The organism is Rathayibacter sp. VKM Ac-2928 (assembly GCF_022815545.1).
Lineage (GTDB): Bacteria > Actinomycetota > Actinomycetes > Actinomycetales > Microbacteriaceae > Rathayibacter > Rathayibacter festucae.
Window position 1 is genome coordinate 933,305 of sequence record NZ_JALGRU010000001.1, and the last position, 114,271, is coordinate 1,047,575.

Genomic DNA, 114,271 nt, shown 5'->3' on the forward strand with positions numbered 1-114,271 from the left:
CGTCTTCGTCGAGGCGGAGGCCGCCGGCAGCCTGATGTTCTACGGCGCCGGAGCCGGTGGCGTCGAGACCGCCTCGGCCGTGCTCGGCGACGTCGTCTCTGCCGCCCGCCGGCACGTCGTCGGCGGTCCGGGCCTCGTCACCAGCGCCAGCTCCGGGCTCCCGGTGCTGCCGATCGGGCACGTCACCACCCGCTACCAGGTGACGCTCGAGGTGCTCGACCGCCCCGGCGTGCTCGCCCAGATCGCCGGCGTCTTCGCTGAGCACGGGGTCTCCGTCGAGACGCTCGTGCAGACGCCGCCCGTGCTCGACCCCCTCGCCGACACCGGTGCGGAGCGGCGCGAGCCGACCGCTACCCTGGTCATCGGCACGCACGCCGCGGCAGAGTCCGATCTGGCGGCCACCGTCACCGCTCTCCAATCCCACGGGTTCGTCGGCGCCGTGACGTCCGTTCTACGAGTTGAAGGAGCCTGAGATGGCCAAGCAGTGGCGCGGAGTCCTGCACGAGTACGCGGACCGCCTCGATGTCACCGAGGCGACCCCCGTCATCACGCTCGGCGAGGGCGGCACCCCGCTCATCCCGGCGGCGGCTCTCTCGGCCCGCACGGGCGCGAAGGTCTGGGTCAAGTACGAGGGCATGAACCCCACCGGCTCCTTCAAGGACCGCGGCATGACCATGGCGATCTCGAAGGCCGTCGAGCACGGCGCGAAGGCCGTGATCTGCGCCTCGACCGGCAACACCTCCGCCTCGGCCGCGGCCTACGCGACGCACGCCGGCATCACCGCGGCGGTGCTCGTCCCCGAGGGCAAGATCGCGCTCGGCAAGCTCAGCCAGGCGATCGCGCACAACGCGCAGCTGCTGCAGGTCCAGGGCAACTTCGACGACTGCCTCGACATCGCCCGCGACCTCGCGAAGAACTACCCGGTGCACCTGGTCAACTCGGTGAACCCGGACCGCATCGCCGGTCAGAAGACCGCCGCCTTCGAGGTCGTCGAGGTCCTCGGCGACGCGCCGGACTTCCACATCGTCCCGGTCGGCAACGCCGGCAACTACACCGCCTATTTCCGCGGCTACTCCGAGGAGCTCGAGCGCGGCGAGTCGACGAAGCTGCCGCGGATGTTCGGCTTCCAGGCCGAGGGCTCCGCGCCGATCGTGCACGGCGCGGTCGTCCGCCACCCCGAGACCATCGCCAGTGCGATCCGGATCGGCAACCCGGCCTCCTGGGAGCTCGCGCTCAACGCCCGCAGCGTCAGCGACGGCTACTTCGGCGCGATCAGCGACGAGAAGATCCTCGAGGCGTACCGCATCCTCGCGGGCGAGGTCGGCGTCTTCGTCGAGCCCGCCTCCGCGATCAGCGTCGCCGGCCTGCTGGAGCGCGCCGAGGCGGGGGCGATCCCCAAGGACGCCACCGTCGTGCTGACCGTCACCGGCCACGGCCTGAAGGACCCGCAGTGGGCGCTGCGCACCGCGGACGGCGAGGACATCACGCCGACCGTCGTGCCCGTGGACACCGCGGCGATCGCCGACGTGCTGGGGCTGGCCGGCGCATGACCTCGGCGGTTCCCGTCGGCCGCTCCGTGCACGTCAAGGTCCCCGCGACCTCGGCGAACCTCGGCCCCGGGTTCGACACGCTCGGCCTCGCGCTCTCGGCGTACGACGAGCTCGAGGTCACGGCCGTCACGGCGACGGGCGCCCGGGTCTCGGTGCACGGCGTGGGCGAGGGCGAGGTGCCGACCGACGAGACGAACCTCGTCGTCCAGGCCATCGCCTACACCTTCGCCGATCAGCGGCAGGAGATGCCCGGCATCGACGTGACCGCGCGCAACATCATCCCGCACGGCCGCGGGATGGGCTCCTCGGGGGCGGCGATCGTCTCCGGGATCATGGCGGCGAAGGGTCTGCTCGACGGCATCGTCGAGCTCGACTCCGACGACCTGCTCCGGATCGCGACCGAGATGGAGGGGCACCCCGACAACGTCGCGCCGGCGCTCTTCGGCGGTCTCACCATCGCCTGGGTCGAGCCCGGCGCCGAGGGCGGACCGGAGGCGCCGCTGCGGCCGCGCTCCAAGAAGCTGATGGTGCACCGCGGCGTCTCGCCGGTCGTCTTCGTGCCCGAGCACACCATGTCGACGCGGCTGGCGCGCTCGCTGCAGCCGATCAGCGTCCCGCACGAGGACGCCGTCTTCAACGTCTCGCGCTCGTCGCTGCTGATCGCTGCCCTCATCCAGAGCCCCGAGCTGCTGTTCGCGGCGACCGAGGACAAGCTGCACCAGAACTACCGCGCGGCCGCGATGCCGCAGACCTCCGAGCTGATCGCGCTGCTGCGCTCGCACGGCTACGCGGCCGTCGTCTCCGGCGCCGGACCGAGCGTCCTCGTGCTCTGCAGCGACCCCGCGCAGCGCCTCGCCGCCGCGGATCTGGTGGCGAAGCAGGCGCACACGCCGTGGCGGGCGCACATGCTGGCCGTCGACTTCAAGGGTGCTACAGTGGGGATCGCATCCCGAGGAGCCGCGTAACGAGCGGAATCTGTCCGACGGATCGTCCCGATAATCACGGCCATCACATCGTGTGAAGGGCGCCCCTGCTTCTCGTGCAGATCAGCGCCTGGTCGCTCGTGCCCTCTCTGCGCTTCCCGAGGCAGGTCGAGCCGGCGACCGAGAGCATCGCGTGGATCAGAACTCGCGATGGACCCGCACGGCTGATGTGCTCTCCCGGTGAGCGATCGCTCCCGGGGGGAAGGAACCCCTCTCCAGTGACAGATGTCAACACCCGCGGTACCGCCGCGGACACCAACGCCGATCTCATCGGCCTCCGCGTCGCGGAGCTCCAGGCCCTCGCGACGAGCCTCGGCATCGGCGGAGCCTCCAAGCTCCGCAAGGGCGAGCTCGTCTCGGCCATCTCGGACCTCCGCGCCGGTGCGGACTCCGAGGGCGCCGAGCCCGCCGCTCCCGCCGAGGAGCAGGCGCCCGCCGAGTCCTCGGTCGCCGAGCAGTCCTTCGCCGAGCCGGCCGAGGCCGAGCCCGTCGTGGACGGCACGAGCGTCGAGGCCGAGCCCGCCGACGTCGCCGAGCAGAGCGCCCCGGCGCTCGAGACGCCCGTCGAGTCGACCGCACCCGCCGAGAGCACGGAGGCGGACACCGCCGACGTCCTCGAGCAGGCCGCCACCACGGTCGAGGAGCCGGCGCCCGTCGCCGCCGAGGCCGCCCCGGTCGAGCTCGAGCTCCCCGTCGCCGCCGAGCCGGTGGCCGAGCCCGCCGCCGAGCGCGCGCCCCGTCGCCGCGGCTCGCGTCGCGCCTCCAGTGGCACCGTCGCCGCCGGCGAGCACCTGAACGTGCCGGCCGGCAGCGGCGTCGAGTCGCTCATCCCCGAGCTCCCGCCCGTCCTCGAGCAGGCCCCCGACGCCGAGCAGGCGCCGCGTCCGGTCATCGAGATCGAGCTGCCCAACGGGCCGGAGTCGGACGACTCCTCCCGCGAGGGCGGTCAGCGCGAGCGTCGCGGACGCCGTCGCAGCCGCGGCGGCAGCGCCGAGCAGAGCGAGCAGCCCGAGACCACCGACGCCGTCGAGTCCTCCGCGCAGGACGCCGGCGACGAGCCGGACACCGGCGACCGCCAGGACGACCAGCAGAACTCCGGCGAGCAGCAGAACGACGGCGACCAGCAGGGCACCGGCCGCGGCCGCAACCGCCGCAACCGCAACCGCCGCGGCGAGGACCGCCAGGCGAACGACGGCCAGCAGAACGGCCAGGGCGGCAGCGCCCAGAGCAATGGCGGCCAGAGCAACGGCCAGAACGGCAACGGCCAGAACGGCGCCGCGCAGAACGGCAACGGCCAGGCGCCGTCGAACCAGGGCGGCAACCAGGGCAACCAGGGTGGCCAGCCGCAGGGCGGCAACGGGCAGAACGCCCAGGGCTCCTCGCAGAACGGCCAGCAGGCCGACGGCGAGGACGGCCGCCGCAGCCGCTACCGCGACCGCAAGCGCCGCGGGGGAGCGGTCGGCGACGACTTCGAGCCCGAGATCAGCGAGGACGACGTCCTCATCCCGGTCGCCGGCATCCTCGACGTCCTCGACAACTACGCCTTCGTGCGCACCACGGGCTACCTGCCCGGTGTCAGCGACGTCTACGTCTCGCTCGGCCAGGTCAAGAAGTACAACCTGCGCAAGGGCGACGCCGTCGTCGGCGCGATCCGCCAGCCCCGCGAGGGCGAGGGCGGCGGACGCCAGAAGTACAACGCGATCGTCCGCGTCGACTCGATCAACGGCCAGACCGTCGACGAGGCCGCCGCGCGCGTCGAGTTCCACGACCTCACGCCGCTCTACCCGACCGAGCGACTGCGCCTCGAGACGGAGCCGGGCAAGCTGACCCAGCGGATCATCGACCTGGTCGCTCCGATCGGCAAGGGCCAGCGCGGCCTCATCGTCGCGCCGCCCAAGGCCGGCAAGACGATCGTCCTGCAGCAGATCGCGAACGCGATCGTGCAGAACAACCCCGAGGTCCACCTCATGGTCGTGCTCGTCGACGAGCGTCCCGAGGAGGTCACCGACATGCAGCGCACCGTGCGCGGCGAGGTCGTCGCCTCCACGTTCGACCGCCCGGCCGAGGACCACACCACGGTCGCCGAGCTGGCCATCGAGCGCGCCAAGCGCCTCGTCGAGCTGGGCCACGACGTCGTCGTGCTGCTCGACTCGATCACCCGCCTCGGCCGCGCCTACAACGTGACCGCCGCCCCCTCGGGCCGCGTGCTCTCCGGTGGCGTCGACGCGTCGGCGCTGTACCCGCCGAAGAAGTTCTTCGGCGCGGCGCGCAACATCGAGAACGGCGGCTCGCTCACCATCCTCGCGACGGCGCTCATCGAGACCGGCTCGAAGATGGACGAGGTGATCTTCGAGGAGTTCAAGGGCACCGGCAACATGGAGCTCCGTCTCTCGCGCCACCTCGCCGACAAGCGGATCTTCCCCGCCGTCGACGTCAACGCGTCGGGCACCCGCCGCGAGGAGATGCTCCTCAGCTCGGACGAGGTCAAGATCACCTGGAAGCTGCGCCGCGCCCTCGCCGGGCTCGACCAGCAGCAGGCGCTCGAGATCATCCTGTCCCGCCTGAAGGAGACGTCCTCGAACGTCGAGTTCCTGATGCAGGTCTCGAAGTCCGCCGTCGGCCCGACCACCGCGAACCACGGCAGCGGCCACCACTAGCTGCCCCGACGTCCGCGGTCGCCCCTCCGGGGGCGGCCGCGGACGTTTTCGCGTCCGTCGGCAGCTTCGGTGCGGCTCCCCTGCCGAGCGGGCCGCGCAGCGGGCCGCATGCGCATGAGCAGTCCGCGCAGCGGGCCGCCCTGTGGGTCGGTCAGTCCGCGCACCGGGCCGTCCATGCTGGTCGAGTAGCCCGCACAGCGGGCGTATCGAGACCCACCCCGCTGAGCACGTCGGTCTCGATACGGCGCCTGCGGCACCTACTCGACCAGCAAGTCCTGCCCACCCGCCTCCTACGACACCCGGAAACCAGGAACCCCATGTTCGAATCCGTCAGCGTCCTCCTCGCCGAGCACGAGGACCTCCAGACGCAGCTGTCCGACCCCGCCCTGCACGCGGACGCCGCGCGCGCGAAGAAGGTCAACCGCCGCTACGCCGAGCTGAACCAGATCAAGTCGGCGCACGCCGCGTGGATCCAGGCCGGCGAGGACCTCGAGGCCGCGCGCGAGCTCGCCCGCGAGGACGACGCCTTCGCCGAGGAGGTGCCGGAGCTGGAGGAGTCCCTCCGCGTCGCGCAGGAGAAGCTGCGCCGCCTGCTCATCCCGCGCGACCCCGACGACGGCCGCGACGTGATCATGGAGATCAAGGGCGGCGAGGGCGGCGCCGAGAGCGCGCTGTTCGCGGCGGACCTGCTCCGCATGTACCTGCACTACGCCGAGGCGAAGGGCTGGAAGACCGAGATCCTCGACCGCGATGAGTCCGACCTCGGCGGCTACAAGAACGTCCAGGTCGCCATCAAGAGCAACGCGACCGACCCGTCGCAGGGCGTCTGGGCGCACCTGAAGTACGAGGGCGGTGTGCACCGCGTGCAGCGCGTCCCCGTGACGGAGTCGCAGGGCCGCATCCACACCTCGACGACCGGCGTGCTGGTCTTCCCCGAGGTGGACGCCCCGGAGGAGGTCGCGATCAACCAGAACGACCTCAAGATCGACGTCTACCGCTCCTCGGGCCCCGGCGGCCAGTCGGTGAACACGACCGACTCCGCGGTGCGGATCACCCACCTCCCGACCGGCATCGTCGTCTCGATGCAGAACGAGAAGAGCCAGCTGCAGAACCGCGAGGCCGGCATGCGCGTCCTGCGCGCCCGCATCCTCGCCCGCCAGCAGGAGGAGATCGCCGCCGCCGCCTCGGACGCGCGCAAGACCCAGATCCGGACGATGGACCGCTCCGAGCGGATCCGCACCTACAACTTCCCCGAGAACCGCATCGCGGACCACCGCACCGGCTACAAGGCCTACAACCTCGACGGCGTGATGAACGGAGCGCTCGACCCCGTGGTCGAGAGCGCGATCCAGTTCGATGAGGAGGCCCGCCTGGCCGACATCGGCTCCGACGAGTCGTGAGCGCGGTGACGATGGACCTCGACGCGCGTGCGCTCCTCGCGGACGCCGCCGCCCGCCTGACTGCGGCGCGCGTGCCCACCCCGGACGTCGACGCCGAGTTGCTGCTCGGCCACCTGCTCGGCCTCGGCCGCGGGTCGCTCCAGGCGCGGCTGATCACCGGTCTCTCGCTCGACGAGACGACCCGCGACGCCTACGATCACGCGATCGAGCGCCGGGCCTCGCGGGAGCCGCTCCAGCACATCACCGGCGTCGCGCCGTTCCGCTCGCTCGAGCTCGCGGTCGGTCCCGGCGTCTTCGTGCCGCGTCCCGAGACGGAGGGAGTGGCGCAGCTCGCCATCGACGCCCTCCGCGCCGGCGCGGACGAGTCGCCGATCGCCGTCGACCTCGGCACCGGCAGCGGAGCGCTGGCGCTCGCACTCGCGCACGAGGTCCCGCACGCGCGGGTGATCGGCGTCGAGAACTCCGTCGACGCCTTCCTCTGGGCGCGCGGCAACCGCGACCGCCTGGGCCTGGAGAACGCCCGCATCGTCTTCGTCGACCTCGCGGACGCGCTGCCCGAGCTCGACGGCACGGTCTCCGTCGTCGTCTCCAACCCGCCGTACATCCCGTCGGCCGCCATCCCGCGCGACATCGAGGTGCAGCGCTACGACCCGCCGGCCGCGCTCTACGGCGGCGAGGACGGGCTCGACGTGGTGCGCTCGCTCTCGAGGACAGCGCTCCGGCTGCTCCGGGCCGGGGGAGTGCTCGTGATCGAGCACGGCGAGCTGCAGGGGGCGGAGATCCGCGCGCTGCTGACGGCTGACGGCTGGCGCGGGGCGACGACGCAGCGGGATCTGACCGGGCGCGATCGGTCGACGGTGGCGGTGCGCTGAGGCAGAAGGGGCCCCGTACCTTCCGGTCCGTGGGCGTTGTAAGGCCGTCACACCGCGTGATCCTCTCCGTCAGCGGCGGGAGCGGCGGACCTCGGTGATCAGCTGCGCGACCGCCCGTGACGCGGCCGGCGCCCCCCGGAGGAGGCGCTGGAGCCGTACCCGCGTGCGCCCTGCCGCTGTGTCCGTCGTCGAGGGGCGCATGCGCAGCAGATCTGCGCGTTGAGGCCAGACCGCGTGGCGGATCGTGACGATTCGGCGCCACCCTCGCTGCCGCCGGATGATGCTGGTCCACATGTAGCCGGTGCTCGCTCCTGCCGCCACGCGCCGGGTCCACTCCATCAGTGCGGCGGCCTCCGCCGGGTCCGCGACGGGAGGCGCCGGTGTCGCCGAGATCGCGTCGAGCGCGCGGAGCACCTCGGCGAGCGTGTGCTCGGCCCCCGTACGGCGGGCGAGCGCTGCCAGATCGGCGCGCTCCTCAGCGTCGAGTGCGGCGTGCTCGAGGAGGTACGCCAGTTCGCGTGCGTGCCGGGCGTTGTCCGAGCGGCTCCTGAGCGCGTGCAGGCCCAGGACGAGCAAACTCCCGGCCCGGTCGGGGATGCTGCAGTCGCGCCCGCCGGCGGGCATCGTCACCCGTCGGCGCCACAGCTCGTCGAAGACGACGTCGCCCGGCGCGATGAAGCCGGGGAAGAAGCGGTGGACGTCGATGTCGCAGGGCCAGCGGGGATGGATGAGGGTGCGCGAGTGCTCGGTGTAGCGCGCACCGGCGAAGGTGCTGCGGCGTTGACTCCAGCCGTTCGCTTCGAGGAGGGCGCAGAACGACTCGAAGGCCGCCGGGTCGACCATGACGTCGACGTCGGAGGAGACGTGCCCGTCCCGCAGCCCGAGGAACTGCAGCCCCGGCCCCTTGATGAAGAGGGCGCGCTGCGAGTGCTCCTCCGCGACCCAGGAGAGCCAGCCGTGCAGCAGGAGGACGGCGCTGGGCAGGTCGAGACTTCGAGCGCCGGTCATTCTCCGTCACCTGCACTCTGATCCGCGGCGAGGACGAGACCGCGATCGCGGAGGGAGAGAACGAATTCCTCGACCGGGAGGGCTATCTCGGAGACGTCTGTCGAATAGAGTGCTGCCATCTTCTCGATGAGCGCCGCTAGTGTGATCCCCTGAGAGGAGGCACAGATCTCGTCCCAGATGTCCAGTCCCGAGCCGGAGATCTCCACGGCATCCTCGAGCGGTTCGCGAAGTGGCACGAGAAAAGACCTTTCGGCTCTTTCGACGCTCACCGCGGCTAAAGCTGTCCACTTACCATTCACGGAGAACTCGGTCTTCCCTTCACCCCTCGAAGGAGCCGATACGGATGAGAGCGGCCATCGACCGGCGAAGCTCTCGCGCGGGCCTCGGACGGCGGGCGGGGAGAGCGGCGGCGGTGCTCGACCCCGAACTTAGCAGGATCACGCGGCTTGACCACCTGTCGGGGGGTGCCGAAGAAATGCAGACGGCTCCGTTCGGCCGGGCGACGATCCCTCCATTTGAGCGCCTCCGAACGGGGGACACGAACTGAGAGAATATCACTTCACAGCGCCGTAAGGGCCTTCTCCGGAAGGTAGAGTTCGAAACTCCGCGGGCAATGCCGACCGCTTCTCATACATCTATCCGAGTATCGATCTGGCCTTTCTAAGGTCTTATCGCGAAGGGATCCATGAAAGCGCTCGTCACTGGTGCGGCCGGCTTCATCGGCTCGACGATCAGCCGCCGCCTCCTGGCCGACGGCTGGGATGTCGTCGGTGTGGACGCGTTCACCGACTATTACGACGTCTCATTGAAGCGAGCCAATGCCGCGAAGAACGTCGCGGCCGGACTGAAGCTCGTGGAGGCAGATCTGACGACGGTCGAGCTCGGTCCGTTGCTCGACGGCGTCGACGTCGTCTTCCATCAGGCAGGCCAGCCGGGCGTGCGCGGCTCCTGGAAGGAGGGCTTCGCTCCCTATCTATCCCGGAACATCGGCGCGACGCAGCGGCTTCTCGAAGCGCTCCGCGACCACGATCGCCTGCAGCGCTTCGTCTACGCCTCCTCCTCGTCGATCTACGGCGACGCGGAATGCTTCCCTACCTCCGAGGCGACGCCCCCCTCGCCGGTCAGCCCCTACGGCGTGACGAAGCTCGCCGCCGAGCACCTCACCAGCCTCTACGGCACCAATTTCGGTCTGCCGACCACGTCGTTGCGCTACTTCACCGTGTACGGACCGCGCCAGCGTCCCGATATGGCGTTCACCCGCTTCGTCCGCTCCGCCGTGCTCGGCGACCCGATCGAGATCTACGGGACCGGCGAGCAGATCCGCGATTTCACCTTCGTCGAGGACATCGTCGAGGCCAACGTACTGGCGGCGACGACCCCGACAGCTCCCGGCTCGGTCTACAACGTCGCGGGCGGGACGAGCGCCTCGGTGAACGAGGTGCTGCACTTCCTCGGCGAGCTGCACGGGGCGCCGCTGAACGTGTCGTACACCGACAAGGCGCTCGGCGACGTCGTGCGCACGGGCGGCGGGACCGACCGCATCGCGACCGAGCTCGGCTGGGCCCCGAAGGTCGACCTGAAGGAGGGACTCGCGCGCCACCTCGACTGGGCGTGCGAAACCTTCGGAGGGCGCGCGTGACGCTCACCGAAGACGAGCTGCGCACGCTGCCCCGGACGATCCGCACTCGCGCGGATCTCCGGGCGTTCGTGCTGGCCGACCAGATGGCGCACGGGGTGGCTGCCTGGCGCTTCGACTCGCGGTGGCGCCACCCGGTCGTGCACTACCAGCGGCTGCTCCGCCAGGTCGAGTTCCTCCGCGCGCAGAAGGGCGCCGCCGCTCGCGTCGCCCGCTTCGTCGCACGGTTCCGCCTGCAGCGCGCCGGGCTGCGCACCGGGATCTCGATCGGCCCCGGCGTCTTCGGCCCGGGCCTCTCGATCGCGCACTACGGCACGCTCGTCGTGAACTCGCGGGCGCGAGTCGGGGCGTTCTGCCGGATCCACCCCACTGTCACTATCGGCATCGCGCAGGGCGGCGTGCCGACTATTGGCGACTTCGTCTACATCGGCCCGGGCGCGGTGATCTACGGGGCTGTCACGATCGGCGACGGCGCCGTGGTCGGCGCGAACGCGGTGGTCAACCGCGACGTCGCGGCCGGCGTCACGGTCGCCGGCGCCCCCGCACGGGTGGTCGCGTCCCGCGACTCCACCTCGCTGATGCCGGCGGCCTTCGCCCGCGTCGAGAGCGCGAAGCGATGAAGGTCGTCCTCCTCGTCCCCCGGTTCTCCGGCGGCGGGGCCGAGTTCGTCGCCCGGCAGTGGGCGCTGCACCTCGCCGCGAGCGGGGACACGGTTGTGGTCGCCGCGACGAAGCTCACCGGCGACGACGACATCCCGGCCGAGCTGCGGCTCGTCGCTCTCGACGGTCGCGGGACCGTGAGGAAGCTGCTGCAGCTGCGCCGGCTGCTCCGCACCGAGAAGCCGGACGCCGTGCTCGCGCTGATGCCGTACTGGAACCTTCTCGCGCTCTTCGCGACGCGACTGCTGCCCGGCCGCCCGCGCGTGCTGATCAGCGGCCGCAACATGGCCGTCCACCTCCGCCGCACCTTCGGCCCCGCCTACGCGGCGAAGCAGCTGCTGGCGCGTCTGGCGTACCGGTGGGCCGACGAGTTCGTCGCTATCTCGCATCCGGTCGCCGCCGAGGCGATCGCGCTCTACGGCCTGCCGCCCGCCTCCGTCTCCGTCGTGCTCAATCCGTCACTGAAGACGGAGTCGGCCGCGGCCGTCGCGCCGCGGCACGACGACGGTCCCCTCGCGCTGGTCGCACCGGCGCGGCTGGTCGCGCAGAAGCGCCCGCAGCTGGTCGTCGAGACCGCGGTGGCCTGCCGCGAGCTGCACGGCCGCGAGGTGGTCGCGCACTTCTACGGCGTCGGGCCGCTGACGGAGCAGGTGCGCGCGCTCGCCGCGAAGCGCGGGGTCCCCGCCGTCTTCCATGGCTGGGTCTCCTCCTGGTCCGCCGACCTGCCCGCGAACGCCGTCGTCCTCCTCCCGTCGCTGTCCGAGGGCTTCGGCAACGTGCTCGTCGAGGCGGCCCGCGTGGGTGTGCCGAGCGTCGCCTCCTCGCAGGCGCTCGGCGTGGCCGACGCCATCGTCCCGCGGCTGACCGGAGTCCTCGTCGCCGGCGAGTCGGCCGCCGACTTCGCCGCCGGCGTGATCGAGGCCGCCGGCATGACCGTCGCCGGACACGAGTCGTGGCTGAGCTCGTTCACTCGCGCGTCGAGCGGCGCGGCTCTCCGCAGCCGCCTGGAGGCCGTAGTGATGCAGAAGTGAGCGAGCGAGGTGCCGGACGCACCGTCCTGAGCGCGTCGACCGGCACGCTCGTCGCACGCGTGCTCGGGTTCCTCCGCAACATCGCTCTGGCCGCGGCGCTCGGGACGGGCCTGGTCTCGGACTCCTACAACCTGGCCAACCAGGTACCGAACCAGATCTTCCTGCTGCTGGGCGGGGGAGTGATCGCCGCGGTGTTCCTGCCGCAGCTCGCCACGCTGCGGGTGCGGTCCGAGCACGACGCGGACCGCTACGGCACGGTGCTGCTGGTCTGCTCGGCGGCGTTCGGCATTATCGTCACCGTGCTGCTGTTGCTCGTCGCACCCGGGCTCATCTCCGCCCTCGGTGGTTTCAGCTGGGGTAATTCGCAGCGCGAGCTGACGATCGCCTTCTTCTTCTGGTGCATCCCGCAAGTGGCGGTGGCGTCTGTCTTCACGGTCGCCTCGCAGCTGATGAACGCCCGCGGACGCTTCACTTCGGTGAGCTGGCTGCCGGCACTGTCGAGCGTGGGCATCATCGTCGGTGCTCTCGTCGTGATCGGGTCGGGGGCGGTCGATGCCGACGCGCCGCAATCGGTTCCGCTCGTCGTGATTGCCGTGCTGGGCATGGCCACCCTCGGAGGCACCGTGCTGCAGACGGTCGTCCTCTGCATTCTGCTGCTCAGTGCCGGCTTCCGGCCCCGGTGGCGCGGCGGAGTGCGCGGTCTCGGACTGCGCGTTGCAGCTCGGACGGGCCTGCTCGCGGTCGCCTCGGCGATCTGCTATCAGGTGTCGAACCTTCTGACCGCCGCCTGGGCATCGCAGGCGGGTGCCATCGCGGCGGACTCCGGGCTCGCCGGCTTCGGATTCTCGGCCCTCTTCTATGCTCAGGCGATCGTGTCGGTCGTGCAGGGCGTCGCCGTCTCTAGTCTGGCCTCAGTCCTGCTGCAGCGGCTCTCGAAGCACTTCGCGGCCTCGGATGACGCTGCCGCGTTCCACGAGCTCGACGATGCGCTGCTGCGGCTGGCGTCCTTCGTCCTGCCGGTCGCAGGTCTCCTCGTCGCTCTCGGTCCCGGACTCGGCGAGCTGATGTTCGCTCGCGGCGAGACGTCAAGCGACGCGGCACGAGTGATCGGGCTCATCCTCGCGGTTCTCGCTGCGGGCCTTCTTCCGTACTCCTGGCACTCCCTGCTCATTCGCCCGTTCTACGCGAAGCACGACGCCCTGCGCCCGCTCTACAGCGCGCTGATCATTAACACGATCTGGATCGCAGTCGGCCTCGCGGGGCTCCTCGTCTTGCCCGCCCAGTGGGTCGTCCTCGGCCTTGCAGCCGGTTTCGCGGCGTCCTACTGGATCGATCTACCGGTGAAGCTCGCCTGGCTGTCCTCTCGCATCGGCTACCGGCTGGACGACAGAGGACGGCGGGACATCATCCGTGCGGTCCTCGTGACCGTCTGTCTCTCCCTCATCGTCGGCATCCCTGGATGGATGGTCCTCTTCTCAGTCGATCCTCCGCTCCTCGCCGTCCTTGGCGTCGTGGCCCTCCAGAGCCTCGTCTTCGTCGGCGCCTACGTGCTCCTGACCCGTCGCTCGTCGATCTCCCCCGTCGACCTCGTGCGCTGGTTGAAGAAATGACACCCCAGAGAAGGAATTCCCAGATGAGAACTCGCCTGATCGTCGAGCAGTTCGACCCGGTGCGCCCCAAGCCCGGCGGTATCGACACCTGCATCCGCGGCCTCGTCAAGTTCGCTCCCGACACCGAGATCATCCGCATCGCGGGCGTCGATGCGATCGGCGACAAGGTGCTCGGCGAGTGGAAGGAGTACGAGATCGGCGGGCGCCGCTTCGACTTCATGCCGGTGGTCCGCCTCGACCACGCGGACCTGACCCGGCGCATCCCGCACTCGGTCCGCCTGGCCCGCGGGCTGAAGAAGTTCTTGCCGACCGCCGACGTCGACACCGTCCAGACCCACCGCGTGAACGTCGGTGCCGTCGCGCTCCGGCACTTCCGCGGAACCCCGCACGTGCAGTTCATGCACAGCAGCGGCGACGCGAATCTGAAGCAGGGCAGCGTCTCGTTCTTCCGGCGGGCGCGCGGGCTCTACCGCTTCCTCGAGCGGCGGGTCGTCCGGCAGTCGCGCGCCGTCGTCATCTTCAGCAGCGGCGGCGCCGAGCGGCTGCGCCAGCAGTCCGCCTCCGTGCACTTCTCGCCGACCTGGTTCGACCCGACCGAGTTCTATCCGAGCGCGAGCGAGCGCAGCGAGAAGGTGAACGTGCTCTGGGCTTGCCGGATCGAGCCGGCGAAGAATCCCGAGCTCGCGATCGCCGCTTTCGCTCTGCTCGACGAGCGCTTCCGCCTCACGGTGGCCGGCAGCGGCACGCTCGAGGGCCGCATGCGCGAGGCCGCCGCGGCCACCGGGATCGCGCACCGCGTCGACTTCCGGGGCGCCGTGCCCAAGGGCGAGGTCGGCGCGCTGATGCGCGAGCACGACCTGCTGCTGATGAGCTCCCGGTTCGAGGGCTTCTCGCGCTCGATCGTCGAAGCGCTGGCCACCGGTCTCCCGGTGGCGACCACTCCCGGTGGCGACCCGAACGCGCTCATCGTCGAGGGAGTGAACGGCGCTCGCGCCTCTCGCGACGATTCTGCGGAGCTCGCTGCGGCGGTGGAGCGCGCCAGCGCTGCGTCCGCGGCGGTCGCCCGCGCTTCCGTGGAGGAGCTCAACGCCCCCCTCATCGTCGACACGATCCTGAGCAAGTAGAAGAGGTGAGTATGAAGATCTTCGTTCCCGTGGTCGGGCAGTACGAGAACATCGGCGACATCGTCCTGCGGCGTGAGCTCGTCGAATGGCTCAGCGGCATGGGGGAGATGCACGCCTACGTCGGCGCATCGCCCGCCTCCTATGACGAGGCGCTCGACCTCCCCCTCGACGTGATCACCTACCGGAGCGTCGGCGGCTGGGCGCGCGAGCTCGGCGCCTGCCTCCGCCGCGGTGAGTGCGTCGCCTACATCTACAAGCCGGGTGAGATCCAGCTCACCTGGCGCGGTCTGAAGGAGCACATCGGTCTACTCCCGCTGGTCGTCGCCACTCGGCTGCGCGGCGGCCTGGTCATCCGGGTCGGAGCGGGGTCCCGCAATTTCGACCGCTGGCCGACGGCCGTGTTCCGCTCGACCCTCGGACTCAGCCACTACACGATGTGGCGCGACGTCCGCACGGCCGACCGGCTGGGCCACGGCGGCGTCATGCCGGACCTCGGCTTCGGCCAGGTGGGATCCGAGCACGCCGCGTCGATCAAGCGCACCCGCCTGACGGTGACGATGCGCGGCGACCGGGTGCCGCCCTCCCGGCAGTGGCGGCAGGCGATCGCCCGCATCGCGGAGGAGCGCGGACTCCGTCTCACCGTGGTGACCCAGGTGGAGCGAGACGAACCGCTGATGGCGGAGCTCGCCGGAGAGTGGGACGCTGACTACGTCGCGTGGGGCTCCCGCTCGCACAAGGTGCAGGAGGCGGAGGTCCGCCGCGCGTTCGCGGAGTCGGCTCTCGTCGTCAGCGATCGCCTGCACGCCCTGATCGTCGCCGTGGCCGAAGGTGCTGCCGTCGCCTCTATCGCCGACACGCCGACGGACAAGATCGAGCGCCACTTCGCCGCAGCGGGCATCCCGATCGTCGTCTTCGATGCCAAGAGCCGCTCGACGGACGCCATCGCGGAAGCTCTCCGCAGCGTCGACACCGACGCCTCGCAGCAGAGCGCTTTGCAGGGTGCGGTCGAAAAGCTCGCTGTTGTTCGATCCGCGGTCCGCACTCTCCTGGAGGCCCGAGCATGATCGATCTCGCCGATGCGTTCCACATGGATCGACCCCCGCGCCTCCTCCTCGCGGCATCGACGGGTGGTCACCTCGAACAGCTGTGGAGACTCTCTCGGGGTTCGTCGATCGACAGCGCATCCGAGTGGGTGACCTTCGATTCGCCTCAGGCCGACGGGCTACTCGTGGGAGAGCCGCACCACTACATCCCGGAGATCGTCCAGCGCGACTTCCGAGGGGTGCTCGGTGCCCTTCCGCGTTTTCGCCGGATCCTCGCCCGCGGTGGTTTCGACGGCGTAGTGAGCACCGGGGCGGCGATCGCAGCGCCGGCGTTCCTCGCTGCGCGCACCCTTCGGATCCCCACCCACTACATCGAGAGCGTGTCGCGCGTCGACGGTCCGTCGATGACCGGCCGCCTGGTCTCTCGGAGTCGCCTGGCACGCACCGTGTGGACGCAGCACGAGCACTGGTCCGACGCGAGGTGGGCGTACCACGGTTCGGTTCTCGACTCCTTCGAGTCTTACACCGCGCGCGAGAGAGTCGCGGACCCGAGCGTCTTCGTGACCCTCGGGACGATCAAGAAATATCCTTTCCCACGGCCGGTCGCGGCGCTGTCTCCTCTCGTCGGTGAGCGCTCGATCTGGCAGCTCGGTGTCACGCCGCCCTTACAGGGTCTCTCGGGCGAGGTGGTCGATTTCTTCTCGAGTGCACGCTTCGACCGGGCGGCGAGAGACGCCGACGTGGTCGTCAGTCATGCGGGCGTCGGCAGCGTCCTGCGATTACTCGAGCTCGGCATCTACCCGGTTCTGGTCATTCGGCGGTCCCGGAACGGTGAACACATCGACGACCACCAGGCGCAGATCGCACGGCTCCTCGCCGATCGCGACCTGGCCCTGGTGCGCGAGGCGGACGAAGTGAGCCTGAGCGACCTCGCGGTGGCGAGCTCGCGCCGGGTGCGCCCCCTCAGCAGCGGCCTCGGGGTCGAGCCGAACGACGTGCTGGCATGACCCTCGTCGCACTTGGCTTCGTCGGCATCGTCGGTGCGATCGTGCTGATGTTCATGCCGCGCCGCTTCATGCCCGCCCTCGCTCTCGCGGTGCTCGTGGTCCTGCCCGTCGGCTACATGGACGTGCCCCGGCTCATCGGCCGGTACTTCTCCCCGGCGGTGATCATCCTCGCCGTCTGGATGATCAGGACGGTGCTCAGCACGAGGGACGCGCCCGCCGCGCCGGTGCGCGTCGGCACGTTGCTGTGGATCCCGGTTCTCGGGGCGGTCGCCGTCACGGTGGCGCTCGGCCTCGCTCCAGGGCTGTCCGTGGTGTGGGTGCTCGTCGTGCTCGTCTGCGTGGTTCTGCCTTACCTCTACGGACGGACGCGTCACGACGAAGTCTGGGTCTCGTCGCAATCGGCCTACCTCTGGATCGGCGTCTTCGTCGGCGGCCTCGCCGTCCTCGATTTCATCGCCGGCTTCAACCCGTGGTCCTCGCTCTTCTCCTACGACGTCACCGATAAGGTCTGGTCGGTCTTTCGCACTAGGACGAGCCTCGGGCACCCGCTGGTCACGTCCACCGTCGCGACCGTCTGCGCGATGATCGCCCTCTTCGGCTCCGACACGCGTCGCTGGCTTCGCATAGCTGCACTTGCCGGTTCCGGCGCCGCGGTCATCCTGGCTGTGTCTCGAACGGGCGTCCTCGCCGTTGCCATCGGGCTCGCGCTCGGCTGCCTGGTGCTCCTTTTCGGCGCATCGCCCTCGAAACGCACCCGTCGGGTCACCGCGTTCTTCTTGATGGTGTCGGCCGTCGGATTTTTGGGAGTCGTCACCAACTCCCCACTCCTCGAACAGCGGAACGATTCCACAGGTGGTGTGAAGTCCTCGGACTATCGGGAGCAGTCCACAGCGGTAGCTGCCGACCTGATCAGCGACAACTGGCTCATCGGCCTGGGCCCGGGCAATTCCGCGGCGCAGTTCTCTTCGGTCTTCGACGGTCCACTTGAAAACTCGGTCCTACAGCTGCTGCTCTCGCTCGGCATCCCGCTGGCAGCACTCGCGCTGTCCGCCGTCGTGGTCATCGTGCTTCGCGTGTCTAAGCGCGGTGACGCCGGCGTCGCAGCCGCGATAGTTGCGTTCTGCGTGAGCCTCACTGGATTCAGTGCGATCGACGTGAACCCGGCGTTGCTTGTGTTTCTGACACCCCTGATGTATCGAGCGGGCCAGGTCATCGGCTCGATCGGCTCCTTCTCGGCGTCCGCTGAGACGTCTCGTCAGAACGTGGTCGTTCCTACCGGCCAGCGGGCGGTGAGTCCCTACCAGCGCCGGACCCCGATCCGCGCGCAGGACCGGACGGCGCGGCGACCGACCGGGAGGCGGAGATGACGGAGGAGATGCGTGGAGAAGCCGGACACGGCCAGGACGGTTCGTCGACTGGGCCGAGGATGAACAGAGCAATCCGGGCGATCAGCGATGTGCCTTACGGGCCTCTCATCGACGCCCAGATGATCGGCCGCGCGACTAACTTCTTGTCGCTCGTGCGCTCGACGCTGACGCTGTGTCTGCAGAGCCACCGGAACGACCTCGTCATCACCAGCCAGGGTGCGCGCACGGTCGGAGGCTTGATCGCCCTGAGCGCCTACTTGGCACTCACTCGGCAGAAGAAGTTGGTCCTCGTCGAGTTTCTGCCCGGCCGCCGACCGGGCTTGGCGGCTCTCGCATACCGGAGGCTGCTGCCCGCCGTCGTGGCTCGCGCACAAGTGATGACGCAGTGGGAGCTCGTCCAGCTCGCCGAGCTCTACGGTCTCCGCCCTGAGCAGATGGAGCACATCCCCTTCTATTCCGTCGATGATCGGCTGGACACCGCTTCCTACCTTGGCGATGGAACTCGCAGCGGTGTGATGTCCAGCGGGCGCAACTCGTGCGACTGGCCGACCCTCATCGCCGCAGCCGACGGTCAGGATTGGGATCTGCAGATCATCTGCGGTGACGACGAGGCTGTACGTATCCGACCGTCTGCCTCTCGATCTGGAGTGGCCGTCTCGGGTCGCGTTCCCAGGCGCGATCATGACGAGTCGCTCGCGAGGGCCAGCCTCTTCATTCTCTCCCTGACCGATTCCGACAAGAGTGCGGGGCACATCAGACTGATGAGCGCAGCGACCTTCGGAACTCCCGTCATCGCGACGGCGTCCCCCGGTATCAGGGGCTACGAGCACCTCGCAGTCGCCGTGACGCCCGTCGGCGATCCTCTCGCCCTCCGCGCGGCTGTCGACACTCTCCTTAACGACCGCGAAGAGCTCGACCGGCGGTCGGCGGAGGTGTCCGCAAGGGCCCGAGCACGCCCTTACTCGCGCTATGCGGAGGACTTGAGAGCGTTCTTCGAGCGGGGAGCTTCCCATCGTTGAGCACCGATGGTCAGGGGGTGCCCGCGCGGCCCCTCCTCGGGCGGCGGGCTGCACGGAAGCCGTCTCGGGTCCGAACGTCGGCTCGTCCTCACGGAGGAGGGTGCTGCTTGCCGCGGCGCTGGGCACGATACTGATCCTCCTTGCGGCCTGCACCCCGCGCCCCGACCCTGCACCGACCCCCTCGCCGACGCCGACCGCGACGACGTCCGTGGCTCTCCAGAAGTATCTCGAAGGAAGTTCCTACCTGCGGGGTGTGAACCTTTACACGCTGCAGCAGCAGCGCTCGCTCTCCACATCGCGGGTGAAGTCGGACAACCAGGCGTCGTACGACTATCTCGCAGGCCGCGGAATGGGTCTCGTTCGGCTGCCGATCCCGTGGCAGCGACTGCAGCCCTGGAAATCGGGTGACGACGTCCGCGCGGCACTCGATGCCCCGGTCGACTCCGACTACCTCGATCTAATCGAGGAGCAGATCGAGCGGGCGGGGAGAGCCGGCATCCGGGTCGTGCTGGATCTTCACAACAGCTGCGCCTATCCATGGGGGACGGGCCCGGCACTGCACGGCACGATCTACTGCGGCGGGGATCTGACCACCGCGGATGTGTTGAAGGTCTGGCGTGCGCTCTCCGACCGCTTCGCGGACGACGACCGGGTGGCGGCGTATAACCTCTTCAACGAGCCGCGAGGAAGCAAGACGGGTGCGACCGCGTACTTCGAGTACGCGCAGGCTATCGTCTCTGATCTCCGGAAACGCGGCGATGATCACGTGATCTGGATCGACTCGATCCTCGGCTCGAGCTTCGAGGAAGACGCCCCCGACCGTTTACCCATCGACGACCCTGAGCACGCGATCGTGTACTCCCAGCACTTCTACCTGCATGACGGAACTCGGAAGAAGTTGCTCGACTCGGTCACGACATTCGGCGAGTGGTGCTCCGGCTTCGGAGTGCACTGCGCGATCGGTGAGCTCGGCTGGCAGTCCGACTCGGGACCCGAGGATCGTGAGAGCTTCGAACTCGTTTACCGCCTCGCTGACCGGTACAAGCTGGACGTCACCTACTTCGCGGCGACGAGCATGGAGGACCCGAAGGGTCTCATCGCATACTCCGCGAAGCCGGGCAGTTCGACGATCTCGGTCCGGCACTCGCAAGCATCGGTGATAGAGGCGCATCCCAGCGACTAGCTCGTCGTCCCCGGGACGGCGTCCTCAGTTCTGGCAGGCGAGATTCGAGATGCCGGAAGCACCCGGATCGTTGTCGCAGCCGACTATGTTTCCGTAGACCTTCACCGTCATCCGGGCGAAATAGCCGCTCGGTGGAGTGCCGAAGCGATTGCCGAAGATCTCGTTGTCCCAGCCAAAGGCGTCCTCAGAAGCGTAGACCTGGATACCGTCGCGGCGAGCGCTGTCGATGGTGTTGTCCGACACCACCCACTTGTTGCCGAGGATCACGAGTGGTGACTCGTGGTCAGTGCCCATGCTCGAGCTGTCCGCGGTGTTGCCCACGATCCAGCCGTCGAAGGTGCCGGCCTTGGCTTCGATCGCCTCCGCGGTCGTGCCGGTGATCGTGTTTCCGGCGATGATGTTGCGGTTCGAGTTGTCGGGTAGGCAATTGCTGAAGGTGCAGCGATTCTCTTCGGCGGTTCCGATGTAGATCCCTTCGCCGAATTGCGGCCGGATCTGTCCAGTGCCGGTGATTGTGTTCCCCGTGACGAAGCTGTCCGTGGTGGTTGAGCGGAGGTGGATCCCCTCGTCTCCGATGTTCGCAATGCTGAGGTGGGAGACCACGACGTGGTCGCTTCCGGCGACCATGACGCCCTTGGTGGAGTTCCGAACAGTAAAGCCGACCAGCTTCACATAGCGGACCCGGTCCAAAAGCAGTGCGCGCGCCTCTGACGTCGAGCCGGCATCGAGGACCGCCGAGCGAGCCCCGCAGATCCAGATGGGAGAGCTCGCGGTGCCGGACTTCGACATGGTGAAGGAGTCGTTGTAGACCCCCGCGGCGAGGCGGATCACGGTTCCCGGTCCCGCCGCGCTCAGCGCCGCCTTGAGCTGGGCGCTGGTCGAGACCGTCACCGTCGCCGCTGGGCAGTCGGCGAGCGCCGGACTCTCGATCACCGGCATCGCCGGCGCCGTCAGCGACGCGGTCGGTGTGCCGGGCGACTCGTTCCCGCTGCTGTCCACGGCGATCACCTTGTACTTGAAGCGCCCGCTCGGAGTGAGACCCGCGTCGTAGTAGCTGGTGCCTGTCACCAGGGCACTCTGCACCGGCGTCCACGTGCTGCTCGTCGTCGGCGTCCGCAGCAGGCGGTAGCCGGCGACGTCGGAGTCACGGCTCGCTGTCCAGCTGATCCGCGCTCCGGTGCCCTTCGGGCTGACGACGAGGCCGGTGGCGGCGGCCGGGGCCGTGACGTCGGGGACGACGAACGCGTCGAGGGTGATGTTGCGACCGATCGCGTCGTCGTTCTTCGTTCCCGTGCGCACCACCCGGATCGTGTGCACGGCGTCGCGGAGACCCTCCACCCGGTAGACGGTCTGCTGGTAGAGCGTCGTCGAGGAGTAGAGATCGACGGAGGTGACCTTCTTCCCGTCCAGGAAGACCTCTGCGATCCCCGAGGACGAGTTCTTCCGCGCGATCCAGGAGACCCCGGTGCCGGTGAAGGAGAGCTCGGCGTACCCCGCGGTCGTCAGCTGCGAGTAGCTGCCTGCGCTGTCCACGGGCGACGTGGCGACGCCCCAGGTGCCGGACAGCGTCACGGCGGAGGAGTCGTTCTCGTAAGTGCCCGGGGGGACCGCGTTCTGCGGCATGGTCACCGAGGCGCTCGTGCTGCGCTCGGACGTGTTCCCCGCCCAGTCGACGGCGACGATCTGGTAGCTGTAGCCGGCGCCGGGCTGCAGTCCGTCGTCGAGGTGGTCTGTCCCCGCGACGCCCGCGGTCGGGGTGAGCAGGGTCCAGGTCGACGAGCCGGAGGGGGCGCGGTAGATCCGGTACCCCGTCACATCCTTCTCGGGGCTCGCGGTCCAGCTGACGCGGGCGCCCGTCCCCTCCGCAGCGGCGGCGACGCCCGTCGGGGTCGAGGGGGCGGTGACATCGGCCACGACGAGGGAGTCGAGGGTGATGTTGCGGCCGATCGCGCTGACGTTCTTGGTGCCGGTGCGGACGATCCGCAGCGTGTGCGCGGTGTCGGAGAGTCCGTCGATCCGGTAGACGGTCTGTCGGTACTGGGTGGAGGCGGAATAGAGGTCGACGGAGTCGACGGAGCGGCCGTCGAGGAGCACCTCGGCGATACCCGAGGACGAGTTCCGCCGAGCTGTCCAGCTGATGCCGGTGCCCTCGAAGGACAGCTCGGCGTAGCCGGCGGTGGTCAACTGTGCGTAGCTGCCGCCGCTGTCCATCGTCGAGGAGACGGTGGTCCAGGTGCCGGTCGTAGTGATTGCGGAGGACCCGTTCTCGTACAAGCCGGGCGCGACAGCACGGAGCGCCATCGTCGTGCTCGTGGCGACGGTGCGGGCGGAGGTGTTCCCCGACGCGTCGAACGCGGTCAGCTGGTACGAGTAGGTCACTCCCGGCTGCAGATCGCTGTCGACGTGACTGGTCCCGCTGACGCCGTCCGCAGGGCTGATCCGCGCGAAGGTCGAATCCGTGGCGCGGTAGACCTCGTAGCCCGCGACGTCCGGCTCCGGGCTCGCCGTCCAGCTGATCCGCGCACCGGTGCCCTCCTGCGTCGCGGTGACGTCCGTCGGCGGCGACGGCGCCGTGACGTCGGGCACGACGAACGCGTCGAGGGTGATGTTGCGCCCGCTCGCCGCCTCGCTCTTGGTCCCCGTGCGCACCACGCGGAGGGTGTGCGTCGTGTCGGTCAGCCCGTCGACCCGATACGCGGTCTGCCGGTACTGCGTGGACGCCGAGTACAGGTCGACCGTCGCCACGGATCCGCCGTCGAGCAGCACCTCGGCGATGCCGGACGAGGCGTTCTTCCGAGCGAGCCAAGAGACGCCCGTCCCGGTGAAGGAGAGCTCCGCGTACCCGGCTGCGCCGAGCTGCGAGTAGGAGCCGCCGCTGTCCATCGACGAGGAGACCACGGTCCAGGGACCGGAGCGGGTGACGGCGGCGGAGTCGTTCTCCCAGGTGCCGGGGAGGACGGCGTCGATCGCGGTCGTCACTGCGGCGGAAGCGCTCCGCACCGAGGTGTTCCCCGACCCGTCGAAGGCGACGACCTGGTAGCGGTAGCCGGTGCCCGGCTGCAGCGACTCGTCGAGGAGGCCGAGCTCGGTCGTGCCAGCGGCGGGCGTGATCTCCGTCCAGACGGTGTCGGCGCCGACCGCTCGGTAGACGCGGTAGCCGGCCGTGTCCGTGTCGGCGCTCGCGGACCACGAGACGCGCGCTCCTGTCGACTCGGGGACCGCGGAGACGTCTGCGGGAGTCGCCGGCGCGGTGATATCGGGGATCACGAAGGAGTCGAGGGTGATGTTCCGGCCGATGGCGCTGTCGTTCTTCGCGCCGGTGCGCACGACCCGGAGCGTGTGCACGCCGTCCGTGAGCCCGTCGACCCGGTAGACCGTCTGCCGGTAGGCGGTCGTCGCCGCGTAGAGGTCGACGGTGGCGACCGTCGTCCCGTCGAGGAGCACGTCCGCGGTTCCGGAGGACTGGTTCTTCCGGGCGACCCAGGAGACACCGGTGCCGGTGAAGGAGATCTCGGCGTAGCCGGCGGCGCCCAGCTGCGAGTAGGAGCCGCCGCTGTCCATCGACGACACGACGGCGCTCCACCCGCCGGAGAGGGTGACCGCGGCGGAGTCGTTCTCGTAGGTCCCCGGTGCGACGGCGTTCAGGGGCAGAACCACCGAGGCGATACCGCTGCGAGGCGACACGTTGCCGGCCGCGTCGACCGCCGCCACCTGATACGAATAGCCGCCGCCAGGCGCCAGTCCCTCGTCGAGCAGATCGGTGCCGCTCACCCCGCGGTCGCCGGTCAGCCGTGCCCACTCGGTGCTTCCGCTCGCCGCTCGGAACACCTGGTAGCCGACGACGTCGCTCTCGGGGGCTGCCGTCCAGCCGACCCGCGCACCCGTTCCCTCCGCTGTCGCAGTGACGCTCGTCGGCGCTGACGGAGGAGTGATGTCCGAGACGACGACGGAGTCGAGAGTGATGTTCCGGCCGATCGCGCTGTCGTTCTTGGTGCCGGTGCGGACGATGCTGAGGGAGTGCTCGCCATCCGCGAGGCCGTCGACGCTGTAGACGGTTTGCTGGTACTGCGTGGTCGCCGAGTAGAGATCGACGGTGGCGACCTTCGCACCGTCGAGGTAGACGTCCGCGAGTCCAGAGGACTGGTTCTTGCGGGCCTTCCAGGCGATGCCGGTCGCCGCGAAGGTGATCTCGGCGGATCCTGTGGTGGAGAGCTGCGCATACGTCCCAGCGCTGTCCATCGACGAGGCGACTGTGTTCCAGGTGCCTGTCAGCGTCAAGGCGGGGGAGTCGTTCTCGTAGGTTCCCGGGGTCGCACCGGAGCCCGCTGCGGAGGCAGGAGCGGCTCCGAGCGGCATCAGCCCCACCGCGAGTGCGGCGGCGAGGACAAGGGCGAGCGGTGCACTGCGTCGGGCACGTCGTAGCATGGGCCTCTGCCTTCGGCGAGGGGCGGAGCCGCGGCTCCTCCACGATACGGGGCGGAGGATCGGGAGGGCGGCCACCCGAGGGGGATGGGATGCGCTCACCGTAGAGACGCGACCTGCCGTCCAAGCTGAAGTGAACAATGCCCCGCCGACGGGTCCCCCGAACGTGGTTCCCGACTCGCGCTTGCGCGACGTCAAACGGGACGGGAGCGACACCGCGTCGTATCCGGGTACGCGGAAGGGGCCGCCGTCCACAGACGACGGCCGCGGCCCTGAGCAGCGCCGGGCGCTACGGGGTGGTGCTGAACTGTGCCGAGTACTTCGCCTCGGTCGCCGCCTTCTGCGGACGCCACCAGTCCTCGTTCTCGCGGTACCACTGCACGGTCGCCGCAAGACCCGACTCGAAGTCCGTGTAGCGCGGCTCCCAGCCCAGCTCCGTGCGCAGGCGCGTGGAGTCGATCGCGTAGCGGAGGTCGTGGCCGGGCCGGTCGGTGACGTGGTCGAAGGCGTCGGCGCCCTGGCCGAACTCCTCCAGGATCAGGGTCACGACCTCCAGGTTGTTCTTCTCGCCGTCCGCGCCGATGAGGTACGTCTCGCCGATGGCACCGCGCTCGATGATCGCCCAGACTCCGCTGTTGTGGTCGTCGACGTGGATCCAGTCGCGGACGTTCTCGCCAGCGCCGTAGAGCTTGGGCCGGACGCCGTCGATGACGTTCGTGATCTGCCGGGGGATGAACTTCTCGACGTGCTGGTACGGCCCGTAGTTGTTCGAGCAGTTCGAGATCGTCGCCTTCACGCCGAAGGAGCGGACCCATGCGCGCACGAGCAGGTCGCTGCCGGCCTTCGTCGAGGAGTACGGGCTGGAGGGGTTGTACGGCGTCTGCTCGGTGAACTTCGCCGGGTCGTCGAGCTCGAGGTCGCCGTAGACCTCGTCGGTCGAGATGTGGTGGTAGCGGACGTCGTGCTTCCGCACGGCCTGCAGCAGCGTGAAGGTGCCGATGATGTTGGTCTCGACGAACGGCGTCGGATCGTTCAGCGAGTTGTCGTTGTGCGACTCCGCGGCGAAGTGCACGACCAGGTCGGTGTCGGCGACCAGCCGGTCGACCAGCTCGGCGTCGGCGATGTCGCCCTCGACGAACGTGATCCGGTCGGCGACCGGAGCGAGGGAGGCGCGGTTGCCCGCGTAGGTGAGCTTGTCCAGCACGGTGATCCGCGCGTCGGGCCGATCGCGGAGGGTCAGGTGGACGAAGTTGCTGCCGATGAAGCCGGCTCCGCCGGTGACGAGGATTCGCACGAGTGCTCCTGCTGTGAGTGGGAGGGACGGGGGCCGGGGCTTCCAGCAGGGACGTTACCGCACCACGAGCGGACCCCCGGACGGCACCGCGGCGCCCACCGGCCGGGAGCGGTCCACCCGGCGCGGGCGACGTCCCGCGCACGCGGACCCGTGATGCCGCGCCCCGGGGCCGTTCTCCGGCCGACCGCTCCTACGGTTCTCTGCGGCGCGGATCCGCGTCCCGGAGAACGGAGGAGGGCAGCCGTCATGCGTCCCACCGTCGACCTCCCGCTCGCCGCCGCCGTCGGCCTGGTCCACGCCCTGGTGGACGACCTCGCCCGCGGAGCGGGCATCCGCGCCCTGTTCCTCAAGGGCCCGATCGCCGATGCGCACCGGATCCGCCGTCCCCATCCCTCCAGCGACGCGGACGTCCTGGTCGCCCCGGGCGACGCGGACCGCCTCCTCACCCTGCTCGGCGAGCGCGGCTGGTCGGTCCGGCCGGGGTCCGCCGCGCACCGGGCGTTCGTGACCCACTCGATCACCCTCCTCCACCCATCCTGGCCCTGCGACATCGACGTGCACACCAGCTGGCCCGGCTTCTTCATCGATCCGCAGCTCGCCTTCGAGGTGCTGTGGCGGACCCGCTGCGAGGTGGTCGTCGCCGGAGTGCCGGTGCGGGCGATCGGCTTCGACACGTCCGTCGTCGTCTCCGCCCTGCACAGCCTGCGCTCGCCGTATCAGCAGCGGAGCGAGGAGGAGTTCGAGGAGCTCGTCGCGGTGGTGGCGGCCCGGGGCAGGGAGGAGGCGGTGGTCGCTCGAGCCGCGGAGCTCGGCTGCCTGGAGCCGATCGCCCCTTTCCTCGCGCGGATCGGCGCGACCGTCGCGCTGCCCGCCCGGCCGAGTCGGCAGTACGCGCTCTGGCGGCTGCGCACGCGCCGGCCGAGCAGGACGGCCGACTGGCTGCTGGCGATCGACCAGGCGCCGACGCTCGCGGAGCGTCTCGTCCTGCTCCGGCGAGCGCTCCACCCCGCCGGCCGGGACCTGGTGATCGACCACCCTCTGCTCCCGCCGACCGCCTCCGCCCGCCTGGCGATCCGTGCGCGGCGCTTCGCGGCCGCGACTCGTGCGCTCCTGCCCGCGATCCGGGACCTCGTCGCCGTGCGCCGCGCCTCCCGGGCGGACGCCGACCCGAGCGCTGCTCCGAGTTTCGCGCCCGGCAGTCCGGCTCCCGTCGGCGGAGCTCCCGCGCCGGCGCCCGTCACCGAGCGGACGGCTCAGGCCACAGGGCTCGTCGTCGACGGCGCGCGGACGACCTGCGGGCCGTCCGCGACGGGGTCCCGCGTGGCGGCGATGGCGACCCCGCAGAGACTCTACCTCCTGCCCCTCGGTGCCCCCGCGGGGGCGCAGCCGGTCGTGCTGCAGGGGTCGGCTCGGCTGCTCTGGGAGCGGTTCTCCGCTCAGGACGCGCGCTCGCGAGCAGGGGCCGACGCAGTCGTGCGCGCCGCGGACGACCTCGGCGACGTGCTCGCCGACGGCCGACGGGCGGAGATCGAGCAGCTCCTCGACGAGCTCGTCGAGCTCGGCCTCCTGACGGCCTGACCTCGGGGAGCCGGCGACACCACCCGGGGGATCGGCGACCCGACCGGGGGACCGGCGGCCCGACCCGGGGGAGGGCCGACGGCGCGTCAGCGCACGGAGAGGAAGCGCCCCCGGCTGCCCGCGACGACGCCCCGGAGGATCGTGCCGGCCGTCGCCACCCGGCCCCATCGCAGGCCCCGGGCCGCCAGTGCGGCGCAGTAGAGCCCGCGGTTCAGCGCGAAGACGGTGCTGCCGCGGCGCCCCTCCGTCCGGGCCAGCTCGAGGTCGAGGGCGGTCCGGTTCCGGACGGCGAGGTAGAGCTCTCGGGAGTTCGAGGAGTGCAGGAGCACGTCGGTCGCCGACGCGCGCTCGGCCGCGCTCCGGCACCGGTCGAGATCGTCGATCCGGCTGAGGGGATGCAGGTTGAGGGTGAAGCCGGCCCGCGTGATCCGCCGCGTCCAGTCCCGGTCGTCACCCCGGAGCACGAACTCCTGACGCGGCGGCTCCACCTCGACGAGCGCGGCCCGGGAGACCAGCAGGCCGCCGTAGGGCGCGATCGGAACCACGATCGGCTCCTGCGGGCGCGCCCCGCAGCGGCCTCCGGCTCCGCGCTTCAGCAGCCGGCGCACGTCGGTGTCCAGGAACCGGCCGGGGCTCGGGAACACCTCGGCGGCGGGTCGACCCGTGACGAGCTGGGACTGGTAGAAGTCGATCTCGCGCAGACTCGCGTGGCAGGCCCTCGGATCGAGCGCCAGGGGAGAGGCCAGCAGCACGGCGAGTGCGTCCGGCCGCGGCGCGGTGTCGTCCTCGAGGAGCCAGGCGTAGTCCAGCTCCTGCGTCCGGCAGTGCTCGATCGCGGCGCGGAAGCCGCCGGCGGTGCCGAGGTCGTTCGGAAGGACCGTGGCGCTCACTCGGGCGTCGAGGCCCGCCGGGAGCAGTCCGCGCAGCACGCGCTCCTGGCCGCCGTTGCCGCTGAAGACGACGTGCACCGAGTCGGCGCCGGCCTGCAGCGCCGCCTCGACGACGCGGGCGAGTGTCGCCGTGCGCTTTCCGGTGGACACGGTCACGGCGATGACCCGGGGTTCGGTGCCGTCGAGGCGTCGGAGCATGGCGGTGGTCTCTTCTTCGGTGGGGGCGGGAGCGAGAGGCGGGCGCCGAGCGGCGCCGCCTCGAGCGAGGAGGACAGGAACAGCACCGTACACGAGAAAATGAGGTGTGCTCGCTATTGCGAGAGATTCTCTCAGTTCCGCTCGTGCCGCGCACCGCAGCCCGCCCGATCGCCCATGACCCGTGCCCCTTCTTCGGCGAGGACGACGTCGAGCACCCGCTCCGCGTAGGTAGTCCAGTCGGTGATCGACGTCGCCGCGGTGCGCGCCGACTCCGCGATCGCCAGCCGGGTCGCGCGATCGAGCGGCTGCACCCTGCTGAGCGCTTCCCGGAGCGCCAGGACGTCTCCCGCGGGCAGGACCGTGCTGTGCCGCGGGTCGAGAAGGGCGGAGGCACCGTTGGCGTCGGTCGTGATCACCGGGAGGCCGGAGGCCGCGGCTTCGGCGACGACCAGGGAGCAGGCGTCCTCCAGTGTCGGGAGGACGAAGGCGTCGGCGGCCCGAAACTCCCGCGCGAGCTCGTCCGCGGAGAGCGGGCCGGTGACGATCACGTTCGGCGGCGCACCGCGGAGCAGGCGCCGATCGAAGACTCCGCCGGCCAGGACGAGGTCGACCGGCAGCCCTCGAACGGCGTCGAGGAGCTGGGGGATCCCCTTGCGATGCGAGAGGTGGGCCGCGCAGACGACTCGTCGCCGCTCGGGGTCGCGATCGACGGACGGTCCGTCCGGGGTGAAGCCGGTGAGGCTCACGCCGTAGGGGATCTGCGCGATCTTCGCGCGATCGACGCCGTACCGGGCCATCTGCTCCGAGACGATCGCCGAGGGGGTGAGGACGATGTCGGCGAGCCGCAGCTCCTTCTCGATCCGGCGCACCAGGCGGCCGGGGTAGCGCTCCTCCCAGGTCCGGCTGCGGGAGAAGTGCCGGAGGAGCTCGCCGTTGTGCGCGCGCGGATGGGCGTCGACGGCGTGGAAGACCCGCCGAGCGCCGGGGTGGGCGCGGAAGAGCGCGAGGCAGGCGCCCGGGAAGCCGAGCACGACCGCGCCCTCGGGGAGCTCGACAGCCGCCGCCGCCCGGTCGAAGAGGATCTTGGAGAGGTAGGACGCCCGCAGCGCGAGACCGGGACAGGGCAGCCGGAGACCCGCGCGGAGCACCGTCTCGGCCAGATGCGACACCCGCTCGACCCGGTGGGGACGGGACGTGGCGTAGCCGTCCCGGAGGACGCGCATCCGCCGCCCGAAGGTCGTGCGGGCTGCAGCGGAGGGGAGGGGGATCGACGCGGCGAGAGCGACGAGCCTCGTGCGCGGAAGGATCTCCGCGGCCAGAGCCCCGCGCGACGCCGCGCCGGCGATCAGGGCCCTGGCCGCCCCCTCGGAGTACGGGCTCGCGACGACGAGTGCACGTCTCGGCGGCGTCATCGCAGCATCGCCCGGAGCTCCTCGCCGATGCGGCGCACGAACTCGCTCCGGGAGAACGCCGCCGTGGAGTGTTCGTGCGCGGCCCGTCCGAACGATTCGACGGTGGCGCGATCCAGGCCCTCGACGGCCGCGACCCACTCCTCCACCACGCCGGGAGCGAGCGTGAGCCCGGTGACGCCGTCCAGGACGATCTCCGGCAGCCCGCCGGAGCGGCTGACGAGGGCTGCTCGTCCGGCTGCGGCGGCCTCCAGGGCGATCGTCGGCAGGGGATCGGGCGACGTGCTGGGCACGACGACGACGTGAGCGGCGTCCAGCACTCGCCGCACGTCCTCGCACTCGCCGCGCACCTCGACGGACTCGCCGTTCCGCATGCCCGCCACGATGCCGGGGACGTCCACTCCGGCCCCGCAGACCGGAGGCCCGCCGAGGACGATCAGCCGCACGTCTCGGCGCTGGAGGCGACTCCACACCCGGAGGAAGTGCTCGTGGCCCTTCCACGCGTTCCACCTGCTCGCCAGGACGAAGACGAGTTCGTCTCCCTGCGGGAGCGGGACCGGCGGTGCGCTCTCGAATCCGTTGTGGACGACGGTCGAACGTCTCCGGTTCGAGGCGGTCAGCGTGTCCGCGACCGCTCGGCTCACGACGACGAGGCGGTCCGCCGAGCGGAACAGCAGGCAGAGGACCCGGCGCTCGATCCCTCGACTGTGCTCGTGCAGATGCAGGAGGGTCGGTGCACCGAGGAGGCGGGCGACGGGCAGCACGAGCGCGAGCGCGGCGGTGTTCACGTAGACGAGTGCCGGATCGAGCTCGCGGATCGCCCGGCCGGTCGCTGCGGTCCGCCGCAGGAAGGAGAGGAGGTGGCGCGGCCGGAGATAGGCGCGCCGGAGCACGGGCAGCGGCATGCGGCGCACGGTGACACCGCGTTCCTCGAGCAGGCGGGTGAGGGGGCGAGCGGGTATTCCAGGTCGTCCGGGAGCCACACTTCGGCCGTCATGCCCTCGGGGACCGCCCGCAGCGCCTCGAGGAGGACCCGATCGGCGCCGTAGGTCTCGTCGGAGGGATGGAGGAACAGGATCGTTCGCGGACAGGAGACCGCGGCCGGAGGGCGGGGACGGCGTCGCCGACCGACGGACCCGCTCACCGGCTCACCAGCGGGCGGCGGTGGGCGCGCGGACGGGCCGACCGTGTCGTTGCGCCGTCCACCAGCCGGGCGAGGGTCTCCTCGTAGGCGGAGCAGACCGAGCCCCAGGTGTAGTGCTCGCGGGCGCGCTCGCGGGCCGCGTCGCTCGCGGCGCACTGCTCGTCGGGGGAGAGGAGCATCCGCCGGACCGCCGCGGCGATCGACGGAGGGTCCGGTGCGACGAACACGCCGCCCTCCCCGAGCACCTCCCGGTTGTAGACGGTGTCGCGGGCGACCGTCGGAGCGCCGCAGGCCATGGCCTGGACCAGCGCGGGATTGGTGCCGCCGACGCTGTGACCGTGGAAGTAGGCGCCGGCGTGCTGCCAGAGCGAGAAGAGCCGGGCGTCGTCGCGGAGGTGACCGAGGTGGTGGATGCGCTCGTGGGACGCCGCCAGGCGAGCGGCCCACTGATCCAGCGCGCCGCCGCAGCCGGTGGAGCCGACGATGACGACGTCGTGGGTGCGCGCGATCGCGGGAGCGGCGGCGAAGAACTCCTCGACGGTGTTCTCGGGCACGAACCGCGAGACGAGGAGGGCGTACGACCGGTGCCGGAGCCCGGGCTCCACGGGCAGGGCGGGCGGGACGTCGCCGCCGTAGGGCAGGAAGACGCCGTCGCGCTGGAAGTCGGTGCCCCAGCGCCGGGCGATCTCGTGCGAGTCGAAGGCGAGCTCGGTGGCGTGCGCCGCGGTCATCCGCGCGCCCCTCCGGAAGACGGACCGCGCGAGAGGCCCCCACTTCTCCCGCTCCCACTCCATGCCGTCCACGTTCACGAGGGTGGGGATGCCGGCTCGCTCGAGCAGGGGGAGGAGGAGGCCGTTCGCGGCGTTCATGACGAGTGCGACGTCGGGAGCGCGTCGCACCGCGTCGCGGGTGGCGCTCAGCCCGTGGCTCAGCGTGCTCAGCGACCGGGAGTCCCAGCCGGAGGTGACGACGGTGCGGACGCGCGGGTCCCGGCCCTCGGCGTCGTCGACGGTCGCTCCGGGGCGCCCGTAGACGGTGACGTCCCAGCCCGCGGCGACGAGGTGGGGGGGCGAGCCGGCGGACCGCGGTCTCGAAGCCGCCGTAGTAGCTGGGGTAGCCGCGCGTGCCGATGACGGCGAGGGATTTCGGCATGGCGGGGACGCTATTCCCGCGGGACCGGGCGTCGACCCGGAGGAGCGTGTTCGTCGGGGAACTGGCGCGCAGCGCCGCTCGGACCGCGTCAGCCGCGCCGGAATCGACGCAGGTGGCGCAGGATGCGTGTCAGCGTCGACCGGCGGCCAAGACCCACATAGGCGCTCGGCGACATGGCGATGAGGGCGAGTGCGGCCGCGACGGCGAGGTGCCCGTCGCGGACGGTGCGGAGGACGTCGCTCGCTCGGACGTCGGCCGAGACCTCCCGCTCGATCGTGCGTCCGGCATCGCCCGCGGACGGGTGCTCGGCGACGTGGTTCAGAGCCGACAGGTGGGCGACCCGCGCCGTGTAGGAGCTGACCGAGGGGTGCGCGGCGAGCAGGGGGAAGTCCGCCTCGAGCAGGCGCACGACATGACGGACGTTCCTCGAGAGGTCCAGGAGGTCGACCTGCAGTCCGTCCGTGATCGCGCCGGGGCGGACGGAGTAGACGTAGAGCTCGCGATCGACGAACGAGACCGTGCGCGCACGCGCGAGCAGCACCGCCATCAGCGCCGTGTCCTCGTAGGAGCGGGAGCGGGGGAAGCGGAGGCCGGCGTAGAGCTCGCGCCGGACGAGCTTGTTCCAGAGGAAGGCCCAGAGCCGGAACTCGAAGAGCTCGACCGCGGCGTCGCATCCCGTCCAGAGGCGGCCCCCGGTGTACGGCATCGCTCCGACGGGCAGCCGCTCGCCCGACTCGCCGACGGCGACCAGACCGGTGACGACGACGTCCACCTCGCCGGACATCGCATCGACCATCGCCGCGAGCATGTCCCGATGGACGTGGTCGTCGGAGTCGACGAACCAGACGGCGTCTCCGGAGGCGCGCTCGAGGATCGTGTTCCGCACCTCGGCGAGCCCGAGATTCGACTCGTGCGTCACCACCAGCACCGAGAACGCCGGAGGCGCGTCCGCGATCGACGCGCGGACCTTCACCATCGAGTCGTCGGGGCTCGCGTCGTCGACGATGATCACCTCCACCGTGCATCCGGGCGGCAGCGCGAGCGCCCACAGCGAGGAGAGGCAGCGCTCGACGTACGCGGAGACCCCGTGGACCGGGACCCCGATCGTGACCGAGCGGGGACGCGCCGTGCTCGGGCGGGTCATCGGTGCCCGTTCGAGGCGCTCGCCCCGCCGATCGCCCGGCCGGCGCCCTCGAGCAGCTGCTGGGCGGCCGCGAGCAGGTCCGGTGCCACCGAGTCCGCGGTGAAGGCACCGATCCCGCGCGCAGCGCGAGCGGTGAGGCGCTCCCTGAGCTCGGGCTCGTCGAGCAGTCGTCCGATCGCCTCGCTGAGCGCCGAGCGGTCGTCCCGAGGCACCATCAGCGCATCCACGCCGTCCTCGCAGAAGTCGTCGAAGCCGCTGCCGGTGGTGGCGACGAGCGGGGTTCCCACCGCCTTGACCTCGAGCGCCGCGTTCCCGAAGCCCTCCCAGCGCGAGGGGCAGGTCACGACGGTGGCGGCCCTGATCGCGGCGAACACCCCGTCACCTCCGACGTGGCCGAGGAACGTGAACCTGTCGCGGTGCTCGGCGGCGACCGTGGCGAGGAGCTCCGCCTCCGTCGGCTCGAGGAAGCAGAAGGCTCCCGCGAAGACGAAGGAGATTTCAGGACGGGTCCGGGCCAGTGCCTCGAAGGCGTGCATCGCGGTCTCGACGCCCTTGCGCCGCTCGATGCGGCTGAGGAAGAGCACCACGGGACCCGGGCCGGGCGGCCAGCCCTCCGGGAGGTCGCCGGACCGCGCGCTCCGCTGCACCGTCGGCACGTCGATGCAGTTGCGGACGACGACCGAGGGCGGAAGCTCCGGGATCCGCGTCGAGTACCAGTCCCGAACGGCGCGGGAGATCGGGACGAGTCCGAGCGACCGTCTCATCTGGCGGGTCTCGAGGCGCTTCTGGAGCCCGATCAGGAGGCGCGTGCGAAGAGTCCGCCCTTCCGTCGACCGGCCCGCGATCCAGTCCGCGATGCGGTAGCCGGTCGCGAGGTTCGTCACGAGCGGCGCGTGCCGGGGGAGCAGCGCCCCCAGGCCCTCCCACTCCGCGAGGAAGATCACGTCGTAGCGGGAGCGGCGGACGAGGGCGCGCAGGTGGAGCGCCCGTTGCAGGAGCCTGCCGACAGCGGGCCGGCGGCGCAGCCGGACGTACTCGAGGATCCGCACGCCCTCGGGATCGAAGCCGTCGAGAGGCGGATCGCAGGAGAGGACGACGAGGTCGACCTCGACGCCGGCTCTCACCAGCGCGGGCAGGAGCGAGGCGAAGCCGCGCCCGATTCCGCCGGTGTAGGGCGTCAACCCCGCGTACTCCGTGGTGGCGACCAGCCAGCGGCGCGTCGATGTCATCAGCACTCCTCGGTGTCCGCCGGGGGCGGGGTGTCCAGCGGCTCGCGGGACGCTACCAAGACGCTCGCCGCCACTGCGGCGTGCGGCGCGGTCTCCGGGGCTCTTGGCGCGGCGCGGCCGGAACGACCCGGCTCGTCGCCGGTCCGGCTGCTCCGGCGCGCCCGTCCTGCGCTGCTGGTGCGGCGGGGCCCGAGCTGCTCGAGTGGCGCTCGCCGGGGCCGACGCGGCGCGGAGGGACGGGCGGGAGGGCACGCGGCGGTGCCGGTTCCGACCGCGCTTCCGCGATGGTCAGCAGGAGGGCGAGCGCCGGGATGATCAGAGAGGCCGGCGCCGACTCGAGGAGGTTGAAGGCCGACGCCGCCACCAGGTAGGCGACCAGCATCGCGGGGCCGGCCACCGCACCCCGGGTGATCGAGCAGATCAGGACGATCAGGAGGTGGGCCACGAGGAAGGTCGTGCCGATGATCCCGTAGCTGAACACCGTCTGCCACAGGCTGCTCTCGAGGACGTAGTTCCCCCCGCCGTTCAGCGCGAAGACGACCCCCGACAGTCCTCCTCCGGAGCCGAAGACGCCCGACTCCGTCGGCAGCACCTTCAGACTGATCCGGAGGACCAGGTCGCGGACGTCCGCGGACCGTGCGCCCTCCTCCGTCTCGGAGCGGGGGTCGAGGGCCTGAGCGCCCACGGTCGACACGATCACGAGGAGAGGGGCGAACGCGAGGATCAGTCTGACGAGCCGGCTGCCCGTGAGGCGGAAGACGGTCACGCCGCCGGCCACCAGGACGCCGACCGCGATCGCGACCACGGCGCTGCGTGATCCGGAGAGCAGCACTCCGGCGCAGCAGGCCGCGAAGCCGAGGAGGGCACCCGGCCGTCCGCCCTTGAGGAACAGCCCGAACGCGAGGGACCCGACCGAGGCGAAGAAGGTACCGTTCACCAGGGGGTGCCCGAGCGTCGTCATGATCCGGTACACGCTCCACTTCTGCGTGAGCGGGAACGGAGCGGAGGCGAAGATCTCGGCGTAGAGGTTCGACCGCGTCGTGAACTCGACCGTCCCGACGATCGCCAGGACGACCGACACGAGGAGGAGGGCGGTGGTCAGCGGCCGGAAGACCGAGGGGTCGCTCATCCACAGCGGAAGGGCGATCAGCGCCATGACGACGACGGCCGTCCAGGAGGCGATCGTCTCGATCTGCCCCTGCGGCCGGAGGACGGGGATCACCAGTGAGTAGACCGTGAATGCGATCGGCGCCATCAGCCGGGTCCTGCGGAGCCAGTGCGGTGGCGGAGCTCCGGTCGCGATCGCCAGGAGTGCCGCGAGGACGATGATCGGACTGAGGATCGGGAACGGCGCGGGCAGCGCCAGGTAGTCGAACGGGACGACCGCGTAGAGGACGAGCACGAGCGTCAGGGCGGCGGCCGGCGGGAGCAGGCGGGCGACGATCAGCACGCAGGCCGCCGCAGCGGCGAGCGCCGGGATCCGGAGCTCGCCGGTGACGACCGCCACCACCACGGCGCCGAGCAGGAGGACTGCCAGAGCGGGAAGCCAGACGGCGTTCGAGCGCTGCGCGGGCGCTCCGCCCGGGAGCGGGGCCTCCGGGTGACCGGGCCGCGGCAGTGGCGGCGGTCGTCGTGGAGACCGTGCGAGCGATCGGCGGTGCGAGCCGGCGGGAGGTGGTGTCATGGCGGGTCGCCTCAGGGGTCGGGGGGGGTGTCACGGATGGTCAGCTGTGGCGGGGGAGCGCGGCGCAGAAGCCTGCGGCGCCGATGAGCACGCCGGCCGCGAGGCAGCCGGAGACGCGCAGGAGACCGGCGCGTCCGATGTCCTGCCCGACGTGCGGCAGGCGACCGGCGAGGGCGACGGCGTCGCGGAGGACGGCGGCGCACGCCCCCGCGAGCAGATCGGCGGCGACGGCGAATCCGGCTCCGATGCTGAGAGCGACGCCGATCCAGTGCCAGGGGACGAGCACGCTCGCGCGGCCCTGCACGATCAGGTACGAGGAGGCGCACCACAGGCAGGCGATCGGCGCGGAGGAGACCGAGAGGATCGGCACGATCAGCAGGGCGGGATGCCAGGAGGAGTCGAGGACGCGGCCGAGGACGAGGAGATCCAGGGCGACCATCGTCGTCTGGACGACCAGGGCGCCGACCGCCGCCTGCATCACGACGGAGCGGAGAACTGCGCGCCGCTCCTCGTCCGTCCGGGAGTTCGCCACCCGGGCGCGGAGGACGTTCGCGAGTCCGAGGACGACGGCGTCCGAGACGGCGCGCGCGATCTGACTCGCGATCGAGTAGAGGCCGAGTGTCGTGGCTCCACCGAGGGCGGAGAGGACGATCCGCTCGGACTGGCCCTGCAACCAGCCGAAGACGTTGCTCTGCAGGGTGGGGATCACGTAGTCCCTGAGCATCGGCCGACGTGGCAGGTCGGGAGCCGGCAGCGTCCCCCGTCTCGAGAGCAGGAGGAGGAGCATCCCCTCGGTCACCCCGGTCTGGAGCGATCCGGCCGCGATGCCGAGCACGGGAGCGAGCGGGACGCAGACGACGATCGAGGCGATGCTGCCGATGGCCTGGCCCCGCGCGATCGAGGCCCAGCGTCCGTCGTACTGCGCCCGGGTCAGTGCGGGCAGGATCGCTCCGTGGAGTGCCGCGACCGCGACGAACGGCAGGAGGGCGACGGCCTGCGCGGCGGACGCCGCCGACAGGGCCCAGAGCAGACCGATCGCGACCGCCATCGCCGTCGCCCCGCCGACGGAGACGACGGCGGCGGCGCGCCGGAGCTGGCGGGCGCCCCCCTCCCTCCGCCACATCGCGACGCCGAGCGGGCGCACCGTGTTCTCCCCGATCTCCTGCAGGAGGGAGAGCGCGAGGAACGCCATCGCGTAGACGCCTGCTTCCGCGGGTGACACGTGGACGGCGACGACGAGGCCGACGACCGCGCTCGTGCCGCGGGAGACGAGCCGTTCGAGGGCGGCGTTCGAGGAGCTCCGCGCTGTCGGCGAGCGCAGCAGTGCGGCGACGCGGAGGATCATCGAGCTCCGGGGCGGAGAGCCCCGGACTCCGGCGCGCGGCAGGACGTCCGGTCCATCGAGGGAGCCTCCCGATCGGGGATCACGACGGCAGGCGAGCCGCCCGGACACGGTAGGATGCCCCCGTTCCGCCTCGCCTCGACTGGCGCGTCCCGGGGCGCGGATCGCCTGGTCGGGTGCAGCGGGCCCCCTCTCGGCGCGGTCCCTCGGTGCAGGAGCCGTCTGCCGGAGCGGCGCGCGCCCTCCGGGTGGTCGCCACCGGTGGTCCCGTATCATTGCGGCGTTATGTCACGCATCTACGACTGCTCCGTCGACACGGACCTCCTGACCGGCACCCGTCTCGCGCGCACCGCGATCGGCCGGGGCGAGCTCGTCGTCCTGCCGACCGACACGGTCTACGGGATCGCGGCCAACGCCTTCGACGCCGCGGCGGTGCAGCGCCTGCTCGACGCGAAGGGGCGCACCCGCCAGTCGCCGCCACCCGTGCTGATCGGCGACGTGGCCGCGCTCGACGCACTCGCGGAGAACGTGCCCGAGGCCGTCCGCGAGCTGGCGAAGGCCTTCTGGCCGGGTGGGCTCACGATCGTGCTGCACGCGCAGCCCTCCCTCGTCTGGGACCTGGGCGAGACTCGGGGCACCGTCGCCCTCCGGATGCCCGACAACCCGGTCACCCTCGAGCTCCTCGCCGAGACGGGGCCGCTCGCGGTCTCCTCGGCCAACCGCACCGGCCGCCCGTCCGCCACCACCGCCCAGGAGGCGCTCGACCAGCTCGGCGACTCCGTCGACGTCTACCTCGACGCGGGCACCGCCGGGAGCCGCTACAGCGACCGACCGGCGGGCGCGAGCGAGTCCTCCACCATCGTCGACGCGACCGCGCTCAGCTTCGAGGGCGGCACCCTGCGCATCCTCCGCCAGGGCGTCGTCTCGGCCGAGAGCATCCGCGAGGTCGTCGGCGACCTGCTGCTCGACGGCGTCGCCACGGCCGAGGAGCCCGAGGCCCCCGCGCCGGTCGCGTCCTACGACGCCTCCACCGAGCTCAGCGACCCGACCGTCGAGGACGACGAGCCCGTCGCCGCCGAGGAGCAGCCCGCTCCCACGGCGCGACCGGACTGGGCGTCGCGCGCTCAGGTGCAGGACGAGCCGGCGGCGAGCGGCACCGCGCGCCCCGACTCCACCCCGGGTGAGTAGCCGATGATCACCTTCGTCCTGGTCTCGCTCGCGGTCGCGGTCGTGACCTGCGGGCTGTCGTGGGTCATCTGGAAGCTCAGCCTGCGGTACCGGCTCTACCCGGCGATCCGGGTGCGCGACATGCACACCAGGCCGACCCCGCGCCTGGGCGGCATCGCCATGTTCCTCGGGATCCTCGTCGGCTTCGGCATCGCCTCGCAGCTGCCCTACTTCCGGCTGGTGTTCGCCAACCCAGAGCCGATCCTCGCGATCCTCGGCGCGAGCCTCCTGATCGTCCTCATCGGCGTCGCCGACGACATCTGGGACCTCGACTGGACGACGAAGCTCGCCGGGCAGATGATCGCCGCGGGCCTGATCGCCTGGAAGGGCGTGCAGATCGTCTCGCTGCCGATCGGCGGCCTCACCGTCGGCTCGCCCTGGATGTCGCTGATCATCACCGTGCTGGCGATCGTGCTCGTGACCAACGCGCTGAACTTCATCGACGGCCTCGACGGCCTCGTCGCCGGCGTCGCGCTGATCGCCAACGGCGTGTTCTTCCTCTACAGCTACCTGCTCGTGCAGCAGACGTCGCCGACCGACTACTTCAACCTCGCCTCGCTGATCGCGGTCGTCCTCGTCGGCGCCTGCGCGGGCTTCCTGCCGATCAACTGGCGCCCGGCGAAGATGTTCATGGGCGACGGGGGAGCGCTGCTCGTCGGCATGCTGATGGCGACGTCGGCCATCGCCGTCACGGGGCAGATCGACCCCTCGCAGCTCGCGGCGAAGGAGCTGCTGCCCGCGTTCATCCCGATCATCCTGCCGTTCGCCATCCTCGTCGTCCCGCTGATGGACTTCGGCCTCGCGGTGATCCGGCGGCTGCGCGCGGGCAAGTCGCCGTTCAGCGCCGACCGCAAGCACCTGCACCACCGGCTGCTCGACATGGGGCACTCGCACCTGCACGCCGTGCTGATCTTCTACGCCTGGACGGCGGTCGTCGCCTTCAGCTGCCTGCTGATGTTCGTCGTCGACGTGCTCTGGGTGCCGCTCGCCTTCCTCGCGATCGGACTGCTCGCCTGCACCGTCGTCACGCTCCTCCCGCTCAGCCGCCGCAAGCGGCTCGAGGCGGCGGCGCAGTCGGCGGAGGCGTCCCCCGTCCTCGACCCCCTCGACCGCGCGTCCGAGTCCGACACGCGCCGTCCGCCGATCGGGCTTCCGCTCGGTCGCGACACGACAGCGCCGCACCAGGCGCGGAAAGAAGCATCATGACCGGAGCCTCCCCGGCCGCCCCCCGCCCCCAGCCCGCCTCGGTGCCCGTCCTCCGGCGCACGCTCGCCGTCGGCGGCGTCTTCGTCCTCGCTCTGGCCGTCGTCGGCGCGATCGTCGGCTTCCTCGCCGCCGGTGGGGAGGGCGCCGTCGGTGCCCTGATCGGCGCCGTCGTCGGCGGGGTCATGGTGGCGCTCACCGCCGCCAGCATCCTCGTCGCCAACCGGATGGACATCGGCGGCTTCTTCGCCGTGGTGCTCGGCACCTGGCTCGCCAAGTTCGTCCTCTTCGTGATCGCGGCCCTCGTGCTGCGCGACCAGCCGTGGCTGAACAGCACCGCGATGTTCGTCACGATCATCGCGGCGGTCCTCGGCTCGCTCGTGATCGACGTCCTCGTCGTCTCGCGCTCGCGCATGGCGAACGTCAGCGACATCGCCCGATGAGCGCCGCCCGAGTGGCGTCTGAGAGGATCACGATTCGGCTCTCAGGCCGTTCTGTTGCTACAGTAGGGTCCAATCCCCGCAGGCGACGTGTGCCCGTCCTCAGGTCGTCTCATCGTTGATGTCGACCGCCGAGTGCGAACGCCGTCCGAGCGGAATACCCCACCTTTCGTCGTCGCGAGAGCGTTGCGTCCGAACGATTCACGTCGTTCGTCTGCCACGTGCCACGCCCCGAATTCCAGGAGCTAGCGCTGTTTGCTAACGCTGTGACCCTGTTGGTCTCGTCCTCGACCGGTGAGAGTGACTTCCACACCCCGTCGATCTCCGAGTTCTTCCCGCCCGGTTTCCTCTTCGAGGGAACCCCTTTCGAGATCAACCGCGTCATGCTGGTCCGCTTCATCGCGGTCATCGCACTGATGCTGTTCTTCTACCTCGGGACGCGCAAGATGCGCATCGTCCCGGGACGCTTCCAGAGCGTCGTGGAGATGGCCTTCGACTTCGTCCGCGTGACGATCGCGAAGGACATCCTCGGCGAGAAGGACGCGCGCCGCTTCCTGCCGATCCTGGTGACGATCTTCTTCGCGATCATCGCGATGAACCTCACCGGCATCGTCCCGTTCCTGAACATCGCGGGAACGTCGGTCGTGGGCATGCCCCTCTTCCTCGGTCTGGTGGCCTACGTCACCTTCATCTACGCCGGCATCAAGGACCGGGGGATGGGCTTCTTCAAGAACGCCCTCTTCCCGCCCGGAGCCCCGTTCCTGATCTACTTCATCCTCACGCCGATCGAGCTGCTGCAGACGTTCATCATCCGTCCGCTCTCGCTCGCGCTGCGGCTCGTGATGAACATGATCGTCGGGCACCTCCTCCTGGTGCTGTGCTTCTCGGCCACGCAGTTCTTCCTCTTCAGCTCGCAGATCGACCCGGGGTTCAAGCTCTTCGGTGTCGTGACCTTCGCCTTCGGCGGGGCCTTCACGCTCTTCGAGCTGCTGGTCGCCGTGCTGCAGGCCTACATCTTCACTCTCCTCGCTGCGGTCTACATCCAGTTGGCCGTCGCCGAGGAGCACTGACCCCACTACTCACGGGCTCCCGCCCGTTCACACGATCACCCCACTGAAAGGACCCACTCGTGGACTCAGTCACCGTTCTCGCCGAACTCACCGGCAACATCGCGACGGTCGGTTACGGCCTCGCAGCGATCGGCCCCGGCATCGGTGTCGGCATCGTCGCGGGCAAGACCGTCGAGGCCATGGCGCGCCAGCCCGAGATGGCCGGCCGCCTCCAGACCACGATGTTCCTCGGCATCGCGTTCACCGAGGTGCTCGCGCTCATCGGTCTCGCCACCTACTTCATCTTCGCGGCGTAGTCGTGTTCAGCACCGCTGTGAACATCGCTGCGGAAGAAGGTGACGTCCCCGCGGTCATTCTGATCCCGGAGTTCTACGACTTCTTCTGGTCGGGGGTGATCTTCCTCATCCTGCTGTTCTTCTTCTGGAGGCTGGTCCTGCCGCGCATCCAGACGATGCTCGACGCGCGCTCCGCCGCGATCGAGGGGAACATCGCGAAGGCCGACGAGGCCCAGCGACAGGCTGAGATCGCACTCGAGAAGTACACCGCTCAGCTGGCCGAGGCCCGCGCCGAGGCCGGAGTGATCCGCGAGAAGGCGAACGCCGACGGCAACGCGATCGTGGCGGCGAAGAAGGAGCAGGCGCAGGTCGAGGCCGAGCGCATCCTCCAGAACGCGCACGCCCAGATCGAGGCGGACCGCCAGTCGGCCGTCGTCGCTCTGCGCTCCGAAGTCGGAACCCTCGCCATCGATCTCGCCTCCGGCGTCATCGGCGAGAGCCTCAACGACGACGCGAAGGCGTCCGCGATCGTGGACCGCTTCCTCGCCGACCTCGAGGCCTCGGAGAAGGCGAACAGCTGATGGGCAGCGCGTCCAGGCAGGCACTCGCGTCGGCGAAGGCGGAGCTCTCCGCCCTCGGCGGCCAGGCGTCCCTCGACACCGCCCAGCAGCTCTTCGAGGCGGCCCGGGTCATCGACGGGCAGGCGCAGCTGCGCACGGTCCTCTCCGACCCGAGCACCGACGCGGGCAGCAGGCAGGCCCTCGTCGCCCGGGTGTTCGCACCCTTCGGTGAGCCGGCCAAGCGCCTGCTGACCGTCGTCGTGGGCCACCGCTGGTCGAGCCCGAGCGATCTGATCGCCGGGATCGAGGAGGTCGGGGTCCGTGCGATCGCGTCCGCCACTCCGGAGGGCGTCTCGCTCGAGACCGAGCTGCAGACCTTCGGCGCCGTCGTGGCGTCGGATGCTCAGCTCGAGCTCGCGCTCGGCAGCAAGCTCGCCGCGGCGGACTCGAAGGTGGCGCTCGTGCAGCGCCTCCTCGAGGGCAAGGCCTCCGCGGAGACCCTCGCCATCCTCCGCCAGCTGATCGCGCACCCGCGCGGTCGTCGCATCCCCGAGCTCGTCCGTTTCGCGGCGGGCGTCGTCGCCGACCAGGGCGGCTTCACCCTCGCCACGGTCTCGGTCGCGGCTCCGCTGCACCCCGAGCAGCTCGACCGGCTCCGCTCGGCGCTCACGCGCCAGTACGGCCGCCCGGTCTCCGTCAACGTCCTGGTCGACCCCTCCCTCCTGGGCGGCATGCGACTGCACGTCGGCGACGAGGTCATCGACGGCTCCGTCTCGGCGCGGCTGTCCGACCTGAAGCTCCAGCTCGCGTCCTGACGGACGCACGTATCCTCAGGGAGCGGCTCGCGCCGCCTCCGACCTCCGCACCACCCAGGTCAGGCCCCGACGACCGCTTCGGCTCGCACGGACCCAACGAATAGGAATTCCCATGGCAGATATCACCATCAGCCCGGATGAGATCCGCGACGCGCTGAAGGACTTCGTCTCGTCGTACGAGCCGGGCAAGGCGTCCACCACCGAGGTCGGCTACGTCATCGACGCCGCCGACGGCATCGCCCACGTCGAGGGACTCCCCGGCGTCATGGCGAACGAGCTGATCCGGTTCTCCAACGGCGTGCTGGGCCTCGCTCAGAACCTCGACGAGAACGAGATCGGCGTCGTCGTCCTCGGCGAGTTCTCCGGCATCGAGGAGGGCATGGAGGTGACCCGCACCGGCGAGGTCCTCTCCGTCCCCGTCGGCGACGGCTACCTCGGCCGCGTCGTCGACCCGCTCGGCAACCCGATCGACGGACTCGGCGACATCGCCTCCGAGGGCCGCCGCGCCCTCGAGCTCCAGGCGCCCGGCGTCATGTCGCGCAAGTCGGTCCACGAGCCGCTGCAGACCGGCATCAAGGCCATCGACGCGATGATCCCCGTCGGCCGCGGACAGCGCCAGCTCATCATCGGCGACCGCCAGACCGGCAAGACGGCCATCGCGATCGACACGATCATCAACCAGAAGGCCAACTGGGAGTCCGGCGACACGAACAAGCAGGTCCGCTGCATCTACGTCGCCATCGGCCAGAAGGGCTCGACCATCGCCTCGGTGAAGGGCGCGCTCGAGGACGCCGGAGCGATGGAGTACACGACGATCGTCGCGTCCCCCGCCTCGGACCCCGCCGGCTTCAAGTACCTCGCCCCCTACACCGGCTCGGCCATCGGCCAGCACTGGATGTACGGCGGCAAGCACGTCCTGATCATCTTCGACGACCTGTCGAAGCAGGCCGAGGCCTACCGCGCCGTGTCGCTCCTCCTGCGCCGCCCGCCGGGACGCGAGGCGTACCCCGGCGACGTCTTCTACCTGCACTCCCGCCTGCTGGAGCGCTGCGCGAAGCTGTCCGACGAGCTCGGCGCCGGCTCGATGACGGGTCTCCCGATCATCGAGACCAAGGCGAACGACGTCTCGGCGTACATCCCGACCAACGTGATCTCGATCACCGACGGCCAGATCTTCCTCCAGTCCGACCTCTTCAACGCCAACCAGCGTCCGGCGGTCGACGTGGGCATCTCGGTGTCGCGAGTCGGCGGTGACGCCCAGGTCAAGTCGATCAAGAAGGTCTCCGGAACGCTGAAGCTCGAGCTGGCGCAGTACCGCTCGCTCGAGGCGTTCGCGATGTTCGCGTCGGACCTCGACGCCGCCTCGCGCCGTCAGCTCGCCCGCGGCGCCCGCCTCACGGAGCTGCTCAAGCAGCCGCAGTACTCGCCGTACCCGGTCGAGGAGCAGGTCGTCTCGATCTGGGCCGGAACGAACGGCAAGCTCGACGAGGTGCCCGTCCCGGACGTGCTGCGCTTCGAGCGCGAGCTGCTCGACTACCTGGGCCGCAACACGCAGGTCCTCTCCACGCTGCGCGACACCAACGTGCTCTCCGACGACACCGTCGCCGAGCTGCACCGTGCCGTCGACGGCTTCAAGCTCGAGTTCCAGACCGGTGAGGGCAAGCCGCTCGCCTCGGTCGGGCGCGAGGAGCACAAGGCGATCTCGGCCGACGAGGTCGGCCAGGAGAAGATCGTCAAGGGCCGTCGCTAACAGCGGCCCCCTGACGATTCAGAGAAGGACAACAGGAGACACATGGGAGCGCAACTCCGGGTCTACCGGTCGAAGATCCGCTCGGCCCAGACGACCAAGAAGATCACCCGCGCCATGGAGCTGATCTCGGCCTCGCGCATCCAGAAGGCGCAGAACCGCGTCGCCGCCGCGGCTCCGTACTCGAACGCCATCACGCGCGCCGTGTCGGCCGTCGCGACCTACTCGAACGTCGAGCACCCGCTCACGACCGAGCGCGAGAAGCTCGACACGGCCGCGATCGTGATCTTCACCTCCGACCGCGGCCTCGCGGGCGCGTTCTCCTCGAGCGTGCTCAAGGAGGCGGAGGAGCTGGCCTCGCTGCTGCGCAGCGAGGGCAAGGAGGTGGTCTTCTACCTGGTCGGCCGCAAGGCGAACGCATACTTCTCGTTCCGCCGGCGTCCGAGCGTCCGCATCTGGACGGGCGGCACCGACCAGCCGGTGTTCGAGACGGCGAAGGAGATCGCCGACGCGGTCGTCGACTCCTACAACCTCGATGACGAAGAGGGCGGAGTGGACGAGATCCACCTCGTGTACAACCGCTTCGTCAGCATGGTCACCCAGCAGCCGACCGTCGTCCGGCTCCTGCCGCTCGAGGTCGTCGAGGGCGCCGAGGATCAGAACTCCGATCTGTACCCGCTCTACGAGTTCGAGCCCGACCCCGAGACGGTCCTCGACCGCCTCCTGCCGGTCTACGTCGAGAGCCGCATCTTCAACGCGATGCTGCAGTCGGCGGCCTCCGAGCACGCGGCTCGCCAGAAGGCGATGAAGTCGGCGAGCGACAACGCCGACACCCTCATCAAGACCTACACCCGGCTCGCCAACAACGCGCGCCAGACCGAGATCACGCAGCAGATCGCCGAGATCGTCGGCGGCGCCGACGCCCTGTCGTCCTCGAAGTAGACGGCGCACCTCCCCGACACGAAGCCTCCGCCCCCCGGGTGCGGTGAGACCACAGAAGGAAGAAGCAATGACACTGACCGCACCTGAGGCGGCGACCGGGACTCCGGGCGGGGCCGTCGGCCGTATCGCCCGTGTCACCGGCCCCGTCGTTGACATCGAGTTCCCCCACGACGCGATCCCCGAGGTCTACAACGCGCTCTACACGCACGTCGAGGTCGAGGGCGTCTCGTCCAAGCTGACCTTCGAGGTCGCGCAGCACCTGGGCGACGACCTCGTCCGCGCCATCTCGCTCAACCCGACCGACGGACTCGTCCGCGGCCAGGAGGTCCACGACACCGGCCTGCCGATCTCGGTCCCGGTCGGCGACGTGACCAAGGGCAAGGTCTTCAATGTGATCGGCGAGGTGCTCAACGCTGACGCCGACGGCACGATCAACGGACAGTCGTTCGAGATCACCGAGCGCTGGCCGATCCACCGCAAGCCACCGGCGTTCGACCAGCTCGAGTCGAAGACCGAGCTCTTCGAGACCGGCATCAAGGTCATCGACCTCCTCACTCCGTACGTGCAGGGCGGCAAGATCGGCCTGTTCGGCGGGGCGGGCGTCGGCAAGACCGTCCTCATCCAGGAGATGATCCAGCGCGTCGCGCAGGACCACGGTGGAGTGTCCGTGTTCGCCGGTGTCGGCGAGCGCACCCGTGAGGGCAACGACCTCATCGCCGAGATGGAGGAGGCGGGCGTCTTCGACAAGACGGCCCTCGTCTTCGGCCAGATGGACGAGCCGCCGGGAACCCGCCTCCGCGTCGCGCTCTCCGCGCTGACGATGGCGGAGTACTTCCGCGACGTGCAGAAGCAGGACGTGCTGCTCTTCATCGACAACATCTTCCGCTTCACCCAGGCCGGCTCGGAGGTGTCGACCCTCCTGGGCCGCATGCCCTCCGCGGTGGGCTACCAGCCGAACCTCGCCGACGAGATGGGCGTGCTCCAGGAGCGCATCACCTCGACGCGCGGACACTCGATCACCTCGCTGCAGGCGATCTACGTCCCCGCCGACGACTACACCGACCCGGCGCCGGCCACGACGTTCGCGCACCTCGACGCGACGACTGAGCTCTCCCGTGAGATCGCGTCGAAGGGCCTCTACCCGGCCGTCGACCCGCTGACCTCGACCTCGCGCATCCTCGACCCCCGCTACCTGGGTGCCGACCACTACCGCGTGGCCACGAACGTCAAGCAGATCCTCCAGAAGAACAAGGAGCTGCAGGAGATCATCGCGATCCTCGGCGTCGACGAGCTCTCCGAGGAGGACAAGATCACGGTGTCGCGTGCGCGCCGGATCCAGCAGTTCCTCTCGCAGAACACCTACATGGCGAAGAAGTTCACCGGCGTGGAGGGCTCGACCGTCCCGCTGAAGGACACCATCGAGTCGTTCGACGCGATCGCCCGCGGCGAGTTCGACCACGTGGCCGAGCAGGCGTTCTTCAACGTCGGCCCGATCACGGACGTCGAGGAGAAGTGGGCCCAGATCCAGAAGGAGAACGGCTGATCATGGCCGCGTTCCTGAAGGTCAGCGTCGTCTCCGCCAACGCGGAGGTCTGGGCGGGCGAGGCGAAGCAGATCTCGGCTCGCACCGTCGAGGGCGAGATCGGCATCCTGGTCGGTCACGAGCCGATGCTCGCGATCCTCGCCTCCGGTGAGGTGCGCGTCACGGCCGCCGATGGGACTCGGATCACCGCGCAGGCGGACGACGGCTTCCTGTCCGTCGAGAACGACGTCGTCACCGTCGTGGCCCGCGAGGCCGCGCTGGTCTGACGACCCGCCGCCTCGAGCGGCGACCGGAGGGGCCGGGTGATCATCGCGATCGCCCGGCCCCTCCGTCGTGCGCGGCGTCCCCTCGCCGCATTCCCCGCGTGCGCTCTCGCACGCCGTCTTCCGCGAGGAGCCCCGTGCACGTCCTGCTTCCCCCGTCCGAGACCAAGCGCGACGGCGGCTCGGCCGAGTTCCGGCTCGAGGAGCTGTCGTTCCCGGGGCTGACCGATCGTCGCGTCGCCCTGCGCGACGCGCTGGTCGCGCTCGCCGGCGACCGGGACGCGGCGTCCCGCGCACTGAAGCTCGGTCCCCGGCAGTTCGGCGAGATCGAGCGCAACGCGGCACTGCCGACCGCGCCGGCGATGCCCGCGGTGGACCGCTTCGACGGTGTGCTGTTCGACGCGCTCGAGGCGGCGTCGCTCTCGGCCGGGGCGCGCGGCGTCCTCGGCCGGATCGTCGTGGTGCAGTCCGCGCTCTGGGGTCCCGTCCGGGGCCTCGACGGCATCCCCGCCTACCGGCTGTCGCACGACTCGCGTATCCCCGGGATGCCGCTCAAGCGCTGGTGGGCTGCCGAGGCGGGGCGCGAGCTGTCGGCGCTCCCGGGTCTCGTCCTCGACCTGCGCAGCGAGTCCTACGCGGCGCTCGGGCCGCTGCAGCCGGGGGAGGGGCGCTTCTTCGTCCGGGTGCGGTCGCGCGACGCGACGGGGCAGCTGCGCAACCTCAACCACTTCAACAAGCAGGGCAAGGGTCTCTTCGTCCGCGCGCTCGCGGAGGACGGCGTCGAGACCGACGCCCTCGCCGAGCTGATCGAGTGGGCGGCGTCCCGCGGGTTCGAGCTGGCGCCGAACGCCGGCAGCGGCGAGCTGGATCTCGTCGTGCGCTCGGCCTGAGCGTCAGGAGCGGGCGCGGAAGCACCCGGTGAGGTGGTCGTCGACGACGCCGGCCGACTGCAGCAGGGCGTACATGGTCGTCGCACCGACGAAGCGGAAGCCGGCCTTCCGGAGCGTCTTCGAGAGCGCGAGGGACGCCGGAGTGGAGGTCGGGACGTCGGCGGGGCGGACGATCCGGCCGGGCGGGGCGTCCTCCTCGAACGACCAGACCAGGCGGTCGATCGCGCCCTCGCCGTCGCGCTCGCGCAGGGTGACGGCCGCCTGCGCGTTGCCGATGGTCGCGAGGATCTTGGGGCGGCTGCGGATGATGCCGGCGTCGTCCATCAGGCGGTCCACGTCGTCCGCGTCCATCGCCGCGACGACGTCGAGATCGAAGCCGTGGAAGACCTCGCGGAACCGAGGCCGCTTGCGGAGGATGGTGATCCAGGAGAGCCCCGCTTGGAAGCCCTCGAGGCAGATCTTCTCGAAGAGCGGCCGGTCTCCGTGCAGGGGGACGCCCCACTCCTCGTCGTGGTAGCGGCGGTACTCGACGTCGTCGCCGCTCCAGCCGCAGCGGACGGTCCCGTCCGCGTCGGTGATCAGCCCGTTCTCGGCCGTCATCGGTGCGCGATCCCCTCGTGATCGAGCAGCCAGGCCTTCGTGGCGACGCCCTCACCGGCACTGAAGCCGGTGATCCGGCCGTCTCCGGCCAGCACACGGTGGCAGCCGACGAGGATCGGGATCGGGTTCGCGCCGACGGCGCCGCCGATGGGCCGACCGGAGCGGAGCCGTCCCGTCGCCTGCCCGAGGGCACCGTAGGAGGTGATCTCGCCGAAGCCGATCCCCTGGAGCGCTCCCCAGATCTCCAGCTGGAAGGGCGTTCCACGGAGCAGCAGCGGCAGGTCGAAGGTGCGCCGCTCGCCGGCGAAGTACGCGTCGAGCTGGTCGACCGCGGTGCAGAGGACGGGGAGCGAGCTGTCGGGCAGGTGGTCGTGCGGGAGGGTTCCGCCGTTCTCGATCGCGAGCGAGACGATCGACTCGCCGTCGCTGCCGACCTCGATCCGGCCGAGGGGGCTGACGGTGCGGCGCACGTGCAGGGGAGTCGTTCTCATGCCACGAGAGTAGCCGCGGCCCACGCGGGCGACCGGCGGGAATCGGACATCGGTGGACGGCTCCGCAGCTCGGCGGCCTGTGGAGGACGGAACGGGCGCGTCGAGATCCACCCGCCGAACGACGGTGGGTCTCGATACGCCGCCTGGGGCGGCTACTCGACGGGCATGTCCGCGTGATCGGCTGCGGTCGGTCGACCAGCGTGTCCGCACGCGGGATCGGCTGCGGCCGGTCGACCAGCAGGTGTGCGCACGTCCTGGCGCGGTCGGCCGGCGTCCTCCACAGGTGGCGTTCCGGCGATCTGTCTTCCGGTCGCCGTGGGCCCCGCCCCGCAGCGACGCAGGGCCCGCCACCGTTGCCGCATGACATCCACTGCATCCCCTCCGGTCCGTCCCGTCGATCACAGCGCCGTCCTCGCGGCGGTCCCTCGCCTGCTCGGGCATCCGCCGCACGAGAGCGTCGTCCTCGTCCCGCTGAGGTGCGGCACGCCCACCGGCGCCCTCCGCTTCGACCTCGCTGTCGGCGATCCGACACGAGCAGCACGGGTCTGGATCGGGGCCCTCGGGCGCTTCGGGCGCGTGGAGTGCCTGGTGATCGTGCTGTTCTCCTGCGGCCGACGCGTTCCGTCCGCCGGTGCGCTGATCGGCGCGCTGAGCAGTCGAGCGCAGGAGCTCGGAATCGCCGTGGAGGTGCTCGTCCCCGCCGGCCCGCGCCGCCCGCGCCGACCGGGCAGCGGAACGACGGTCCGCGGGACGTCCGGCGAGACCCCCTCGGCGGAACTGCTGCCCGCCGTCGACCGAGGGGAGGCGCTCGCGGTCGCGGCGGAGGTGGACGCGCTGCTCGACCGGCACCCGCGCGCTCGTCTCCCCGAGGCGGTGACGGCCGACGTCGAGTCCCTTCTGCTGCGCGCGGCCGCGGGTCGTCCCTGGCAGCCGCGGACCCACGCGCTCGCCGCGCTCATCGTCGGCGCGCAACGGCGGGAAGGGCGGGAGCGGGTGATCCGACTCGTCGCCTCTCCCGACCGCGCCGCTGCGCCGTCCGTCATCGGGCTCGTCGCGCACGCGGCCGCGGCGGCGCCGGGGACCGAGCGGGGACCGCTGCTGGTCCTGCTCGCCACGCTCCACTGGTCGTCGGGGTCGATCCGCTCAGCGGCGCTCCTCGCGCGGGAGGCGGTCCGCCTCGACCCGCACGATCACGACTCGCGGATCCTCGCAGCCGCGCTCGAGGGCGGCGAGCCGTGCCCGTGGGCCGTCGAGGGGCGCCGTGCCGCGTGAGGCGCGTCCGGCGTGCTCGTGCGCGCCGCCAGTCCCTCCGGCGGCGCGCACGAGCGCGTCAGAGTCGCGCCCAGGCCTCCGTCAGCACGGAGCGCAGGATCTGCTCGATCTCGTCGAACTCCTTCGGTCCGATGGTGAGCGGCGGTGCGAGCTGCACGACGGGGTCGCCGCGGTCGTCCGCCCGGCAGTACAGGCCGGCGTCGAACAGCGCCTTCGAGAGGAAGCCGCGGAGCAGGCGCTCCGACTCCTCCGCGTTGAAGGTCTCCTTGGTCGTCTTGTCCTTGACCAGCTCGATCCCGAAGAAGTAGCCCGCGCCGCGGACGTCGCCGACGATCGGCAGGTCGAGCAGCTTCTCGAGCGCGGAGCGGAAGAGCGGCGAGTTCTCCCGCACGTTCTCGTTGAGCTTCTCCTCCTCGAAGATGTCGAGGTTCTCCAGCGCGACCGCGGCCGAGACGGGGTGCCCGCCGAAGGTGTAGCCGTGCGGGAAGGAGACCTCGCCGTGCCGGAAGGGCTCGTAGATGCGGTCGCTGACGATGGTGGCGCCGATGGGGGAGTAGCCGCTGGTCATGCCCTTCGCGCAGGTGATCATGTCCGGCACGTAGCCGTACTCGTCGCAGGCGAACATGTGGCCGATCCGCCCGAAGGCGCAGATCACCTCGTCCGAGACGAGGAGCACGTCGTGCCGGTCGCAGATCTCGCGCACCCGCTGGAAGTAGCCGGGCGGCGGGGGGAAGCAGCCACCGGAGTTCTGCACCGGCTCGAGGAAGACGGCCGCGACCGTCTCGGGGCCCTCGAACTCGATCATCTCCTCGATGCGGTCCGCGGCCCAGACGCCGAAGGCCTCCAGGTCGTCGCCGTGCTGGGGCGCGCGGTAGAAGTTGGTGTTCGGCACGCGGAAGCCGCCGGGCACGATCGGCTCGAACATCGCCTTCATCGCCGGGATGCCGGTGATCGCCAGGGCGCCCTGCGGGGTGCCGTGGTAGGCGACCGAGCGCGAGATCACCTTGTGCTTGCCCGGCTTGCCCTGGAGCTTCCAGAAGTGCTTCGCCAGCTTGAAGGCCGTCTCGACGGCCTCACCGCCACCGGTCGAGAAGAACACGCGGTTGAGGTCGCCCGGTGCGTGATCCGCGAGGCGATCGGCGAGCTCGATCGCCGAGGGCGTCGCGTACGACCAGAGCGGGAAGAACGAGAGCTCGGCCGCCTGCTTGGCCGCGGCCTCCGCGAGCCGACGACGGCCGTGGCCCGCGTTGACGACGAAGAGCCCGGAGAGCCCGTCGAAGTACTTCCGGCCCGTGCTGTCCCAGATGTGATGGCCCTCACCCCGGGTGATGATGGGGACCCCCGCGCCGGAGTCCATCACCGACTGCCGGGTGAAGTGCATCCAGAGGTGGTCCTTGGCCTTCTTCTGCAGCGCGGCGTCGTCGAAGCCGGCCGGGGCGTCCTCGCCCTTCACCGGATCGCCGGACGCGAGGCCCTGGCTCGAGAATGCTGTCTCTGTGGTCATCGGTTACCGCGTTCCCCAGTTGTAGAACTGCTTGTGGAGTTTCAGATAGACGAAGGTCTCGGTGGAGAGCACCCCCGGGAGCGACCGGATCTCCTGGTTGAGCAGGGCGATCAGGTCGTCGTCGTTCTCGCAGACGACCTCGGCGAGGATGTCGAAGGTGCCGGCCGTCAGCACCACGTAGTCCACGGCGGGGATCGCCGCGAGGCTGTCCGCGACCACCCTGGTGTCCCCGGTGACGCGGACCCCGATCATCGCCTGCCGGTAGAAGCCGAGCTGCATCGGGTCGGTCACGGCGACGATCTGCATCACGCCCGACTCGGTCAGCTTCTGCACCCGCTGGCGGACGGCCGCCTCGCTGAGCCCCACCGCCTTGCCGATCTCGGCGTAGGAGCGCCGGCCGTCGGCCTGCAGCTGCTCGATGATCGCCTTGGACACGTCGTCGAGCTGGAGCGGGCGCGGCGCAGGAGGGCGGGAGGGGCTCATGCGATGATCCTGGCAGCCTCGTCGGGGCCCGGCAAGTGAATCCGCATCGGCGAGGCGTCCCGGATGACGGAATCCACTGTCACGGAAGCGCTCTCGCCCACGCGGAGGACGGTCGGTCCGGTCCTCCGCGGGGGCGCTGCGGAGCGCCGCTGAGCGGGCGTCTCCAGTGCTCGCACAGCCGCTAGCATCGGAGGGATCGGCCCGCATGCGCGGAGCCGGCGGAGGCGAGGAGACGCGATGACGCAGATCGGCCGCAGCCGAGCGTCGGTGACCGTCCCCGTCTCGGCCTGGTCCTCGGACACGCCCTCCGCGGAGGTCACCCTCGGCTGGGCGGCGCGCACCGAGGTCGGCCTGGTGCGCAGCGCCAACGAGGACAGCTACCTCGCGAAGACACCGCTCTTCGCCGTCGCCGACGGGATGGGCGGTCATGCGGCCGGAGAGGTGGCGAGCGACGCCGTCGTGTCCCGGCTCTCCCTCGCCGCGACCGGCAGCACCGTGGGAGCGGAGGAGATCGACCGCGCACTCCGTGAGGCCGTGGACGACATCGCCCGCCAGTCGCGCACCGCCGACGGCGGAACAGGGACCACCGTTACCGGAGCGGCACTGACCGCCGTGGGCGGCGAGCCCTACTGGTCCGTCTTCAACATCGGCGACTCGCGCGTCTACCTCTGCGTCCAGGGCGCCCTGGTCCAGCTGACGGTCGACCACTCGATCGTCCAGGAGCTCGTCGATGCCGGCCTGATCACCCGGGACGAGGCCGACGTGCACCCGCACAGCAACGTGATCACCAGGGCGGTCGGCTTCCACGAGCCGCCCGTCCCCGACTACCGCCTGGTTCCCGTCATCGCCCCGTCGCGGCTGCTGATCTGCTCGGACGGCCTGACCAAGGAGCTCACGGACGCGGGCCTCGAGCACGTGCTCTCCACCGCGGAGACGGCCCAGGACGCCGCCGACGGACTGGTCGAGGCGGCGCTCGGCAACGGCGGACGCGACAACGTGACGGTGATCGTCGTCGACGTGCTCGCCGTCACCGGCGAGAGCGACTGATCGAGGACCCGGGAGGCCCGCCGGAGCCCCGGGTAGCATGGGTCGAGGAGGGGTGGTCTCGGTGATCTGCAGCACGTGTGGCTCCACCCTCGATCCCGGGGCGATCCTCTGCGGAGAGTGCGGCACCTCGGTGGCCTCGCACGCGACTCCCGGCGCCTCCCGCCCCGCGTCGACCGGCGACACCACCGTCCTCGACCCCTCGCGCCGTGCCTGGCTCCCCGGTCTCGCACCGGGCCGGCACCGGCGGCCCGCTCCCGGGGCGCCCATGGCGCCGCCGAGTCAGGGGCTCGTGAAGCTGATCTTCGCCTCCGGGCAGCACGCCATCGTCACCGGCAGCGGTCTCATCGGCCGTCAGCCGCTGCCGGATGCGGGCGAGACCTTCCGGCACATCCTCGCGGTCCCCGATCCGACGCGCTCGCTCTCGAAGACGCACCTCGAGTTCGGCTTCGACGAGGGCGGCCTGTGGGTCAGCGATCGCTGGTCGGCCAACGGCACCGTGCTGGTCGCCCCGACGCAGGCCCCGCTCCCGCTCGAGGCGGGCCGCCGCTACCGCGCGAAGATCGGCAGCAGGCTCCTGCTGTCCGCGGTCGAGATGGCGGTGGAACGGGTCGACGGCTCCTCCACAGCCTCGAACCGTCCACCGATCACCCGCTGACCCACCGCGCGCGGCCGGCGTCCGCTTCGCTGGTCGGATGACGATCCAGCACTCCCGGGCACGGCTCCTGCCGCCCACTCCGCCGAGCACGCCGCCGCGGCCGCCGTTCCCGTGGATCGCGGCGCTGACCCCGGTGGTGTCGTCCCTCGTGCTGTACGCGCTGACCTCGTCGCCGTACACGCTGGCCCTCGCCGCTCTCGGGCCCGTGGTCGCGCTCGCCTCCTTCCTCGACGCGGCCCGTCTCCGTCGCCGCACCGCGCGGCGGGAGGCGGAGCGCTACTCCCGGGAGCTCGCGGAGCACACCGTCGCGACGGCCAAGGCGCGGGCGGAGGAGCTCGCCGCCCTCCGCCGCGCGTCGCCGCTCCCGCTCGAGGTCCTCGAGCAGCGCGTCCCGGCGGACGCCCGCTGGCGCCGGCCGGCGGAGGGACTCGAGGTCGTGCTCAGTCGGGCGAGGGGAACAGGGGAGGGCGCGTGGGAGGACCGGGAGGTGCTGCTGGCAGCGATGTCCTCGGGGATCGGCGTCGTCGGCCCCGCCGTCCTCACCCGCGCGCTGGTGCGGGGGCTCCTGGTGCAGATCGCGGAGCTCGTCGCGCCGGAAGCCCTCCGCATCGAACTGCCGGCCGGAACCGGCTGGCGCTGCCTCCGCGCTCTCCCGCACACGCGGTCGGTCGGCGCGCCGCTCACCCTCGCCGTCCTGGAGGAGGACGCGGCGACCGAGGCGGACGCCGTCCTCGCCCTCGCCGGCACGGCGGCCGAGCTGCCGAAGCGGTGCCGCTGCATCGTGCAGCTCGGCGGAGCCGGCGTCGCGAGCGTCGTCGGCCGGAGAGGGCCCGGCACCACGGAGCCGCTGGTCGTCGACTTCGTGGCTGCGGAGCAGGCGCGCGGCTACGCCGAGTCGCTCGCCGCCGCCCGCGGCGCAGGACCGGCGGAGCTCCCGGGGACCGTGCTGCTCTCCGACCTCGGTGGCCGGGACGGACCCGAGGACGGCACCGGCCTCCCGGTGCTGCTGGGGCGGACGCCGAGCGGCCCGATCGAGATCGATCTGGTCCGCGACGGACCGCACGCCGTCGTCGGCGGGACGACGGGGAGCGGCAAGAGCGAGCTCCTGATCGCCTGGGTCGTGGGGCTGGCGATCCGGCACCCGCCGACCGCCGTGACGTTCCTGCTCGCGGACTTCAAGGGCGGCGCGGGGTTCAGCGCGCTCCGGCCCCTCCCGCACGTGACCGGGGTGGTCACCGATCTCGACGCCGAGGGGGCTCTCCGCGCCTTCACCAGCATCGCCGCCGAGCTGCGCCGTCGCGAGGTGGTCCTCGCCGAGCGCGGCGTCCCGGACATCGCCCGGCTGGCACCCGGTGTGCTCGCGCGGCTGGTCGTCGTCGTCGACGAGTGCGCGGTCGTGCTGGAGCGCGCACCGGAGCTGCACCGCACCTTCGCCGACATCGCCGCGCGCGGGCGCTCGCTCGGCGTCCACCTCGTGCTCTGCACCCAGCGGCCGGTCGGCGTCGTCCGCGACGCGGTCGCGGCGAACTGCGGTCTCCGGATCGCACTCCGGGTGCACGACGCCGCCGACTCGCGAGCGCTGATCGGCTCGGACGCCGCCGCGCGGATCCCGCACCGCTCGGCGGGTCGGTGCGTGGTGTCGATCGGCGGGCGCGGGCAGCTGATCCAGGCGGCCCTCGCGCAGGAGGACGACATCGCCAGGGCGAGGCGGAGCGGCGCCGGGTCGGCCCCGGCGCACCGGCCCTGGCTCGACCCGCTCCCCGACCGGATCCCCCTGCCGGAGCGCCGGCGGACGGGCCGGATCGCGCTCGGCGTCGTCGACCGCCCGGCCGAGCAGCGCCAGGACGTCGTCCACCTCGATCACCGCTCCCTCCTCGTCCTCGGAGCGGCGGGCTCCGGTCGCAGCGGCGCGCTCCGCACGGTCGCCGCGCAGCTCGGCGGCGCTCGCACGGTCGGCCCGCTCGACGCCGAGGGGGCCTGGGACGCGATCGTCGCCGAGGAGGGGCCGTCCGGTCCGCTCCTGCTCGACGACCTGGATCTGCTGCTGCGGCGCTGCACCGAGGACGAGCGCCGGCGACTCCTCGACGCCCTGCAGACGGCGCTCCGCTCCGGCGAGGATCCGATCGTCGCCACCGCCCGCCGGGCGACCGACGGTCTCGCCGGCCTCCGGGACGCCTTCGACGACGTCCTGCTGCTGCGCGCCGCACACCGGCAGGAGCACCAGCTGCTCGCGCTGCACGGCGAGCCGTACCGCGGCGACCTGCCCCCGGGCGGCGGCTGGTGGCGCGGGGAGCGGATCCAGGTCTTCGCGCCGCCGCCGTCGCCGTCGGGCAGGCGTCCGGCGGCCGTGCCGGTCGTGCCGACGGGCGAGGAGCCCACCGCCGTCCTGACGAACCGCGCGGGGGCGCTGCGGGCCAGGCTCACCGCGGCCGGTGTCCCCGCGCTCCCGGTCCCGGCGGTGGTGGACGGGCTGCCTCCGGCCGGGGCGGCGATCCTCGGGTCGGTCGCGGAGTGGTCCGTGTCGAGGGCGCTCCTCGCCCGCCTCCGAGCGGGTGCGCCCGTCGTGCTCGACCTCCCCCCGGCCGAGGCGCGGGTCGTGCTGGGCCCGCTCCCGCCGGCACCTCTCTGCGCGGGCGACAGGGTGCTGCTCCTGGTGGACGACCGTCTTCGTCGTGCGCGCTGGCCGGACGCCCCGGTGTCCTGACCATCGGCTCCGAACAGGAGGAATCCGTGGTCGGAGAGCCCTCGGAGCGCGGATTTCGTGACAATCATGTTTCCAGATCACCGATCTCCTCCGTCCGTCATCGACAGACGTCCGAGCACTGTGCCAGTATTTCCCCACGTTCACGCCGGTGGGCCCGAGCACCGACGCAGTCAGGAGCCGCAGCCATGACCCGTCCTCTCCCGAGGGACCCCGTCCTCCGCGAGGCCATCGCCGTCGCACGATCCCGCGAGCGGGAGCGGCGCGCGATGCTCTCGCGGCGCGCAGTCCTCGGCGGTCTCGGGCTCGGCGTCGGCGCGCTGGCGCTCGCCGGCTGCGCCCAGGTCTCGCGCGCCGCCCCCACCGCCGCGGTCGACGAGTCCGCCTCCGATCCGAGACTGGTCTGGGACAACTGGCCGGCCTACCTCGACGAGGACGACGACGGCGGCTACCCGACGCTGACGGCGTTCGAGAAGCAGTCCGGCATCTCCGTCACCTACAACGTCGCGGTCGACGACAACAACTCCTACTACGGCAAGGTCAAGGACCAGCTCGCGCTCGGCCAGTACATCGGCGCCGACACCGTCTGCCTGACCGAGTGGATGGTCTCGCGGCTGGCCCGGCGCGGCTACATCCAGGAGCTCGACCACGCGAACATCCCGAACATCGCGAACCTCACCCCCTCGCTCGCGAACCCCGACTTCGATCCGGGCCGCCACCGTTCCCTCCCGTTCCAGGCCGGCTTCGCCGGGATCTGCTGGAACAAGGAGAAGCTGCCGAACGGACTCGCGAGCGTCGAGGACCTCTGGGACCCGGCACTGCGCGGCCGGGTCGGCGTGCTCAGCGAGATGCGCGACACCATCGGACTGATCATGCTCGCCCAGGGCACCGACATCGCCGGCTCCTGGGGGGACGACGAGTTCATGAACGCGATCGACGTCTTCCGGAAGCAGGTCGACGAGGGCCAGATCCGCAACATCAAGGGCAACGCGTACCTCAACGACCTGCAGAACGAGGACACCCTCGCGGCGATCTGCTGGTCGGGCGACATCACGCTGATCAACACCGAGGCCGGCGACAAATGGGAGTTCGCGCTCCCCGACTCCGGCGGCACCCTGTGGAACGACACCTTCGTCGTGCCGATGGGCTCCCAGCGCAAGGCCAACGCGGAAGCGCTGATGAACTACTACTACGAGCCGGAGGTCGCCGCCGAGGTGGCCGCCTGGGTCAACTACATCACCCCCGTCGACGGAGCGAAGGACGCCATGGAGAGCATCGACCCGGAGCTGGCCGAGAACCAGCTGATCTTCCCCGACGAGGACACGCTCGCGCAGTCCCACATCTTCCGGACGCTCACCGCGGACGAGGAGAAGGACTACCAGGCCGAGTTCCAGAAAGTGCTGCTGGGCATCTGATGGCGATGGGAACCTTCGCCGAGCGCGGCGCCGACCTCGAGCTGGTCGGGATCAGCAAGCAGTACCCGGGCTTCACCGCCATCGACTCGCTGGATCTCACGATCCCCGCGGGCTCCTTCTTCGCCCTGCTCGGACCCTCCGGCTGCGGGAAGACGACCACCCTGCGGCTCGTCGCGGGCCTCGAGGAGCCCAGCGTCGGCCGGATCCTCATCGGCGGGAAGGACGTCACGGCCACCAAGACCTTCCAGCGCCCGGTCAACACGGTCTTCCAGTCGTACGCGCTGTTCCCGCACATGTCGATCCTCGAGAACGTCGCGTTCGGTCTCAAGCGCCGCCGGATCGACGACCCGGTCGGCAAGGCGCACGAGGCGCTCCGGCTGGTCGAGCTCGACCACCTCGCCCAGCGCCGCCCGGCCCAGCTCTCGGGCGGGCAGCAGCAGCGGGTCGCCCTCGCCCGGGCCATCGTCAACCGGCCCGCGCTCCTGCTCCTCGACGAGCCGCTCGGCGCGCTCGACCTCAAGCTCCGCCGCCAGATGCAGCTCGAGCTGAAGTCGATCCAGGAGGAGGTCGGCCTCACCTTCCTGCACGTCACGCACGACCAGGAGGAGGCCATGACCATGGCCGACACCGTCGCCGTGATGAACAAGGGCCGGATCGAGCAGATGGGCGCCCCCGAGGCGCTCTACGAGCTCCCGCGCACCGTCTTCGTCGCGAACTTCCTCGGCCAGTCGAACCTCTTCACCGGCGAGGTCGTCGGCTCGACCGCCACCGCGCTGACGATCGCGGCCGGTGACGCCCGGATCGTCGTGCCCACCGCCCGTGCGGCTCGCGAGTCCGGGGAGATGACGATCGGCGTCCGCCCCGAGAAGCTCCAGCTGCTCACGGAGGCGCCGGCCGACTCGCCGGACCGCAACGTGCTGGGCCCGGGGCGCGTCGTCGACGTCTCCTTCAGCGGCGTCAGCACGCAGTACACGATCGAGATCCCGACGCTCGGCTCGATCGTCGTCTTCGCCCAGAACATGGTCTTCGGGCCGGTCGTCGGCGAGGGCGCGCAGGTCTGGGTCAGCTGGAGCATCGAGCACGGCTTCGGTCTGGCCGACGAGCCGGGCACCGTGCCCCGCTTCGCCGCCGACGACTCCACCCGCTCGATCGCCCTGCAGAAGCGCGGGCTGCTCGCCGGACGCTCCGGAGGGGCGTAGGCATGGCCTTCGCCGCGTTCGCGACCGGCTCTGCCGACACGCTCGATCCGCCGGTCCGCCGGCGGTCGACGATCGCCCTGGTGCTCCTGCTGCCGGGCATCGTCTACATGCTGCTCTTCTTCCTGACGCCGCTGATCTCGCTCGTGCTGACCTCGTTCCAGGTCGAGGTGCCGGACGGGGACATCGGCGAGTACGCGCCGGGCTTCGCCTGGCAGAACTACCTCGTCGTGATGGCCGACTACTGGCCGCACGCGATCCGCTCCTTCGGCTACGCGCTGATCGCCACGGTGCTCGCGCTCGTCATCAGCTACCCGCTCGCCTACTACATCGGGGTGAAGGCGCGGCCGTGGCCGCTGCTGCAGAACCTGCTGCTGACGCTGGTGATCGCGCCGTTCTTCATCAGCTTCCTGCTCCGCACCCTGGCGTGGAAGCAGATCCTCGCCGACGAGAGCCCGCTCGTGCAGGCCCTCAAGACCGTCGCGATCCTGCCCTCCGACGGCCACCTCACGGGGACTCCGATCGCCGTCGTCTTCGGCATCACCTACAACTTCATCCCCTTCATGACCCTGCCGCTGTACACGACGCTGGAGCGGCTGGACACCCGGCTGCTCGAGGCCGGCTCCGACCTCTACGCGCACCCCGCCTCGGTGTTCTGGAAGGTCACGGTGCCGCTCTCGATGCCCGGCATCGTCTCGGGCACGCTGCTCACCTTCATCCCGGCCGCGGGCGACTACATCAATGCGAGCCGGGACTTCCTCGGCTCGTCGCAGACCTCGATGGTGGGCAACGCGATCGAGGCGAACTTCCTCACCCTCGAGAACTATCCGGCCGCGGCCGCGCTCTCGATCGTGCTGATGGCCGTGATCCTGGTCATCGTCGGCTTCTACGTGAAGCGCAGTGGAACGGAGGACCTCCTGTGACCGCCACCGCCGACCGCCCCGTCGCGAGCGCCCAGGAGGCGCTGGGGGCACCCGCTCCCGCGCCGGTGCGAGGCCCGCGCCGCTTCAAGGGCCTCGGGCTCGGGATCTACACCGCCCTCGCGCTGATCTTCCTGCTGATCCCGATCGGCTACACCTTCGTCTACTCGTTCAACGACTCGGGCAAGAGCAACCTCGCCTGGCGGGGCTTCACCTTCGACAAGTGGGTGTCGGCGTGGACGAGCGAGGAGGTGATGACGGCGTTCGGCAACAGCCTGCTGGTCGGCGTCGTCGCGACGGTGCTGGCCACCGCGCTCGGGACGATGATCGCCATCGCACTCGTGCGGTTCCGCTTCCGGTTCCGCTCGGCGATCAGCCTGCTGCTGTTCCTGCCGATGGCCACCCCAGAGGTGGTGCTCGGCGCCGGTCTGGCCGCCCAGTTCCTCGCGCTCGGCACCGAGAAGGGCCTGGTCACGATCGTCCTGGCGCACACGATGTTCTGCATCAGCTTCGTCGTGGTGACGGTGAAGGCGCGCGTCGCGAGCCTCGACCCGCGACTCGAGGAGGCGGGGCGCGACCTCTACGCCTCACCGGCCCAGGTCTTCTGGCGGATCACCTTCCCGCTGCTGCTGCCCGGCATCCTCGCGGCGGCATTGCTCTCGTTCGCGCTGAGCTTCGACGACTTCATCATCACGAACTTCAACTCCGGGTCCGTCACCACGTTCCCGAAGTACATCTACATCGCGGCGGCCCGCGGCATCCCCGCCGAGGCGAACGTGATCGCCTCGGCGGTGTTCGTGCTGGCGATCCTCATCGTCGTCGTCACGCAGGTGTCGGCGGCGGCCCGGGCGAAGCGGCTGGCGCGCACGCAGTAGCGGCGCGACCGGCCGCTCCGGCGGCGCCCCGGCGCCTCAGACGTAGGAGGCGCGGACCGCGCCGACCGGCTTGCCGCCGCCGGTGACCACCGGGTTGAGCCGCACCAGCACCTCGTTCGCCGCCGTGCGGTCCACGGTGCCCGCCTCCACCAGCAGCTTGAGCGCGACCACCGTGGCGGCGCGCAGGCTGCCGTCGAGGATCTTCAGCGCGACCGTCGTTCCGTCGGGCGAGGCCATCACGAGCACTCCCTCCGCGCCGAGCTTCGCGACCAGGCCGAGCCGCTCGATCACGACGGTGTTGTCGCGACCCGGCCCGTCCAGCGCCCATGCGTTCTCGAGGATCGCCTCGGTGAGCACGCCCGCCTGCCGGTAGAGCCCGAACGGCGAGGCGGGGGAGGAGGAGACGATCCGCGAGATCCCCTTCGCCAGCGCGGTCAGCGGCAGTGCGTGCACCGGTGCGCCGCAGCCGTCGACGGCCGAGCCGGCGATCCGCTCGCCGGTCAGGCGCTCGATCGTGTCCACGATGTGCTGCTGCAGCGGGTGCGAGCGCTCGAGGTAGTCGTCGGTGCTCCAGCCGTTCTGCACGCAGGCGAGCAGCATCGCCGCGTGCTTGCCGGAGCAGTTCATGTACAGCGGGTCCGCGCTCGCGCCGGCGCGCAGCAGCTTGGTGCGCGAGGCCGAGTCGCTCGGCCAGTCGGCCGGGCACTGCAGGGCGGTGTGGTCGAGGCCCGCGCGGAAGAGCAGGTTCTGCACCAGGGCGACGTGCTGCGGGATGCCGGCGTGGCTCGCGGTCGCGATGACCGCCTCCGCCCCGCTCAGCTCGACGCCGGCGGTCATCACGGCGAGGGCCTGGAAGGGCTTCAGGCAGGAGCGGGGGAGGACCGGCGCCGTCGGGGTGCCCAGGGTGCGGGCGACGCGGCCGTCGGAGTCGAGGAGCACGGCCGACCCGGCGTGGCGCGACTCGACGAAGCCGGAGCGCTCGACCACCGCCAGTTCGACGGACTCGGCGAGGGTGAAGGTACCTGCGGACATCCCCCCATCTTGCCCGACGGCCCGGCGCCTCCTGGGCGGAGGGGCCGGGTCGTCGACGGAGCGGGCGGGGCTCAGAGGGTCGCGAACGCCTCGCCGAGCACGGCCACGGCCTCGTCCAGCAGCTCGTCCGTGAGGGCGAGGCTGGGGAGGAAGCGCACCACGTTGCCGTAGGTGCCGGCGCTGAGCACGAGCACGCCGTGCTTGGCGGCGTAGTCGATGATCGCGGCGACCGCCGCGGTGTTCGGTCGCTTGGTCGTCTGCCCGGTTCCGGGCTCGACGAGCTCGATCGCCATCATCGCGCCGATGCCGCGCACGTCGCCGATGATGTCGTAGCGCTCCTGCAGGGCGTGCAGCGCGGCACCGAGGCGGGCGCCGATCCGGTCGGCCTCGGCGAGGAGGCCGTCCTGCTCGATCCGCTCGAAGACCGCGACGGCTGCGGCCGCCGCGACGGGGTTGCCGCCGAAGGTGCCGCCGAGGCCGCCGGCCTGCGCGGAGTCCATGATCTCGGCCCGGCCGGTGACGCCGGCGAGCGGCAGGCCGCCCGCGATGCCCTTGGCCGAGAGCACCAGGTCGGGGACGAGGCCGAAGTGCTCGCTGGCGAACCAGGCGCCGGTGCGGGCCATGCCCGACTGGATCTCGTCGGCGACGAAGACGATGCCGTTCGCGGTGCACCACTCCTGCAGGGCCGGCAGGAAGCCCTGCGCCGGGACCATGAAGCCGCCCTCGCCCTGGACGGGCTCGACGACGAGGCAGGCCAGCGCGGAGGCACCCACCGTCTTCTCGAGGTACGAGATCGTCTGCTCGGCCGCTTCGGCGCCCGAGAGGCCGTCGTGGTACGGGTAGGAGCTCGGCGCGCGGTGGACGTCGCTCGCGAACGGGCCGAAGCCGAGTCCGTAGGGGAGCGCCTTGAAGTTCATCGCCATCGTCAGGTTCGTGCGGCCGTGGTAGGCGTGGTCCAGCACCGCGACGCCGGGGCGGCCGGTGTGCTTGCGGGCGATCTTGACCGCGTTCTCAACGGCCTCGGCGCCGGAGTTGACCAGCACGGTCTTCTTCGCGTGGTCGCCGGGGGTGTGCTCGCCGAGCAGCTCCGCGACGCGGATGTACGGCTCGTAGGGCGTGACGGTGAAGAGCGTGTGGGTGAGGCGGCCGAGCTGCGCGGTGGCGGCGGCGACGACCGCGTCGTCGGTGTGGCCGATCGTCGTCACGCCGATGCCGGCGCCCAGGTCGATGAACTGGTTGCCGTCGACGTCGACGAGGATCGCGCCGTGCGCGCGGTCGATGTAGACGGGGAGCGCGGTGCCGACTCCGGTGGGGACGACGGCGAGGCGGCGCTCGTGCAGAGCCCTCGATCGCGGCCCCGGGATCTCGGTCGCGACGCGACGCTCCTGGGGGACGGCCGACGTGGGAACCTGGGGAGCGAGCGTGTCTGTCATGGTCCCCCGAGTGTACCCGCGGGCCTCGGAGCAGCAGGGGTCCAGACCGCCGAGACCGGCCTGAACCACGGCCCAGAAGGAGGATTCCGATGAAAGCGGAGCACGATTACGCCGTATCCGTCGTCTGGGAGGGCAATCGCGGCACCGGCACCAGCGGCTACCGGGACTACGGGCGCCAGAACGTCCTCGTCGCCGAGGGCCCGCCGCCGATCCTCGCCTCGGCCGACAAGCCCTTCCGCGGCGACCCGGACCGCTGGAACCCCGAGCAGCTGCTGCTCGCCGCCCTCGCGCAGTGCCACCTGCTCTCGTTCCTGCACGTCGCGGTCAAGAACGGCGTCGTCGTGACCGAGTACGTCGACGACGCCGCCGGGCGGATGGTGCAGGAGGGCGAGGGCGGGCGCTTCGTCTCCGTGACCCTCCGGCCTCGGGTAAGCGTCGCGCACGAGTCGATGGTCGAGCTCGCGCAGTCGCTGCACGGCGAGGCCTCGCGGCTGTGCTTCATCGCGAACTCGGTGAGCTTCCCCGTGGGACACGAGCCGCAGACCTCGGCGGCCGACGCGCACTGATCCGGGCGGGCTCGGGCAGCGGCGACCGGAGCGGTCAGCGCCGCTCGTGCGGCAGCGCCCGTCGGATCTTCTCGACCGCGGTGACCGGCGGCGACTCGTTGTAGACGCCCGCGGCCTCCTGGCCCGAGAGCGCGTGGATCGCGGTCATCACCTCGTCGGTCGCGTGCCGGCGCGCGCGACCCGAGTCGGCCGAGCCGTGCCGGGAGAGGTCGAGCGGATCGCCGAAGCGCACCGTGATCCGGTGCAGGCGGGGGATCCTCGAGCCGACGGGCTGCAGCTCCTGGGTGCCGACCAGCCCGACCGGCACGACCGGTGCGCCGGTGGTGAGGGCGAGCCACGCCACTCCGGTGCGCCCGCGGTAGAGGCGGCCGTCGCGCGAGCGCGTGCCCTCGGGGTAGACGGCGAACGCCTCGTCGCGCTCGAGGATCGCGCGGCCGAGGTCGAGGGCCTCCTGCGCGGCCTGGCCGGCGCCGCGCTCGACGGGCACCGCTCCGACCGCCGTGAAGAACGAGCGCGACGCGGCGCCGCGTGCTCCGGTGCCGGTGAAGTAGTCGGCCTTCGCGAGGAACTGCACCGGCCGCGGCGCCAGCAGGGTCAGGACGGGGGAGTCGATGAACGACAGGTGGTTGCTGGCGAGGATGACCCGGCCGGTGCGCGGGACGTTGTCGCGGCCCTCGACGATCGGGCGGTAGATCATCCGGCCGAGGCGGCTCATCGTGAAGCGGGCCACGCGCGCGGAGACGCCGATCCCCGGGGGTGTCGGCGGTGCGGGAGCGTCGTCGGTCGGCATTCGCCCGACGCTACCGGCGGGTGCATGCCGCTCGGGTCATGCTCCGCCGACCGCTCCGCCGGGGCCCTTCTCGCGGGCCGGGGCGGACGACCGCGGGCCGCCCCTCGTGACGAGGAGCGGCCCGCAGGTCGACGCAGAGGGAGTGACTCAGCCGAAGGTGGCGAGCGCCTCCTCGATGACACCGGCCGCGTCGTCGATCAGCTCCTCGCTGATGACCACGCTCGGCATGATGCGCAGGACGCTGTCCCAGCTGCCGGCGTCCAGGGCGATGACGCCGTTCGTCGTGACGTGCTTGAGGACGGCGGAGAGCGCCTCCGGGTTCTGCTTCTTCGTGCCGGGGTGCACGAGCTCGACGCCGAACATCGCGCCCTTGCCGCGGACCTCGCCGACGACGGCGAAGCGCTCGGCCCAGTCGCCGATGCGGGCCTGCAGGGCGCGCTCGACGCGCTGCGCCTCGGCGATGAGCCCCTCGGACTCGATGGCCTCGAAGGTGGCGAGCGCGGCGGCGGTCGAGACGGGGTTTCCGCCGAAGGTGCCGCCGATGCCGCCGGGCTGCACGGCGTCCATGATCTCCGCGCGCCCGGTGACCGCGGCGAGCGGGAAGCCGCCGGCGATGCCCTTGGCCGAGGTGATGAGGTCCGGGACGACGCCGAAGTGCTCGATCGAGTACCAGGCGCCGGTCCGGGCGATGCCGGCCTGGATCTCGTCGGCGACGAAGACGATGCCGTTCTCGGTGCAGAACTCCGACAGCCGCTCGAAGTAGCCGGCCGCCGGGATGATGATGCCGCCGTCGCCCTGGATCGGCTCGACGAACAGCGCCGCCAGCTCCTCGGCGCCGATGTGGGTGCGGATGTAGTCGATCGAGCGCTCGGCCGCCTCCTCGCCCGTCATGCCCTCGGGGTCGCGGAAGGGGTAGCTCATCGGGAGGCTGTAGATCTCACCGGGGAACGGGCCCATGCCGGCGCGCTCGGGCCAGGGGCGGTAGGTCATCGCCATCGTGAGGTTGGTGCGGCCGTGGAAGGCGTGGTCGAGCGAGGCGATCGCGCGGCGGCCGGTGTGCTTGCGCGCGATCTTGACCGCGTTCTCGACCGCCTCGGCGCCGGAGTTGACGAGGATCGAGTGCTTCTCGAAGTCGCCGGGGGTGATCTCGGCGAGCTTCTCGGCGACCCGCACGTAGTTCTCGTACGGGGTCACGGTGAAGAGGGTGTGGGTCAGCTTCTCCGCCTGCGCGGCGGCGGCGGCCGCGACCGCGGGGTGCGCGTGGCCGATGGTGGTGACGCCGATGCCGCAGCCGAGGTCGATCAGGCGGTTGCCGTCGACGTCGACCAGGACGGCGCCCGAGGCGTGATCCATGTAGATGTTGGCGAGGGTTCCGGCGCCGCGGGAGACGCTGGCGACGCGGCGCTCCTGCAGCGCGATCGAGCGGGGGCCGGGGAGCTCGGTGACGAGCGCGCGGGACTGGGGGACCGAGAATTCACGCATTCCTCCATGCTAGGCGCGGCTCCCGGGGAGGGGGCCGGGGACGCTCCGGGGCGGCGCGACCGGGTGGGCGCCGTGGAGGGATCGTTCAGCCGGGGCAGAGGCGCAGCCCGCAGGATGGACCGATCCCCCCGACGTCGTCCCGCTCCCTGCCGGGCAGGAAAGGTGCACCCGTGCGCAGAACCCTCGCGATCCTCGCCGTCCTCGGCGCCTCCCTCGGCCTCGCGGCCTGCACGCCGGGCACCCCCGGCACCCCCGAGGCGACCCCGAGTGCGAGCCCGACTCCGCTCTCCTGCATCTCCTCCGGAGACGCGTCCGCGGCGGTGGACGCGGCGGGCGACTTCGGGACCAAGCCGGTCACCGTCTTCCCCACCCCGATGAGCGTCGACGCGACCGAGGGCACCACCGTCATCGACGGCACCGGCGAGACGGTCGCCGAGGGCGACACCGTCCTCGTCGACTACACCCTGTACAACGGCACGAGCGGAGCGGAGTTCTCGGCGAGCAGCTACGCCTCCGGGGGCCGCGCGGCCTTCGAGGTCGACACCGAGCAGTACCTGGCCGGCCTGGTGAAGGCGGTCAACTGCGCCACCGTGGGATCGCGCGTCGTCGCGGTCGTCCCGCCCGCCGACGCGTTCGGCGACGCCGGCAGCACCGACCTCGGGATCGCCGCGAACGACTCCATCGTGATGGTCATCGACGTCGAGGGCATCGTCCCCTCGGCCGCGACCGGCGAGCCGCAGGCCCCGGTCGACGGGCTGCCGACGGTGGCGCTCGCCGAGGACGGCGCCCCGACGGTGACGATCCCCGCGACCGACCCGCCGGCCGAGCTGCAGCTCGAGGTGCTCAAGAAGGGCGACGGGCAGACCGTGGCCGACGGCGACTCGCTGATCGTCCAGTACCAGGGCGTGGTCTGGGGCACCGGCGAGGTCTTCGACCAGAGCTGGGGCAAGGGCACGCCCGCGTCCTTCGGCACGGGCGACGTGATCGAGGGCTTCAAGGAGGCGGTGGTCGGCCAGACCGTCGGCTCGCAGGTGCTCGTGGTCATCCCGCCGGACAAGGGCTACGGCGAGGCGGGCAACGCGAACGCGGGCATCAGCGGCACGGACACCCTCGTCTTCGTGGTCGACATCCTCGCGGTGAGCTGACCCGGAGGGGCTCCGCACCCGGGAGGGCCGAGGGCCGCCGTGCCAGGATGGGCGGATGCGCAGGGTCATCATCCTCGGCTCGACCGGGTCCATCGGCACGCAGGCCCTCGACGTCATCGGCGCGAACCGCGACCGCTTCGAGGTGGTCGGCCTGGGCGCCGGATCCAACCGAGAGGTCGTCGCCCGGCAGGCGCGCGACTTCGGCGTCGAGCACACCGCCTTCGGCGCCGCGGAGGCCGAGCAGCTGATCCGCTCGGTCGACGCGGACGTCGTCCTGAACGGCATCACCGGCTCGGTCGGCCTCGGCCCGACGCTCGCGGCGCTCGAGGAGGGCCGCACCCTCGCCCTCGCGAACAAGGAGTCGCTGATCGTCGGCGGCGAGCTGGTCACCTCGCTCGCCGCTCCCGGCCAGATCGTGCCCGTCGACTCCGAGCACTCGGCGATCGCGCAGGCGCTGCTCGCGGGGGAGCACCGCGAGGTCCGCCGGCTGGTGCTGACCGCGTCGGGCGGTCCGTTCCGCGGGCGCGACCGCGCCTCCCTCCGCGACGTCACCCCGGCGGAGGCGCTCGCGCATCCGACCTGGGACATGGGCCTCGTGGTCACCACCAACTCGTCGACGCTCGTCAACAAGGGCCTCGAGGTCATCGAGGCGCACCTGCTCTTCGACGTGCCCTACGACCGGATCGACGTCACCGTGCACCCGCAGTCGATCGTCCACTCGATGGTCGAGTTCGTCGACGGCTCCACGATCGCCCAGGCCTCGCCGCCCGACATGCGGCTGCCGATCTCGCTCGGCCTCGACTGGCCGCACCGCGTCGCCGGCGCCGGCGTCCCGCTGGACTGGACCCGCGCGCAGTCCTGGACGTTCGAGCCGCTCGACGAGGAGGCGTTCCCCTCCGTCCGGCTCGCGAAGAAGGTCGGAGTCGCGGGGGCGTCGTACCCGGCCGTCTTCAACGCCGCGAACGAGCAGGCCGTGCAGGCGTTCCACGCCGGTCGGATCGGCTACCTGGACATCCTCGCGACGGTCGAGGCCGTCGTCGACGCGCACACCGTGGACGGCGAGCTGACCCGCGAGTCGCTGGCCGAGGCCGAGGCCTGGGCGCGCCGCACGGCGGACGCGCGGATCGCCTCCGCCTGAGCGCGACGGGCTGATCGCGCCCTCATCGCGATCCTCCAGCGCCTCTCCAGCCGAGGGGTCACCCCGCGGCCTACAGTGACCGAGTGGAATCCGTGCTGCTCTTCGTCCTCGGCGTCGTCATCATCGCCGTGGGCGTCGCCCTGTCGATCGCGCTGCACGAGGTCGGACACCTCGTTCCGGCGAAGCTCTTCGGGGTCAAGGTCACGCAGTACATGATCGGCTTCGGCCGGACGGTCTTCTCCGTCCGCCGCGGCGAGACGGAGTACGGCGTCAAGGCGCTGCCCCTCGGCGGCTACATCGCGATGATCGGGATGTACCCGCCCAAGCACCCGGGCGACCGCGTCGGCGAGTCGAGCACGGGCTTCTTCAACGGGCTGAACGGCAACGAGTCGGCGCCCGACCCCGAGCCCCGCCGCGGCGGCTACGCGACCATGATCGACGAGGCCCGCGCCGCCAGCGCCGAGACCATCGGCGAGGGCGAGGACCACCGCGCCTTCTACCGGCTCGCGGTCTGGAAGCGCGTGATCGTGATGTTCGGCGGCCCGTTCATGAACCTCGTGATCGCCACCGTCCTCTTCGCGGTGCTGCTCTGCGGCATCGGCGTCGCCCAGAACACGTCGACCATCTCCACCGTCTCGCAGTGCGTGGTCCCGGCGAGCGACACCACCACCGAGAGCTGCTCCGCCGACGACCCGCTCGCGCCCGGCGCCGCCGCCGGCATCCTGCCCGGCGACACGATCACCGCGATCGACGGCACGCCCGTCTCCTCCTGGAACGACCTCACCCCGATCATCCGCGCGTCCGCCGGCGTGCCGCTCAGCGTCGCCGTCGAGCGCGACGGGCAGCCCCTCACCCTGACCATCACCCCGGCCGAGAACGAGGTGGCCGTCACCGACGCCGCGGGCAACGCGGTGCTCGACTCCTCCGGCGCGGTCGAGACGCAGACCGTCGGCTTCATCGGCATCTCGCCGACCCAGGCCCTCGTGCAGCAGCCGATCACCGCGGTCCCCGGCACCGTCGGCGAGAACATCAGGAGCGTCGCGGGGGTCATCCTCAACCTGCCGCAGCGCCTCATCGACGTCGCGCAGGCCGCCTTCGGCACCGAGGCCCGTGACGCCAACGGACCGATCAGCGTCGTCGGCGTCGGCCGCATCGCCGGCGAGATCGCCGCCTCCGACCAGCTGCCCGTCGTCTCCAAAGTGCAGACGATGGTCGGCGTCCTCGCCTCCCTCAACGTCGCGCTCTTCGTCTTCAACCTCGTCCCCCTCCTCCCCATGGACGGCGGCCACATCGCCGGCGCCCTCTGGGAGGGCCTGCGCCGCCGCATCGCCAAGCTCTTCGGCCGCCGCGACCCCGGCCCCGTCGACATCGCCAAGCTCCTCCCGCTGACCTACGCGGTCGTCCTGCTCCTCGGCGGCATGAGCGCGCTGCTGATCTACGCCGACATCGTCAAGCCGATCACGCTGTTCTGAGCTGTCTTGCGAGCCGGTCCCTGCCCGGCTCGCCGCGGTCGGCTTTGCGACGGGTGGTGTTGGGAGGAGCGGGTTGCGGTCGGCTAGCGCGAATCGCTGGCACGCGATTCGCGCGTTCGCCTTGGAGGTGGCGCCGGTCCTCGCCCGGCTCGCCGCGGTCGGGTTTGCGACGGGTTGCGTGGGGAGGAGCGTGTTGCGGTCGGCTAGCGCGAATCGCTGGCACGCGATTCGCGCGTTCGCCTCGGAGGTGGCGCCGGTCCCTGCCCGGCTCGCCGCGAGAGGTCGGTCTGATCTGCAGGCGAGGGGGCGGGGAGGAGTCGAGGGGACAGGTATGGACGCGTGGCGGGCGGGGGATCGCCTGCGGATCGGACGTCGGCGGGTCGCTCACTCGGGGAGGCAGGGCCGGCGCGGACGGCGGAGATCGGCGGGACCTGGGAACCGGGGGAGCGGCGGCGTCCGGCCGTGCGGCGCGCGTACGATGGGGCTCGTGCCTGCTGTGAATCTGGGTTTGCCCAAGGTCCCCGTGACCCTCGCCCCCCGCCGGAAGACCCGTCAGATCAAGGTCGGGAAGGTGCTGGTCGGCGGCGACGCCCCGGTCAGCGTCCAGTCGATGTGCACGACGCCGACCACGAACATCAACGCGACGCTCCAGCAGATCGCCGAGCTCACCGCCTCCGGCTGCGACATCGTGCGCGTCGCCGTGCCGAGCCGCGACGACGCGGAGGCGCTGCCGATCATCGCGAAGAAGAGCCAGATCCCCGTCATCGCGGACATCCATTTCCAGCCGAACTACGTCTACGCCGCGATCGACGCCGGCTGCGCGGCCGTCCGGGTGAACCCGGGCAACATCCGCAAGTTCGACGACCAGGTCGGCAAGATCGCCGCCGCCGCGAAGGCCGCCGGCGTCTCCATCCGCATCGGCGTCAACGCGGGCTCGCTCGAGCCCAGCCTGCTGCAGAAGTACGGCAAGGCCACCCCGGAGGCGCTCGTCGAGAGCGCCGTCTGGGAGGCGAGCCTCTTCGAGGAGCACGACTTCCACGACTTCAAGATCTCGGTCAAGCACAACGACCCGGTGATCATGGTCCAGGCCTACCGCCAGCTCGCCGAGCGCGGCGACTGGCCGCTGCACCTCGGCGTGACCGAGGCCGGCCCCGAGTTCCAGGGCACGATCAAGTCGGCGACGGCGTTCGGCATCCTGCTCGGCGAGGGCATCGGCGACACCATCCGCGTCTCGCTCTCCGCGCCGCCCGCGCAGGAGGTCAAGGTCGGCCTGCAGATCCTGCAGTCGCTCAACCTCCGCGAGCGCAAGCTCGAGATCGTCTCCTGCCCGAGCTGCGGCCGTGCGCAGGTCGACGTCTACACGCTCGCCAACGACGTGACCGCCGGTCTCGAGGGCATGAGCGTCCCGCTGCGCGTCGCCGTCATGGGCTGCGTCGTCAACGGACCGGGCGAGGCCCGGGAGGCCGACCTCGGCGTCGCCTCCGGTAACGGCAAAGGCCAGATCTTCGTCAAGGGCGAGGTCATCAAGACCGTCCCCGAGTCCGAGATCGTCAAGACGCTCATCGAGGAGGCCAACCGGCTGGCCGCCGAGATGCCCGCCGACGACACCTCGACCGGCTCCCCGGTGGTCGTCGTCTCGAAGTGACCGCGGGCGGTGGACCGGCACACGCCCGGTCCGCCGCCACCCCGGACCGCGCGGGACACCCCGCCGCGGACTCCGGATAGGATCGTCCCTCGTGGTTACCCGTCTCTCGCACCTGTTCGTCCGCACCCTCCGAGAGGATCCGGCCGACGCCGAGGTCGCGAGCCACCGCCTCCTGGTCCGGGCCGGCTACATCCGCCGTCAGGCCCCCGGCGTCTTCGCCTGGCTGCCCCTCGGTCTCAAGGTCAAGCGCCGCATCGAGGCGATCATCCACGCCGAGATGGCGGCCGCCGGCGCGCAGGAGGTCCACTTCCCCGGGCTGCTGCCCCGCGAGCCCTACGAGCTCTCCGGCCGCTGGACCGAGTACGGCGACGGCGTCTTCCGCCTGAAGGACCGCAAGGACGCGGACTACATGCTGGCGCCGACCCACGAGGAGTTCTTCACCCTCCTGGTGAAGGACCTCTACTCGTCCTACAAGGACCTGCCGCTCTCGCTCTACCAGATCCAGGACAAGTACCGCGACGAGGCGCGCCCCCGCGCAGGCCTCCTGCGCGGTCGCGAGTTCACCATGAAGGACGCCTACTCCTTCGACTACACCGACGCCGGTCTCGACGCGAGCTACCAGGTGCAGCGCGACGCGTACGAGCGGATCTTCGCGCGGCTCGGCCTCGAGTACGTGATCGTGCAGGCGGACGCCGGCGCGATGGGCGGCTCGCGCAGCGAGGAGTTCCTGCACCCGACTCCGGTCGGCGAGGACACCTTCGTGCGCTCGGTGGGTGGCTACGCGGCCAACGTCGAGGCGTACCGGACCCCCGTGCCCGAGGCGCTGCCCGTGGACGGACTCGCCGAGGCGCGCGTCTTCGACTCGCCCGGCACCCCGACCATCCAGACGCTCGTCGACCTCGCCAACGCCCAGGAGCCGCGCGCCGACGGCCGCGCCTGGACCGCCGGCGACACGCTCAAGAACGTCGTCCTCGCGCTCACCGCGCTCGACGGGACCCGCGAGCTCGTCGTCGTCGGGCTGCCCGGCGACCGGGACGTCGACCTCAAGCGCGCCGAGGTCGCCTTCGCCCCCGCCGAGGTCGAGGCCGCGACCGAGGAGGACTTCGCGAAGCACTCCGCGCTGGTCAAGGGCTACATCGGCCCGTGGTCGGCCGAGGGCGCCGTCCTGGGGGAGGAGTCCGCGAGCGGCATCCGCTTCCTGCTCGACCCCCGCGTCGTCGAGGGCACCTCCTGGATCACCGGGGCGAACACCGCCGGGAAGCACGTGCTCGACCTCGTCGCCGGCCGCGACTTCTCCGGCGACGGCGTCGTCGAGGTCTCCGACGTCCGCAGCGGCGACCCCGCTCCCGACGGCTCCGGCCCGATCGAGACCGCCCGCGGCATGGAGATCGGCCACGTCTTCCAGCTCGGCCGCAAGTACGCGGAGGTCCTCGGCCTCAAGGTCCTCGATGAGAACGGCAAGCTCGTCACCGTCACCATGGGCTCCTACGGCATCGGCGTGACCCGGATCCTCGCGATCATCGCCGAGAGCAACCACGACGACCGCGGTCTCATCTGGCCCGAGAACGTCGCGCCGTTCGACGTGCACGTGATCGCGACCGGCAAGGACCCGGCGGCGCTCGCGCTCGCGGAGTCGGTCGGCGCCTCGCTCGAGGCCGCGGGCCGCGACGTGCTGATCGACGACCGGCCCAAGGTCTCACCGGGCGTCAAGTTCGGCGACGCCGAGCTGATCGGCGTGCCGCTGATCGTCATCGCCGGCCGCAGCGCCGCCGACGGCATCGTCGAGCTCTGGGACCGGCGCACCGGCGAGCGCGAGCAGCTGCCCGCCGCCGAGGCGCTCGCCCGCCTCGGAGCCTGAGCGGCTCCGGTCCCTCCGTCCCGTCCGCCCTCAGCGCGGTCGGTTATGCTCAATGGTCCCGACGCGCGGGCCCGGCTCCGGCCGTGGCGCCGCCGGCGTCGGACCGGTTTTCGACGTGGTCGCGCTGCGCCGCCACGCCCCAAGTGAATAGAGAGAAAGGCCCGCCCATGGACATCGACCTGAGCGTTCTGCGCCTGCTGGAGCGCGAGCGCGAGATCCCCTTCGAGGAACTCGTGCAGATCATCGAGCAGGCGATCCTCACCGCCTACCTCAAGCACATCGGCCAGGCGGACGACGCCGACAAGGCCACCGCCGTGGACGCCCGCGTGCACCTCGACCGCAAGACCGGGCACGTCAGCGTGTTCGTCCCCGAGATCGACGAGGAGGGCGCCGTCGTCGGCGAGTCCGAGGACTCGCCGCGCGACTTCGGCCGCATCGCGGCCTTCGCCGCCAAGCAGGTCATCAACCAGCGGCTGCGCGACATCGGCGACGAGAAGGTCCTCGGCGAGTTCAAGGGCCGCGAGGGCGACATCGTCGCCGGCGTCATCCAGCAGGGCCCCAACCCGAAGATGATCCACGTCGACCTCGGCTCGATCGAGGCGATCCTCTCGCCCGAGGAGCAGGTGCCCGGCGAGGACTACAGCCACGGCCGCCGCATCCGCGTCTACGTGACGAGCGTCAGCCGCGGCCCGAAGGGTCCGTCGGTCCAGGTCTCGCGGACGCACCCGTCGCTCGTCCGCAAGCTCTTCGCCCTCGAGGTCCCGGAGATCGCCTCCGGCGTCGTCGAGATCGTCTCGCTCGCCCGCGAGGCCGGCCACCGCACCAAGATCGCCGTGCGGGCGACCGAGCCGGGCGTCAACGCCAAGGGCGCGTGCATCGGCGAGCTCGGCCAGCGAGTCCGTGCGGTGACCGCGGAGTTGAACAACGAGAAGATCGACATCGTCGACTACTCCTCCGACCTGCCGACCTTCGTCGCCAGCGCGCTCTCGCCCGCCAAGGTGACCAGCGCCTTCGTGATCGACCAGAGCCTCAAGGCCGTCCGCGCCCTCGTGCCGGACTACCAGCTCTCGCTCGCGATCGGCAAGGAGGGTCAGAACGCCCGACTCGCCGCCAAGCTCACCGGCGCCAAGATCGACATCCAGCCCGATTCGGTGATGGACGGGGAGTGATCCCCGCTGTCGGCGGTGCGGGGAGGCGCTCCCGGGAACGAGGGAGTACAGTGGAACCCGTCAGAACGTGCGTCGGCTGCCGTCTGCGCGCCCCAAGGGCCTCACTTCTGAGGCTCGTCCTCCCCTCGAACGTCCTCGTGGTAGATCCGCAGGGTGTCCGTGCTGGGCGGGGAGCGTGGCTGCACGACGCGTACGACTGCTACGAGCTCGCGGTGAAGCGCCGCGCGTTCAGCAGGGCGTTCCGGACGCGCGAGAGCGTGGACGCGAGCGCCGTGGAGCAGTACGTCACCCGTGACCTGACCGGCTCGGCTCCTCACCCTGAGGAACCGGCCAGGCGAACGATCACACCGCAGAGAGAACAGGCAGAACGGCCCGTGAACTGATCATGAGCAACGACTGATGAGCGGCTCGAAATGAGATCCGTCCGTTTGTGATGGCCTGCCCCGTCTTGGGCGCAGGTCCGAGACAGGAGAGAAGTGGCTAAACCACGCGTGCACGAGATCGCCGCCGAACTCGGCGTCGACAGCAAGGTCGCACTTGCGAAGTTGAAAGAACTGGGCGAGTTCGTCAAGGGACCGTCCTCCAGCATCGAACCCCCCGTCGCCCGCAAGCTCCGCCAGGCCCTCCAGGGTAGCGCGAGCACGGGTGCATCGTCGACCCCGTCGGCGCCCACCGCCGGCACCGCCCGTCCCGGGGCTCCCCGCCCCTCGGGTGCCCGCCCCTCCGCGCCGATGCCCGGCCCGGCCAAGCCGCCCGCTCCGGCGCCGGCTCCGCCGATGTCGGTCGCCGAGCGTCAGGCGGCCGCTCAGGCCGCCCAGGAGGCCGCGGCCGCGGCTCGCGCCCAGGCCGCTGCGAACGCCCCCGCCGCTCCGGCTCCGACCGAGGCCGCCGCTCCGGCGCCCGCGGCCGAGAAGCCCGCCGCAGCGACCCCCGCTGCCTCGCCCGCCACCCCCGGCGGACCGAAGCCGGCGACCCCGCGTCCGGCCCCGGCGGCAGCCCCGCCGAAGTCCGGCGGCAGCAGCTCCGCTCCCGGCGGCTCCAGCCGTCCCGGTGGCGCCCCGCGTCCGGGCAACAACCCCTTCGCGAGCAACCAGGGCATGGGCCAGCGTCCCCCGACGCCCCCGCGTCCGGGCAACAACCCGTTCGCCAGCTCGCAGGGCATGGGCTCGCGCCCGACGCCCAGCAACATCCCCCGTCCCGCGGCTCCCCGCCCCGGTGCGCCCCGACCGGGTGGACCCGGCATGGGCCAGCGCCCCGCCGGCTTCGGCCAGCGTCCCGGCGGTCCCGGTGGCGGAGCGGGTCGTCCCGGCGGCCCCGGCCGTCCGGCCGGCGGCGGCTTCCAGCGTCCCGGCGGCGCTCCCGGAGCGGGTGGCGGCTTCGCCCCTCGTCCCGGCGGCGGCGGCGGTCGCGGTCGCGGCCCCGGCGGTGGCACCGCGGGTGCCTTCGGTCGCGGTGGCGGCAAGAGCAAGGCCCGCAAGTCGAAGCGCACGAAGCGTCAGGAGTTCGAGCTCAGGGAGGCCCCGTCGCTCGGCGGCGTCAGCGTCCCCCGCGGCGACGGCAAGACGGTCATCCGTCTGCGCCGCGGCGCGTCGATCTCCGACTTCGCCGACAAGATCGAGGCCATGACCGGCGTGCCGGTGCCCCCCGGCAACCTGGTCACCGTCCTCTTCGCCCTCGGCGAGATGGCGACGGCGACCGAGTCGCTCGACGAGGCCACCTTCGAGGTGCTCGGCGGTGAGCTCGGCTTCAAGATCCAGGTCGTCTCGCCCGAGGACGAGGACAAGGAGCTCCTCGAGGGCTTCGGTCTCGACCTCGAGCAGGAGCTCGAGGACGAGACGGACGAAGACCTCCAGATCCGTCCCCCCGTCGTCACCGTCATGGGTCACGTCGACCACGGAAAGACGCGCCTGCTCGACGCGATCCGCAACGCCAACGTCGTCGCCGGCGAGGCGGGCGGCATCACGCAGCACATCGGTGCGTACCAGGTCGTCGCGGAGCACGAGGGCATCGAGCGCCCGATCACCTTCATCGACACCCCGGGTCACGAGGCGTTCACCGCCATGCGAGCCCGCGGTGCCCAGGTCACGGACATCGCGATCCTCGTGGTCGCGGCGGACGACGGCATCATGCCGCAGACCATCGAGGCGCTGAACCACGCCCAGGCGGCCAACGTGCCGATCGTGGTCGCGGTCAACAAGGTGGACAAGCCCGACGCCAACCCGGCCAAGGTGCGCCAGCAGCTGACCGAGTTCGGCCTCGTCGCCGAGGAGTACGGCGGAGACGTCATGTTCGTCGACGTGTCGGCCCGCGCGAACACCGGCATCCAGGACCTCCTGGACGCCGTGCTGCTCACCGCGGACGCCGGTCTCGACCTGCGCGCCAACCCCGACAAGGAGGCCCGCGGAGTCGCGATCGAGGCGAAGCTCGACAAGGGACGCGGTGCCGTCGCGACGGTCCTCATCCAGTCGGGAACGCTGCGCGTCGGCGACGCGATCGTCGCGGGAACGGCCTACGGCCGCGTCCGTGCGATGGCCGACGAGAACGGCGTCGCCGTCCTCGAGGCCGTGCCGTCGCGACCGGTGCAGGTGCAGGGACTCTCGTCCGTGCCCCGCGCCGGCGACACCTTCCTCGTCACCGAGGAGGACCGCACCGCCCGCCAGATCGCCGAGAAGCGCGAAGCCGCTCAGCGCAACGCCCTGCTGGCCAAGGCCCGCAAGCGCATCTCGCTCGAGGACTTCACCCGCGCTCTCGAGGAGGGCAAGGTCGAGTCGCTCAACCTCATCATCAAGGGCGACGTGTCCGGTGCCGTCGAGGCGCTGGAGGAGTCGCTCGTCAAGATCGAGGTCGACGACTCGGTGCAGCTGCGCATCATCCACCGCGGTGTCGGTGCGATCACGGAGTCGGACGTCAACCTCGCGACGATCGACAACGCGATCATCGTGGGCTTCAACGTCCGCCCCGACCCGAAGGCCCGCGAGCGCGCTGCTCGAGAGGGAGTGGACATCCGCTTCTACTCGGTCATCTACAACGCGATCGAAGAGGTCGAGAACTCGCTCACGGGCATGCTCAAGCCCGAGTACGAGGAGGTCCAGTCCGGTGTCGCCGAGATCCGCGAGGTGTTCCGCTCCTCCAAGGTCGGCAACATCGCGGGTGTCATCGTCCGCTCCGGCACGATCACCCGCAACTCGAAGGCGCGCGTCATCCGCGACGGCGTCGTCGTCGGGGACAACCTCGCCATCGAGTCGCTGCGTCGCTTCAAGGACGACGTCACGGAGGTCCGTACGGACTACGAGGCCGGTATCGGTCTCGGCAAGTACAACGACATCCAGATCGGCGACGAGATCGAGACGATCGAGATGAAGGAGAAGCCGCGAGGCTGACCCTGATGCTCACTGGAAGGCCCGGGTCCGCCCGGGCCTTCCGGCGTTCCAGGGGCCCTGCCCTTTGGGGCTGGAGGTCTGACGAGGGATCGGGAGGATCGACTCGCCAGCACGTGCAGAGGGGGCCCGGTCTCCGAGGTATGTCGCGTCGGGTACCTGCACCAGCACGTGGGGTGGGGCGCCTGCGCGGGAGGGGGACCGGGAGTACGTACTTCCGCCTGTATTGACGGGAGGTGCGGGTGGGGTGTCTCGTCGCGGCTCCTGGCTCGGGTCTGGCGGGCGCGGCGCAGCCGCGCGGGAAGGAGCCGCGGCGAGGCACCCCACCCGCGCCGGCGCAGCCGCGCTGCAGCCAGCACGAAGACCTGGGGTGAGCTCGCGAGGGCAAGCCCCCAGCAAGACGACCGGCAGGACTGCCGGGGAGTGGTTAGATGGCGAGCCGAACGGTTCGTCGAGAGAGATGAGGACCAGCCATGGCAGATCCGGCACGGGCGAGGAAGCTCGCCGAACGGATTCAGGTGATCGTCGCCAAGCGGCTCGAGCGCGGACTCCGCGACCCCCGACTCGGCTTCGTCACCATCACCGATGTGCAGGTGACCGGTGACCTGCAGCACGCCTCCGTGTTCTACACGGTCTACGGCACCGACGAGGAGCGAGCCGACTCGGCGCTCGCCCTGAAGGCGGCGACCGGCATGCTCCGCACGGAGGTCGGCAAGAACATCACGGCGCGGCTGACGCCGTCGCTCGAGTTCATCCTCGACGCGATCCCGGAGAACGCGAAGCACATCGAGGACCTCCTCGCGACGGCGCGCAACCAGGACACCCAGGTGCAGTCGCTCGCCGCGAAGGCGGACTACGCCGGCGACGCCGACCCCTACGTGAAGCCGCGCGAGGACGAGGACGAGGACTAGGCAGCAGGCCTGAACACCGCGGAGCCCGTGGCGACGTCGACCGATTCCAGGACGACGACGACACGGGCTCCCGGCGTCTGCGGCACCGGGACGTCGACGGTCATCTCCGGGTCGAGCAGCTGGACCTGCGAGCGGGTCCTCGCGGAGGAGACGACGACGCCCTCGAAGGAGGTGCCCTCGCGGCCGCGGAGGATCGCGGCCTCGACGACGGCGGTGGCGGCGCGGGAGGCGGCTCCGGAGCGGCGGTCGCTCGCGGTCATCAGGGCGGGCAGCTCGGGCAGGGCCGTGCGGAGCCAGGCCGGGAGCTCCGCTCCGGTCGAGATCGCGAGGCAGGTGGCCAGGCCGAAGCGGTCGACCAGGCGGCGGAGCGGGGCCGTGACGTGCGCGTACGGGGCGGCGAGGGCGGACTGCTCGGGCTGCTCCGGGGCGGCACCGTCGAAGGCGGTGTAGCCGGCGCCGCGGAAGAGCGTCGCCGCGGCGGACATGATCGCGAGCTGTGCGGGGTCGGCGGTGTCGAGGCGGCGGAGGTAGGCGCCGTAGAGCTCGTCGGCGCCCCAGGGGACGCCGAGGGCCTCGGTGCGGGCGCGGAAGGCGGCGACGGTGTCCTCATCGGCCGCGGGCATGGTGCGGAGGATGCCGACCCCCGCGTCGAGCATCATCGTCGCGGCCGCCATGCCGGTGAGCAGCGAGACCTGGGCGTTCCAGCCCTCCGAGGGGAGGGGTGCCCGGCGCTCGATCCGGTAGCCGCCGTCGACGGCGACGATCTCCTCCTCGGGGAGGGCGAGGCTCGCTCCGCCGCGCTCGGCCTCGCGGGCGAGGCGCTCGGCGCCGAACCAGGGGAGCAGCGCGATCGAGGGGTGCGGCTCGCCGGCGTCGACGTTGCGCTGGACGCCGGCGTAGTCGAGCCGGGCGGTGCTGCGGACGAGGGCGCGCTCGAGGCGGACCGTGCGCGGTTCGGCGGCGTCGTCGAGCTCGAGGGTCCAGACCAGGGCGCGGCGCTCGACGTCGGGCAGCAGCGAGGCGGTGCCCTCGGAGAGGACCGGCGGGTGCAGCGGGACGCGGCCGTCGGGGAGGTAGTAGGTCTGGCCGCGGCGGCGGGTCTCGGCGTCGAGGGCGCCGCCGGGACGGACGACGGCCGGCACGTCGGCGATGGCGTAGCGGAGCACGACTCCGGTGGACCGCCGCTCGAGGTGCACGGCCTGGTCGAGGTCGAGGGAGCCGGGCGGGTTGATCGTGACGAAGGGGACGCCCGTGAGGTCGATCCGGCTCGTGTCGTCCGCCGTGCGGTCGGCCTGCTCGGCCTCGGCGAGGGCGTCGGGCGGGAAGGCGCCCGGCAGGTCGTTCGCGGTGCGGACGGCGGCGAGCGCGCTGTCGAGCTCGGCGTCGGGGCGGGGGAGTCGGAGGCGGCGACCGGTCACGGCGCCACGCTACCCGCCCCGTCCGACACCGGAGCGCCGCTCAGGAGTGGGGGAGCAGGTAGCCGTCCTCCGGCGTGCCTGTGGCCAGGCCGTCGGCGAGGAGGCCGGCGAGGGCGCGGTCGCGCTGCTCGGCGTCCGGCCAGAGCGAGGCGATCTCGGCCGCGGTCACCGGGCCGTGCGCGGCGCGGAGCTCGGCGAGGATCAGGCCGCGGACCTGCCGGTCGGAGCCCTCGTACTTCTTCTGCCGCGCCTTGACCGGGCCGTCGTAGGCCGGGTAGCCGGCGGCCCGCCACGCGCAGGCGTCTCGGATCGGGCAGGCGTCGCAGCGGGGAGCGCGGGCGGTGCAGACGATCGCGCCGAGCTCCATCGCGCCCGCGTTGAAGGCGGCGGCGTCGGCGAGGTCGTCGGGGAGGAGTGCCTCCATCGCGGCGAGGTCGGCCTTCGCGCGCGGCGGGCCGGGCTCGGCCGCGCCGTCGATCGCGCGGGCGATCACGCGCCGGACGTTGGTGTCGACGACGGGGTGCCGGTGGCCGAAGGAGAAGACGGCGATCGCGCGCGCGGTGTAGTCGCCGATGCCGGGGAGGGCGAGGAGCGTGTCGACGTCGTGCGGGACGACCCCGCCGTGCTGCTCGGTGATCGCGACGGCGCAGGCGTGCAGGCGCAGCGCGCGGCGCGGGTAGCCGAGCGACTGCCAGGCGCGCACCGCCTCACCCGGAGGGACGGCCGCCAGATCGGCCGGGGTCGGCCAGCGCTCGAGCCACTCGGCGAGCCGCGGGATCACCCGAACGACCGGCGTCTGCTGGAGCATGAACTCGCTGACGAGGGTGCCCCAGGCGGGGAAGCCCTCGCGGCGCCAGGGCAGATCGCGGGCGTTCTCGCGGAACCAGTCGACGATCGCGGCGGAGAGTGCGGGCGTCGGTGCGACGGGCACCGATGCGACGGGCACCGATGCGGCGGGCGTCGATCCGGTGGGCATCAGGTCACCCTAGGCCGTCCCGCGTATCGTGGGCGAATGACCAAGTGGGCTCCGCAGAAGGCCGATGTGCTCGACGCTCTCGCGGCGGAGGTGCTGCACAACTACGGGCACGGCCGCGTGACGATCGGGATCGACGGCGACGACCCGGAGGTGTCCGGCGCGTTCGCGCTCGCACTGGCCGAGGCGATGCGCCGGGCGGGCCGGGACACGGTGGTCGCGCACCTCGCCGACTTCCGCCGTCCCCGGGCCGAGCGGGAGGATCCGTCGATCCCGGAGGCGCAGCGCGCCTACCTCGCGGGCTACGACTACGAGCTGCTGCGCCGGGTGCTGCTCGATCCGTTCAAGCTGGGCGGCAGCACCGGCTTCGTCCTGGCCGGTTACGACGGCGTGCGCGACGAGGCGCGGCAGGCGCGCTGGCGCACCGCCGGCCGCGACGCCGTGCTGCTCGTCGACGGGCCGTTCGCTCTGCGCCCCGAGCTCCGCGGAGCGTGGAGCACGTCGATCCGGCTCGACACCCAGGAGCCGCCAGTCGACGAGGCCTACCGGGCGAGCACGGATCCGAAGCGGATCGCGGGGATCCTGGTGGACGTCCGCGACCCGGAGCACCCGCGCCGGCTCTTCGCCGACTCCTGCTGAGCTGTCCCGCGCTCCTCCGCTAGACGGAGGACGCCCGCCGGACCACGTCGTCCGGCGGCAGGAACGCGCCCGAGCGCTCGACCTCGTGCACGAGCTCCACGAGCAGCTGGTTGACCGGCGCCTCGCGCCCGAGGCGGTGCGCGGTGCGGACGACGGCGCCGGCCAGGTGGTCGATCTCGCTCGGGACTCCGCGCCGCACGCTCTGCAGCGTCGACCCGGGGTTCGGCACGTCGCCCATCCGGGTCGCCATCCGCCGGGGCAGCAGCTCGACGACCGGCAGCGGCGCGGCGGCGAGCGCGCGGATCCGGGCGTCGGAGAGACCCTGCAGCGCGCCGAAGCGGACGCCGGCGGCCAGGCCGGTCCGCGCCGCCTCCCGCATCGCCCGCGCGAGCAGCCGGCGCAGGCCCGGGTGCGCGATCGTCTCCTGCACCGAGAGGCCGGTGATCGCGGGCAGCGCGTTGACCTCGTTGATCAGCAGCTTCGTCCACTGCGCCCCGAGGAAGTCGTCGGTGGTGGCCGTGGGCACCGCCTCGCCGAGGATCGCGGCGGCCCGGCGGACGTCGTCGTCGGCGAGGCGGCCGGGGACGCCGAGAGTCGTCGTCGCCGGGGCGGTCACCGTGACGCGGCCGGGCTCGAGGTGGCTGGCCGCGAAGAGGGCGAGCGCGCCGACGAGGCGGGCGTCGCGGACCTGGCGGGCGGCGGCGTCGAGGCCGTCGAGCCCGTTCTGAACCACGACGAGGAGCGTGCCGTCGACCGTGCGGCGGTTGGCGCGGAGCGCGTCCTCGGCGTCCTGCGCCTTCGTGCAGAGCACGGCGAGATCAGGGACGAGGTCGAGCGTCTCGCCGCAGCGCACCCAGGCGGTGTGCTCGCCCCAGGCGCCGTCGAGGCGAAGGCCCTGCCGCCGGATCGCCGTGAGGTTCTCGCCCCGGGCGGTCACCTCGACGTCGTGTCCTGCGCGGTCCAGGAGAGCGGCGACGGTGCCGCCGACGGCGCCCGCTCCGAGTACGGCGATCCTCATCCGGACAGCCTAGAACCGCGGCGAGCGGCGGTCGTGCCGGGCGCGGGCTCCGCGGGGCCGACTCCCGAACTGCGCGTGTATCCTCGCACCCGTGCTCGAGACTCCCAGCCCTTCTGCGGCGGCTCCGAACGGGATCCTCCTGCTGGACAAGCCGGGCGGGATCACCAGCCACGACCTCGTCTCGCGGACCCGCCGCCGCGCCGGGACGCGCAAGGTCGGACACGCCGGGACGCTCGATCCGATGGCGACCGGGCTGATGATCCTGGGCCTCGGCCCCTCGACGCGGCTCCTCACCTACCTGGTCGGCCTCGACAAGGAGTACGAGGCGACGATCCGCCTCGGCGCCGCGACGAGCACCGACGACCGCGAGGGCGAGACGCTCACGACCGCCGAGCCCGGTGCCGTGGCGGCCCTCACCGCCGAGGCGGTCGACGCCGTTGTGGCGACTCTCACCGGTGCGATCGAGCAGATCCCGAGTGCCGTCAGCGCCATCAAGGTGGACGGCCGCCGCGCCTACGCCCGGGTGCGCGACGGCGAGGAGGTCGTGCTGCCGGCCCGTCCCGTCACCGTGAGCGCCTTCGACGTCCTCGAGCGCCGCGAGGCCGACGGCTTCCTCGACCTCGACGTCCGCGTCACCTGCTCCTCCGGCACCTACATCCGCGCGCTCGCGCGCGACCTCGGCGCCGCGCTCGGCGTCGGCGGGCACCTCACCGTGCTCCGCCGCACGGCCGTCGGCCCGTTCCGGGTCGCCGGGGCCGGCGTCATCGACGAGCTCGACGTCCCCGCCGCCCTGCTCACGCCGACCGCTGTCGCGGGCGAGCTGTTCCCGCTGCTGCACCTGGACGCCGGCGAGGCGGTCGACCTCGCGAACGGCAAGCGGATCCCGGTGCCCGAGGCGTTCGCGGGAGCCAAGGGCCTGCTCGCCGCCGTCGGTCCGGGGGAGCGCCTGGTCGGCCTCGCCGAGCGCCGCGGCGCCGCGCTGAAGAGCGTCGTCAACTTCCCCACCGAGGACCTCCGGGTGGCGACGTCGTGATCGATTGGTTCACCACCCTCCAGGTCGGCATCGCCGTGGCGGCGGGACTGCTCTGCCTGGTGCTCGGAATGATCGGCCGGCGCCCCTCCGACGTCACGGTCGGGGCCACCGCGATCGTCGAGCTGCTGCTGATCGTCCAGCTCGCCGTCGCGATCGTCTCGCCCCTGGTCGGCAACCGGCCCTCGGGCAGCCTGCCGGAGTTCTACATCTACCTGGTCTCGGCGCTGATCCTGCCGCTCGCCGCCGGCTTCTGGGCGCTGATCGAGCGCAGCCGGTGGAGCACGGTCATCCTCGGCGTCGTCTGCCTCGCGATCGCCGTGATGGTCTACCGGATGCACCAGATCTGGTTCTTCCAGGCCGCCTGACGCTCCCGATCCCCGGCCGAGGGGGAGAGGGCGCAGCGAGCGCCTACCATTGACCCTGCGATGTCGAACCAACCCAGCGATGCGCCCGGACGGGCGGCCCAGGACCCAGCTCTGCCACACCCCGATCAGCGACCCGCCCGCTCGGCGCGGTCCCGGGGGATCGGCAGCCTCCTCGTCGTCGTCTACGGCATCCTCGCGCTCGCCGCGACGGGCCGCTCGGTCTTCCAGATCATCGACCGCTTCGACGAGGCGCCGCTCGCGTTCTCGCTCTCGGCGCTCTCCGCCGTCGTCTACATCCTCGCGACCATCGCCCTCGTGGCGCCCGGCCGGGTCTGGCAGCGCATCGCCTTCGTGACGATCACCTTCGAGCTGGTGGGCGTGCTCGTCGTCGGCGCGATCAGCGTGCTGGCGCCGCAGCTGCTCGGGCTCTCGAGCGCGGATCCGTTCGGCCGGCAGTCGACGGTCTGGGCGGCGTTCGGCGCGGGCTACCTGCTCATCCCGCTCGTGCTGCCGGTGCTCGGGCTCTGGTGGCTGCGGGTGCAGGGCCGGCGCTCCGCCGCGGGGAAGCAGGCCTGATGCGCGTCGAGCAGCGCCCCGCCGACCTCACCGGCATCGGCCCGTCCGCGGTCACCATCGGCAAGTTCGACGGCGTGCACACCGGCCACCGGGCCGTCATCGACACCCTGCACGCGCGGGCCCGCGAGCGCGGTCTCGCGGCGGTCGTCGTCACCTTCGACCGCAATCCGCTCAGCGTGATCGCCCCGGAGAAGTGCCCTCCGGCGCTGGTCGGCAACGAGCAGAAGCTCGAGCTGCTGGCCGGGACGGGGATCGACGCGACCCTCCTGCTGGCGTTCGACGAGCGGTTCCGCGCGCTCACCCCCGAGGAGTTCGTGCAGCAGGTGCTCGTCGACGCCCTGGAGGCGCGCGTGGTGCTGGTCGGCTCGGACTTCCGCTTCGGTGCCCACGGCGCCGGCGACGTCGCCATGCTGCGCACGCTGGGCGAGACCCACGGCTTCGAGGTCGAGCTGATCGACGACGTGCGGCCCGAGCACGGCCGCCGGGTGTCGTCCACCTGGATCCGCGAGCTGCTCGCCGAGGGCGACGTCGAGCACGCGACCTGGCTGCTCGGCCACGAGCCGGTGGTGCGCGGCGTCGTCGTGCACGGCGCCAAGCGCGGCCGCGAGCTCGGCTTCCCGACCGCGAACCTCTCGCCCGAGTCGCAGGGGCTGATCCCCGCCGACGGCGTCTACGCCGGCCGCTTCGTCACCGAGGGCCGCAGCTACCCGGCCGCGATCTCCGTCGGCAGCAACCCGACCTTCGTCGGCGTGCCGCCCAAGCAGGTCGAGGCCTACCTGCTGGACGAGACGATCGACCTCTACGACCGCGTCGTCGACGTGGCCTTCGTCTCGCGGATCCGCGGCCAGGTGGCCTACGAGGGCGTCGAGCCGCTGATCCGGCAGATGAACGACGACGTCGAGAAGGTCCGCACGATCCTCGGCGCGGAGCGACCGGCCGGCTGACGCCTCCGGAGTCCGCGGGGGTGGCTCCGGCGGTCCTAGCAGTGGCCGGAGCGGCGCACCAGCGGGAGAGCGTCCAGGGGTGGCGGCGTACCGTGGCTCGCATGAGCGAATCCTCACCCGCCCCGTCGCGCCCCTCGGACCCGTCGCGCCCGCTGGCGCTCGTCACCGGAGCGACCGGCTACATCGGCGGCCGCCTCACCCCGCGCCTGCTCGAGGCCGGCTACCGGGTCCGCGTGCTGGTCCGCGACCCGCGGAAGCTCGCCGAGGTCCCGTGGGCCGAGGAGGTCGAGGTGGCGCAGGGCGATCTCAGCGACCCGGAGTCGCTGGCGGCCGCGTTCGAAGGTGTCGACGTCCTCTACTACCTCGTGCACTCGATGGGCTCGGGCGCCGACCACGCGCGCTTCGAGCAGGTGGAGAGCCGCGCCGCCATGAACGTCGCCGAGGCCGCGCTCGCGTCCGGTGTCGACCGGATCGTCTACCTCGGTGGCCTGCACCCGGACGTGGAGAAGCTCTCGCCGCACCTGCGCTCACGGGCCGAGGTGGGCCGCATCCTGATGGCCTCCGGCGTGCCGACGATCGCGCTGCAGGCCGGCGTCATCATCGGCTCCGGCTCCACCTCGTTCGAGATGGTCCGCCACCTCACCGACGTGCTGCCGTACATGCCCGCGCCGCAGTGGGTCCGCAACTTCATCCAGCCGATCGCCGTCCGCGACGTGCTGCACTACCTGCTCGGCGCCGCCGCCCTCGAGGACGCGACGCTGAACCGCACCTTCGACATCGGCGGGCCGGACGTGCTCCGCTACGGCCAGATGATGAACGGCTACGCGGTCGAGGCGGGGCTCGCGCAGCGGCCGATCGCGTCGCTGCCGGTGTTCACGCCGTGGCTCGCCTCGCAGTGGGTCAATCTGGTGACGCCGATCCCGCGCTCGCTCGCGGTGCCGATCATCGCGTCGCTGCAGTACGACTGCGTGGTGCGCGAGGACGACATCCGCGCGCTGATCCCCGACCCCGAGGGCGGCCTGACGCCGTACCGCCGCTCGGTCCGGCTCGCGCTGGGCAAGATGCAGGCGGGCGAGATCGAGACCAGCTGGCAGAACGCCGAGGTCGTCGGCGCCCCCAGCGACCCGCTGCCGAGCGACCCGGAGTGGGCCGGCCACACGGTCTACGTCGACCTCAAGGTCCGTAGGACGGACGCCGATCCGGCCAAGCTCTGGCGGGTCATCGAGGGCATCGGCGGCACCAACGGCTGGTACTCCTTCCCGCTGGCCTGGGCGATCCGCGGCTGGATGGACAAGCTCGTCGGGGGAGTGGGCCTGCAGCGCGGGCGCCGCGACTCCGAGCGGCTGCACGCCGGCGACGCTCTGGACTTCTGGCGCGTCGAGGCGATCGAGCGGCCGACGCTGCTGCGCCTTCGCGCGGAGATGAAGGTGCCCGGCGGTGCCTGGCTGGAGATGCGTGCGGAGCCCGGCGAGGACGGCGGATCGGTGTACACCCAGCGCGCCGTGTTCTTCCCGCAGGGGCTCGGCGGCCGGCTCTACTGGTTCGCCGTGCTGCCCTTCCACGGCGTGATCTTCAACGGGATGGCCAACCGCATCACGGCCACCGCGACCGACCTCGCGGACGCCGGCGAGGAGCGCTCCCCTGGTGGGCGCGGGGCGCAGCGGTGACAATGGAGGGGTCCGCGGGCGGCGACGCCGCCTCGGACGCGAACGAGAGGAGCACGATGAGCGAACGATCGGACACGGACGCGGGGCGCGATCTCCAGCTGGGAAAGGTCGCCTTCATCGGCGACAGCATCATCCAGGGCGGGTCCTGGGACGAGTGGTTGACCGCGTCGACGGTCGTCGACGAGGGCATCGGCGGAGCGACCAGCGACGACGTCGTGGAGCGGCTGCCCGGGCTCGTCGAGGGGGCGCCCGACACGGTGGTCCTGCTGGTCGGGACGAACGACCTGGCCTACCACCGCACGACCGAGCACATCGTGCGCAACATCGAGACCATCGTCGCGACCTTCCGCCGCGACCTCCCCGACGTGCGGATCCTGGTGACCTCGATCCTGCCGCGCGCCCGCGAGTTCGGCGCGCAGATCCGCGAGGTCAACCGCCACCTCTGGCAGTTCGCGCCCACCGCGCACGCCGGCTACCTCGACCTCTGGCCGGTGCTCGCCGGCGAGGACGGCGCCCTGCTCGAGCAGTACTCGCCCGACGGCCTGCACCTCAACGAGGCCGGCTACGGCGCCTGGCGCGAGGCCCTCGGCCCGGCCCTCGACTCGGTGCTGCGGATGCCGCCGCGCACCCGGCCGATCACGCTGCCGTACGACGAGTTCGCGCGGCCGAAGACGGCGTAGAGCCTCACCGCGAAGGGGGAGTGGGACCGTGTGGTCCCCTCCCCTTTCTCGTTGTCGAGAACGGCGGATTGCGCGTTCATGCGGGTCTTCGGGGATCGATCAGCGGTTCTTGCCGGGGTCATAGGCAGTGGCGGCACTGTCGATCGTGCACCCGGCCGGGTGCGGACGAGAGCCGGAGGCGCAGCATGAGCAGCACGATCGAGAACCAGGCACCGGGGACGGCGGAGTGGCCGCCGCCGACGGCGGGGACCGCGGCACCGGGCGCGGCGGAGCCGGCGCGGTCGCATCAGCCGCTCTGGCGACGGCGCCGCGCCCGGTGGATCGCGCTCGCCGTCCTCGCCGGTCTGCTGTTGCTGGGCGGCGGCTTCGGGATCGGCTACGCCGTCGGGAACTCGGTCGGGTCCTCCGCCGTCGGCGGATTCGACCCGTCGCAGCGAGGCGGGATGCCGGACGGCGGCTTCCCCGGCGGTGGTGGTCCCGGGTCGTTCGGCGGCCAGGGGAGCGGCACCGGGACGGACTCGGGCACGGACTCCGGTACCGGAGCGGACGCGGGCTCAAGCGCCGCGACCGGGACGGCGAGCTAGCCGAGCGCCTCGCGGAAGGCGGCGAGGGCGTCGTCCGAGAAGAGCACGAAGCGGACCTCGTCGAGAGTGCCCGGTCCGTCCTCGGCGGCGGCGAGCCGGACGGAGTCGACGGCGATGCGCGCGGCGCTGGCCATCGGCCAGCCGTAGACGCCGGCGGAGACAGCGGGGAACGCGACGGTGCGGGCGCCGAGGGAGCGGGCGACGCGGATCGACTCGGTGTAGGCGGAGGCGAGGACAGCGGAGCGATCGTCACTCCGCGAGTAGACGGGGCCGACGGTGTGCACGACCCAGCGGGCGGGCAGGCGGCCGGCGGTGGTCGCGACCGCGGAGCCGGCGGGGAGTCCGTCGCGCAGCTCGCCCGCCCGGAGGCGCCGGCACTCCTCGAGGATCTCGGGACCGCCCGCGCGGTGGATCGCCCCGTCGACCCCGCCGCCGCCGAGCAGCGTCGAGTTGGCGGCGTTGACGATCACGTCGACCTGCTCGCGGGTGATGTCGCCGCGGACGGCGGTGAGCGCGGTCACGAGCGGTTGTTCGACAGCTCGAAGATCTTCACGAGCTCGGCGATGGCGGCCTCGCGCGCGTCGCCGCCCTCGTCGAACATCGCGGTCACGTGTGTGCGCAGGTGGTTCTCGACGATCAGCTTGTTCAGCGAGCCGAGCGACTTCTGGATGGCGAGCGACTGCGTGACGATGTCGACGCAGTAGTCCTCGTTCTCGATGGCCTTCTCGAGGCCGCGCATCTGGCCCGCCAGGATGCGGGCGCGGTGCAGGGAGCGCTTCTTCAGATCCTCGATCACCCGCACAGTTTACGCCGGGACGCCGATACCCGGCGGGGGTATCGGCCGGCGAGACGACGCGGACTGTGATCCGTGAACGCGTCGGCGCCCGTTTCGAGTCGTCTCGATCGGTGTGCGGCGCTCGAGTGGACGCGTGCTGGGGTGTGCAGGCCTGTCCGGACCCGATTCGCGTCCGTTCGCTCACGAACAGGGCCGCGCTCCTTCGAGTCGACCCTCGATGGGGTCTGCGGGCGCACTCGCGCCCCGTCCGGGTCGATTCGCTCGGGGCGAGGAGGCCGAACGGACAGCTGTCGGGGTCTGCGGGTGAGTCAGGACCCGGTCCGGGTCCGTTCGTGACGGCGCGGGGGCACGGCTCTGCGAGTGGACGCGGACTGGTGCCTGTGCGCGGGCGTGCGCCCGGTTCGGGTCGGTTCGCGCGAGGGGCGGGAGCCGAACGGGCCCGTGCGGGGTTCCACAGCGGAGCGGTCGGGACCGCCCCGTACGATCGACGGGTGAACGCTGAGAAGTCCGGCCCCCCGCGCGGCGGCACGACCGCCCGCTACCCGTCCCGCTCGAGCGCGCGGATGGCGCTGGCGCCGGGGATCCTCGAGGCGATCATCCTGCTCGCAGGGCTCGCGCTGGTCGGCGGCGACGCCTACGACTTCGTCCGGTACCCGGTGGCGATCCTCGCGGCCGTCATCGGCTGGTTCGCGATCCAGGCGAAGGCGTACTACTGGCTGATCGGGCTCGCGCCGATCGTCGTGCTCTGGAACCCGGTCTTCCCGTTCTCGTTCCCGGACGCCGTCTGGTCCTCGCTGCACCTGGCCGCGGTCGGCGTCGTGGTGGCCGCCGGCCTGATCATCCGGGTGCGCGTCGCCGAGTGATCCGGCGGCCGCTGGACGCGCCCGCAGGCGCAGGTGCCGCCGATCCGGCGCTGAGGAGTAGACTCGTCGCGCACCCGCACGCCGGGGATGCTGCGACCGGGTCTCAGACCCGTTGCTCGGAGCTCCCGACGGCCACCGGGCGCATCGGTGCCCGTCTCGTCTCCGACGCGACGCGGCCAGTGCAACACAAGCGGTGCAGGCAAGACACGCACAGCACGCAAGATTCGCACAGTGCAATGCGACGGTAGAGCGCGGGAACCCCTCCTCCGCCCCCGTCCACGTCGAGGAGGAGCATGGCTCGCAGCGGCCAGCGTCAGTCCGGTCAGTCGCGTCGTTCGACGAGCGCGAGCCCGGGAACTCGGCCCCGATCGCGCCCGCGCGGCGTCGACAACTCCGGGATCATCCCGATCCTCGCCCGTCGCGTGCGCGAGGTCGAGGCGAAGGCCCAGACCGGCAAGGTCGGGCCCACCAATCGCACGAAGTTCCTCGTCATCGCCCTGCTGATGCGCGAGGAGCGCAAGCGGGTGAAGAGCGACACCGAGCTGAGCGACTCGCAGCGCGCGGAGGAGATGAAGCGCCTCGACGGCATCGCGACGATCCTCGCGAAGACCGCGGCGCGCGACACCAGCCTGATCGCCCTGCTCGAGTCGGAGGCCGGCATCACCGCGGCCGCGCAGAAGCTGCGCCGCGACTGGCTGCTGGAGGCCGGCGCCGAGCTGAGTCCCGACGAGCTGCTGATCGTGACCGAGCCGGAGCCCAAGCCGGAGATGCCGGTCAACCAGGTCGTGCCGCCGTCGGTGCGCGCCCGCCAGCTCGCCAACCCCTTCCTCCCGCCGGACTTCTCGATCGCCAGCGCGCCCACCCCCGCCCGCCGTCGCCTCGACGACTGGGAGCTGCTCGGTCCGCTCTTCAAGGCGTTCGAGTACGGCGCCGGCGGCCGCGCCGCCAGCATGGAGCTGCCCGAGCCGCCGAAGATCGACCGGGTGACGCCGCGCGGGCGCGACCTGATGCCGCACCAGGCCCGCTTCATCGAGGGCGCGCGCGAGGGGCACCGCAGCTTCCTGCTCGCCGACGAGCCGGGCCTCGGCAAGACGGCGCAGAGCCTCCTCGCCGCGTCCGTCACCGGCTCCTACCCGCTGCTGGCCGTCGTGCCCAACGTCGTGAAGATGAACTGGGCGCGCGAGGTCGAGCGCTGGACGCCGCAGCGCCGCGCCACCGTCATCCACGGCGACGGCGGCACGCTCGACGCCTTCGCCGACGTCGTGATCGTCAACTACGACATCCTCGACCGGCACATCGGATGGCTCGGCAGCCTCGGCTTCCGCGGCATGGTCGTCGACGAGGCGCACTTCATCAAGAACCTCCGCTCGCAGCGCTCGCAGAGCGTGCTGGCGCTGGCCGCGAAGATCCGCGAGACGACGCCGGGCCACGACCCGCTGATGATCGCCCTCACGGGAACGCCGCTGATCAACGACGTGGACGACTTCCGCGCGATCTGGCGCTTCCTCGGCTGGATCGACGAGACCAAGCCCGGCCCCGAGCTGATGAGCCTGCTCGAGGACACCGGGCTCACCCCCGCGGACACCGGCTTCTACCCGGAGGCGCGCGAGGCGGTCATCGACCTCGGCATCGTCCGGCGGAAGAAGATCGACGTCGCAGCGGACCTGCCCTCGAAGCGGATCGTCGACCTGCCGGTCGAGCTGGACGACGACCTCGGCCGCTCGATCCAGAAGGCGGAGCGCGAGCTCGGCGCCCGGATGCTGCAGCGCTACAAGGCCGTCACCGCGTCGATCACGCACGAGCTCGACGACGACGAGCGCGAGCGCTTCGTCCGCATCGTCGCGCAGAGCGAGCTCGAGGAGTCGAAGTCGGCCAAGACCGGCGAGAACGTCTTCACGATGGTGCGCCGGATCGGCCAGGCCAAGGCGGCGCTCGCCGCCGACTACGCCTCGCAGCTGGCCCGCTCGGTCGGCAAGGTGGTCTTCTTCGCCAAGCACATCGACGTGATGGACCAGGCGGAGGAGACCTTCGAGAAGCGCGATCTCACCTCCGTCTCGATCCGCGGGGACCAGTCGGCGACGTTCCGCCAGGCGCAGATCGACGCGTTCAACGAGGACCCCGACGTCTCGGTCGCGGTCTGCTCGCTCACCGCGGCGGGCGTCGGCGTCAACCTGCAGGCCTCGTCCAACGTCGTCCTGGCCGAGCTGTCCTGGACCTCGGCCGAGCAGACGCAGGCGATCGACCGCGTGCACCGCATCGGCCAGGAGGAGCCGGTCACGGCCTGGCGCATCATCGCGGCGCACACGATCGACGCCAAGATCGCCGAGCTGATCGACGCGAAGGCCGGCCTCGCCGCCCGCGCGCTCGACGGCGCGGACGCCGAGGTCGCCTCGGCCGACACGGTTCAGCTGGACGCGCTCATGCACGTCCTCCGCGAGGCGATCGGCTGAGCGGAGCCGCGAAGAAGTCGCGCTCGAACACGCTCGAGCGCAGGAACGCGTCGCCCATGGCGGCGCGTTCCGCGTTCGTGCCGCGAGCGGCGGCCGCCTCGGTGATCGCGATCGCGCGCTCGGTCGCGACGGCGAAGGCAGGATCCGCGTAGGTGACGAGCCAGTCCGCGTAGGGGTGCCCGGGCCGGTTCGCCGCGGCGAGGCGCACGCCGATGTCCGCATAGAGCCAGAAGCACGGCAGCAGCGCGGCGACGATCTCGCCGTAGCTCCCTCTCGTGCCGACTGCGAGCAGGTGGTCGATGTAGCCGCGGGTGACGGGGGAGGCCGTCGCCGTGCGCTCGCCGAGGCGGTCGCGGTGCAGCTGCGCCTCCGCCGCCAGAGCCGAGGCCGAGGACTCCGCCCAGAAGATCTGCTCGGCGGTGCTCGGCGCGAGCTGCGCCGCGACCGCGAGGACCCGGGCGTACTCGGTGAGGTAGAGCGCGTCCTGCTCGAGGTACCACTCGAAGTCGTCGCGGGCGAGGCAGCCGTCGCCGAGCGCCGTCACGAACGGCAGCGCGTCGATCTCGGCGCGGAGCTGCTCCGTCTCGGCCCACATCCGCTCGCAGAACGCCGGGGCGCGCAGGCGGTGGAAGTGGTCGATCGGGCCGTTGCCCTCGCCGACACGGAGCGCGTCGGCGCCGCGGAGGGCGCCGTTCAGCCAGTCCTTCGCCTCGGTCAGCGCCTGCGTGAGCGTGTCCGGAGTCGTCCCGCCGCCGGCGAGGAGCGTCGCCATCGCGGAGGAGAGCGAGCAGCCGGTGCCGTGGGTGTTGCGGGTGGCGACACGCTCGCCCGGCACCTCGCGCACGCCGCCGTCCGGGGTGACGATCGCGTCGGGCGTCGCCGGGCCGTCGAGGTGCCCGCCCTTCACCAGGACCGCGGTGCCGAGATCCCGGGCCACGGAGCGGGCCTGCTCGAGGGCGGCGGACCAGTCGGCGGCCGGCTCGGCTCCGGCGAGCACGGCCAGCTCGGGGAGGTTGGGCGTGACGAGGCCGGCACGGCGGACGAGCGCGCGGACCGCCTCCTCCGCCTCGGGGTCGAGCAGGCGGTGGCCGCTGGTGGCGACCATCACCGGGTCGACGACGACGAGCGGCGGGCGGACGTCGTCCAGCCAGGCGGCGATGATCCCGCCCAGCTCGGCGTTCGCGATCATGCCGATCTTCACGGCGTCGATCTCGACGTCGTCGCTGACCGCGTCGAGCTGCTCGCGGAGGAACGCGGCGGGCGGCAGGTGGATCGAGCGCACGCCGCGGGTGTTCTGCGCGACGAGCGCGGTGACCACGGCCATCCCGTAGCCGCCGAGCGCGCCGATCGACTTGAGGTCGGCCTGGATGCCGGCGCCGCCGGTCGGGTCGGTGCCGGCGATGCTGAGGACGCGGGGGATCGGGCGGGGCAGCGGGAGCGCGGCACTCATCGGTCCCACTCCGCTCGGAAGGCGCGGGCCGCGGACTCCGGATCGTCGGCCGCGCAGATCGCGGAGACGATCGCGAGACCGGCCGCGCCGGCGCGGCGCAGGGCCGCGGCGTCGCCGGCCGTGACGCCGCCGATGGCGACGCAGGGGAGCGGGGTCGCGGCGGCGAGGGCGGCGAAGCCGTCGATCCCGAGTGGGACCGGGTGGTCGGGCTTGGTCGCCGTCGCCCGGATCACTCCGACGCCGAGGTAGTCGACGGTGCCGGCGGGCAGGGCGTGCGCGGCGGAGAGGTGGGCCGGGGTGTTCGCCGTCAGCCCGATCACCGCGTCGGCGCCGAGGATGCTGCGCGCGGCGAGGACCGGGAGATCGGACTGGCCGACGTGCACGCCGTCGACGCGGGCGCCGGCCAGGCGGGCGGCGAGGACGACGTCGACGCGGTCGTCGACCAGCAGGGTCGTGCGCTCGTCGAGGACGGCGGCGACGGCGCAGGTCAGGGCGACGAGCTCGGCGGCGGTCGCGTCGTGGTCGCGGACCTGGACGACGCGGACGCCGCCGGCGACGGCCGTGGCGACCACGGCCGGGACTCCGCGCGGACCGCAGAGGCGGGTGTCGGTGACGAGCTGGAGCGAGAGGTCGATCATGCGATCCGCGCTCCGCTCTCGACGTCGTCGGCAGTGAGTGCGGCGAGAGCGTCGAGGAGGCCGACCGCGAACGAGCCGGGGCCGGCGGCGGTGACGGCGGACTGCTCGGCGGCGAGGCCCCAGACCACGGAGGCGGCGACCGCGGCGCCGAGCGGGTCGGAGCCGCCGGCGCCGAGGAAGGCGGCCATCACGGCGCCCAGCGCGCAGCCGCCGCCGGTGACGCGGGTGAGCAGCGGGTGCCCTCCGGCGACGCGGACGACGCGCTCGCCGTCGGTGACGACGTCGACGGCTCCCGAGACGGCGACGACGGCTCCTGAGCGGTGGGCGAGCGCAGTCGCGGCCTCCAGCGCCTCCTCCGGGCCGTCGACGGCGTCGACACCGCGACCGCCCGCACCGAGGCCGGCGAGGGCGAGGATCTCGGAGGCGTTGCCGCGGATGATCGCGGGTCGCGCCTCGAGCAGCTCGGCCGCGAGCGCGGTGCGCACCGGCAGCGGGCCGACGGCGACCGGGTCGAGCACCCAGGGTGTGCCGGCCGCGTTCGCCGCCGCGACGGCCTCGCGGGCGCCGTCGCGCTGCTCCGCGTGCGGGGTGCCGAGGTTCACCAGCGTCGCGGAGGCGATGCCGGCGAAGACGCCGGCCTCGCCGGGCAGATCGCACATCGCGGGGCTCGCGCCGAGCGCCAGCAGGCTGTTGGCGGTGAAGCCGGTGACCACCGCGTTGGTGATGCACTGAACGAGCGGCACGGCGGACCGCAGCCCGTCGAGGTCTCGGGCGACGGCCGGGCCGTCGAGGAGGGTCGGGTGGGCAGGCGTGCGAATGCTCATTCGCGACATCCCTTCGCTAGTACGAACTAGATCAGGTTCGACGGGTCTCATCTCAGCCCTGGTGGGCACCCCGTGTCACTGCCGACGACCCTAGCGGGTCGCTCCGTCACGCCGTGAGGATCCTGCTGTCTCCGCGGTCGCTGACGACGACCTTGAGCCCGGTCGGCAGCCGCTCGCGCATCGCGTCGACGTGGCTGATGAGGCCGATCGTGCGCCCGCCCGAGCGCAGCGCGTCGAGGGTGCCGAGCGCGGTCTCGAGGGTCTCGGCGTCGAGCGAGCCGAAGCCCTCGTCGATGAACATCGTCTCGAGCGAGACGCCGCCGGACTGCATCGTGACCACGTCGGCCAGGCCGAGGGCGAGGGCGAGCGAGGCGAGGAACGTCTCGCCGCCGGAGAGCGACGCGGGCTGCCGGCGGGCGCCGGTGAAGGCGTCGAGCACGTCGATCCCGAGCCCGGAGGCGGCGCCGCGGTAGGCGAGCGAGTCGTCGTGCACGAGCGCGTAGCGGCCGCTGGTCATCGCGTTCAGCCGCAGATTCGCGGCGGCCACGATCTCCTCGAGCCGGCCCGCGAGGGCGAAGGCCTCGAGGTCCATCCGGCGGGTGTTCTGCCCGCGGCCGTCGATCGTCTCGGCGAGGGCGCGGAGCTCCTCGTGCCGGCGCAGGCGCTCGTCGAGAATCGCCAGTCGCTCCTCGGCGCGGCCCGCCAGCTCGGCGAGCCGGGCGGCGCGGTGCTCGAGCACCGAGTGCCGCGAGCGGGCCTCGTCGCGGCGGGCGGAGGCGGCGCGCGCGTCCTCCTCCGCGGCGGCGAGGTCGACGGGGGCGGTCGGCAGGCCGGCGAGCTCGGGGTCGGCCAGCACCGAGTCGACGGAGCTGCGGCGGCGCTCGTGCTCGGCGACCACGGCCTCGGCGCGGGCGCGCTCGCCCGAGGTGAGGGCGGCGGACTCGGCGTCGTCGGCGCTCGCGAAGCCGCGGTCGGCGACCACCTCGGCGAGCTGGACCTCGGCGGCCTCGGCCGCCTCGCGGCGCGTGGTCGATGCGTCCTCGGCCTCGACGAGCGCGTCGGCCAGGCGGCGCTGCGCGGTGAGGGCCGCGACGCGGTCGGCGATGCTGGCCGCGCCGTCGCGGTGGGCGTCGATCCGCTCGCGCAGGAGGCGCAGCGCCTCGGCGGCGAGGGCGGCGTCGGAGCTGAGGCGCTGGTGCTCGGCGCGGGCGGTCTCGAGGGCGGCCGCGAGGTCGTCACTGCGGAGACGGAGGTCCGACCGCTCGCGCCGCAGCTCCTCGAGCCGCGTCGCGGCGCTCCGGGACGCGGTGAGCCGCGTCTCGGCCTCGGCACGGGCGGTCTGCAGCTCCTCGGCGGTCGTGGCGCCGGCCCGCTCCTCGAGAGCCGCCAGGGCGAGCGCGCCGGCGCTCTCGGCTTCGCGGGCGGCGTCCATCGCGGCGGCGGCGCGGTCGACGGCGGTGCGCGCCTTCTCGATCTCGCCGGTGCCGACGGGCGGCAGCTCGCCGTGCTCGGCGGGGCGCGGGTGCTCGCAGGAGCCGCAGACCGGGCAGGGGTCGCCGGGAGCGAGCGCTCCGGCCAGCTCGCCGGCGAAGCCCGCGAAGCGGCGGGCGACCAGCTCGGCGTGCTCGGCGGCGTGGACGCCGTGCACCCGGGCCGCCTCGGCGTGGGCGGAGCGGAGGCGATCGAGCGCGGTCGCGGCACTCGCGCGCTCGGCGGCGGCGCGGATCCGGCGCTCGAGCGCGGCCAGCTCCTCGGTGCGGGCCGGCAGCGCCGTCGCGTCCGGCGCGAGCGCGTCCTCCTCCGCGGAGAGCGCGTCGAGAAGGGCGGGCAGCGCCCGCAGGTCGCGATCGAGGACGGCCAGCGCGGCGGTGGACCGCTCGCGTGCGGTGACGGTCCGCTCGGCGCGGCGGACCGCCTCGGGCAGGCCGCGCTCGTCGGCCAGCGCATCGGTCAGCGCGCCGAGCGTTCCGGCGAGGCGCTCCGCGGCCCGGGCGGCGGCGGCCCGGTCCGCGGGCTCGTCGAAGGCGGCCGTGAAGGCTACGGCGGCGCTCTCGCGGCTCCGGTCGGCGGCGGCAGACCTCTCCGCCGCCGAGCGCGCGCCCTTCAGCAGCGGCAGCACTCCCTCGGCCCGTCGGGCCCGCTCGATCCGCTCGCGCTCCCGGACGACGAGCGACTCCGCGACCGCGAGCTCCTCGGCCTCGATCAGCGCGCTCCGGCGGCGGTCCTGCGCCCGCTTCACCAGCCGCGTCTCGTCCCGGGCGGTCTCGGCCGCACGGAACGCGGCGTCGGCCTCCGCCACCTCGTCGCGGGCGAGCGCGAGGGGAGCGTCGAGCCGGGTCACCAGGGCGCGGAACCACTCCGCATCGGGCGGTGTCGGCGCCGTCTCCTCGTCACCGGTGAGCCGGACGGCCTCGTCGGCCAGCGCCGTCACGGCCGCGCGCTCCTCCTCGAGCGCCGCTCCGCTCTCCTGCCGCTGCTCGACGAGCCGTCGGCGCAGCAGGTCGTAGCGCTCCGTCGCGAAGAGGGTGCGCAGCAGCCGCTGCCGGTCGTCGTTCTTAGCGAGCAGGAACTCGTGGAAGCGGTTCTGCGCCAGCAGGATGACCTGGAGGAACTGGTCCTTGGTCAGGCCGACGATCCGGCCGATGTCGGCCCCCGTCTCGCGCGCGCTGGAGGACAGACCCCGCCACTCGCCGTCGACGTGCTCGAGCAGCGCGACCTTCGCCGCCTGCCGGGTGGTGCCGCCGCCGCGCTTGGCCGGCCGCTCGTACTCCGGTGAGCGGCGGACCCGGTAGAGCCGGCCCGCCGCCTCGAAGTCGAGCTCGGCGAACGTCTCGTCCTCGGGGGCGCTGTGGTCGCTGCGCAGGCGCGAGGCCGTGCCGTCGAAGCGCGGCACCGAGCCGTAGAGCGCGAAGCTGATCGCGTCGAGGATCGTCGACTTGCCGGCGCCGGTGCGTCCGGCGATCAGGTAGATCCCGACGTCCTCCAGGCGGTCGAAGTCGATCTCCTGCTCCGCGCGGAAGGGGCCGAGACCGGCGAAGGAGAGGCGGCGGATCCTCACCGCAGTGCCTCGGCGTCGACCTGCGCCAGCGCGTCGAGCGCGAGCGCGCGCTCGGTCTCGCTCGCGCCGTGCCCACCGCGGACGTGCGCGAGGAAGTCGTCGATCACCTCGACGTCGCTGCGCCCGCGGATCCGCTCGGCGTAGCGCCGCTCGTCGACCGCCGCGTGCGGGGGCCGGTGCTCGAGCGTCACGCAGCCGGGGAAGCGGGACTGCAGCCGCGCCATCGCGTCGAGCGGGCGCACCTCGTCGGTCAGCACCGCCGAGACCCAGTCCGGCTCGTACTCGGCGAGCGACGGGTCGCTCAGCAGCTCGTCCAGCCGACCCTCGATCACGCTCAGCCGCCGCGGCACGGGCAGCGCCGACCAGGTCACCTCGCCGAGCCCGTCGGCGCCGAGCTCGACCAGCCAGCCGCCGCGCGGCTTCGAGGCCTCGCCGAACGAGTAGTGCAGCGGAGCGCCGGAGTAGCGCACGCTCGGCAGCAGGATCGCCCGCCCGTGGATGTGCCCGAGTGCCGCGTAGTCGGCCGCGGCGAAGTGGTCGACCGAGACGTAGTCGATCCCGCCGGCCGTGATGTCGCGCTCGACCGTGCCGGCCGGGGCGCCGACGGCGAAGCAGTGCGCGAGCACCACCCAGCGCCGCCCGGCCGCCTCGGCGTGCGCGCGGATGCGGCGCATCGCGAAGGCGAGGACGTCCTCGTGGCGGCGGAGCGACTCGTCCGGGTGCCGGTGCCGGTAGAGGGCCGGCTCGAGGTAGGGGATGCCGTAGACGCCGACCTCGAGCCCGCTCCCGTCGCGGAGGACGACCGGCTCGGCGTACGCCTCGGGATCGGTGAGCACGTGCACGCCGGAGCCGCGCAGCAGCCCGGCCTGGAAGCCCAGCCGGGCGGGGGAGTCGTGGTTGCCGCTGGTCAGCACGACCTCGGCGCCGGCCGCGCGGATCGCCTCGAGCGTGCGGGTGAGCAGGGTGTAGTGCTCGGCCGCCGGCACCGCGGAGTCGAAGACGTCGCCGGAGATCAGGACGACGTCGACCGCCTCGGAGCGCACCGTCTCGACGAGTGCGTCGAGCACGACGCCGAGCGCGGCGACGCTCGAGTGGCCGTGGAAGGTGCGGCCGATGTGCCAGTCGGAGGTGTGCAGGAGCTTCACGACCGTCCTTTCGCGGGGTCTGCGGGTGTGCGGTGGCGCTCCCTGTCGTGCCCCTCCAGGCTACTGAGCGGCTCCGACACCGGACGCCGGCCGAGCCGTCGCCGCCGGACACCTCCCGTTCACCCGCGGGTGCAGAATGGGTCGTCGGTCGATCGAAGGAGGCCCCGCGTGAAGCTGCCCCGAGTGCCCTCGACCCTCCTCGGTCTCGGCTCGCGCACCCGCGCCGCCGCCGAGGACACCAGCCCGATCGAGCGGATCCGCCCCGAGGAGGAGCCGGTCCGCCGGAGCACCGTCGACAACGCGATCTACCAGGACGGCCGGCGCGTCGTCTCGCCGCACAGCATCCCGGAGGCGCTCGCCGCCCTGCAGAAGCTGCCGGACGCGATGGCCTGGATCGGCCTCTACCGCCCGACGGAGGCCGAGCTGGCGGCCCTCGAGGACGAGTTCTCGATGCACCCGCTCGCGATCGAGGACGCGATCAGCGCGCACCAGCGGCCCAAGCTCGAGCGCTACGGCAGCGACATGTTCGTGGTGCTGCGGGCCGCGAGCTACGCGGACCAGCGCGAGGAGGTCGACTTCGGCGAGCTCCACCTCTTCGTCGGGCCGAACTTCGTCGTCACCGTCCGCCACTCCGAGAAGCCCGACCTCTCCCTGGTCCGGCGCCGGATGGAGGCCGACCCCGAGCTGCTGCGCAAGGGCCCGGTGGCGGTCCTCTACGCGATCCTCGACGCGGTCGTCGACCAGTACGCCCCGGTCGTCGCCGGCCTCGAGAACGACATCGACGAGATCGAGGCGCAGGTCTTCGAGGGGGACCCCGCGGTGTCCCGGCGCATCTACGAGCTGTCCCAGGAGGTGCTCGACTTCCAGCGGGCGACCCGTCCGCTGACCGGCATGCTCGGCCGGCTGGTCACCGACTTCGACGTCTTCCGCGAGGACGTCGAGCTGCGCCGCTACCTCCGCGACGTCGCCGACCACGTCGCCGTGGTCGACGAGCGCGTCGAGGGCTTCCGGACGACCCTCCGCGAGATCCTCGCGGTGAACGCCACGCTGGTCGCGCAGCGCCAGAACGAGGACATGAAGAAGCTCGCGGAGGCGGGCAACCAGCAGAACGACGAAGTCAAGCGGATCTCCGCCTGGGCCGCCATCTTCTTCGCGCCGACCATGATCTCCAGCGTCTACGGCATGAACTTCGACGCGATGCCCGAGCTGCACCTCGCCTGGGGCTACCCGGCGGCGCTCGGGCTGATGGTCGCCTCGAGCGTGGTCCTGCACCGGCTGTTCAAGCGCTGGGGCTGGCTCTGAGCCGCCGCCGACGGCCGCGCGCGCTGTCAACACCCTGACGGGTCCGGCCGCCGCGCGTAGCGTCGTTTCGAGCCGCCCTCCGCGGCCCGAGTGCAGGGAGACCCGATGAAGCGAATCGATGTGCCGGCGACCGAGCGGACCTCGCTCTGGCGGCAGGACGCCGCTCCGATCCCGGGCGACGCGTTCGTGCCGGGCGCGCACTACGACGACGTGATCGTCGGAGCCGGCCTCTCCGGACTCGTGACGGCGCTCCTGCTCCAGCGCGGCGGCCGCCGCGTGCTCGTCCTCGAGGCCCGCGAGGTCGGCGCGGTCGCGACCGGCAGCAGCACCGCCAAGCTCAGCCTCCTGCAGGGGACGCACCTGTCGAAGATCGCGGCCCGCAACACCCCCGCGGTCACCCGGGCCTACGTCGCCGCGAACCTCGCGGGCTTCACCTGGCTCGTCGACTACCTCCGCGAGGCCGGCGTGCCCGTGCAGCGCCGCACCGCCTACAGCTACGCCCAGACCCCCGACGGGGTGGACGCGGTGCTGCGCGAGCACGAGACGGCCCGCCGCTTCGGCCTGGCCACCCGCCTCGTCGGCTCGCTCGACACGCCCTTCCCGAGCACCGCCGCGGTGGCGCTCGACGACCAGGCGGAGTTCGATCCGATGGCGGTGCTGACGGCGCTCGCCGCCGATTTCCGGGCCGCGGGCGGCGTGCTCGTTCAGGGCGCCCGCGCGCTCGGGCTGCGCGCCTCCTCGCCCGTGCGCGTGCGGACCAGCGCCGGCGAGGTGACCGGCGAGCGGGCCCACCTGCTCACCGGCACGCCGATCCTGGATCGCGGGCTCTACTTCGCCAAGCAGGTCGCCCTGCGCTCCTACGCGGTGGCCTTCCGCGGTGCCGAGACGATCCCGGACGGCATGTACCTCTCCGTCGACGGGCCCTCGCGCTCGATCCGCGACGTGGAGCGGGACGGGGAGCGGCTGCTGCTGATCGGCGGAAACGGCCACGTCGTCGGCCGGCGCGCGCGGACGCAGGAGAGCGTCGACGACCTGATCGCCTGGACCCGCCGCTCCTTCCCCGGCGCCGAGCCGATCGCGCAGTGGAGCGCGCAGGACTACGAAGCGTTCCACCGCGTGCCGTTCGTCGGCTGGCTGCCGCGGGGCCGCGGGCGGATCTTCTTCGCCTCCGGCTACGACAAGTGGGGGATGACCAACGCGGTGCAGGCGGCGCTGACGCTGGTCGGCGACTCGAGGGGCGAGACGCCGCCGTGGGCGAAGGTTCTGCACCGCCGCCCGACGCTGCCCCGGGTGATGGCGGAGGGGGCCGGAGCGCTCGCCGCGGTCGGCGCCTGGTACGCCCGCGGGTACTGGTCCGCTCTGCGCGCGCCGCGCTCGGTGGACGTGGTGCCGGAGGAGGGGCACGGCGCGCTCGCCCGTGACGGGCTCCAGCCCGTCGCCGTCTCGACGGTCGAGGGCCGCCGTTGCGCCGTCTCGGCGGTCTGCCCGCACCTGGGCGGCGTCGTCACCTGGAACGACGCCGAGCGCAGCTGGGACTGCCCGCTGCACGGCTCGCGCTTCGCCGCCGACGGGTCGGTGCTGGAGGGACCCGCGGTCGCGCCGCTCGCGCCGGTGCGCTGACGACCCGCGGCGCTGACGACCCGCGGCGCCGGTCGCCCGGTAGGGTCGGCGCATGGGGGACACACTGCACGTCCGACGACCGATCGCGCCTCGACTCGCGGCGGGCGCGCTCGGCCTGGCCGTCGCTGCCGCCGCGCTGACGGGCTGCACGAGCGGGGGCGGCGCCGAGGCGCAGACCCCGGCGCCGACCGTCACGGTGACGGTCGAGCCGACGGCGCGCGGGACGGTTCCGGGCGAGCAGGACACCAGCGTGTCCTACGTGTGCGGCCGCTACAGCTCGCTGCTCAGCATCGGCTGGACCATGCAGTGGTTCCACGACCGCGGCGACGTCTCGGACGAGGCGTACCAGGTGTTCCTCGAGCGGCAGGCCTTCCAGCTCCAGACGGTGCGGATGCAGAACCCGGAGCCGGACGAGACCGGCGTCTCCGCCGCGTCCTCCGGCATCCGGACCTACCTGCAGGACGCCCAGGCGGCCGCCGGCCGATGGACGTACGACCCGTCCTCACCGGAGTGGAGCACCCTGCAGTCCGACCTCGGGGTCGGCTGCGCCGCCGCCGGCTCGACCCTCGCCTCCTACGCCGAGCCCGAGATGGGCGGCTGAGCCGCCGGCCCGAGAGCACCTGCCGATCGAGCAGCCGCACTGCGCGCCACCCACGTCGATCGAGCAGCCCGCGTTGCGGGCCGCCCCTGCTGGTGACGGAGCCCGCGGAGCGGGCGCCCATGCTGGTCGAGCAGCCCGCGCTGCGCGCTGCCCTTGGCGATCGAGCAGCACGCGGAGCGGCCCCTCATGCTGATCGAGTAGCCCGCGGAGCGGGCGTATCGAGATCCACCATCGCCGGGAGTGCGGGTGATGGTGGGTCTCGATACGCCCCTGCGGGGCTACTCGACCAACATGAGGGGCGTTTCTGCCGGTGATTGGAGCTGCCCGCGGAGCGGGCCCGCATGTGATGGAGCAACCCGCGGAGCGGCCCCCGTGCGATGGAGCTGCCCGCGGAGCGGGCCCGCATGTGATGGAGCAGCCCGCGGAGCGGCCCCTCCGTGTGATGGAGCAGTCCGCGGAGCGGCCCCCATGCTGATCGAGTAGCCCGCGGAGCGGGCGTATCGAGATCCACCATCGCCGGGAGTGCGGGTGGTGGTGGGTCTCGATACGCCCCTGCGGGGCTACTCGACCAGCATGGGGTGAGGGTGGGTCCCGAGACGCCCCTTGCGGAGCTACTCGACCGACTCGTCCTCGGAGGGCTCCGCGACCTCGCGGCCGTCGGCGCCCGAGGCGTCGCCGTCCACGTGCAGGTCGGTGTCGCCCGGGATGCTGAAGTCGCTCAGGGGGTCGAGCGGCCCGTCCTCGTGGCTGGCGGAGTCGGGGGCGTCGCTGGTCTCGTCGCGTGCGGTCATACCTGCACCCTACGAGCGTCCGACGAGCCGCTGCACCGCGGTCACCGGGATCGACAGCCACTCCGGGCGGTTGCGCGCCTCGTAGATGGCCTCGTAGATGGCCTTGTCGAGCTCGAAGGCGTCCAGGACGGCGCGGTGCGCGGTGACCGCGTCACCCGCCTCCTCGGTGTAGCCCTCGAGGAAGGCGCGGCGGCTGGCCAGCGCCCAGGCGGCGCGGGAGTCGCCCGGCGACGCCTGCTCGTGCGCGCCCGCCGCGTAGTCGAAGGAGCGGAGCATCCCGGCCACGTCGCGCAGTGCGATGTCCGGCAGCAGCCGCTCGTGCATCGGCCGCAGCGGCTCGCCCTCGAAGTCCAGCAGGACCCAGCCGCGGCCGGGCACGGCCAGCACCTGGCCGAGGTGGTAGTCGCCGTGGATGCGCTGCAGCCGCGGCCACGGGGCCTGCTCGGCGGCCTGGAAGACCGCGTCGATCGCGTCGGCGTCCTCGGCGATGACGGGCACCTCGGAGGAGGCGATCCGCAGCCGGCGGCGCATGGTCGCGATCATCCGCTGCACGACCTCGGGCGTCGCGTCCTCGGTCGGCATCACCTCGGCGAGGGTGGAGTGCACCTGCGCGGTCGCCAGGCCGAGCTCACGCGCCGGCCCGGTGAAGTCGGTGTCGCCGGCGACGGCCTCGAGCGCGACGCGCCAGGCGTCCTCGACGCCCGGCAGGAACTCCTGCGCGAAGGCGAGGTGCCCGAAGGCCCGGCCGGTCGGCTCGCCGCGGTCGTCCCACTCGCCGGTGACGTTGCCGATCACCGGCGGGACGAGCGTGCTGCCCGCCGCGTTCAGCGCGGACTGCACGGTGACGTCCGGGTTCTCGCCGTGGTGCAGCGCGCGGAAGACCTTGACGATCACGGGGGTGCCGGCCGAGCCGTCCTCCGCCGTGGTCTGCACGATGATCGAGGTGTTCGACTGCTCGCCGCTGAGGATCCGCGACGACGCGAACGCGCCGATCACGGCGCCGGGCTGGCGGTGTCCCTCGGCGCGGGCGCCGCCCAAGGCGCCCTCCGCGTCGGAGGAGCCGCCGTCGGCGATCAGCTCGAAGAGCGCCCGCGCGAACAGCGGGTCGCGGGGTCCGTCGTAGACGAAGCGGGTCCCGTCGCTCTCGATCAGCGCGTCCTCGAGGCCCGCGACGGGCGACGAGCGCACGGTCACCGGCACCTGGTAGAGCACCGGGCTCGAGCCGGCCCGGTCGATGACGAGGTGCACGACGACGTCGCCGTCACCGCGCTCCAGGCGCCACTCGCCCCGGATCTCCAGCTCGGGGCGGCGCCCCTTGCTCGCGTACCACCGCTGATCGGCGACCCAGGCCGCGGCCCGGTCGATCGACAGTCCTGCGCTCATCTCTGCACTTCCCCTCGGTCGGCACCCCGAACCTTACGCGGCGCGATCGACGCGCCGGTGGGGCTTGCGGCGCGCCCACCCGATCCGGATCCCCGGCTCAGGAGCGGGTCTCCTCCGCCAGCCCGAGCACGTCCAGGATCCAGGCGTACTCGAACGCCACCTCGCGCCAGCGCTCGTAGCGCCCGCTCACGCCGCCGTGCCCGGCCGTCATCTCGATCTTGAGCAGTGCCGGCGCGCCGACCTCGCGCAGCCGGGCGACCCACTTGGCCGGCTCCACGTAGAGCACGCGAGTGTCGTTGAGGCTCGTCGTCGCGAGGATCCGCGGATACCGGGCGCCCTCGCGCACGTTCTCGTACGGCGAGTACGACTTCATGTAGGCGTAGACCTCGGCGTCGTGCAGCGGGTCGCCCCACTCGTCCCACTCGATCACGGTCAGCGGCAGCGACGGGTCGAGGATCGAGGTCAGCGCGTCCACGAACGGCACCTGCGCCAGGATCCCGGCGAAGGCGTCCGGGGCGAGGTTCGCGACCGCGCCCATCAGCAGGCCGCCGGCCGAGCCGCCCTGCGCGACGAGGCGCTCCGGCGTGGTGAAGCCGGCCTCGACGAGGTGCCGGGCGGAGTCGACGAAGTCGGTGAAGGTGGTGCGCTTGGCGAGGGTCTTGCCCTCCTCGTACCAGGAGCGCCCCATCTCGCCGCCGCCGCGGACGTGCGCGATGGCGAAGACCACGCCGCGGTCGAGCAGCGAGAGCCGCGCGATCGAGAAGCCCGGGTCGATGCTCGCCTCGTAGGACCCGTAGCCGTAGAGCAGGAGCGGCGCGGGGGCCTCGTCGGGCGCCGCCGCGTCCCTCCGCCAGACCATCGACAGCGGGATGCGCGTGCCGTCCTCGGCGGTCGCCCACTCGCGGCGCTGCTCGTAGCGGGCGGGGTCGTAGTCGCCGAGCACCGGCTGCTGCTTGAGCACGGTCCGCTCGCCGGTCGCGACGTCGAGGGTGAGCACCGTGGAGGGGGTGACGAACGAGGTGTAGGCGAGCCGCAGCGCGGGCTGCTCCCACTCCGGGTTGCCGGCGAGGCCCGCGTCGTAGAGCGGCTCGTCGAAGACGATCTCGTCCAGGCGCGCGCCGCCGTCCCCGTCGATCAGGAGGCCGAGGCGGGTCGCCCCCGCCTCGCGGTAGGAGACGACGACGTGCCGCGCGAAGGCGTCGACGCCCTCGATCCGCCGGCCCGGGGTGTGCGGGACGAGGACGCGGCGCTCGGCCGCCCGCTCCTCGGGGGAGAGCGCGAGGTCGGCCGGCTCCTCGACGATCTCGAAGTCGAGTGCGCCGTCGTTGTGCACGATCAGCAGGCGGTCGCGGCCGTCGACGACGGCGTGGTCCACCTCGTACTCGACGCCCTCGCGGCGCGGCCAGACCGATCGGAACTCGCCGGTCGGGTCCTCCGCGTCGAGCAGCAGGCACTCGCTGGTGATCTTGCTGCCGATCTCGATGACGAGGAAGCGGCGGCTGCGGGTGAGCCCCACGCCGATCCAGTAGCGCTCGTCGGGCTCGGAGAAGACGACCTCGTCGGCGGTCGACTCGGTGCCGACGGTGTGCCGCCAGATCGTGTCCGGCCGCCAGGACTCGTCGACCGTGGGGTAGAAGACGAAGCGGGCGTCGGCGCCGAAGGTCGCGCCGCCGCCGGTGCCCTCGACGACGTCCGGGAGGTCCTCGCCGGTGCTGAGATCGCGGATGCGCAGCGTGTAGCGCTCGTCGCCCTCGACGTCGGTGCCGAAGAGCAGGAAGCGCCCGTCGGCGGAGACGTCGAAGCTGCCGAGCGAGAAGAAGTCGTGGCCCTCGGCCTCGATGTTGCCGTCGAGGACGACCTGCTCGCCCTCGAGCGGTCCGCCCTCGGCGATGGAGGGCGGAGTCCAGTCGTCCGGGCCGGAGATCGGCGCGCGGCAGTGCACGCCGTACTGGCGGCCCTCGTAGGAGCGGGAGAAGTACCACCAGGCGCCCTCGCGGACGGGCACCGACAGGTCGGTCTCCTTCGTCCGGGAGCGGATCTCGTCGAAGAGGCGCTCGCGCAGCGGCGCGAGGGGAGCGAGGAGGGCGTCGGTGTAGGCGTTCTCGGCCTCGAGGTGCGCGATCACCTCGGGCTCCTCCTTCTGCCGCAGCCACTCGTACTGATCGACCACCAGATCGCCGTGGTGACGGCGTTCGAGCGGGACACGGCGGGCGACGGGAGGGACGGGCGCGGTCATCGCTCCAGCCTAGGCCGACCTCGCGCCCCGCCGCGGGCCTGCCGCCGGGAGCGTCTCCCGCGTGCGCACAATGGACCATGGCTCAGCGTGCGGACCGGACGAAGGCGGAGGCGCCGCGGCGCGTGCAGACCGAGGTGGAGCGGAAGTACGACGTCGATGCGGACACCGCCCTGCCGGAGCTGACCGGCGCGGGCACCGTCGACACGGCGCTCGCCGAGGAGCCCGTCCGCCTGTCCGCCCAGTACTTCGACACCGCGGACCGCGCGCTCTCCCGCGGGCGGATCACGCTCCGCCGCCGCGAGGGCGGCGAGGACGAGGGATGGCACGTCAAGCTGCCGGGCTCGGCCGGCCGCACCGAGATCCACGCCCCGCTGACCGCCTCCCGCACCGTGCCGGCCGAGGTCCGGGAGCCGGTGCTCGGCCACGTCGGCCGCGCGCGGCTCGAGCCGCTCGCCACCCTGGAGACCGTCCGCGCGATCACCCGGGTCGCCGACTCCGCTGGCCGCCGCCTCGCCGAGATCGCGGACGACCTGGTCGTCGCGCACGATCAGCGCTCCGGCGTCGAGCGGCGCTGGCGGGAGTGGGAGGTCGAGCTCGTCGACGTCCACGGCCCCGAGGGCGAGGCCGTGCTCGACGCGATCGAGGAGCGACTGCTCGCCGCCGGCGCCCGCCCCGCCGAGAGCGCCTCGAAGCTGGCCCGGGCCACCGGCGGTCCGATCGAGGACGCGCACCCCGCACCCCAGGACGGCGGGGAGGCGGCGCTCGCCGCGATCCGCGAGCTCCTCACCGGCCTGCGCGCCGTCGATCCGCGGGTGCGCCTCGAGGCCGACGACGCGCTGCACCGGATGCGCCTGCACACCCGCCGCCTGCGCAGCGTCCTCGCCGCCTCCCGCTCCGTGCTGGAGCGCGAGGCCCTCGATCCGCTGCGCGACGAGCTGCGCTGGCTCGGCGGCGTCCTCGGCGCCGCCCGCGACGAGGAGGTGCTCGCGGCCCGCCTCCGCACCGCCGTCGACGAGGCGGGGGAGGGACTGCCCGCGAAGGCAGTCGTCGGCACCACCCTCTTCGACGCGATCGAGCGCCGGCACTCGATCGCCCGGCAGCGGGTCGCCAAGACCCTGCGCGGCGCCCGCTACCTCGCCCTGCTCGCCGCGCTCGACGCCCTGCTGGCCGACCCGCCGCGGACGGCGAAGGCCGGCGCGAGCGCGAAGAAGCTCGTCCGCCGCTCCCTCGCGAAGGAGGTCGCCCGCGTCGACGCGGCGAGGAAGGGCGGAGACGACCTCGAGGCCCGGCACGAGCTGCGCAAGAGTGCGAAGCGCCTGCGCTACGTCGTCGAGGCCTGGAGCGCGGTCGTCCCGGACGCCGTCGGCGCGACGCAGCGACGGATCGCGAAGGCGGCGAAGGCCGTCGCGGACGCGCTCGGCGAGGAGCGCGACGCCCTCGCCGCCCGCGACGTGCTCCGCGGGCACGCCCTCGTCGCGGCCCGTCGCGGCGAGCCGGCGTTCGCCCTCGGCGTCGCCTCCGCCCGAGAGGAGAGCCGGGCTCACGAGGCCGCGCGAGCCGGGGACGCGGCGCTGGAGCGGCTGCACTCCCTGTCAAGCTGAGCAGGACGGTCATCCGCACGAAACGGGCGGCGGATAATGTGAATCATGCCTTCCGTCCGTCCTCTGCCGTCAGCCCTCCTGCGTCCGCGCCATTTCGACCGTGACGACGTGGTCGTCCATGCCGGTCTGTTCTCGCTGGTCAACTCGAGTACGACCCCGCAGGCGGCCTGGACCGAGGACCTGATCGCGCTCGGCGAGGTGCTCGACGAGGCGGAGTTCCCCTACCGCCTCATCCGCGGCACGAAGGGCGCGCCCTTCCTCGCGATCGACCGCTCGCTCGGCGCCGAGCTGGCCACGCTGCTCGCGCGCGCCTTCGCGACCGAGCCGTTCTACGTGAAGACGCTCGACAAGCGCGGCACCCCGCCGCTGCTCCTGGCCGAGGGGGCCATCGCCCCGTATCCGCGCGCCGCGGTCTTCTCGCTCTTCCGCCCCCGCGTCTCCTCGAGCGGCTCGCTCCGCTACGGCGCCCGCAGCGGCGTCCGCCTGGAGTTCTGGAAGGTCGGCGAGGAGGAGATCACCACTCCCGCCGAGAACGCGCTGATGCGCAGCAGCCTCCCCGTCGCCGAGGCGATCGACGCGCACGTCGAGGCCTACGGCCGCACCTGGCCGACCTTCGAGGGCATGTTCGAGCCGCTGGTCAGCGACATCCGCTTCGACGTCGACATCGTCTTCTCCTGGGTCGACGGGACGGACCTGGAGTTCCAGCGCGCCCGCGCTGCCCGGATGGCCAGCTACGTCGTGGGCGAGGGCGACGACGCCCCCGCGCGCTTCCGCCAGATCGACGAGCTCAAGTACGCCCTCCGCAGCGTCTACATGTACGCGCCGTGGGTCCGGCACATCTACATCGTCACCGACTCGCCGCGCCCGCGCTGGCTCGACGAGCACCCCGACGTCACCCTGGTCCGCAGCGAGGACCACTTCCGCGACCTCTCGGTGCTGCCCACGCACAACTCGCACGCGGTCGAGAGCCAGCTGCACCGCATCCCGGGCCTGGCCGAGCATTTCCTCTACTCCAACGACGACATGTTCTTCGGCCGGCCCGTCGACCCGTCGATCTTCTTCTCGCCCGGCGGGATCACCAAGTTCATCGAGGCGACCACCCGCATCGGGATGGGCGACTCCAACGCCTCCCGCAGCGGGTTCGAGAACGCGGCGCGCGTCAACCGCCGGCTGCTCCGCGAGCGCTTCGGCGCGATGACGACCCGCCACCTCGAGCACGCGGCCACGCCGCTCCGCAAGAGCGTGATGGCCGAGCTGGAGACCGAGTTCGAGCCGGAGTTCACCGCGACCGCCGCGAGCCGCTTCCGCTCGGCGAGCGACGTCTCCGTCACCAACTCGCTCTACCACTACTACGCGCTGATGACCGGCCGCGCGGTGGTGCAGGAGAACGCCTCGGTGAAGTACGTCGACACGACGATGCACCAGGGCCTCAAGGACATGAAGAAGCTGCTGAAGAACCGCGGCGTCGACTTCTTCTGCCTCAACGACGGCAGCTTCCCCGAGATCTCGGCGGAGGTGCGCACCCGCGCCGTGATCGACTTCCTCGAGGAGTACTACCCGATCCCGGCGCCGTGGGAGCGGGTGGACTGAGCATGGCCTGGGCGATCGGCGGCGGAGTCCTCGGGCTGCTGCTCGGGCTCGCCAGCGCGCTCGTCTTCCCCGGCATCGGGGTCGGCGCGGGCATCGGCGTCGGGATCGCGCTCGGCGCGGCTCTCGCCTTCGCCGGACACCTGTTCGCCCTCGACCGCAGTCGTCCCAAGCGCTGACGTCCGTTCTGCAGGCGATCCGCGGCTCCGGAGCCTCGGTCCCGCGGACGGGATCGTCTCTCGGCGCGGATCGCCTGCAGACCGGACGCAGTCCTTTAGGCGCTGACGCTGACGGGCTCCGCGACGGGCGGGTAGAGGGCCTCGACCTGCTCGAGCGGAGCGGCGGTGGCCGGGGCGATCTCGACGCCGTGCGAGGCGAGGATCCGCTCGGTCTCGTTCGCCGAGACGTAGGACACCTCGGTCGAGGCTCCGATCGGCACCACCGAGTGCAGCACCGTGCCGTCGTAGACGTGGATGAGGTTGAAGGCCTGCGCGGAGTTGCGGGCGCGAGTGCCGCCGACCGGCACGTTGAGGTCCTGCGTGTAGCAGGTGGCCGACGCGACCGAGACGGGGATGCCCGCGAACGTCGCGGTCGAGGAGTAGTGCAGGTGGCCGGCGATGATGCTGCGGACGTCCGAGCCCTCGAGCACCTCCGCGAGCGCGGGCTGGTCGCGGAGCTCGACGAGCACCGAGAGGTCGAGGACGCTCGGCACCGGCGGGTGGTGCAGCGCCAGGATCGTGCCGTGCGGCGCGGGGCTGGAGAGCTCCTCCGCGAGCCAGTCCAGCTGGGCGTCCGAGATCTCGCCGTAGTGCGCGCCCGGGACGGTCGAGTCCAGCGCGATGATGCGCAGGCCGTTCACGTCGTGCACGCGGTCGATCGGCTGCGTGGTGGGCAGCTGGTCGAGCAGCCCGGAGCGGAAGGCACCGCGGTCGTCGTGGTTGCCCATCACCCAGATCACCTCGGCACCGAGGCGGGCGGCGGCCGGCTCGACGACGGCGCGGAGCTTGGCGTACGCCTGCGGCTCGCCCTTGTCCGCCAGATCGCCGGTGATGACCACGGCCTCCGGGCGACCGCCCGAGGCCTCCAGCTCGTCGAACAGGCGGCGGAGCTGAGCCTCGCTGTCGACGTCGGAGCCGTACAGCCCGCCGTCTCCGGCGATGAAGTGGGTGTCGCTGAGGTGAAGGATGAAGTGGTTCGGCCGGGGGTACTCGGCCTGGCGGACAGTCATGATCCTCGGGTTCCACGATCGGTGGGGCCGGCTCGATCGAGTCGGCGTCGGTACGGGATGTCGCATGGTGCTGTACTGCTGGTCCGCGGGCTGGGAACTGCTCCCGCGAGGCTCAGTCCATCATCGCGGGGTGAACGGACGGCCAACGAGGATCGGCGCGTCATCGAACGGTTTTCCCAGATTCGGCGCCGGACAGTGCCTTCGTCCTCAGGAACCGCGCTCACCGAGCGCGCACTCCCCGCACACCGATCGCCCACGCCCCGCATCGGCGTCGCAGAGGGAGTCGTCAGAGCTCGAGCAGGAGCCGTGCGTAGAAGGCGATGGCGCGCTCGAACTGGTCGACCTCGACCGACTCGTCGGCACCGTGGATGCCGAGCTGCTGCTGCGGGCTGATCTCGAACGGGATGAAGCGGTAGACGCCGTCGCTGATCGCGTGGAAGTGGCGGGCGTCGCTGCCGCCCGTCTGCACGTAGGGCGCGACGATCGCCTCGGGGAAGACCTCCTGCACCACGCGGCGGAGCACGTCGTACGGGCCGCCGTCGCCGGGCTCGCCGGTGGGGGAGACGGGGGAGGGCTCGTGCGCGACGCGCACCTCGATCTCGACCTCGGGGTCGTCGATCACCGCGCGGATCCGCTCGACGACGCCGGCGACGGTGCCGCCCGGATTGATCCGCACGTTGGCGACCGCGCTGGCGGTGGACGCGAGGACGTTCGCCCCGGTGCTGCCGCGCAGCTGCGTGATCGCCACGGTCGTCCGCAGCATCGCGGCGGAGCGGTTGGAGTGCGCGGCCAGGGCCGCGATGACGGCGTCCGGGTGCTCGTGCGGCTTCGCGTACCAGACCGCGTGCGCGGCGTCGGCTCGGGGCGCGGCGGCGCGCACCAGCTCGGCGATCGGCTCCGGAAGGGTCGAGGGGAACGGGTTCTCGGTGAGGCGGTGGATCGCCCGCGCGAGTCGCTGCGTGGCGAGCATGCCGGGCAGGGGCGGCGGGGCGGAGGCGTGCCCGCCCGCGTCGC

Annotated in this window: 98 protein-coding genes and 1 riboswitch (2 of these 99 cut by a window edge); of the genes, 63 read left to right on the top strand and 35 right to left on the bottom strand. The window is 72.0% G+C overall.

Annotated features, from left to right (window positions below):
- The 6 genes from MT350_RS04410 to prmC form a co-directional block, all read left to right on the top strand.
- On the top strand, window positions 1–472 hold the final stretch of the coding sequence (locus tag MT350_RS04410) for a homoserine dehydrogenase (protein ID WP_123445472.1). 869 nt of this gene lie to the left of the window's left edge; the window shows 472 of its 1,341 coding nt (coding positions 870–1,341); its start codon lies off the left edge, out of view; its stop codon occupies window positions 470–472.
- A gap of 1 nt (window position 473) precedes the next feature.
- On the top strand, window positions 474–1,550 hold the full coding sequence (thrC, locus tag MT350_RS04415; protein WP_123702854.1) for a threonine synthase: 1,077 nt from the start codon (window positions 474–476) through the stop codon (window positions 1,548–1,550).
- Window positions 1,547–2,515 carry a homoserine kinase gene (gene thrB, locus MT350_RS04420; protein WP_243582700.1) on the top strand — a complete coding sequence of 323 codons (969 nt, stop codon included), beginning with the start codon at window positions 1,547–1,549 and terminating at the stop codon, window positions 2,513–2,515. Before thrC ends, thrB begins: the two co-directional genes overlap by 4 nt.
- Before the next feature lie 236 nt (window positions 2,516–2,751).
- Complete coding sequence (gene rho, locus MT350_RS04425; RefSeq protein ID WP_243615451.1) at window positions 2,752–5,190, top strand: transcription termination factor Rho; 2,439 nt, start codon at window positions 2,752–2,754, stop codon at window positions 5,188–5,190.
- A 317-nt stretch (window positions 5,191–5,507) separates the two neighbouring features.
- On the top strand, window positions 5,508–6,590 hold the full coding sequence (prfA, locus tag MT350_RS04430) for a peptide chain release factor 1 (RefSeq protein ID WP_123445476.1): 1,083 nt from the start codon (window positions 5,508–5,510) through the stop codon (window positions 6,588–6,590).
- An 11-nt stretch (window positions 6,591–6,601) separates the two neighbouring features.
- Window positions 6,602–7,462 carry a peptide chain release factor N(5)-glutamine methyltransferase gene (gene prmC / locus MT350_RS04435; protein WP_243615637.1) on the top strand — a complete coding sequence of 287 codons (861 nt, stop codon included), beginning with the start codon at window positions 6,602–6,604 and terminating at the stop codon, window positions 7,460–7,462.
- Between the two features lie 69 nt (window positions 7,463–7,531).
- On the opposite strand, the gene MT350_RS04440 is transcribed toward prmC, so the two are convergent.
- Both MT350_RS04440 and MT350_RS04445 read right to left on the bottom strand, forming a co-directional pair.
- The gene (locus MT350_RS04440; protein WP_243615452.1) at window positions 7,532–8,470 is read right to left on the bottom strand and encodes a nucleotidyltransferase family protein; all 939 of its coding nucleotides are present in this window, start codon (window positions 8,468–8,470) and stop codon (window positions 7,532–7,534) included.
- Complete coding sequence (locus MT350_RS04445; protein ID WP_243615453.1) at window positions 8,467–8,769, bottom strand: PqqD family protein; 303 nt, start codon at window positions 8,767–8,769, stop codon at window positions 8,467–8,469. The genes MT350_RS04440 and MT350_RS04445 overlap by 4 nt, the downstream gene beginning before the upstream one ends.
- Before the next feature lie 386 nt (window positions 8,770–9,155).
- Between MT350_RS04445 and MT350_RS04450 the strand changes: the two genes are divergently transcribed.
- From MT350_RS04450 to MT350_RS04495, 10 genes are all read left to right on the top strand, one after another.
- Window positions 9,156–10,109, top strand: a complete 954-nt coding sequence (locus tag MT350_RS04450) for an NAD-dependent epimerase/dehydratase family protein (RefSeq protein ID WP_243582696.1) — start codon at window positions 9,156–9,158, stop codon at window positions 10,107–10,109.
- On the top strand, window positions 10,106–10,726 hold the full coding sequence (locus MT350_RS19970) for a hypothetical protein (protein WP_308197462.1): 621 nt from the start codon (window positions 10,106–10,108) through the stop codon (window positions 10,724–10,726). Before MT350_RS04450 ends, MT350_RS19970 begins: the two co-directional genes overlap by 4 nt.
- Complete coding sequence (locus MT350_RS04460) at window positions 10,723–11,796, top strand: glycosyltransferase (RefSeq protein WP_243582695.1); 1,074 nt, start codon at window positions 10,723–10,725, stop codon at window positions 11,794–11,796. The genes MT350_RS19970 and MT350_RS04460 overlap by 4 nt, the downstream gene beginning before the upstream one ends.
- Complete coding sequence (gene murJ / locus MT350_RS04465; protein ID WP_243615454.1) at window positions 11,718–13,406, top strand: murein biosynthesis integral membrane protein MurJ; 1,689 nt, start codon at window positions 11,718–11,720, stop codon at window positions 13,404–13,406. The genes MT350_RS04460 and murJ overlap by 79 nt, the downstream gene beginning before the upstream one ends.
- A gap of 23 nt (window positions 13,407–13,429) precedes the next feature.
- Entirely contained in the window at window positions 13,430–14,530 is a 1,101-nt protein-coding gene (locus tag MT350_RS04470) for a glycosyltransferase family 4 protein (RefSeq protein ID WP_243615455.1), read from the top strand.
- An 11-nt stretch (window positions 14,531–14,541) separates the two neighbouring features.
- Window positions 14,542–15,594, top strand: coding sequence for a polysaccharide pyruvyl transferase family protein (locus MT350_RS04475; RefSeq protein ID WP_243615456.1), 1,053 nt, complete (start codon window positions 14,542–14,544; stop codon window positions 15,592–15,594).
- Window positions 15,591–16,580: a glycosyltransferase gene (locus MT350_RS04480; protein ID WP_243615457.1), complete on the top strand. Its 990-nt coding sequence runs from the start codon at window positions 15,591–15,593 to the stop codon at window positions 16,578–16,580. The genes MT350_RS04475 and MT350_RS04480 overlap by 4 nt, the downstream gene beginning before the upstream one ends.
- Complete coding sequence (locus MT350_RS04485) at window positions 16,577–17,947, top strand: O-antigen ligase (protein ID WP_243615458.1); 1,371 nt, start codon at window positions 16,577–16,579, stop codon at window positions 17,945–17,947. The genes MT350_RS04480 and MT350_RS04485 overlap by 4 nt, the downstream gene beginning before the upstream one ends.
- The gene (locus tag MT350_RS04490; RefSeq protein WP_243615459.1) at window positions 17,944–18,966 is read left to right on the top strand and encodes a glycosyltransferase; all 1,023 of its coding nucleotides are present in this window, start codon (window positions 17,944–17,946) and stop codon (window positions 18,964–18,966) included. Before MT350_RS04485 ends, MT350_RS04490 begins: the two co-directional genes overlap by 4 nt.
- A gap of 208 nt (window positions 18,967–19,174) precedes the next feature.
- Window positions 19,175–20,149, top strand: a complete 975-nt coding sequence (locus MT350_RS04495) for a glycoside hydrolase family 5 protein (protein ID WP_243615460.1) — start codon at window positions 19,175–19,177, stop codon at window positions 20,147–20,149.
- A 24-nt stretch (window positions 20,150–20,173) separates the two neighbouring features.
- On the opposite strand, the gene MT350_RS04500 is transcribed toward MT350_RS04495, so the two are convergent.
- Together MT350_RS04500 and rfbB are read right to left on the bottom strand one after the other, a co-directional pair.
- Window positions 20,174–24,574: a fibronectin type III domain-containing protein gene (locus MT350_RS04500; RefSeq protein ID WP_243615461.1), complete on the bottom strand. Its 4,401-nt coding sequence runs from the start codon at window positions 24,572–24,574 to the stop codon at window positions 20,174–20,176.
- Between the two features lie 286 nt (window positions 24,575–24,860).
- A complete protein-coding gene (gene rfbB / locus MT350_RS04505; RefSeq protein ID WP_243615462.1) occupies window positions 24,861–25,865 on the bottom strand; it encodes a dTDP-glucose 4,6-dehydratase in 1,005 nt (334 codons plus the stop codon).
- Window positions 25,866–26,111: 246 nt separating this feature from the next.
- On the opposite strand from rfbB, the gene MT350_RS04510 reads away from it, so the two are divergent.
- Window positions 26,112–27,443, top strand: a complete 1,332-nt coding sequence (locus MT350_RS04510) for a nucleotidyltransferase family protein (RefSeq protein WP_243615463.1) — start codon at window positions 26,112–26,114, stop codon at window positions 27,441–27,443.
- An 86-nt stretch (window positions 27,444–27,529) separates the two neighbouring features.
- Here the strand turns inward: MT350_RS04510 and MT350_RS04515 are convergent, their stop codons facing one another.
- The 8 genes from MT350_RS04515 to MT350_RS04550 all read right to left on the bottom strand — a co-directional run bounded on the left by MT350_RS04515 (window position 27,530) and on the right by MT350_RS04550 (window position 37,638).
- On the bottom strand, window positions 27,530–28,531 hold the full coding sequence (locus tag MT350_RS04515; protein WP_243615464.1) for a glycosyltransferase: 1,002 nt from the start codon (window positions 28,529–28,531) through the stop codon (window positions 27,530–27,532).
- Between the two features lie 131 nt (window positions 28,532–28,662).
- Window positions 28,663–29,943 (bottom strand): glycosyltransferase family 4 protein, encoded by a 1,281-nt coding sequence (locus MT350_RS04520; RefSeq protein ID WP_243615465.1) that lies wholly within the window; start codon window positions 29,941–29,943, stop codon window positions 28,663–28,665.
- Entirely contained in the window at window positions 29,940–31,031 is a 1,092-nt protein-coding gene (locus MT350_RS04525) for a glycosyltransferase family 4 protein (RefSeq protein ID WP_279396308.1), read from the bottom strand. The genes MT350_RS04520 and MT350_RS04525 overlap by 4 nt, the downstream gene beginning before the upstream one ends.
- Window positions 31,032–31,080: 49 nt before the next feature.
- Complete coding sequence (locus MT350_RS04530; protein WP_243615467.1) at window positions 31,081–31,953, bottom strand: glycosyltransferase; 873 nt, start codon at window positions 31,951–31,953, stop codon at window positions 31,081–31,083.
- Between the two features lie 371 nt (window positions 31,954–32,324).
- On the bottom strand, window positions 32,325–33,380 hold the full coding sequence (locus MT350_RS04535) for a glycosyltransferase family 2 protein (protein ID WP_243615468.1): 1,056 nt from the start codon (window positions 33,378–33,380) through the stop codon (window positions 32,325–32,327).
- A complete protein-coding gene (locus MT350_RS04540) occupies window positions 33,377–34,609 on the bottom strand; it encodes a glycosyltransferase family 4 protein (protein WP_243615469.1) in 1,233 nt (410 codons plus the stop codon). Before MT350_RS04540 ends, MT350_RS04535 begins: the two co-directional genes overlap by 4 nt.
- 52 nt (window positions 34,610–34,661) lie before the next feature.
- Complete coding sequence (locus MT350_RS04545; protein WP_243615470.1) at window positions 34,662–36,293, bottom strand: O-antigen ligase; 1,632 nt, start codon at window positions 36,291–36,293, stop codon at window positions 34,662–34,664.
- Window positions 36,294–36,333: 40 nt separating this feature from the next.
- Complete coding sequence (locus tag MT350_RS04550) at window positions 36,334–37,638, bottom strand: oligosaccharide flippase family protein (RefSeq protein ID WP_243615471.1); 1,305 nt, start codon at window positions 37,636–37,638, stop codon at window positions 36,334–36,336.
- Window positions 37,639–37,920: 282 nt separating this feature from the next.
- On the opposite strand from MT350_RS04550, the gene MT350_RS04555 reads away from it, so the two are divergent.
- The 12 genes from MT350_RS04555 to MT350_RS04610 all read left to right on the top strand — a co-directional run bounded on the left by MT350_RS04555 (window position 37,921) and on the right by MT350_RS04610 (window position 48,610).
- Entirely contained in the window at window positions 37,921–38,823 is a 903-nt protein-coding gene (locus tag MT350_RS04555) for an L-threonylcarbamoyladenylate synthase (RefSeq protein WP_127886203.1), read from the top strand.
- A gap of 3 nt (window positions 38,824–38,826) precedes the next feature.
- Entirely contained in the window at window positions 38,827–40,068 is a 1,242-nt protein-coding gene (locus MT350_RS04560) for an MraY family glycosyltransferase (protein ID WP_243598963.1), read from the top strand.
- Window positions 40,065–40,508, top strand: a complete 444-nt coding sequence (locus tag MT350_RS04565; protein WP_123445502.1) for a hypothetical protein — start codon at window positions 40,065–40,067, stop codon at window positions 40,506–40,508. The genes MT350_RS04560 and MT350_RS04565 overlap by 4 nt, the downstream gene beginning before the upstream one ends.
- Before the next feature lie 263 nt (window positions 40,509–40,771).
- Window positions 40,772–41,575 (top strand): F0F1 ATP synthase subunit A, encoded by an 804-nt coding sequence (atpB, locus tag MT350_RS04570; RefSeq protein WP_123445503.1) that lies wholly within the window; start codon window positions 40,772–40,774, stop codon window positions 41,573–41,575.
- Between the two features lie 59 nt (window positions 41,576–41,634).
- Entirely contained in the window at window positions 41,635–41,871 is a 237-nt protein-coding gene (locus MT350_RS04575) for an ATP synthase F0 subunit C (RefSeq protein WP_055794702.1), read from the top strand.
- A 2-nt stretch (window positions 41,872–41,873) separates the two neighbouring features.
- Entirely contained in the window at window positions 41,874–42,431 is a 558-nt protein-coding gene (locus MT350_RS04580; protein WP_243582674.1) for a F0F1 ATP synthase subunit B, read from the top strand.
- Entirely contained in the window at window positions 42,431–43,225 is a 795-nt protein-coding gene (locus MT350_RS04585) for a F0F1 ATP synthase subunit delta (protein WP_243598965.1), read from the top strand. Before MT350_RS04580 ends, MT350_RS04585 begins: the two co-directional genes overlap by 1 nt.
- Before the next feature lie 112 nt (window positions 43,226–43,337).
- Window positions 43,338–44,975 (top strand): F0F1 ATP synthase subunit alpha, encoded by a 1,638-nt coding sequence (atpA, locus tag MT350_RS04590; RefSeq protein WP_123702905.1) that lies wholly within the window; start codon window positions 43,338–43,340, stop codon window positions 44,973–44,975.
- 42 nt (window positions 44,976–45,017) lie between these two features.
- Window positions 45,018–45,914 carry a F0F1 ATP synthase subunit gamma gene (locus MT350_RS04595; RefSeq protein ID WP_243615472.1) on the top strand — a complete coding sequence of 299 codons (897 nt, stop codon included), beginning with the start codon at window positions 45,018–45,020 and terminating at the stop codon, window positions 45,912–45,914.
- Window positions 45,915–45,981: 67 nt separating this feature from the next.
- On the top strand, window positions 45,982–47,457 hold the full coding sequence (gene atpD, locus MT350_RS04600) for a F0F1 ATP synthase subunit beta (RefSeq protein WP_123445507.1): 1,476 nt from the start codon (window positions 45,982–45,984) through the stop codon (window positions 47,455–47,457).
- Between the two features lie 2 nt (window positions 47,458–47,459).
- Window positions 47,460–47,723, top strand: a complete 264-nt coding sequence (locus MT350_RS04605; protein ID WP_123735364.1) for a F0F1 ATP synthase subunit epsilon — start codon at window positions 47,460–47,462, stop codon at window positions 47,721–47,723.
- 134 nt (window positions 47,724–47,857) lie between these two features.
- Window positions 47,858–48,610 carry a YaaA family protein gene (locus MT350_RS04610; RefSeq protein ID WP_243615473.1) on the top strand — a complete coding sequence of 251 codons (753 nt, stop codon included), beginning with the start codon at window positions 47,858–47,860 and terminating at the stop codon, window positions 48,608–48,610.
- 3 nt (window positions 48,611–48,613) lie between these two features.
- On the opposite strand, the gene MT350_RS04615 is transcribed toward MT350_RS04610, so the two are convergent.
- Both MT350_RS04615 and MT350_RS04620 read right to left on the bottom strand, forming a co-directional pair.
- Window positions 48,614–49,210, bottom strand: a complete 597-nt coding sequence (locus MT350_RS04615) for a DNA-3-methyladenine glycosylase I (RefSeq protein WP_243615474.1) — start codon at window positions 49,208–49,210, stop codon at window positions 48,614–48,616.
- A complete protein-coding gene (locus MT350_RS04620) occupies window positions 49,207–49,701 on the bottom strand; it encodes a methylated-DNA--[protein]-cysteine S-methyltransferase (RefSeq protein ID WP_123735367.1) in 495 nt (164 codons plus the stop codon). The genes MT350_RS04615 and MT350_RS04620 overlap by 4 nt, the downstream gene beginning before the upstream one ends.
- 360 nt (window positions 49,702–50,061) lie before the next feature.
- Between MT350_RS04620 and MT350_RS04625 the strand changes: the two genes are divergently transcribed.
- Window positions 50,062–50,973, top strand: coding sequence for a DUF4192 family protein (locus tag MT350_RS04625; RefSeq protein ID WP_243615475.1), 912 nt, complete (start codon window positions 50,062–50,064; stop codon window positions 50,971–50,973).
- Window positions 50,974–51,031: 58 nt separating this feature from the next.
- Here MT350_RS04625 and MT350_RS04630 read toward each other — a convergent pair whose 3' ends face one another.
- Window positions 51,032–52,354 carry an aspartate aminotransferase family protein gene (locus MT350_RS04630; protein ID WP_243615638.1) on the bottom strand — a complete coding sequence of 441 codons (1,323 nt, stop codon included), beginning with the start codon at window positions 52,352–52,354 and terminating at the stop codon, window positions 51,032–51,034.
- Between the two features lie 126 nt (window positions 52,355–52,480).
- Window positions 52,481–52,960, bottom strand: a complete 480-nt coding sequence (locus MT350_RS04635) for an Lrp/AsnC family transcriptional regulator (protein WP_123445514.1) — start codon at window positions 52,958–52,960, stop codon at window positions 52,481–52,483.
- Window positions 52,961–53,197: 237 nt separating this feature from the next.
- Between MT350_RS04635 and MT350_RS04640 the strand changes: the two genes are divergently transcribed.
- The 7 genes from MT350_RS04640 to MT350_RS04670 all read left to right on the top strand — a co-directional run bounded on the left by MT350_RS04640 (window position 53,198) and on the right by MT350_RS04670 (window position 61,769).
- Window positions 53,198–54,007, top strand: coding sequence for a PP2C family serine/threonine-protein phosphatase (locus MT350_RS04640; RefSeq protein ID WP_123735369.1), 810 nt, complete (start codon window positions 53,198–53,200; stop codon window positions 54,005–54,007).
- 130 nt (window positions 54,008–54,137) lie between these two features.
- Window positions 54,138–54,662 carry a hypothetical protein gene (locus MT350_RS04645; protein WP_148059117.1) on the top strand — a complete coding sequence of 175 codons (525 nt, stop codon included), beginning with the start codon at window positions 54,138–54,140 and terminating at the stop codon, window positions 54,660–54,662.
- A gap of 37 nt (window positions 54,663–54,699) precedes the next feature.
- The gene (locus MT350_RS04650; protein ID WP_243615476.1) at window positions 54,700–57,366 is read left to right on the top strand and encodes an FtsK/SpoIIIE domain-containing protein; all 2,667 of its coding nucleotides are present in this window, start codon (window positions 54,700–54,702) and stop codon (window positions 57,364–57,366) included.
- Between the two features lie 185 nt (window positions 57,367–57,551).
- On the top strand, window positions 57,552–58,778 hold the full coding sequence (locus MT350_RS04655) for a PotD/PotF family extracellular solute-binding protein (protein ID WP_243615477.1): 1,227 nt from the start codon (window positions 57,552–57,554) through the stop codon (window positions 58,776–58,778).
- Complete coding sequence (locus MT350_RS04660) at window positions 58,778–59,977, top strand: ABC transporter ATP-binding protein (protein WP_243615478.1); 1,200 nt, start codon at window positions 58,778–58,780, stop codon at window positions 59,975–59,977. The genes MT350_RS04655 and MT350_RS04660 overlap by 1 nt, the downstream gene beginning before the upstream one ends.
- Before the next feature lie 2 nt (window positions 59,978–59,979).
- Window positions 59,980–60,897 (top strand): ABC transporter permease, encoded by a 918-nt coding sequence (locus MT350_RS04665; protein ID WP_243615479.1) that lies wholly within the window; start codon window positions 59,980–59,982, stop codon window positions 60,895–60,897.
- 104 nt (window positions 60,898–61,001) lie between these two features.
- A complete protein-coding gene (locus MT350_RS04670; RefSeq protein ID WP_243615639.1) occupies window positions 61,002–61,769 on the top strand; it encodes an ABC transporter permease in 768 nt (255 codons plus the stop codon).
- A gap of 36 nt (window positions 61,770–61,805) precedes the next feature.
- Here the strand turns inward: MT350_RS04670 and MT350_RS04675 are convergent, their stop codons facing one another.
- On the bottom strand, window positions 61,806–62,801 hold the full coding sequence (locus MT350_RS04675; protein ID WP_123702932.1) for an asparaginase: 996 nt from the start codon (window positions 62,799–62,801) through the stop codon (window positions 61,806–61,808).
- Window positions 62,802–62,872: 71 nt separating this feature from the next.
- Entirely contained in the window at window positions 62,873–64,234 is a 1,362-nt protein-coding gene (gene gabT, locus MT350_RS04680; RefSeq protein WP_243615480.1) for a 4-aminobutyrate--2-oxoglutarate transaminase, read from the bottom strand.
- Window positions 64,235–64,323: 89 nt separating this feature from the next.
- On the opposite strand from gabT, the gene MT350_RS04685 reads away from it, so the two are divergent.
- On the top strand, window positions 64,324–64,800 hold the full coding sequence (locus tag MT350_RS04685; protein WP_243615481.1) for an OsmC family protein: 477 nt from the start codon (window positions 64,324–64,326) through the stop codon (window positions 64,798–64,800).
- Window positions 64,801–64,834: 34 nt separating this feature from the next.
- On the opposite strand, the gene MT350_RS04690 is transcribed toward MT350_RS04685, so the two are convergent.
- Both MT350_RS04690 and MT350_RS04695 read right to left on the bottom strand, forming a co-directional pair.
- Window positions 64,835–65,590, bottom strand: a complete 756-nt coding sequence (locus tag MT350_RS04690; RefSeq protein ID WP_374204643.1) for a lysophospholipid acyltransferase family protein — start codon at window positions 65,588–65,590, stop codon at window positions 64,835–64,837.
- Window positions 65,591–65,737: 147 nt separating this feature from the next.
- Window positions 65,738–67,072 carry an aminotransferase class III-fold pyridoxal phosphate-dependent enzyme gene (locus tag MT350_RS04695; protein ID WP_123445525.1) on the bottom strand — a complete coding sequence of 445 codons (1,335 nt, stop codon included), beginning with the start codon at window positions 67,070–67,072 and terminating at the stop codon, window positions 65,738–65,740.
- A 170-nt stretch (window positions 67,073–67,242) separates the two neighbouring features.
- Between MT350_RS04695 and MT350_RS04700 the strand changes: the two genes are divergently transcribed.
- The 9 genes from MT350_RS04700 to rbfA all read left to right on the top strand — a co-directional run bounded on the left by MT350_RS04700 (window position 67,243) and on the right by rbfA (window position 79,787).
- Entirely contained in the window at window positions 67,243–68,217 is a 975-nt protein-coding gene (locus MT350_RS04700) for an FKBP-type peptidyl-prolyl cis-trans isomerase (protein ID WP_243598973.1), read from the top strand.
- Between the two features lie 55 nt (window positions 68,218–68,272).
- Window positions 68,273–69,355: a 1-deoxy-D-xylulose-5-phosphate reductoisomerase gene (locus tag MT350_RS04705; protein WP_243598974.1), complete on the top strand. Its 1,083-nt coding sequence runs from the start codon at window positions 68,273–68,275 to the stop codon at window positions 69,353–69,355.
- 83 nt (window positions 69,356–69,438) lie between these two features.
- A complete protein-coding gene (locus MT350_RS04710; protein WP_165909009.1) occupies window positions 69,439–70,827 on the top strand; it encodes an RIP metalloprotease in 1,389 nt (462 codons plus the stop codon).
- A gap of 487 nt (window positions 70,828–71,314) precedes the next feature.
- On the top strand, window positions 71,315–72,472 hold the full coding sequence (gene ispG / locus MT350_RS04715; RefSeq protein WP_123445529.1) for a flavodoxin-dependent (E)-4-hydroxy-3-methylbut-2-enyl-diphosphate synthase: 1,158 nt from the start codon (window positions 71,315–71,317) through the stop codon (window positions 72,470–72,472).
- A 91-nt stretch (window positions 72,473–72,563) separates the two neighbouring features.
- Window positions 72,564–74,330 carry a proline--tRNA ligase gene (locus MT350_RS04720; protein ID WP_243598975.1) on the top strand — a complete coding sequence of 589 codons (1,767 nt, stop codon included), beginning with the start codon at window positions 72,564–72,566 and terminating at the stop codon, window positions 74,328–74,330.
- Between the two features lie 167 nt (window positions 74,331–74,497).
- Window positions 74,498–75,499 (top strand): transcription termination factor NusA, encoded by a 1,002-nt coding sequence (gene nusA, locus MT350_RS04725; protein WP_123445531.1) that lies wholly within the window; start codon window positions 74,498–74,500, stop codon window positions 75,497–75,499.
- Between the two features lie 50 nt (window positions 75,500–75,549).
- Window positions 75,550–75,882, top strand: coding sequence for a YlxR family protein (locus MT350_RS04730; protein ID WP_243598976.1), 333 nt, complete (start codon window positions 75,550–75,552; stop codon window positions 75,880–75,882).
- A gap of 93 nt (window positions 75,883–75,975) precedes the next feature.
- A complete protein-coding gene (gene infB, locus MT350_RS04735; RefSeq protein WP_243598977.1) occupies window positions 75,976–78,879 on the top strand; it encodes a translation initiation factor IF-2 in 2,904 nt (967 codons plus the stop codon).
- Window positions 78,880–79,349: 470 nt separating this feature from the next.
- Window positions 79,350–79,787, top strand: a complete 438-nt coding sequence (gene rbfA / locus MT350_RS04740) for a 30S ribosome-binding factor RbfA (RefSeq protein ID WP_123445535.1) — start codon at window positions 79,350–79,352, stop codon at window positions 79,785–79,787.
- Here rbfA and MT350_RS04745 read toward each other — a convergent pair.
- Window positions 79,784–81,205: a ribonuclease catalytic domain-containing protein gene (locus MT350_RS04745; protein ID WP_243615482.1), complete on the bottom strand. Its 1,422-nt coding sequence runs from the start codon at window positions 81,203–81,205 to the stop codon at window positions 79,784–79,786. The two genes, rbfA and MT350_RS04745, sit on opposite strands and share 4 nt — an antisense overlap.
- A 40-nt stretch (window positions 81,206–81,245) precedes the next feature.
- A complete protein-coding gene (locus MT350_RS04750; protein ID WP_243598979.1) occupies window positions 81,246–82,181 on the bottom strand; it encodes an A/G-specific adenine glycosylase in 936 nt (311 codons plus the stop codon).
- A gap of 36 nt (window positions 82,182–82,217) precedes the next feature.
- On the opposite strand from MT350_RS04750, the gene MT350_RS04755 reads away from it, so the two are divergent.
- Complete coding sequence (locus MT350_RS04755; RefSeq protein WP_243598980.1) at window positions 82,218–82,817, top strand: hypothetical protein; 600 nt, start codon at window positions 82,218–82,220, stop codon at window positions 82,815–82,817.
- A gap of 19 nt (window positions 82,818–82,836) precedes the next feature.
- Here the strand turns inward: MT350_RS04755 and MT350_RS04760 are convergent, their stop codons facing one another.
- A complete protein-coding gene (locus MT350_RS04760) occupies window positions 82,837–83,835 on the bottom strand; it encodes a ketopantoate reductase family protein (protein WP_243615483.1) in 999 nt (332 codons plus the stop codon).
- A 91-nt stretch (window positions 83,836–83,926) separates the two neighbouring features.
- On the opposite strand from MT350_RS04760, the gene truB reads away from it, so the two are divergent.
- From truB to MT350_RS04795, 7 genes are all read left to right on the top strand, one after another.
- A complete protein-coding gene (truB, locus tag MT350_RS04765) occupies window positions 83,927–84,868 on the top strand; it encodes a tRNA pseudouridine(55) synthase TruB (protein WP_243598982.1) in 942 nt (313 codons plus the stop codon).
- Window positions 84,865–85,233, top strand: a complete 369-nt coding sequence (locus MT350_RS04770) for a hypothetical protein (protein ID WP_123735382.1) — start codon at window positions 84,865–84,867, stop codon at window positions 85,231–85,233. The genes truB and MT350_RS04770 overlap by 4 nt, the downstream gene beginning before the upstream one ends.
- Before the next feature lie 60 nt (window positions 85,234–85,293).
- The gene (locus tag MT350_RS04775) at window positions 85,294–85,809 is read left to right on the top strand and encodes a hypothetical protein (protein WP_243598983.1); all 516 of its coding nucleotides are present in this window, start codon (window positions 85,294–85,296) and stop codon (window positions 85,807–85,809) included.
- Complete coding sequence (locus tag MT350_RS04780; RefSeq protein WP_123735383.1) at window positions 85,809–86,753, top strand: bifunctional riboflavin kinase/FAD synthetase; 945 nt, start codon at window positions 85,809–85,811, stop codon at window positions 86,751–86,753. The genes MT350_RS04775 and MT350_RS04780 overlap by 1 nt, the downstream gene beginning before the upstream one ends.
- A gap of 101 nt (window positions 86,754–86,854) precedes the next feature.
- Window positions 86,855–88,420 carry an SDR family oxidoreductase gene (locus tag MT350_RS04785; RefSeq protein ID WP_243615484.1) on the top strand — a complete coding sequence of 522 codons (1,566 nt, stop codon included), beginning with the start codon at window positions 86,855–86,857 and terminating at the stop codon, window positions 88,418–88,420.
- Window positions 88,421–88,476: 56 nt separating this feature from the next.
- Entirely contained in the window at window positions 88,477–89,100 is a 624-nt protein-coding gene (locus tag MT350_RS04790) for a GDSL-type esterase/lipase family protein (RefSeq protein ID WP_243598984.1), read from the top strand.
- Window positions 89,101–89,285: 185 nt separating this feature from the next.
- A complete protein-coding gene (locus tag MT350_RS04795; RefSeq protein ID WP_243598985.1) occupies window positions 89,286–89,684 on the top strand; it encodes a hypothetical protein in 399 nt (132 codons plus the stop codon).
- Here MT350_RS04795 and MT350_RS04800 read toward each other — a convergent pair.
- Both MT350_RS04800 and MT350_RS04805 read right to left on the bottom strand, forming a co-directional pair.
- Window positions 89,681–90,205 carry an O-acetyl-ADP-ribose deacetylase gene (locus MT350_RS04800; protein ID WP_243598986.1) on the bottom strand — a complete coding sequence of 175 codons (525 nt, stop codon included), beginning with the start codon at window positions 90,203–90,205 and terminating at the stop codon, window positions 89,681–89,683. The two genes, MT350_RS04795 and MT350_RS04800, sit on opposite strands and share 4 nt — an antisense overlap.
- Complete coding sequence (locus MT350_RS04805; protein WP_123445545.1) at window positions 90,202–90,480, bottom strand: metal-sensitive transcriptional regulator; 279 nt, start codon at window positions 90,478–90,480, stop codon at window positions 90,202–90,204. The genes MT350_RS04800 and MT350_RS04805 overlap by 4 nt, the downstream gene beginning before the upstream one ends.
- Window positions 90,481–90,971: 491 nt before the next feature.
- Between MT350_RS04805 and MT350_RS04810 the strand changes: the two genes are divergently transcribed.
- Together MT350_RS04810 and MT350_RS04815 are read left to right on the top strand one after the other, a co-directional pair.
- A complete protein-coding gene (locus tag MT350_RS04810; protein WP_243586532.1) occupies window positions 90,972–91,343 on the top strand; it encodes a DUF6804 family protein in 372 nt (123 codons plus the stop codon).
- 293 nt (window positions 91,344–91,636) lie between these two features.
- Window positions 91,637–93,793 (top strand): DEAD/DEAH box helicase, encoded by a 2,157-nt coding sequence (locus MT350_RS04815; RefSeq protein WP_243598987.1) that lies wholly within the window; start codon window positions 91,637–91,639, stop codon window positions 93,791–93,793.
- On the opposite strand, the gene thiD is transcribed toward MT350_RS04815, so the two are convergent.
- The 5 genes from thiD to MT350_RS04840 all read right to left on the bottom strand — a co-directional run bounded on the left by thiD (window position 93,762) and on the right by MT350_RS04840 (window position 100,908).
- The gene (gene thiD / locus MT350_RS04820) at window positions 93,762–95,243 is read right to left on the bottom strand and encodes a bifunctional hydroxymethylpyrimidine kinase/phosphomethylpyrimidine kinase (RefSeq protein WP_243598988.1); all 1,482 of its coding nucleotides are present in this window, start codon (window positions 95,241–95,243) and stop codon (window positions 93,762–93,764) included. The genes MT350_RS04815 and thiD overlap by 32 nt on opposite strands.
- On the bottom strand, window positions 95,240–95,881 hold the full coding sequence (gene thiE / locus MT350_RS04825) for a thiamine phosphate synthase (protein ID WP_243598989.1): 642 nt from the start codon (window positions 95,879–95,881) through the stop codon (window positions 95,240–95,242). Before thiE ends, thiD begins: the two co-directional genes overlap by 4 nt.
- Window positions 95,878–96,705 carry a hydroxyethylthiazole kinase gene (gene thiM / locus MT350_RS04830; RefSeq protein ID WP_243598990.1) on the bottom strand — a complete coding sequence of 276 codons (828 nt, stop codon included), beginning with the start codon at window positions 96,703–96,705 and terminating at the stop codon, window positions 95,878–95,880. The genes thiE and thiM overlap by 4 nt, the downstream gene beginning before the upstream one ends.
- Window positions 96,697–96,788, bottom strand: a riboswitch (TPP riboswitch). Its footprint overlaps the gene before it by 9 nt.
- Window positions 96,789–96,811: 23 nt before the next feature.
- A complete protein-coding gene (locus MT350_RS20375; protein WP_243598991.1) occupies window positions 96,812–99,763 on the bottom strand; it encodes an AAA family ATPase in 2,952 nt (983 codons plus the stop codon).
- Window positions 99,760–100,908, bottom strand: coding sequence for an exonuclease SbcCD subunit D (locus MT350_RS04840; RefSeq protein WP_243598992.1), 1,149 nt, complete (start codon window positions 100,906–100,908; stop codon window positions 99,760–99,762). The genes MT350_RS20375 and MT350_RS04840 overlap by 4 nt, the downstream gene beginning before the upstream one ends.
- A gap of 168 nt (window positions 100,909–101,076) precedes the next feature.
- On the opposite strand from MT350_RS04840, the gene MT350_RS04845 reads away from it, so the two are divergent.
- From MT350_RS04845 to MT350_RS04855, 3 genes are all read left to right on the top strand, one after another.
- Complete coding sequence (locus MT350_RS04845; protein WP_123702982.1) at window positions 101,077–102,210, top strand: magnesium and cobalt transport protein CorA; 1,134 nt, start codon at window positions 101,077–101,079, stop codon at window positions 102,208–102,210.
- Between the two features lie 105 nt (window positions 102,211–102,315).
- The gene (locus tag MT350_RS04850; protein ID WP_243598993.1) at window positions 102,316–103,830 is read left to right on the top strand and encodes an FAD-dependent oxidoreductase; all 1,515 of its coding nucleotides are present in this window, start codon (window positions 102,316–102,318) and stop codon (window positions 103,828–103,830) included.
- A 52-nt stretch (window positions 103,831–103,882) separates the two neighbouring features.
- Window positions 103,883–104,431 carry a hypothetical protein gene (locus tag MT350_RS04855; protein WP_243598994.1) on the top strand — a complete coding sequence of 183 codons (549 nt, stop codon included), beginning with the start codon at window positions 103,883–103,885 and terminating at the stop codon, window positions 104,429–104,431.
- 611 nt (window positions 104,432–105,042) lie between these two features.
- Here the strand turns inward: MT350_RS04855 and MT350_RS04860 are convergent.
- The 3 genes from MT350_RS04860 to MT350_RS04870 form a co-directional block, all read right to left on the bottom strand.
- Entirely contained in the window at window positions 105,043–105,222 is a 180-nt protein-coding gene (locus tag MT350_RS04860) for a hypothetical protein (RefSeq protein ID WP_243598995.1), read from the bottom strand.
- A 9-nt stretch (window positions 105,223–105,231) separates the two neighbouring features.
- The gene (locus MT350_RS04865; RefSeq protein WP_243598996.1) at window positions 105,232–106,605 is read right to left on the bottom strand and encodes a phosphotransferase; all 1,374 of its coding nucleotides are present in this window, start codon (window positions 106,603–106,605) and stop codon (window positions 105,232–105,234) included.
- Window positions 106,606–106,702: 97 nt separating this feature from the next.
- On the bottom strand, window positions 106,703–108,841 hold the full coding sequence (locus MT350_RS04870) for a S9 family peptidase (RefSeq protein WP_243598997.1): 2,139 nt from the start codon (window positions 108,839–108,841) through the stop codon (window positions 106,703–106,705).
- A 77-nt stretch (window positions 108,842–108,918) separates the two neighbouring features.
- Between MT350_RS04870 and MT350_RS04875 the strand changes: the two genes are divergently transcribed.
- The 3 genes from MT350_RS04875 to MT350_RS04885 all read left to right on the top strand — a co-directional run bounded on the left by MT350_RS04875 (window position 108,919) and on the right by MT350_RS04885 (window position 112,208).
- Complete coding sequence (locus tag MT350_RS04875) at window positions 108,919–110,442, top strand: CYTH and CHAD domain-containing protein (protein ID WP_243598998.1); 1,524 nt, start codon at window positions 108,919–108,921, stop codon at window positions 110,440–110,442.
- 108 nt (window positions 110,443–110,550) lie between these two features.
- Window positions 110,551–112,032, top strand: a complete 1,482-nt coding sequence (locus tag MT350_RS04880; protein WP_243581813.1) for a stealth family protein — start codon at window positions 110,551–110,553, stop codon at window positions 112,030–112,032.
- A gap of 2 nt (window positions 112,033–112,034) precedes the next feature.
- Window positions 112,035–112,208, top strand: a complete 174-nt coding sequence (locus MT350_RS04885) for a hypothetical protein (RefSeq protein WP_165909224.1) — start codon at window positions 112,035–112,037, stop codon at window positions 112,206–112,208.
- 95 nt (window positions 112,209–112,303) lie between these two features.
- On the opposite strand, the gene MT350_RS04890 is transcribed toward MT350_RS04885, so the two are convergent.
- Window positions 112,304–113,257, bottom strand: coding sequence for a phosphodiesterase (locus tag MT350_RS04890; RefSeq protein WP_279392143.1), 954 nt, complete (start codon window positions 113,255–113,257; stop codon window positions 112,304–112,306).
- 286 nt (window positions 113,258–113,543) lie between these two features.
- A protein-coding gene (locus MT350_RS04895; protein ID WP_243598999.1) for a M20/M25/M40 family metallo-hydrolase crosses the window boundary here: on the bottom strand, window positions 113,544–114,271 show its 3' portion. It continues 625 nt past the right edge of the window; only the last 728 of its 1,353 coding nucleotides appear in the window; its start codon lies off the right edge, out of view; the stop codon is at window positions 113,544–113,546.

What these genes read in the sequence shown, in the direction of transcription:
- rbfA (WP_123445535.1), top strand. Translation starts at nt 79,350, where the DNA reads ATGGCAGATCCGGCACGGGCGAGGAAGCTCGCCGAACGGATTCAGGTG.
- thrB (WP_243582700.1), top strand. Translation starts at nt 1,547, where the DNA reads ATGACCTCGGCGGTTCCCGTCGGCCGCTCCGTGCACGTCAAGGTCCCC.
- MT350_RS04780 (WP_123735383.1), top strand. Translation starts at nt 85,809, where the DNA reads ATGCGCGTCGAGCAGCGCCCCGCCGACCTCACCGGCATCGGCCCGTCC.
- MT350_RS04790 (WP_243598984.1), top strand. Translation starts at nt 88,477, where the DNA reads ATGAGCGAACGATCGGACACGGACGCGGGGCGCGATCTCCAGCTGGGA.
- MT350_RS04535 (WP_243615468.1), bottom strand. Translation starts at nt 33,380, where the DNA reads ATGACCCGCCCGAGCACGGCGCGTCCCCGCTCGGTCACGATCGGGGTC.
- MT350_RS04635 (WP_123445514.1), bottom strand. Translation starts at nt 52,960, where the DNA reads ATGAGCCCCTCCCGCCCTCCTGCGCCGCGCCCGCTCCAGCTCGACGAC.
- MT350_RS04660 (WP_243615478.1), top strand. Translation starts at nt 58,778, where the DNA reads ATGGCGATGGGAACCTTCGCCGAGCGCGGCGCCGACCTCGAGCTGGTC.
- MT350_RS04620 (WP_123735367.1), bottom strand. Translation starts at nt 49,701, where the DNA reads ATGAGAACGACTCCCCTGCACGTGCGCCGCACCGTCAGCCCCCTCGGC.
- MT350_RS04855 (WP_243598994.1), top strand. Translation starts at nt 103,883, where the DNA reads ATGGGGGACACACTGCACGTCCGACGACCGATCGCGCCTCGACTCGCG.
- MT350_RS04865 (WP_243598996.1), bottom strand. Translation starts at nt 106,605, where the DNA reads ATGAGCGCAGGACTGTCGATCGACCGGGCCGCGGCCTGGGTCGCCGAT.
- MT350_RS04685 (WP_243615481.1), top strand. Translation starts at nt 64,324, where the DNA reads ATGAAAGCGGAGCACGATTACGCCGTATCCGTCGTCTGGGAGGGCAAT.
- MT350_RS04870 (WP_243598997.1), bottom strand. Translation starts at nt 108,841, where the DNA reads ATGACCGCGCCCGTCCCTCCCGTCGCCCGCCGTGTCCCGCTCGAACGC.
- MT350_RS04520 (WP_243615465.1), bottom strand. Translation starts at nt 29,943, where the DNA reads ATGACGCCGCCGAGACGTGCACTCGTCGTCGCGAGCCCGTACTCCGAG.
- MT350_RS04605 (WP_123735364.1), top strand. Translation starts at nt 47,460, where the DNA reads ATGGCCGCGTTCCTGAAGGTCAGCGTCGTCTCCGCCAACGCGGAGGTC.
- MT350_RS04515 (WP_243615464.1), bottom strand. Translation starts at nt 28,531, where the DNA reads ATGCTCCGACGCCTCGACGGCACCGAACCCCGGGTCATCGCCGTGACC.
- MT350_RS04705 (WP_243598974.1), top strand. Translation starts at nt 68,273, where the DNA reads ATGCGCAGGGTCATCATCCTCGGCTCGACCGGGTCCATCGGCACGCAG.
- MT350_RS04565 (WP_123445502.1), top strand. Translation starts at nt 40,065, where the DNA reads ATGACCGGAGCCTCCCCGGCCGCCCCCCGCCCCCAGCCCGCCTCGGTG.
- thiM (WP_243598990.1), bottom strand. Translation starts at nt 96,705, where the DNA reads ATGAGCATTCGCACGCCTGCCCACCCGACCCTCCTCGACGGCCCGGCC.
- thrC (WP_123702854.1), top strand. Translation starts at nt 474, where the DNA reads ATGGCCAAGCAGTGGCGCGGAGTCCTGCACGAGTACGCGGACCGCCTC.
- atpD (WP_123445507.1), top strand. Translation starts at nt 45,982, where the DNA reads ATGACACTGACCGCACCTGAGGCGGCGACCGGGACTCCGGGCGGGGCC.
- MT350_RS04560 (WP_243598963.1), top strand. Translation starts at nt 38,827, where the DNA reads ATGATCACCTTCGTCCTGGTCTCGCTCGCGGTCGCGGTCGTGACCTGC.
- MT350_RS04850 (WP_243598993.1), top strand. Translation starts at nt 102,316, where the DNA reads ATGAAGCGAATCGATGTGCCGGCGACCGAGCGGACCTCGCTCTGGCGG.
- prmC (WP_243615637.1), top strand. Translation starts at nt 6,602, where the DNA reads ATGGACCTCGACGCGCGTGCGCTCCTCGCGGACGCCGCCGCCCGCCTG.
- MT350_RS04750 (WP_243598979.1), bottom strand. Translation starts at nt 82,181, where the DNA reads ATGCCCACCGGATCGACGCCCGCCGCATCGGTGCCCGTCGCATCGGTG.
- atpA (WP_123702905.1), top strand. Translation starts at nt 43,338, where the DNA reads ATGGCAGATATCACCATCAGCCCGGATGAGATCCGCGACGCGCTGAAG.
- MT350_RS04890 (WP_279392143.1), bottom strand. Translation starts at nt 113,257, where the DNA reads ATGACTGTCCGCCAGGCCGAGTACCCCCGGCCGAACCACTTCATCCTT.
- prfA (WP_123445476.1), top strand. Translation starts at nt 5,508, where the DNA reads ATGTTCGAATCCGTCAGCGTCCTCCTCGCCGAGCACGAGGACCTCCAG.
- MT350_RS04550 (WP_243615471.1), bottom strand. Translation starts at nt 37,638, where the DNA reads ATGATCCTCCGCGTCGCCGCACTGCTGCGCTCGCCGACAGCGCGGAGC.
- MT350_RS04500 (WP_243615461.1), bottom strand. Translation starts at nt 24,574, where the DNA reads ATGCTACGACGTGCCCGACGCAGTGCACCGCTCGCCCTTGTCCTCGCC.
- MT350_RS04760 (WP_243615483.1), bottom strand. Translation starts at nt 83,835, where the DNA reads ATGAGGATCGCCGTACTCGGAGCGGGCGCCGTCGGCGGCACCGTCGCC.
- MT350_RS04585 (WP_243598965.1), top strand. Translation starts at nt 42,431, where the DNA reads ATGGGCAGCGCGTCCAGGCAGGCACTCGCGTCGGCGAAGGCGGAGCTC.
- MT350_RS04655 (WP_243615477.1), top strand. Translation starts at nt 57,552, where the DNA reads ATGACCCGTCCTCTCCCGAGGGACCCCGTCCTCCGCGAGGCCATCGCC.
- MT350_RS04540 (WP_243615469.1), bottom strand. Translation starts at nt 34,609, where the DNA reads ATGACATCGACGCGCCGCTGGCTGGTCGCCACCACGGAGTACGCGGGG.
- MT350_RS04795 (WP_243598985.1), top strand. Translation starts at nt 89,286, where the DNA reads ATGAGCAGCACGATCGAGAACCAGGCACCGGGGACGGCGGAGTGGCCG.
- MT350_RS04690 (WP_374204643.1), bottom strand. Translation starts at nt 65,590, where the DNA reads ATGCCGACCGACGACGCTCCCGCACCGCCGACACCCCCGGGGATCGGC.
- MT350_RS04675 (WP_123702932.1), bottom strand. Translation starts at nt 62,801, where the DNA reads ATGTCCGCAGGTACCTTCACCCTCGCCGAGTCCGTCGAACTGGCGGTG.
- nusA (WP_123445531.1), top strand. Translation starts at nt 74,498, where the DNA reads ATGGACATCGACCTGAGCGTTCTGCGCCTGCTGGAGCGCGAGCGCGAG.
- MT350_RS04555 (WP_127886203.1), top strand. Translation starts at nt 37,921, where the DNA reads ATGTCACGCATCTACGACTGCTCCGTCGACACGGACCTCCTGACCGGC.
- MT350_RS04485 (WP_243615458.1), top strand. Translation starts at nt 16,577, where the DNA reads ATGACCCTCGTCGCACTTGGCTTCGTCGGCATCGTCGGTGCGATCGTG.
- MT350_RS04695 (WP_123445525.1), bottom strand. Translation starts at nt 67,072, where the DNA reads ATGCGTGAATTCTCGGTCCCCCAGTCCCGCGCGCTCGTCACCGAGCTC.
- MT350_RS04785 (WP_243615484.1), top strand. Translation starts at nt 86,855, where the DNA reads ATGAGCGAATCCTCACCCGCCCCGTCGCGCCCCTCGGACCCGTCGCGC.
- gabT (WP_243615480.1), bottom strand. Translation starts at nt 64,234, where the DNA reads ATGACAGACACGCTCGCTCCCCAGGTTCCCACGTCGGCCGTCCCCCAG.
- MT350_RS04630 (WP_243615638.1), bottom strand. Translation starts at nt 52,354, where the DNA reads ATGCACTTCACCCGGCAGTCGGTGATGGACTCCGGCGCGGGGGTCCCC.
- MT350_RS04875 (WP_243598998.1), top strand. Translation starts at nt 108,919, where the DNA reads ATGGCTCAGCGTGCGGACCGGACGAAGGCGGAGGCGCCGCGGCGCGTG.
- MT350_RS04650 (WP_243615476.1), top strand. Translation starts at nt 54,700, where the DNA reads ATGACGATCCAGCACTCCCGGGCACGGCTCCTGCCGCCCACTCCGCCG.
- MT350_RS04510 (WP_243615463.1), top strand. Translation starts at nt 26,112, where the DNA reads ATGCGTCCCACCGTCGACCTCCCGCTCGCCGCCGCCGTCGGCCTGGTC.
- MT350_RS04615 (WP_243615474.1), bottom strand. Translation starts at nt 49,210, where the DNA reads ATGACGGCCGAGAACGGGCTGATCACCGACGCGGACGGGACCGTCCGC.
- MT350_RS04755 (WP_243598980.1), top strand. Translation starts at nt 82,218, where the DNA reads ATGACCAAGTGGGCTCCGCAGAAGGCCGATGTGCTCGACGCTCTCGCG.
- MT350_RS04440 (WP_243615452.1), bottom strand. Translation starts at nt 8,470, where the DNA reads ATGACCGGCGCTCGAAGTCTCGACCTGCCCAGCGCCGTCCTCCTGCTG.
- thiD (WP_243598988.1), bottom strand. Translation starts at nt 95,243, where the DNA reads ATGAGTGCCGCGCTCCCGCTGCCCCGCCCGATCCCCCGCGTCCTCAGC.
- MT350_RS04470 (WP_243615455.1), top strand. Translation starts at nt 13,430, where the DNA reads ATGAGAACTCGCCTGATCGTCGAGCAGTTCGACCCGGTGCGCCCCAAG.
- MT350_RS04885 (WP_165909224.1), top strand. Translation starts at nt 112,035, where the DNA reads ATGGCCTGGGCGATCGGCGGCGGAGTCCTCGGGCTGCTGCTCGGGCTC.
- MT350_RS04480 (WP_243615457.1), top strand. Translation starts at nt 15,591, where the DNA reads ATGATCGATCTCGCCGATGCGTTCCACATGGATCGACCCCCGCGCCTC.
- MT350_RS04460 (WP_243582695.1), top strand. Translation starts at nt 10,723, where the DNA reads ATGAAGGTCGTCCTCCTCGTCCCCCGGTTCTCCGGCGGCGGGGCCGAG.
- MT350_RS04625 (WP_243615475.1), top strand. Translation starts at nt 50,062, where the DNA reads ATGACATCCACTGCATCCCCTCCGGTCCGTCCCGTCGATCACAGCGCC.
- MT350_RS04450 (WP_243582696.1), top strand. Translation starts at nt 9,156, where the DNA reads ATGAAAGCGCTCGTCACTGGTGCGGCCGGCTTCATCGGCTCGACGATC.
- MT350_RS04490 (WP_243615459.1), top strand. Translation starts at nt 17,944, where the DNA reads ATGACGGAGGAGATGCGTGGAGAAGCCGGACACGGCCAGGACGGTTCG.
- MT350_RS04815 (WP_243598987.1), top strand. Translation starts at nt 91,637, where the DNA reads ATGGCTCGCAGCGGCCAGCGTCAGTCCGGTCAGTCGCGTCGTTCGACG.
- MT350_RS04665 (WP_243615479.1), top strand. Translation starts at nt 59,980, where the DNA reads ATGGCCTTCGCCGCGTTCGCGACCGGCTCTGCCGACACGCTCGATCCG.
- MT350_RS04640 (WP_123735369.1), top strand. Translation starts at nt 53,198, where the DNA reads ATGACGCAGATCGGCCGCAGCCGAGCGTCGGTGACCGTCCCCGTCTCG.
- MT350_RS04860 (WP_243598995.1), bottom strand. Translation starts at nt 105,222, where the DNA reads ATGACCGCACGCGACGAGACCAGCGACGCCCCCGACTCCGCCAGCCAC.
- MT350_RS04775 (WP_243598983.1), top strand. Translation starts at nt 85,294, where the DNA reads ATGTCGAACCAACCCAGCGATGCGCCCGGACGGGCGGCCCAGGACCCA.
- MT350_RS04595 (WP_243615472.1), top strand. Translation starts at nt 45,018, where the DNA reads ATGGGAGCGCAACTCCGGGTCTACCGGTCGAAGATCCGCTCGGCCCAG.
- MT350_RS04530 (WP_243615467.1), bottom strand. Translation starts at nt 31,953, where the DNA reads ATGAACGCCGCGAACGGCCTCCTCCTCCCCCTGCTCGAGCGAGCCGGC.
- MT350_RS04475 (WP_243615456.1), top strand. Translation starts at nt 14,542, where the DNA reads ATGAAGATCTTCGTTCCCGTGGTCGGGCAGTACGAGAACATCGGCGAC.
- thiE (WP_243598989.1), bottom strand. Translation starts at nt 95,881, where the DNA reads ATGATCGACCTCTCGCTCCAGCTCGTCACCGACACCCGCCTCTGCGGT.
- MT350_RS04545 (WP_243615470.1), bottom strand. Translation starts at nt 36,293, where the DNA reads ATGACACCACCTCCCGCCGGCTCGCACCGCCGATCGCTCGCACGGTCT.